Genomic DNA, 113041 nt, shown 5'->3' with positions numbered 1-113041 from the left:
TCTGCTCGATCCACTACGAACTCCCTCCCCTGATCGCCCTCACCCGGGCCGGCCGGATCAAGCCCGAGGTCGTGGTCTCCCACCGCTTCGCCCTCTCCGAAGGCCCGGCAGCGTACGAACTGTTCGCAGGCCGCTCCGACGGCGTCCGCAAGATCCTTCTCGACCCCACCCGCTGATTTTTTGCGCAGGGCCGCTTCGTCCGGGCGGTCCGCACCCTGCCGAGCTCGCCCGGTGTGCTCGCGGAGCGTGCCTACGGCTGCGCGGTGCCGTCGATCAGCTGCGAGACGCGGGTTGCGCCGGCGCGCACGGCATCCCCGAGCTGCCGATGCCGCTGCTCGAACAACTCCACAGGTATGGACGTGGCCAGGGCCCCCGCGACCTTCCCCCGTGAGCCGGGGCAGTCCCTGCTGCCGCAGGTGGTCACGACGCCGCTCGGCCGGCAACGACGACAACATGACCTTGCCGAAAGCCGTGGCGTGGGGAGCCTGGTGGAGCACACCGAGCACCCCGGGGTCACCTCGAGTTGCCGGCACAGGCGCCGGTGCAGGCCGGTGAGTTTGTACCCCAGCCCGTACCCGCGGGACTGGTGGAGCCTGACCAGACAGCCCTCGTGGACCAGGGTGTGCAGCAGGCGGTACGTCGTCAGGAGGGTGAGGCCCGCGCGCCGGGCGACGGCCTTGGCGGTGATGCCGTCACCGCCCGCCGCGACCGCCTCGAGCACCCGCAGAGCACGGCGGACCGATCCCCCCCGTACCGGGCACTTTCCAGGTGCGGGCGGCCTGCCGGTCACCGGCCGGCGCCGTAGGATCTGGTCGCCAAGGTCCTGGCCGGCGGGCACGAGTCGGCCACCGCCTGTTCGACGGCCGGCGTCGCTCGTGCCATTGCCGCCCCGCTCGACCGCACCGCCGGGCCTACCGGACCGGCCGCACGTGCCGACCGCCGTCACCTGCTGCAGGCCCGCAGCCGATCGACATACGTCCATGGAGAGAGTCTGATGATCTTCATCACCGCCAAGTTCCGAGTCCGTCCCGAGCATGCCGACCAGTGGCCGGAGATCACCGCCGACTTCACCGAAGCCACACGCCGGGAGCCCGGCTGCCTCTGGTTCGACTGGTCGCGAAGCGTGACGGACCCCACGGAGTACGTCCTGGTCGAGGCCTTCCGCGATGACGAAGCAGGCGCTGCTCACGTGCAGTCGGCGCACTTCAAGGCCGCACAGCAGACGCTGCCGCCGCATCTGGTCGAGACCCCTCGCATCGTGAACGCGAACGTTCCGCAGGACGACTGGTCGCTGCTGGGCGAGATGGCCGTTCCCGAGCAGGAGTAGCACGAGTGGGGCGCACTCCCCCGGAGTGACTGGGGTGCGGACTGCGGCGGCACCGTTACGCGCTACGACGCGTCTGCGGCTGTCTCTCCGCCGGCGCCGCCACAGCCGCTTCCCCGTGCCCTGCCGTGTGGGCGGCTCACGGCACTGCGTACCAACGCATGCCCCCGCGGAGCCGGTACGACGAAGCGCGCGGCGCCCGCACGGCCGATACTGAGGATGAGCCGCTGCAAGCCCAGGCACGCGGGGACGGGTGGGAGCGCCCGGCGCACCGCACTACGAGTCCCTCGAACGGTGCGAGGTTGATGGGGCGATGGACGACACATCCCTGACGACGCTCAGCGAGAGCCCGGAGGACCCCTTCTCGATCTACCAGTCGGCGTCCGCCGTCCTGGACGACCACGGGCGGGTCGTCGCCTGGAGCGAGCAGGCCACGAGCCTCCTCGGGCATCGGGCCGACGAGGTGCTGGGCCGGCCGCTGCGCGAGGTCCTGGTCGCCGATGGAGACGAGGCCCTGATCGCCGAGGCGGTCGCCGCGTGCCTGCGGGAGCGCGGCTGGTTCGGGCTGCTGCCGGTCCGGCATAGCGCAGGCCACCGCGTGTACGTGGGGTTCCGCGCCCGGAGGGTGCAGCGCCTGGACTCCACCGTCGAGTGGCTGCTCGTGGGCTCGCGCGCCGAGGACGTCGTCCAGTGGGAGGTCGACCGGGCCGTGCTGGACGGCTTCTTCCGCCGGTCCCCGGTCGGTGTCGCGGTTCTCGGCCCGGACCTGCGCCTGCTGCGGGTGAACCGGGCGATCGCCCGGTTCGGCGGGCTGCCGGCCGAGGCCTACCCCGGACTTCGCACCTCCGACTTCCTGCTCGGTCCGGACGCGCAGCTGGTCGAGGAACGGCTCCGGTCGGTCCTGGAGACGGGCCAGCCCGTGATCTTCGCCGAGCAGCCCTGCCGGCTGCAGCGGGACCCTCAGAAGGAACTGATCGTCTCCGTTTCCGCCTTCCGGATGCAGGACCCGTCCGGCCGGGTGCTCGGCGTCACCGAGATCATCGAGGATGTCACCGACCGCCACCGGGCCCGTCGGCGCCTCGCGCTGCTCAACGAGGCCGGCACCAGAATCGGGAGCACCCTGGATGTGGCCAGGACGGCGCGTGAGCTGGCCGAGGCGGCGGTTCCCGCGCTGGCCGACGCGCTCTCGGTGGATCTGCTGGAACCCGTGACCCATGGGGAGGAACCCGCCCCCGACGCCGTGGGCCCGCTGCGCAGGACGGCGGTCCGCAGCGTCCGGCCCGAGGCGCTGCAGGTGCTGTACCCGCTGGGCCATCTGTTCTCCTTCCCCGAACAGACCGCGCAGGGACGCTGCCTGGCCGAGCGGCGTTCGGTCCTTCAGCCCGCCGTGGAGGTCGACCGCGAATGGTTCCTGGTCGACCCTGAGCGGGCCGACAGGATGATCGCGCTGGGTGTCCACTCGCTGATGGTGGTGCCGCTGGCCGCGCGCGGTGTCGTCCTCGGCCTGGTCTGTTTCTGGCGGTGGCAGCGGCCCGAGCCGTTCGAGGAGGACGACCTCACCCTGGCGGAGGAGTTCGCCGCCCGGGCCGCGCTCTGCATCGACAACGCCCGCCGCTACACCCAGGAGCACCAGGCGGCCGTGGCCCTCCAGCGCAGCCTGCTGCCGAGCGAGGTACCCGAGCACCCGGCGGTCGACACCGCCCACCGCTACCTGCCCGCGCAGGCCTCCACCGGTGTCGGCGGCGACTGGTTCGATGTCATCCCGCTGTCGGGACTACGCGTCGCGCTGGTCGTCGGCGACGTCGTCGGCCACGGCATGCACGCGTCGGCGACCATGGGACGGCTGCGCGCCGCCGTGCACACCCTGGCCCATCTCGACCTGGCTCCGGACGAGGTCCTCGCCCGGCTCGACGACCTGGTGGATCATCTGGCCACCGAACAGCGGCAGGCCGACGCAGGCGCCCCCCAGATCGTCGGCGCCACCTGCCTGTACGCGATCTACGATCCGGTCTCCCGGCACTGCGCCATGGCCCGCGCGGGGCACCCGCCGCCGACCGTGCTGGGGCCGGACGGTCGGGTGCGCCTGATCGACCTGCCCGCCGGGCTGCCGCTGGGTGTGGGCGGGCTGCCGTTCGAGACCGCCGACCTCGAACTGGACGAGGGCAGTCTGCTCGCCCTGTGCAGCGATGGGCTGCTCCTGGCCGACCACCGGGACATCGACCAGGGCTTGGCACTGCTGCGCACCGTACTGGCCGGTCCGGCCCGCTCGTTGGAGCACACGTGCAAGGCGGTGGAGGACGCGATGCTGCCCGAGCGGCCCCCCGATGACGTCACGCTGCTGCTGGGCCGCACGCGGGTGCTGGCGGCGGAGAAGGTGGCCACGTGGGAGCTGTCGGCCGACCCCACTGCCGCCGGCCGGGCCCGGGCGCTGGTGACGGACCAGCTGACCGAGTGGGGGCTGGAGGAGCTCGCCTTCGTCACCGAACTGATCGTGAGCGAACTGGTCACCAACGCGTACCGGTACGCCGGCGGCCCGGTGCTGCTGCGACTGATCCGGCACACCCATCTCATCTGCGAGGTCTCGGACACCAGCAGCACCTCCCCCCACCTGCGCCAGGCCCGAAGCACCGACGAGGGCGGACGTGGCCTGTTCCTGGTGGCCCAGCTGTCCGAACGGTGGGGCACCCGCTACGGCCGCAACGGAAAGACCATCTGGGCCGAGCAACCACTGTCCACTGCCGCTCCGAACGCGCGTAACGGTGAAACCAGGCCTTCCTGACCTGCGCCGCCACGCTCCGCGAAGAGCACTGAGCGGCGTCGAGGATCCGCTGCCGGCTCGCTTGTCGCGCACGGCGCCGCCGAGAGCGGCCGGAGCCTCTGGCTGGTGGAGGCACTGTCCGAACGCTGCGGGGTCCACCGCATCCCGGACGGCGCGAAGGAACGGGGGCGGTCCGCAGGTGTCGGGCACCGACTCGGACCGCCCCCGTCGGCTCAGTTCGCCGGGGAACCGAATTCCTTGCGGGTGTCCACCGGCTTGCCGAACAGCTGCCACCGCTCGTCCTTGAACCGCATCAGCTGCATCGTCTCGATGGGGAAGGCGTCATCGGGCCCGGTGGAGAGGGTGACACCGGGCAGCAGCATGTCCACCTTGACGTCCTTGAGGTTGCGCACCGCGTCCCGCAGCCCCTCCCTGGTCGGGCACTCCATCGCGTCCAGGGCCTTGTGCAGGCTGGAGGCGGCGGCCCAGCCGTAGGCGTTGAACTGGTTGGCCGGGTCCGAGCCGGGCGCGTACTTGCTCAACGCGTCCTTGTACGTCTTCATCTCCGCGTCGTCGGCCCACTGCGGGTCGGCGGGGTCCTTGAAGTAGGTCGCCGAGACCACACCTTGGACGTTCTTGAATCCGACGGGCTTGAGCACCGTGGCGGACGAGGACACGTTGTTCACGATGTGCAGCGGGTTCCACTTGGTGTTCTTGGCATCGGCGGCGAGGGCCTGGCTGCCGAACTTGGGCGTGGTGATGTTGAGCAGCACATCGGCCTTGGAGCGGGCGAGGCTTGTCATCTGCGCCGACACGGAGGGGTCGGTGACCTCGTAGCTCTCCTCGGCAACCACCTTGATGCCCCCGCCGGCGACGGCCTCCTTGAACCCGCCGAGCAGATCCTTGCCGAAGTCGTCGTTCTGGTAGAGGACGGCGACCTTCGCCTTCGGCTTCTCCTCCTTGAGGTATTTGGCGTACACCCGTGCCTCGGACACGTAGTTGGGCTGCCAGCCCGTGGTCCACGGGTGCTTGTCGTCCGTACCCCAGACGGAGGCACCCGTGGCGACGAAGGGCTGCGGCACCTTCCGCTTGTTGAGGTAGTCCCACACGGCGGCTGTGGACGGGGTGCCCAGAGTCTGGAAGACGGCGAAGACCTTCTCCTGCTCTACCAGTCTGCGGGCCTCCTCGACCGCCTTGGGCGGCTGGTAGCCGTCGTCGCGCACGGTGAACTCCACCGTGCGGCCGTCGATGCCGCCCTTGTCGTTGACGTGCTTGAAGTAGGCGCTCACGCCCTTGCTGATCGTGCCGTACGCGGAGGCCGGTCCCGACAGCGGGTAGATTCCGCCGAGCTTGATGGTCTTGTCGGTGATGCCCGTGGTCTGTTGGCCCTGGCACGCGCCGTCGGCAGCGGCGTCCTTGTCGTCCTGCCCGCGCTGGGTGCTGCAGGCGGCGGCGAGGAGCAGGGCGGTGGATGCGGCCGCGGCCGTGGCCGCCCGCAGAGCGGTCGTCTTGCGCATGTGATTCATTCCTTTTCCGTGCGGGGCGGTGCGCCCACGGGTTCGGCATCGACAGGTGCGGGAGAGGCGGCGGGCAGCGGCGCCCCGGGCGCGGCCCGCCAGACCGGCCAGTCCCGTCGGAGCCACGAACATCACCGCGATGATCAGCAGGCCGAACACCACACCGGGCGCCGCGTCGCTGATGTCCTGGGCCACGCTCGGCACGTACATCACGAACGCCGCCCCGAGCAGCGGTCCGTACAGCGAGGCGAGGCCCCCGACCACCAGGCCGGCCAGCAGCGTGATGGACAGGACGAAGCTGAACGAGTCGGGTGAGACGAAGCCGATCACCCAGGTGTACAGACACCCGGCGACACCGGCGAAGCTCGCGCTCCACGCGAAGGCGAGGGTCTTGTGCAGGGACAGCCGTACGCCCATGACCTCCGCGGCGCTCTCGTTGTCCCGCAGGGCGAGCAGTGCCCGGCCGACGCGCGACCGCAGGAGGTTGCGGGCGAGCAGCAGGGCCACCACAGTGACGGCGAGGACGACGAGGTACATCCACTGGTCCTCGGCCAGCCCGCTCCACGCGGGCGGCTGCAGCTTGTCCACGGTCAGGCCCATGGAACCGCCCGTGACCGGTTCGAGCCGCTTGAGCAGCGGCGGCAGGAACACCGCGAACGAGAGGGTGACCAGGGCCAGGTACAGCCCGCGCAGGCGCAGGGCGGGCACTCCGAAACCGAGGCCCAGCAGGAAGCATCCGACGGCCGCGACGGGCAGGGTGGCCAGGTGGCCGGTGTCGTACCGGTCGAGCATGACCGCGGCCGTGTAGGCCCCGGCCGCGAAGAACGCCCCGTGCCCGAGCGAGATCTGCCCGCCGAACCCGACCAGCAGGTTGAGTCCGGCCAGCGCCACGGCGTACAGCAGGACCATGGTCAGCTGGAAGACCTGGAAGGGGGCGAAGTAGAACGGTGCGCCGACGGCTACTGCCACGGCGAGCAGCGCGGTGAGCGCGGCCCGCAGGCGCCGGGCACGGTCGGTGCCGAGGTTTGCGACGATCGTGCTCATGTGCGCTCCACCGCCGCTCGTCCGAACAGGCCCTGGGGCCGCATCAGCAGCACCGCCAGGATGATCACCAGGGGTACGCCCACCTTGAGATCGGCTCCGATCACGTCCACGTACGCCCCGGCCAGCGTCTCGGCGACGCCCACGAGCAGGCCGCCGACGACCGCGCCGACCGGGCTGTCGAAGCCTCCGAGGGTGGCCGCTGCGAAGGCGTAGATCAGTACCCCGCCCATCATGTTGGGCTCCAGGAACAGCACCGGGGCGACGAGCACGCCCGAGACCGCGCCGACCGTCGCGGCCAGCCCCCAGCCGAGCATCAGCACCCGGCCCACCCGGATGCCCGACAGCCGGGCGGAGACGGCGTTGCAGGCGGCCGCCCGCATCACCAGGCCGACGGAGGTGTGCTGGAACAGCAGGTACAGCAGGCCCATCACGAGGGCCACCACAGCGATGATCCCGAGCGTCGACCAGTCCACCCGCACCCCGGCCAGATCCATCCCGCCGTCGGGGAACGGCTGCGGGAAGTCCTTCACGGTGAACGACCAGATCAGACCGGCCAAGGCATTCACGAAGATGAACAGGCCGACCGTGACGATGACCGTCGTCAGCTCGGGCGCGTTCCGCACGGGACGGATGACGAGCCGTTCGACCAGCATGCCGCCGGCGAACGACACCACCAGGGTGACCGGCAGCGCAAGCCAGAACGACATCCCGGACGCCACGAGCTGCCACGCCACATAGGTGGAGATCATGGCGAGCTCGCCCTGGGCGAAGTTGACGATCCCGGTGAACCGGTGGATCAGCACCAGGGCCAGAGCCAGGCTGGCATAGACGGCGCCGGAGCCGACGCCTTCCACCACTTGCTGGAGTACCTCGGTCACGGCGCTCACCCGCCCTTCCCCGCGCGGACGGAGACACCGAGGTACACCTCGGCGACCTGTCCGTCCTCGCGGATCCGGTCGGCCGGTCCGGACAGCACCAGGCGGCCGGCCTCCAGTACGTGGGCCCGGTGCGCGACATCCAGTGCGAGCTGGGCGTTCTGCTCGACGACGACCACGGTGGTGCGTTCCTCCTCGTTGACGGCACGGACGATCTCGAACAACTCGCGGGTGACCAGCGGCGCGAGCCCCAGCGACGGCTCGTCCAGGAGCAGCAGCGAGGGCCGCAGCATCAGCGCCCTGCCGATGGCGAGCATCTGCTGCTCGCCGCCGCTGAGACTGCCGGCGGCCTGGCGGGACCGCTGACGCAGCTTGGGGAAGTAGCCGTAGATCCGTTCCAGGTCGGCCGCCACCGCCGCACGCTCGGCGCGGCCCCGCCGCCGTCGACCGGTGCGCACGTGGGCGCCGATGCGCAGGTTCTCCTCGACGGTCAGGTCGTTGAAGGTGCCCCGGCCCTCGGGCACGTGCGCCACGCCGAGCCGGGCGGCCTGCTCGGGCGAACGGCCCAGCAGCTCCGTACCGTTCAAGGTCACCGAGCCGCGTCCGCGGACCATGCCGCACAGGGCCCGCAGGGTTGTGGTCTTGCCCGCGCCGTTGGGTCCGAGGATCGCGCACACTTCGCCGCGTGCGACGGTGAAGTCCAGGCCTTGGAGCACGCGGGCCTGGCCGTATCCGGCGTGCAGGTCGGACACCTTCAGGAAGTCCGGCTCCGCACTCGCCCCGGCCTCGGTGGGACCGGTGGTCGCCTCGCTCATGCCGCCACCCCCAGGTACGCCTCGATGACCGCCGGGTCGCGCTGGATCTCCTCCGGCGGGCCTTCGGCGATCTTGCGCCCGAAGTCGAGACACACGACCTTGTCGCACAGGCCCATCACGAACCCCATGTGGTGTTCGACCACCACGAGCGTCAGGTCGAAGTCCTCGCGCACCGCCCGGACCAGATCCGCGAATTGGTCGACCTCGCCGTGGCTGAGACCGTTGACGGGTTCGTCGAGCAACAGCAGCCGGGGGCGTACCGCGAGCGCCCGGGCGAGTTCCACGCGTTTGAGGGTGCCGAACGGCAGCCCGGAGGCGGGGTGCTCGGCGACGTCCGCCAGGCCGAGCCGCCGTAGCAAGTCGTCCGCCTGGTCACGCAGTTCCCTCTCCTCCCGCCGGACGCGGGGCAGCCGGAGCGCCGCGGCGAAGTGACCGGTGCGCCCCCGGCTGTGGGCGCCGACCATGACGTTTTCCCGGACCGTGAGCCGCGGGAACAGTCCCAGGTTCTGGAAGGTGCGGGCGATACCGCGCCCGGCCACGGAGTGCGGCGGGAGGGCGAGCAGGTCCTCGTCCTCGAAGCGCACCGTTCCCGCATCAGGGCTGCAGCGCCTGGTGAGGCAGTTGAACAAAGTGGTCTTGCCGGCTCCGTTCGGTCCGATGAGCCCCACGGCGGTGCCCGGCTCGACGGTGAAGGCGACACCGTCCAGTGCCGTGATCCCGCCGAAGCGCACGCTGATACCGTCGACCGCGAGCATGAGTGACGCCCCTTCCGAGGTGCTGGGGGGTGAGCGAGCGTCACAGTAGGTGGGGGCCTTACGGCGGCACATTGGGTGCGAGCACCCAACTTCGCGGCCTCCGACTTGTGCGCCGCGCCCAGTTCCCCGGGGATCTCGCCCGCCGGGCCTGTTGACGGGACACGATGCGGACAGCGACGATCGGCGCCATGCCTCGCGGACCCGCCCTGGGCGCCCCCGCACTCTCCGAACCGCTCAGCCGGGAGCGGCACCGCATCCTGCACGCCGTCCAGGACCGGCTCGAGGAGGTCACGCAGACCGCCGTCGCGGTGATGCGCACGGAGATCCCGTCGTACGCCCTCCAGGACGAGCGGTTTTTCGACGACGTACGTGACCAGGTGCTCACGCACTACCGGATGCAGCTCGCGGCGCTGGCCGGCGACCGCGACATCGCCCCCGAGGACCTGGTCTTCAGCCGCGCGGCAGCCATGCGCAGGGCCCGCGCGGGGTTCGCTCTGGAGGACTGGATCAGCGCCTTCCGCGTCGGCCGGCAGGTGCTGTGGGACGCGCTGCTGGACTGCGCGGGCCCGTCCCCCGAGGCGCAGCAGGCCGCGCTGTCACTCGTCACCCCGCTGATGCGGTACGTCGACTACGCCAGCACCCATGCCGCGCAGGCCTACGTCGAGTACAAGCAGCACGTGGTCGCGGACGCGGACCGGGAGCGCCGGGACCTGCTGGACCAACTCCTGGCCGGCGCGGCACCGACGCGTGGCCCCCTGCTCGCCGCGGCCCAGGCGTACGGCATCGGGCCGCACTCGCCGATGATGGCGGTCGTGGCCGTGTGCGTCGACGACACCCGCACCGGCGACCTCACCTCCGCCGAGCACGGCTACGCGACCAGCGCGTCCCTCAGCGTCGCCGGGCCCTGGGCCGGCCGGACCCTGGTCGTCGTCCGCCATGGCCAGGTGGTGGCCGTGCCCGTGGTGCGCACCGGCATGGACCCGGAGGACATCTGTGCGCACTTCGGGGCCGTGCAGCGGCGGCTCGCGCGGGAGGGGACCATGCTCGCCATGGGCATCAGCACCGTCGCCCAGGGCGCCGGCGAACTGCCGCGCGCCTACGAGGAGGCCCGGGCCGCACTCGACCTCGTGCCGAGTGGGGGCGGGGTGGCGGCACTGCCGCGCCTGTCCCCCTTCGACTACCTTGCGCTGCGTGCCGACGACCTCGCCCGCCAGTTGGTCGATCCCCGTGTGCGTGCGCTGCTGGAGGAGGACCGAAGACGTGGCGATCCGCTGGCCGCCACCATACGGGCCTTCGCGGAGGCGGATCTCAACCTGCGGCTGGCCGCCGACCGGCTGCGGGTGCACCACAACACGGCGCACTACAGGCTGCGCCGGATCGAGGAACGTACCGGGCGCAATCCGCGCCGGATCGCCGACCTCCTGGAACTGCTGGTCGCCCTCGCCATCCGCGACGGGGACAGGGAAGACGGAGAACACCAGTGAGCGGAATCGTGGAGACGACCGGGACGCAGACGCCGCGTCAGCACCCGGACGGACAGGCGAAGTCGCGCCTGCCGGAAGCGGACGCCGAGCGGGACGGCTCCGTGCGGCACGCCCTGCTGAGCGCCGCCCTGGAGGTGTTCACCGAGCGCGGTTACACCGAGGCCGGTCTCAATGAGATCGCGACACGTTCCCACATCCCGCTGGGCAGCCTCTTCCAGCACTACGGCGGAAAGCGCGGCCTGTATCTCGCCCTCTGGGAGGAGTTCCGGGAGGAGCAGGAGCGCCGGACCGCGGCCACGCTGGCCGCCGAGCGTGACCGTGGCGTGGACGATCCCATCGCCCTCTTCGTCGCGGGAGCCAGGGCCTACCTGGAGGGTGCCTGGAACAGTCGGCGCCTCGCCATGCTCCTCGTGGAGGACGACGGCCCCGCCGGCTTCGACGCGCTGCGCCGCCAGTGGGACCGCGCCTGGGTACAGCGCAACGCCCGGCTCCTGGAGGTGGACGAGAAGCGACGTGTCGGCCGGGTTCGGGTGAGAGTGCTGACCACCGTCATCGGAGGGGCTGCGCGCGAGCTGGGCGACTGCGCGGACGAGAGGGAGGCCCGGGAGATCGTGGACGAGGTGTGCGGCATCCTCATCCACCTGTCGGCTCCGGCCGGCTGAACGCCCGGCGCCGGGCACGGCACCAAGGGTGCCGCACAGACGTGCGGGTGCGGCGGGGTGGCGGGTTGAGACAACGCTGCGCGGAGTGCGTATCGCTTCACGACGGATGTCGCCCGAGGAGGACTGCCGATGGGAATCCCCGACGCCGAACCGCGGCATGGCCGCACGTCCGGGGGCGGTCCCGCGCAGGAAATCCGGGACTCCTTCCAGGCCGTTCTGGACGCCTTGGACGCCGCACGGACCGACCTGCGCACGCTGGACCAGCAGCACCGTCGCCTCGGCGACACGGCCGAGGACAGCGCTGTTGCCGGTCACCTGCGCCGGATTCCGCAGGAAGTCGTGGCAGGGCCGCTGTGGTCACGCGGCACGCGACCAGCTGCGGACCGCAGAACCGGCCCACCTGCGGACACTCCCCGCTCCGCCATCCCGCAACCGTGGGATGCGCCTCCGGCCCCGCTCGTCGCCCCGCCCTCCGACGCGCCCGTGTCCCCGCAAGTCGTCCGCGCGCCCGAGCGGCAAGGAAGCGGAGGACTCCGACGACGCCGAGGATCTGGTCGCTTCATCGACCGGCGGCGCATCCGTGTCGCCGGAGCCCTCGGACTGGGCACCGTGAGCGGATTGATCGTCGGCGCGGCCCTGCTCGACAACGAGCACACCGCACCGGCGGAACCCCCCGCATCCATGGAGCAACCGGACCGGCCGCTTCCCGGCAGTTCCGCGCTCCCCCAGATCCCGGGCACCGGCGTGCTGCGCGAGGCGGACAGCGGCCACGGGGTGTACGAGTTGCAGGTGCGTCTGCTGCAGATCCCGGGCATCTACGACGGCGGCGCCGTCGACGGCCACTACGACGCGGAAGTCCGGCAGGCCGTAGCCCGATTCCAGGAGTGGTACGGCATCCGCGGGGACGAGAGCGGCGTCTACGGGGACAACACCCGCCACGCCCTCATGCTGCGCACGAAGTAGTGGCCGACAGCCATGCGGCGGACATCGGCTCATCCCCACGGCCTTCGTGCGGGACATCAAGCTAGCGGCCGAGGCCCTCGACCGCCACGGTGGCGGCCTTGGCGAGCAGGGCGTCGCGGCGCTCGGCGTCCTTCTTGTCACGGGTGGACAGGACCGCCATGACGATGGGGTTGCCGCCGTCGTCGGGCCACACCACGGCGATGTTGTTGCGTCCCCCGTATCCGGCGGTGCCGCTCTTGTCGGCCACGTCCCAGTCGTCGGGGACGCCCGCCCTGATGAGCGTCCGGCCGGTCATGTTCGTCGTCATCCACTGCCGCAGAAGCTCGCGTTCGTCCCGCTTCAGGGCGTCACCGAGCAGGAACGCCCGCAGGCTCCCCGCCATCGCTCGCGGGGTGCTCGTGTCGCGGATGTCACCCGGTGTGCCCTCGCTCATCTCCGTCTCGTACCGGTCCATCTCGGTGACGTCGTCGCCGAACTCCTCCAGCACCTTCTCCAGGCCGTCGGGCCCGCCGAGTTCGTCGAGGAGCAGGTTGACCGCCGTGTTGTCGCTGTACCAGAGGGTGGCGGCACACAGCCCCCGCAGGCTCATGCCGGTCTCTACGAAGTTCTCGGACACGGGCGAGTTCTCGACCAGGTCGTCGCGCGAGTACCTCACCACCTTGTCGATGCCGTCCGTCCCGTACTTGCGGAGGACGGCACCCGCCGCCAGCGCCTTGAACGTGGAGGCGTACGCGAACCGGTCGTCCGCCCGGTGGCCGACCGACCGGCCCGTGCCGGTGTCCAGGGCGTAGACACCGAGCCGCGCGTCGAACTCCCGCTCCAGTGCCCGGAACTCGGCAGTGGTGGGCTTCGTGCCCGCCGCCGGTGATGCGGACCGCGCCGCGCCGGCGGGTGAGCCGGCCCCGGACGCGGTGTGCTGACCGCACGCCGGAAGTGCGGCGAGCGCGAGCAGTCCGGCCGCCACCCAGGCGGCGCCCCGGCGGATGCGAAGCGGATGCGTCATGGAATGGACCTCCGAGCCGTCGAATGACATGGGGAACCTGCGAGCCCGGGGAAAGCCCTGGGCGTCGACCACTCTCCGGCCAGTGAGGTGCCGAGGTCCAAGACGCGGACGTTCGACTCCATGCTGTTTTGGCATAGTTGGGCTCATGGATCTTGTCGCGGCATGCCGGGCGTTCGTCAGTGTGAGCGAGCACGGCAGCTTCACGGTGGGCGCGGCGGCGGCCCGGACGGCCCAGTCCGTGGTGAGCCGCCGCGTCGCCGCGCTGGAACAACGCCTCGGCGAGCGGCTGCTCGACCGGTCCTCGCGGGCGGTGACGCTGACGCCCTTCGGCCGGGACATGCTGCCGACGGCGAAGCAACTCGTGCGGCTCGCCGACCGGTTCGAGCACGAGGCGGAGGCCGCGCGACGTCGGCCGCTACGGCTCGCCGTACCCGCCCTCTGCCCGACCGGTGCCCTCGCCCGCCTCATCGCCCAGGCGCACGAGCAGCACGTCCTCCTCGACCCGTTTCCCGCCGGGCCGGCCGAGCGGGCCGACCTCGTCACGTCCCGGCAGGTGCGCGCGGCGCTGCTCGCGGTGGCTCCCACCGAGGCGACCTGGATGGTGCCGCTGGGCCTGGCGGTCGCGCACGCCCCGGGCGGCGGGCCGATCTATCTGGACACCCTGCGCCCCGGCCGGGCCGACCGCGACCAGCGGCCCCGGCGTGTGTGGCTCCAGCCGGAGGACGACGTGCCGCACGTCCGGGACCGTCTCGCCCGGCTGCGCGACGCCGTCGGGCTGCTCCCGGCCCAGCTGGCCGTCGCACCGGCCGTGGCCGCCGCGGCGGACGTGCTCAGTCAGGGCGACGCACTGCTGTGCTCGGCCGCGCAGGCCCGCGAACTCCGCTTCCACTGGCGGCCCGTCGGCGAGCTGGGCCCCGGCTTCGCGCGGGGGTTCTCCCTGGCCGTGGCGGATGAGGCGGACGTCGACGCCGTCCGCGTACGCCGGGCGTGCGCGGACGGTATCAGCCGGTGCCTCGGCGCCACGGAGCGCTCGGAGGCAGCCGCATGACCACCAGTACCGAGAGACTGCTCGGGGATCTGCGCCGGGCCCTGCGCGACGGCGGGCTGTACGGCTCGTTCCTCGTCCGGGACCTGGAGACGGGTGACGAGATCGGTATCGACCCCGACATCGAGTTGCCCGTCGCGTCCCTGGTGAAGATCCCGCTCGCCCTGGTGACGCTGGAACGCATCCGGCGCGGGGAACTCGACGGCGCCACGGTGATCGAGGTGCCGCCGGGGCGCATCACCACTGCCGGTCCGACCGGCCTGAGCCGGTTCCGTCACGCCGCCCACATCGCAGTGGAGGACCTGCTCTACCTCACCCTCTGCATCAGCGACAACAGCGCCGCCGACGCTCTCTTCGAACTCACGCCGCCCGACCGGGTCGGGGCGGTGCTGCACGAGTTGAGGCTGCGCGGCATCGCAGTCCGGCACACCATGCGCGAGCTGATGGAAACCCCGGTGGAGCGTTTCGACCCGGCGGACGTGCACCTCGCGCACGCCCTCGCGATCGACGCCGGCACCCCGGGGCGCGGCCACCGGGTGCCGCAGCTCGACATCTCGCGCGCCAACACCGGGACGGCACGGGCCTTCGTCGACCTCCTTCAGGCCCTCTGGCGGTCGCGGCCCGGAACCGAGAGCGCCGAGCCCCCGACGATGCCCTCGGCGATCCACCCCGACGTCGCGGCACGGGTACGCGGCTTCATGGCCAACAACCTCGTGCGCAACCGCCTCGCCCCGGACTTCGACTCCGACGCCTCCACCTGGTCGTCCAAGACCGGCATGCTGCTCAACCTGCGCCACGAGGTGGGCGTCGTCGAACACGCCGACGGCCAGATCTACGCGATAGCCGTCCTGACCGAGTCGCGGGTGGCCGCCGGCCGACAGCCTGGCGCCGACGCCCTCATGGGCCAAGTCGCCCGGCGGCTGCGCGACGAGCTCCGTTCGAGGTGGGGCTAGGTGTTCTGTCCACGGAGGTCGGTGACGGTGACGCCGTTGCGGGTTCGGGCGGGCAGAACTCGGCCGAGACGACGTTCTTGCCGCCACCGACCCAGTCGCCGTTGAAGTTCAGAGCGATCATGTGCCGCCCGTCCTTGGTGCCGAAGGCCTGTGTCGAGGAGCCGTGGATACCGCCGGAGTGGCCCCAGACCTTGATCCCGCAGGTCGTCTCGTACTCGATGAGGCCCAGGCCGTAACGCTGGCGCGGCAGGTTGCCCTCGGTCGAGACCGTGGTCGTCATCTGCCGGAGCTGGGCGGGGCGCAGCAGCCTGCCGCCGAAGAGGGCGGTGTAGAAGCGGTTGAGGTCGGCGGAGTTGGTGACCATCTCGCCCGCCGCCCAGGCCCAGGACGGGTTGAGTTCGGTCACGTCGTAGGTCTTCCCCGGGTCCTCCGTGAAGGTGGAGTAGTGCCGGGTGGGCGCGGGGACATGCGGGTCGGTGCCGGGGAAGTACGTGGCGCGCATCGCGAGCGGCCTGGTGATGCGCCGCTCGATCTCCTCGGCGTAGGGCCTGCCGGTCAGCTTCTCGATGATCAGCCCCAGCAGGAGGTAGTTGGTGTTGGAGTACTTCCAGGAGGTGCCGGGTTCGAACTGGGGCGGGTTCTGCAGGGCGAGGGCGATGACCTGCTGTGGAGTCCAGTCGTCGTAGCGGGACTCGAGGAACTCGATGCCCAGCACCTTCTTCGAGAACGCGGCGTCCTCGGTGAAGTTGAAGATGCCGCTGGTGTGGTTCATCAGCTGACGGACGGTGATCTTCGTGCCGTCGTGACCGTTCCCCCGCACCAGGCCGGGGAGGTAGTGGTCGACCGTGGCATCGAGATCGGCCTTCCCTTCCGCCTGGAGCTGGAGCAGGACGGTCGCCACCAGCGTCTTGGTGACGCTTCCCGCGCGGAACCGGTCGCCGTTGCCGCGGGGCTGCTGTGTGGAGAGGTCGGCGACGCCCGAGGTGCCCTTCCATCCCCCGCGGGTGTCGCGTGCTTCGGCCACGACACCCGGTACGCCCGCGGCGACGGCAGCGTCCATGGCGGCCTGGGTGGCAGCGTGCCGGGACTCCCGCGTCTCAGCAGCGGTCACCGTGCCGCCGGCCGCGGCCGCAGGCGTCGTCAGCAGGGCCGATCCTGCCGCTGCGATCGCTGTCACGCCCAGCAGCGTCCTCCGTGTCCGGCGTGTCGACATGTGCACCAACCCTCTCTCGGCCTGCGGGACACGCATCGTGCCGACCACCCCTAACCGGCCACCAACACCCCGCCAACGGCGGTGATGTGACGTTGAACCCGGCCCGTTACTGAACGAAGATGATGTTCTTCGATCGATGCCGGACGCCGGACGTTCGGTGTTCGGCGTCCGACGCGGGGAGGGCCGGTGAGGTTCGCAGTACTGGGATCGCTGACGACCATCGACGACGACGGCGTGGCCGTCGCCCTCGGCGGATCGAAACCCCGCTCGTTGCTCGCCGTACTGCTGCTGGAACCGAACCGCACGGTGCCGCTGGACACGGTGATGGCGGTGTTGTGGGGCGAGGAGCCACCGCCGACGGCCACCGCCTCGCTGCACAACCACGTCGCCCGGCTGCGGCGAAGCCTCCACGACGCCGACGGCACACGGCTGCGCACCATGCCTCACGGGCTCGAAATGCACGTCGGCGAGGGTGAGTTGGACCGTGACGTGTTCGAACAGCGGGTACGCCGAGCGCAGGAGGCCCGCAACCGGGAGGACTGGGAGGTGGTGGAGCGGGACGCCGGTGCCGCCCTGGCGCTGTGGCGCGGCGCACCGTTCGCCGATGTGCCCGCCGTCGCCGGCCACCCCGTGGCGACGTTCCTCCAGGAGCAGCGGTTGCAGGCGCTCGAATGCCGCTTCGAGGCTCTCCTGCACCTCGACCGCCTCGACGGGCTCGCCGCCGAACTGGGCGTCCTGGTCAAGGAGCATCCGTTCCGGGAGACGCTGCACCGCCAGCTGATGCTCGTCCTCGGCCGCACGGACCGCCGGGCCGAAGCGCTGGCACTCTTCCGGTCGCTGCGCCGGAGCCTGGTCGAAGAACTCGGGGTGGAGCCCGGCCCCGCCGTCCAGGAAGCCCACCGGGAGGTGCTGCTCCGCAGCGCGGCCGTCCCGCACCGCGCATCACCCGCCGCTCCGGCGGCCGGCCCGCGGCCCCCGTCGGCGGGGACGCCCCCGCGGCTGGCGCAGCTTCCCGCGCCGCCCGGTGAGTTCGTCGGCCGTGCCGAGCACATGGCCGAGATCCGTACGGAGCTGGAATCCGGTCGCAGCCGCACTGCACTCGCCGTGATCAGCGGAATGCCGGGCGTGGGCAAGACGGGCCTCGCCCTGCACATCGCGGAACAGCTCCGGCATGCGTTCCCCGACGGCCAGCTGTATCTCAACCTCCACGGAGCCACACCCGGCGTGGCCCCCCTCGAACCCGCCGACGCCCTCGCCGTTCTCCTGCACGGCCTCGGGGTGGACACCCGGCGGATCCCGTGCGATGTGGAGGCCGCCTCCGCCCTGCTGCGCTCCGCGCTCGCCCCCACCCGCACGCTGCTCGTCCTCGACGACGCGGCCTCGGTGAGCCAGATACGTCCGCTGCTGCCGGCCGGCGCCGGCTGCGCCGTACTGCTGACCAGCAGACGGCCGCTGGCCACCCTGGGAGCCGCCACGCATGTCCGGCTCGAACCGCTCTCACCGCCGGACAGCGCCCTCCTGCTGGAGCAGGCCTCAGGCCGGTCCTGGGCCGCGTCCGACGCCGAACCGGTCGCCCGGCTCGTGGCTCTGTGCGGCCACCTGCCCCTGGCGCTGCAGGTCTCCGCAGCCCGTCTGAGGAGCCGGCGAACCCTTCCGGTGGAGAAATTGGTCGAACGCCTCGCCCGGCAGGAGGACCGCCTGGACCATCTCGAACTGGAGGACCTCAGCGTGCGCCGATCCCTGATGGCGGCCCATGAGGCGCTCCTGGGCTCGGACGATCCGCGCGACGGTGACGCCGCCGCGGCCCTGGTCCTCATCGGTGCGCTGGACCTGCCCGAGTACGGGGCACCGCTGATGGCCACCGCCATGGACTGCACGGAGCGCAGCGCCGAGAGGACCCTGGACCGTCTTGCGGAGGTGGCGCTGCTCCAGGAAGTGGGCTGGGGCCGCTACGCCCCGCACGACCTGATCCGCGACTTCGCCCGGGAACTCGCCGGCCGGCCGGGTGAGCAGGCCCGGAACGCCGATGCCGTCGAACGGTCCCTGCGCTGGTACCAGGAACGGCTCGCACACTGCGCCGCGGCCCTGCGGCCGGGGACCGGGCGAGCGCCCGAGCACGCCGGGGGCCGGACCGGCACGGTCTTCGCCGATACGGCGGCGGCACTCGCCTGGGGTGCCGCGGAAGCGCCGAACCTGCTGGTCCTGGCCGGCTCCGGTGCGCACGGACGCCTGGGCCCGACCCGCACCCTGGAGCTGATCAATGCCTTGTTCCCCTACCTGCACGACCGCGGCCGGGTGCAGGATCTCGAACGGCTGACGCGGCACGCCATCACCCTTGCCAGGTCCAGCGGCAACACCGCGGCCGAAGGCCGGGCGCTGGGCCACCTCGCCTCCGCGTACTACTCGGCCGGACACGTCCGACAGGCACTGCTGCTTCTGGACGAAGCCGTGGAGCTCAGCGAGCACCTCGCCGACGACGTGGCCCGGATGTGTCACCTCGGCAACCGGGCCGCGCTGCTGCGCGAACTCGACCAGGACGCTGATGCCCGAGCAACGCTGGCACGGTGTCTCGCCCTGCGCCCCGACCACCTCGCACCCGGCGAGGAAGCGATGCTCCTCGGGCACCAGGGGTACGTGGCCGAACTCACCGACCTGCGCTCGGCCCTCTCGTACCACCTGCGCAGCAGGGAACGTGCCCGGGAGGCCGGCAGCGCCGTGATCGAGCAGGTCGCCCTGTGCAACATGGGCCGCACCCACCTGGGTCTCGGCGAGCCCGCCCGGGCCCTGCAGAGCTTCGAAGAGGCGCTGCGCGTCATGGCGGCCGACGGGGCGCACTGGAACGCGGAGCGGGAGACGCGCCTGGGCCAGGCCCAGGCCCTGCGGGCGCTGGGCCGGCTCGGAGAAGCCGGGGAAGTGTGCACGGCGCTGCTCCAGGAAGCCGCCACGCGCGGCGACTCCTACGGTCGGGGCCTCGCCGAGTACGAGTTCGGGCACGTCCTGAGAGCACTCGGGGACGAACGGGCGGCCCTGAGCCGATGGGGCAGCGCACTGTCCGCCCTGGAAGGAACGGACGCGCAGGTACTCGCCGACCTGCGTGCCCTCACCTCTGCCCCGACGGTCGCTGCCGACGGCTGACCGCTCGTCGGCGCAGTTCCAGGCGGCTCCGTACGTACGAAGGGCGCAGTCAGCGGGTCGGGGTGATCCGTACGGTCTCGGCCCAGTCGGGGGGCTGAGGGGCGTCCTCACCGATCAGGGCGACGATCAGGCGGCAGGAGACAGGTTCCGGGGGCCACGGGGTGTACCCGTCGGTGAGCACGACGACGATGTTCGGCGGTTCGGGTGCGGCGAGCGCATTCCGGATGCCGACGGTCATGTCCGTCCCGCCGCCGCCGGCCAGTTCGACCTGGTCGACGGCGGTCACCCTGGCGACGGCGTGGACGTCGGCGTCGCAGGCGAGGACGGCGACCCGGTTGCCGCCGACGCCCACCTCGCGCAGCACGCCCGACACCTCGGCGAGCGCGGCCGCGAGATCGTCCTCGCCCATCGAGCCGGAGGTGTCGACGACGATCGCCACGCGTGGCAGCGGTCGGCGCAGGCTGGGCAGCACCACCCGGCCGCCGAGGGCCGGGGTGCGGCGCGAGGGGCGCCGGTAGGTGTAGTCGACCGCACCGCCCGCCCACGCGGCGGCCTCGCGGACGGCGCCGGTCAGCGCCTTGCGCCAGTCGACGGTGGGTTCCAGGACCTCCTCCGCCCAGCGCCGCCAGCCCGCCGGCACCGAACCCCGGGAGCGTCGGTGGGCACGGACGGCCTGGGCGGTCTGGCGGCGCAGGGCCTCGGCCTCCACGGGGCCGAGCCCGGCCACGCCTTCGCCGCCCTTCTCCCCCAGGTCCCAGGGCACTGGGACGCCGTGCGCGCCGGACCCGCAGTCCACCGGGTGGAGGGACGTGGCCGGAATGCCGGGCAGGTACTCCTCGAAGAGTCCGCCCTCGGGCAGACCGAACATGCGGGGTTCCATACGCCCTTCGGGCAGTCGCAGCCCGTCGGAGACCAGGTCGTCGTTGATCTCGCAGTCCTGGGCGATGTTGACCCGCAGGCGGTCGCGCTGGTCGGCCGCGGGCAGCCGGTCGGCCCGGCCGTGGTGGTCGCGCAGGAGGTGCGCCGCCTCGTGGATCCACACCCCGGCCAGTTCCTCGACGTCGGTCGTCTCGACGAAGTCGGGTGCGACGTAGCAGCGCCAGTACCGGTCGACGGCCATGGTGCGCACCTGCCGCGAGGCGACGGCTGTCAGGGCGTACAGGGCGGAGGCCAGGTACGGGCGTGCCTCGGCCGCTCTGTAACGCGCGGCCAGCAGCTTGGCGCGGTCCAGCCCGTCGGCCGGGCCCCCGGTGACAGCCATGGGGCCGGTCAGCGCGCGCCCGGCAGGGCGCCGGCGAGCTGGAGCAGTTCCAGGAAGGCGTCGATCCCGGGCGGGATCGGCCAGTCGGGCTCGCGCATCGCGGCGAGGTCGCGGGCGGCTCGCGCGGCCACGTCGGGCACTCCGGCGTCCACGGCCTTGGCGAGGACGTCCCAGCCCGCCTCCCAGCGGGGGCGAGTGGGTTCGCTCTGCACGGCGGCGACCACGGCGATGAGGAACGCCAGCTGGCGGTCGCCGCGTTCGGGGAGCGCGAAGGCCGACGGGTCGGCGAGCACCCGGTCGGGGTCGGGCAGGTCCAGGTTCTCCAGGTACGACAGCAGCTCGATGCCGGCCGCCTCGCCGACGGCGCCCATCACGGCGGCGGCCTGCGCCTCGCGTCCGGCGCCGGACGCGTACCCGGCGGCGAGCAGGCGCAGCGCCATCTCCCAGGTGCGCGGGGAGGGCCAGGCGCGGCCGCGGCCCTCGGCCTCTTTCGGCATGTGGTGGACCAGGCCGGGCCGGGCGGTCAGGAAGCCGCTGATCACGCCTCGGGCGCGGGCGACCGCGCCGGGCACGCGGCCGGGTTCCACCGCGGGGAGGACCGTCTCGGGCCAGGTGCCGGCCATGCCGCGGGCCACGGTGCGCGGGTCGTGCGTCCAGTCGAGGTGGACGAAGCGGTTGGCGAGCGGAGGGCTGAGGTGCCAGCCGTCGGCGGCGCTGGAGGGCGGGTTGGCGGCGGCGACGATCCGCACCGACTCCGGCAGGGTCAGGCTGCCGACCCGGCGTTCGAGGACCACTCGCAGCAGGGCTGCCTGCACGGCCGGCGGCGCCGAGGACAGTTCGTCGAAGAACAGCAGCCCGTGGCCGGTGCGCGCGAGCCGGACGGCCCAGTCCGGCGGGGCCATCGGCACGCCCGAGGCCGCCGGGTCCTCGCCGACGATCGGCAGCCCGGCGAAGTCGGACGGCTCGTGGACGCTGGCGATGACCGTCTCCAGGTGCACGCCGAGGGCGGCAGCGAGCTGTTCCATGCCGGCCGACTTGCCTATGCCGGGCTCGCCCCACAGCAGTACGGGCTGATTCGCCGTCACGGCCAGGGCGAGGGCCTCCAGTTGGGGGTTGCCGGCCGGTTCGGTGCGGGTGACGCGTATGCGGGCGTTGAGGGCGTCGGCCGCCGCGAGGGCGGCGGGAACGGGAAGGGAACCGGTCATGCGTGGATGTCCTCGTTCTGTGCGGCCAGCTCTTCGTCCTCGTCCCAGTCGGGCTCGGAGTCCTGCTCGCTCATGTATTCGTCCCACCACTCGGAGCCGATGCCGGGGTGCTCCTGCAGCACGCGGCGGCGCAGGAACATCAGGTCGGTCCGTTGGTAACGGCGGATCACCTGGGCGAGGGAGAGCTCCATCTCGTCGGTCACGTCGATCCTGGCGCCGGCGTCGAGAAGGTCCCTGACCAGGGCGGCGGACCCGCCGTAGTGGACGGCGCTCTGGAGCGGGGTGCGGTACGTCTTGTCCTGCGCCTCCAGGTCGAGCCCGGCGGCAAGCAGTCGCGGCAGCAGTTCCCGGTGGTCGAGCAGATGGAGGACGTGCAGCAGGCCGCGCCCTCTGCGGTCGCGGACGTGCGGGTCCGTTCCGGCGTCGAGCAGCGCCAGCACGGCGGGGGTGTCCCCGTGCTGGGCATGCTGGAACAGCTCGCGCCGCTGGTCCCGCAGGGCGCGCGGCAGCCGTCCCTCGCCGCTGGTCCAGGCGTGCTGGGTGGCGAAGCAGCCGGACACGGTGCCGCCGAAGGCGCGCAGGGCGAGTTCGCGCTGCCGCTCCTGCTCGGTGTGCGGGATGTCGAGCACGCCGTTCCTGGACACGACCTCGTGCCACACGCCGCCGCAGCGGACGCGGACCGGCGCGGGCGTCGTCGGGCCGGGCGGGCCGGCAGCGGGTCCGGCCTGCGGGAACAGCGCGGCGGCGACCAGCGGGTGCAGGTCCTCGGGCCGGATCCGGCCGGCGCGCAGCAGGCCGATGTCGGGCAGTCGCTGCCAGGCGTACGAGGGCAGGCGGGGGACGTCCTCCTCCTGGCCGCGGTCCCTGCCGACGACCTGGGCCGGGGCCCCGTCGGCGGCCGCGAGGGTGACCCGAAGGCAGCCGCGCCAGTCGACGGGGATGCGGAAACACGTGCCGCGTCCGGCGCGCTCCAGCAGACGGACCTCGGGGGCGATGCGGGTGAGGTCGGGTGCGAAGTACGTGATGAGCTGGGCGACGTCGAGCTGCCGGTAGGAGCGCGGGCCCTGCGGTGGAGGGGTGAGGTCGAGGTCGAGTCCGGCGGCGGCGTACGCCTCGATGTGCGCGCCACGGGCCTGTAGGACGGCGACCCACTCGGCGCGGGCGGCCGGGTCGGCGGGGCCCGGGTCCTCGGCGGGCAGCTCCCCGGCGGCGAGCGGGGTGCCGTCCGGGTGGAGGAACGGCAGACGGCCGGAGTCGGCGGGGCCCGCGCTGTGGCGCAGTTCGCCGGTGCGGCGGACGTCCCAGAAGCGGCGGGCGGCGGTCCAGTCCTCGGTGACGTACGTCAGGCCGTGGAGCCGGTCGCGCGCGGGCGCGATGGCGGGGCCCAAGTGCAGCCGGAGCCGCTGCGGTCCTTCCAGCATCGGGGAGTTCGTCAGCGACAGGACGGGGCCGGAGCCCCCGTATGCGGCGAGGACGACCCGCCGGCCGGGGGTGAGCGTGGTGTGGCCGCTGAGCGTGCGCGGCAGGTGCCAGCGCAGCAGGTCCGGTGCCAGGTGGCGCAGGTCGTCGGTCACCCGGGCTGCCACGTCGGGGCCGTACCGGTCGGCGATCCGCTCCGGGTCGAGGTCGTCCGGGACGTCCACCGCGGCCGCGGCACAGGCGGCCCGCCAGTCACCTGCCAGGCGTGCCTGCGTGGCGCGTTCGATCATCCAGCCGGGGACGGCGTAGCGGCGGATGCGGGCCCAGGCGGAGGCGTCCTCCGGCGAGAGGGCCGCGGGTGGCAGCGGACGCCGGCTCATCGGTACACGCTGCCGATCGCACGCAGGTCGGGGTGGGTCGGCCGGGCGGGGCGCAGCCGCTCGGCGAAGGACCGCTTGACGCGACGGGGCAGGCCGGGGCCGAGGCCCACGTACTCGAGGCGGTGCCGCTCGGGCAGCGCGGCGAGCAGGCTCTTCGCGCCGCGGCCGGTGATGCCGGTGTGGCGCAGTTCGAGGCGGCGCAGCGGGCTGCCGGGCAGGGCGGCGGCCAGGGCCCGGGCGCCGTCGTCGCCGGTGGCGTTGCCGGTGGAGCCGAGGCTGCGTTCGGACATGGCCCGGCCGAGATCGAGGGTTTCGATGCCGTCGAGGGCGTCGGCGAGGGCGCGGGCGCCCGCGGGGCCGATGCCGTTGCCGCCGAGGCCGAGCCGGACGGGCCTTGCGGGGTCGGTCGCAGCGGCCAGGACGGCGGTGCCCTCGTCGCCGAGGTGGTTCGCCGTCAGGTAGAGCTCACGGACGCCGGCGTCACGGACGAGGGCGGCGAGCAGCGGTGCGTCGGCGGCGGTCAGGCCGTTGCCGCCCAGGAAGAGCCGTTCGAGCGGAGCCTCCCGGTCCAGGAGGGCGTCGAGGAGCACCCCTACGCCCGCGGGGCCGATGCCGGAGTTGACGAGATCGAGGGTGCGCAGGGTGGTGTTGCGGCGCAGCAGCCTCGCGAGAGTGCGGGCACCGGTCTCCCGGACGGGATTCCGCTTGAGCCACAGGGCGCGGAGAGTGGTGTCGTCGGCGAGTGCCGCGGCGAGGGCGGTCACGCCGTCCGGGCCGATGCGGTTGCAACCGAGGTAGAGGGTGTGGATCCCGTGGGAGGCGCCGGCGTCCCGCGCGGCGGCCAGGGCGTCGGCGACCGACCGGACTCCGTTGTCGCCGAGGGAGTTGGTGCCGAGGAGCAGATGGGCGGCGTGCGGGGAGGCGGTGGCGACGGGCAGCAGCCGGGCGGCGCCGTCGGCGCCGAGCCCCTGCTTGCACAGGTCCACCCGACCGTCGGCGCGCAGGGTGCCGAGCGGAAAGGCCTCGTCGTCGGCAACGGGCCGCGCGTCGGCGAGGCGGGCCATCAGCGGCCCGAGCTCCTCGGGGTCGGCGAGCGGCAGATCGGGGTGCTCGATCGCGGGGCAGCGCACGGGCGTTGTCGGCTGGGTCATCACCACTCCACCGGTCTTCGCCGGGGCCCGGCGTCCGCGTCGACATCAAGTAGGCGCAAGACCGGTCGGATTCGAACCGACGTCCTCCAGCTCGATGCGTGGGCGCGACGACCTCTGCGCTACGGCCTTGCTGCGCACGATCATAGCCACACTCCGCACCTGATTTCGATCACCAGTGTGATGCGATTGCGCCAGGCGGCGCGGCCGAATATGGGCGTACGGTCGGCGGGGCACGGACGCCCCGACACCAACTCCATGGTGGAAACGCGCACTTCAACACCCAAAACTATGGTGTCCCACCGCACACGAGGAAGTGGCGCACATGGCCTCCGCAGCATCCGCTCCCCCAACGCCCGGCAACCTCAAGCGCATCGTCGCCGCCAGCCTCATCGGCACCACCATCGGGGCATCAGCGGTGACGCCCGCGCTCACCTACTCCCTGTTCTGGCGAGGGTTCACTCGCACCGGCCTGCTCGCCACCCTCTACGGCGGCGCGGCCTGCGCGCTTGTGCTGATGGTCTTCTCCAAGGCCGTTTCGGGCACGCCGTCCGCCGTCTTCCCGGACGCCGACTTCGCCCTGTTCCCCATGCAGTCCACCGGACTGGTCTCCGTCCCGTTCGGCTACCTGGCGGGCTGGCTGGGCAGCCGTCCGGACCACTGGCACCGCGCCGCCGCCAGCCTCGAGAACCGGCGGCTGTACGAGGAGAGCGAGGCACGGCTGCTCGCCGCCGCCCCGGAGGCAGCCCGTCAAGCCAGGTTCGACGGGACGATGCCGTAACGGCGCATCTTGCGGTACATCGTGGCGCGGGAGATACCAAGGTCCTGGGCAGTGCGCTGGACATTGGAGTTGTGGTCCATCAACCCACGCAGGATGGCATCGCGTTCCAGCGCCTCGATGGTGGTCAGGACCTTGTGCGAGGACACCCGGCATTCCGGCGGGAGGTCCTCCGCATGGATCATCGGGCCGGAAGGCCGCCGCGCCAGTCCGCGCATCACCGACTCCAGCTGCCGGACGTTCTCCGGCCAGGGGCATCGCTGCAGCATGGTCAGGGCATCCGGGGAGAACCTGCTCTCACCGTTCGGCCGGTACTTGCGCAGGAAGAACCGCGCCAGGTACTCGATGTCCCCGGGGCGATGGCGCAGGGGCGGCACCTCCACCAAGGCACCGCAGAGCTGGTCGAGCTGGTCATCGGTGCCGACCATCGACGGCTGGCTGGTCAGGACCAGTTGCCCGGTGGCGGTGCCGTCCAGGTGCGTCAGCAGGTTCCTCAGTCGCTGCCGCAGCTGGTCGCCCAACAGGTGAACGTCGCGCAGGACAAGCACGTTGGACGGCACGGCGAGCAGCTCTCCGATGTCATGCAGCCAGCCCTCGGTGGCGGCAGGCGCATCGGACAGCGGCGGCTGCGTCATCTCCAGCCGGCGTCCGCCGCCGTGGGCCCGGTGCAGGGCCTCGACCAGCGCCCTCTTGCCGACGCCGGCTTCGCCCAGGAGATGCAGCGACGTCCCGGCCACGAACGCCGCCTGGCTGTCGGCGACCGCGCGCAGCCAGTGCGGGGACGAGCCCACCAGTCCCAGGTCGGACCGGGCAGGCGCGGCGGAAACCGCGGGTCCCTGCTGCGGGCGTCCGATCAGCCGGACTCGGAAGACGGCGCCCGCGTCGCTGTCCTCGCGCCGACAGCGACTGACCCTGAGTTCGGCGACCCGTCCGGAGGGCAGGGCGATGCTGCGCGTCCCCTCCGTCCGGGGGCTGTCGGCGATCTCGCGGGCGTGGTCGAGCAGCGCGTAGTGATCCGGCCCGGTCACCGCCGTGCTGAGTTGCTCGTTCATCATGACGACATCGCGGTTCAGGGCCAGCACGGGGCCCGGACGTACCGAGGAGCACGCCTCCATGTAGTCATGGAACAGGGCCCGCTCGCGCCGCGAGGTGATCGCCGCGATTTCACCTTCGATCTGGGCTGCGACCGAGCGGGCGAAGGCCATCAGCATGCCGTCGGAGCCCTGACGGATGGTGGTGAGGTTGAAGGCCCCCAGCAGGGTGCGCCGGGTGGGATGCAGGATCGGCACGGCCGCGCAGTGGAAGTCCCGCAAAGCCTCGACGTAGTGCTCCATTCCGGCGATCATGACCGGACGGCCGCTGGCCAGCGCGGTCCCGATGCCGTTGGTGCCCACGTAGCGCTCGGCGAACACATGGCCCGGGGCCAGCTGCACGCGGTTGAGGTTCGTCGTCAGCCCCTCGTGGGACACCTTCCGGGAGAGCACCACGCCGTTCCGGTCCGTGATCATGATGGACACCGGGTCGTCGGCGAGCTGCTCGTGCAGCCTGTCCAGGATCGGCAGCGCCGCCCTGGCGAGGGGGCTGTCGAGGTTGGGGTTGTTCAGGTACGGAGCATCGAGGCTGCCCGACCGCACCTTGTGCTCCATCGAGCGCTGCCACGAGGCCACGACAAGCGGCCGGGCGCTTGGATCGTTGGTGACTTCCAGGTAGAGCTCTCTGGCTGCTCTCAGCGAGCTTCCGGGCTGGTGGCGGGGCATTAACACTCCCGTACTGCGCGCGTCGCATTCCCTCAATGCAGTGATTGGACCAGCTCGGCGGCGTGGCGCCTACGGCGTGTATCACATTGAGACATCCGCGGACGACTTCTGAGACATCGACCTGCGAGCGACGGCCTGTGTAATCGGCGCACCATCCACCCGCCGACCCACAGGGAGCCGCCATGAAGGCCGTGCAGGTCATCGAGTACGACGAGCCGCCCGTGCTCGTGGACGTGCCGGACCCGCAGATCACCGGTCCGCTGGATGTGATCGTGAAGATCGGGGGCGCCGGAGTCTGCCGGACCGATCTGCACATCCTCGAAGGACAGTGGAAGGACAAGAGCGGGGTCACCCTGCCGTACACGATCGGTCACGAGAACGCCGGCTGGGTCGCGGAGGTCGGGCAGTCCGTCACCCACGTCAAGGTCGGTGACCCGGTCATCCTGCACCCGCTGGTGACTTGCGGTCTGTGCCGCGCCTGCCGGGCCGGCGACGACGTGCACTGCATGAACTCGGCCTTCCCCGGCATCGACGCCGACGGGGGCTACGCCGAGTACCTGAAGACCAACGCCCGCTCGGTCGTGCCGCTCGCTCCGTCCCTCGAGCCGGCCTCGGTGGCGGCCCTGGCCGACGCCGGGCTCACGGCGTACCACGCCGTCGCCAAGGCGGCCCGGGTACTGCGGCCCGGTGACAGGGCCGTGGTCATCGGCGCGGGCGGGCTCGGGCACATCGGGATCCAGGTGCTGCGGGCCCTGTCGCCGGTCGAGATGATCGTCATCGACCGCAGTCCGGAGGCCCTGGCGCTGGCCGAGGAACTGGGCGCCGACCACACGCTCGTCGCGGACGGAAGCGAGGCCGACCGTGTGCGGGACCTCACCTCGGGGCACGGGGCGGAGGCCGTCCTGGACTTCGTCGGTGAGGGGGGTGCCGTCGAGACGGGCGTGGCCTGCCTGCGCCGCAACGGCAACTACTACGTCATCGGCTACGGCGGCCACCTCCACGTTCCGACGATCGACGTCATCTCCACGGAGATCAACTTCATCGGGAACCTCGTGGGGTCCTACAACGACCTCTCCGAGCTGATGGTCCTGGCCGCCCGCGGCAAGGTCACCCTGCACACCCAGCGCTACCCCCTCGCCTCCTTCCAGCAGGCCCTCGACGACCTGGACTCCGGGGCCGTGCGCGGCCGAGCGATCTTGATCCCCTGACACCGCAGGAGCAGCCCCATGCGCAGCAGACCGTACCCGGCCCTGGTCGCCGTCGCGGCCGTCGCGGCCCTGACCGCCACCGCGTGCACCGCCCAGAGCCAGGAACAGCAAAAGCCCAAGGAAAAGGCCGCGCTCTTCAAGCCCGGCTCGGAGATCAGCTACCAGAAGTACGGCAAGGACTACCCGGCCACGAAGGTCAAGGACGTCCCCGGACCCTGCAGCTACGAAGCGATCAGCCGCAAGGACTACTCCGGACAGACACTGAAGATCATCAGCCACGCCGTTCCCGTCATCGGTGAGCCGACTCAGCTGCACGCCAAGCAGTTCGAGGACATCACCGGCGGGAAGGTCGAGGTCGTCAACGTCCCCTTCGGTGAGCTGCACCAGAAGATCCTCACGCCCCTTCAGGCGGGCCAGCCGGCGTACGACGTCATGTTCTACCCGTCCCTGTGGATCGGCGACATGGCCCCCTATCTGGCACCGGTACCGAAGAAGTACCTGAACACCCCCGGCATGAAGGACGTCACCAAGGCCTACATGGACGTGGCGACCTGGGACGAGAAGGTCGTGCAGTACCCGGTGGACGGTGACCGGCACTACCTCAAGGTCCGCACCGATGTGCTGAAGGACCCCAAGCGGCAGGCGGAGTACAAGAAGGCCACGGGCAAGGACCTGAAGGTCCCCACGACGTGGGCCGAGTACCAGCAGATAGCCGAGTTCTTCAGCGGCAAGGACTTCGACGGCGACGGCAAGCGCAACTACGGCAGCGCCGAGGTGACCAAGCGCGACGACCTGACGTTCTCCGCGTTCATCAGCCGGGCGGCGCCCTATGTGAAGAACGCGGACGTCGAGGGCGGTGTCTTCTTCGACGTGGAGACCATGCAGCCGCTGATCAACACGCCCGGCTTCGTCCGCGCCCTGGAGGACATGGTGAAAGCCAAGTCCACGTGGGCACCCGGCGGCGCCAACTTCGGCCTGGGAGACGAGATCTTCTCCTTCGGCGGCGGGCAGACGCTGATGTCGTACTCGTGGGACGACGCCTTCATCCAGGCCCAGCAGCCGGACAGCAGGATCCGCAACAAGGTCGAGGCGGCGCCGCTGCCGGGCTCCACGGAGGTCTACAACCGCACCACGAAGTCGTGGGACAAGAATGCCAACCAGGCGCCCTACTTCACCTGGGGATGGACCTCGGCGGTGGCCAAGTCCTCCAGCCACCAGCAGATGGCCTTCGACTACCTGTGCTTCTTCAGCAACGAAGCCAACACCGCCCTCGACCTGACCATCGGCCGGTTCGGTGTCAACCCCTACCGCAACGCCCACTTCGACCCGGCGTTCTGGCAGAAGCAGGGCTGGGACAAGGACGCCGCAGAATCGTACGTCCGAACACTCTCCGGCATGGAGAAGAACCCCAACCGCATGTTCGACCTGCGTGTTCCCGGTGTGAACCAGTACATGTCCGCGCTGGCCAACGGCGTCGCCGCGGCTCTGGCGGGCCAGCAGTCCCCGCAGCGGGCACTGGACGACGTGGCCCAGGAATGGTTCGAGATCACCGACCAGATCGGCAAGGACAAGGTCCAAAGCGCCTATCGCAACGTGGTCGCGCTCGAGGACAACTCCTGATCCGACCGCAGGATGCCCCCGGGTGGCCGGACCGGACCGGCCACCCGGGGGCGCCCGCCCCCCTTCCGCGAGGAGAACCATGGACGGCCTGCGCCGACACAAGAGCATGTTCCTGTTGCCCGGACTGCTCACGCTCTTTCTGATCATCATCTTTCCGCTGCTGTTCACCATCCGCGTCAGCTTCTCCGGCTGGAACGTCAGCAACCCCTACCTGGACTTCATCGGAGGGGCCAACTACACCGCCGTGCTGCACGACAGCCGCTTCTGGGCGTCCATCACCCGGCTGATCCTGCTGGCCGGCGGCACGGTCCTGATCCAGTACGTCATCGGGTTCGGCATGGCCCTGCTGGTCTGGCGCGAGGTACGCGGCCGCAGATTCTGGCGCGTGCTGTTCCTCGTCCCGATGATGACCACGCCCGTGGTGATGGCCGCCATCTGGCAGACGATCTTCCATGAGTCACTGGGGCCGGCGAACGATCTGCTGGACATGCTGGGCCTGAACAGGATTCCCTGGCTCACCGAGTCCGGGCCGGCGCTCGTCGCGCTGATGACGGTCGAGGTCTGGCAGTGGACCCCCTTCATGTTCCTGCTGCTGCTGGCCGGCCTGCTGAGCCTGCCGAAGGAACCGTTCATGGCCGCCGCGATCGACGGCGCCGGCACCTGGCGCACCTTCTGGAAGGTGACCTTCCCGCTGATGGCTCCGGTGTCGGTCGCGGCGGTCGTCATCCGGCTGATCGAGGCGTCCAAGCTCTCCGACAGCGTCTACGTACTGACCTCCGGCGGGCCGGGCTCCTCCACGGAGACTCCGGGTTACTACCTCTACATCCAGGGGCTCAGGGACCAGCAGACCGGGTACAGCGGCGCGATGTCCCTGATCTACCTGGTGCTGATGAGCGTCACGCTCACGGTCGTCGCCGCCCTGCTCACCAGAGCGTTCAAGCTGAAGGGGGACTCATGAGGTCACGCCTTTATCCCACATTCAAATACACCGTGATCGCGCTGTGGGCCTGCTTCGTCGCGGGACCGTTCTTCTGGGCGATGACGACCAGTTTCAAGAATGCCAACGCGGTCCAGGGCGGCCCCACCTACCTTCCCTGGCTGCAGTACAAGCCGACCCTCACCGGCTGGCGCAACATCTTCGGCGGAGCCGGCGGTGTCGATGTGATCCAGCCCTTCGTCAACAGCGCGATCGTCACCATCGCCGCGTCGGCCATCAGCCTGGCCCTGGGGTCCCTGGCCGCCTACGCACTGTCCCGCTACCGGTTCAGGCTGGGCTTCATCAAGAACGGCGACATCGTCTTCTTCTTCGTCTCACAACGAATCATGCCGCCGGTCGTCCTGGTGATCCCCTTCTTCTACCTCCTGCAGTGGGGCGGCCTCCTGGACAGCATCCCCGGCCTGGTCATCGTGACGGTCGCACTGCTGCTGCCCATCGCGGTCTGGGTGATGGTGGACTTCTTCAACGGCATTCCGCGGGAAATCGACGAGATGGCGATGCTGGACGGCTGCGGCCCGTTCCAGACCTTCGTACGGGCGATCCTGCCGAACTCCCTGCCCGGCCTGACCGTGGCGGCGATGTTCTGCGCCGTGTTCGGCTGGAACGACTTCTTCTTCGCCTTCCGGCTGACCTTCACCGAGGTCCAGACCCTGCCCCAGGCGGTCGTCGCCCTCAACTCCTCCATTCCGCCGTGGTGGACGCTGTCCGCCGCCGCGCTCTTCGGCGTGACGCCGCTGATCCTGCTCGCCATCTGGGTGGAGCGCTATCTGTCCAAGGGGAACCTGTCGGGAGCGGTCCGATGAACCTGAACGCCACTGATCTCTGCCTGACCGTCGACGGCGTCGACCACCTCAGGAACGTGACCGCGACCTTCCAGCCGGGACGGCTCCACACCGTCATCGGCCGGACGATGGCCGGAAAGACGACGCTGCTGCGGGTCCTGGCCGGCCTGCAGAAAGTGGATTCCGGCTCCCTGACCCGGGCGGGAGCGGACTTCCTGAAGACGCCGGTGTGGCGGCGCGACACCGCCATGGTCTACCAGCAGTTCATCAACTACCCGCATCTCAATGTGTTCCACAATGTGGCCTTCCCGCTGAAGCGGGCCGGGCTGTCACAGGAGGAGATCCAGCGTCGGGTCCGGCAGAGCCTGACGAGTGTCGGGCTTTCGGATTTCGAGGCACGCAAGCCGTCCCAGCTCTCCGGCGGCCAGCAGCAGCGCGTCGCGATGGCCCGCGCCCTGGCACGCGCCACCGGCATCCTCCTGCTCGACGAGCCGCTGGCGAACCTGGACTACAAGTTGCGCGAACAACTGCGTGACGAATTCAAGACCCTCTTCTCGGACCGGGGGGACACGATCGTCATCTACACGACCACCGAACCCGCCGAGGCGATGATGCTCGGTGATGTGGTGCTGGTCATGCACGAGGGGCGGATCCTCCAGACCGGCACCCCGCAGGAGGTCTTCGAACGCCCGGCGACCACCACGGTGGCGTCCATCATCAACGACCCGCCCATGAACATCTTCGCGGGCCGGATCGAGGGCGGCCAGGTCACGGTGGCCGGCTTCCAGGCCACACATGTCTCCGCGCACCTGTCCGACCTTCCCGACGGCGCCTACCGGTTCGGCCTGCGCGCCACGGACGTCGGCCTGGCCTCCAGCGGGGTCGAGGGCGAGGTCACCTTCGTGGAGATCTCCGGTTCCGAGACCTTCGTCCATGTGGTCGTCGGCGAGAGCCCCTTCGTCGTACAGATCGAGGGCATCCACGACGTCGCCCTCGGCGACCTGGTCAAACTGCGGCTCCGTCCCGACCGGCTGTTCGCCTTCGACGAGCAGGGAACGCTCGTGCGGACACCTTCATACGATCTCGCTTCAGTGGAAGGGCGTTGACATGGCGCAGTTGGACATCGTCGACGTCGGGCACGCCTACGCGCCGGGTGTCGAAGAGGAGCGGTGGGCTCTCAAACCGCTGAACCTGACCTTCGAGTCCGGCACGACGTATGCACTGGTCGGCCCCTCGGGCTGCGGCAAGACGACGCTGCTGAACATCCTGTCCGGCCTGGTCAGACCGTCCCAGGGACGGGTGCTGTTCGACGGCGTCGACGTCACCGCCCTGCCCACGAAGGCCCGCAACATCGCCCAGGTCTTCCAGTTCCCCGTCATCTACAAGTCGATGACGGTCTACGAGAACCTCGCCTTCCCGCTGCAGTGCCGACGTTGGGACAGGGCGAGGATCGACGCCAAGGTCCGGCAGGTCGCCGAGGCCCTGGACCTGCACGGCCGGCTGAGGCAGCCCGCCCGCGGGCTCACCGCCGACGACAAGCAACTGATCTCACTCGGCCGCGGCCTGGTCCGGGACGACGTCGCGGCCGTACTGATGGACGAGCCGCTCACCGTCATCGACCCGCAGCTGAAGCACCTGCTGCGGCGCAAGATCCGTGCGATCACCGAGCAGTTCAGGCCCACCGTGATCTACGTGACGCACGACCAGTACGAGGCGATGAGCTTCGCGCAGGAAGTGCTGGTGATGAAGGACGGCCGTGCCGTGCAGCAGGGCACCCCGGAGCAGCTCTTCGAGGCGCCCTCGTCCACCTACGTCGGCTACTTCATCGGCTCACCGGCGATGAACTTCCTGACCGTGGACCGGGGCAACGGAAGCCTCGCGCTGGGTGGCCGGGCGCTGTCCGCCGCCTGGGACATCCCGCACAGCACGACCGAGGTCCAGGTGGGCGTCCGGCCCGAGTACGTCAAGATCGTCACGGACCCCGGTCCCAACACCTTCCCCGGCACTCTGCGGAGCGTCACGGACCACGGCGCGCAGCGCGTGCTCGAGGTCGAGGTGGCCGGGCAGCTCGTAAGGACCAAGACGCCGCGGGAGGAGGGAGTGCCGGCGGGCGAGGAGGTCCTGGTCCATCTGCCGCGCGCCAAGGTACTTCCGTACGCGGACGGTCAGTTGGTACTCCAGCCGTCATGACCCGCCGGGCACGCCCGCGCCACCCTCCCCTCCCCCGCGCCGCCGCACGCGGCGGAAACGACACCAAGACATCCAAGACATCCAAGACATCCAAGACATCAGCGAAGGAATCCCATGATCTTCATCACCGCCAAGTTCCGGGTCCGTCCCGAGCACGCCGACCGCTGGCCCGAGATCGCTGCTGACTTCACCCGGGCCACGCGCGCCGAGCCCGGTTGCCTGTGGTTCGAGTGGTCGCGCAGTGTGGAGAACCCGACGGAGTACGTTCTGGTGGAGGCTTTCCGCGACGACGAGGCCGGGGTCGCGCATGTGCGGTCCGCGCACTTCAAGGCTGCGCAGCAGACGCTGCCGCCCCATCTGGCCGAGACGCCGCGCATCGTCAACATGAGCGTTCCGCAGCACGACTGGTCGCTGCTCGGGGAGATGGCGGTCCCCGGCCAGGACTAGCGATCCCGCCGCCGGGTGCGGCCGCTGCCGTCCTCGGCGGATCCGGGGTCGCCCGGCGAGGCCCGAGACGGTCAGGTGAACATGCCGGCCAGTGGTTGTTCGGTCCACACGGTCTTGCCCTCGCGGGTGTAGCGGGTGCCCCAGCGTTCGGCCATCTGGGCCACCAGGAACAGTCCGCGCCCGCCCTCGTCGGTGGTACGGGCGCGGCGCAGGTGGGGTGAGGTGTGGCTGGTGTCACTGACCTCGCACACCAGACACCGTTCACGGATCAGCCGCAGGGTCGCGGGGCCACTGGCGTAGCGGTAGACGTTGGTGACCAGTTCACTGGCGATCAACTCGGTCGTGAACGCCAAGTGCCCCAGGCCCCATTCGCTCAGCTTGGCCGAGGTCAATGCCCGGGCCCGGGCGGCGCTGGCAGGCTCCAGCGGCAGACGCCAGGAGGCGACATCGTCCGCCGGCAGCATGCGGGTGCGGGCGATCAGCAACGCGACGTCGTCGCTGGGGCGCGCGGGCACGAGTGAGTCGACCACCGCTTGGCAGGTCCGTTCCAGCGGGTCCGCAGGACGGCTGAGCGCGGCGCACAACTTGGTCAGGCCGACGTCGGCATCGATGTGACGCTCGCCGATGATTCCGTTGGTGTACAGGCACAGCAGGCTTCCCTTGGCCAGTTCGACCTCCCGGGCCTCGAACGGCAGGCCGCCCAGGCCGAGCGGTGGGCCGGCGGGCAGGTCGAGCAGAGCCACCTGTCCGTCCGGAGCGGTCACCACCGGCGGCGGGTGGCCGGCACGGGCCGCGGAGCACCGCCCGGAGACCGGGTCGTACACGGCGTACAGGCAAGTAGCGCCGACGACCTGCTCGCCCACGGGCGGTTCGCCGGCTGCTTCCTGTTCGGCCGCCAGCAGAAGGACCAGATCGTCCAGGCGGGAGAGGACCTCGTCCGGTTCCAGGTCGAGACTGGCGAGCGTGTGTACGGCGGTGCGCAGCCGGCCCATCGTGGCGGCGGCGTGGATGCCGCGTCCCACCACGTCGCCGACGACGAGGGCGACCCTGGCCCCGGACAGGGGAATGACGTCGAACCAGTCGCCGCCCAGGCCCGGGGCCGCGCTGGCCGGCAGGTACCTCAGGGCCACCTCGACGGCCGACTGGTCCGGGACCGTCCGGGGCAGCAGGCTGCTCTGCAGGGCGAACGCGGTCTGCTGCTGCTGAGTGAAGCGCCGGGCGTTGTCGATGGCGACGGCGGCGCGCGAGGCGAGTTCCTGGGCGAGGGTGAGATCGTCCGCCTCGAAGGGATCGGGGCGGCGCGAACGCCACAAGGTCATCACGCCCAGCACCAGGCCCCGCGCGGCCACAGGGACCACGATCAACGAGTGAGCGCCCAGGTCCGGAGCGTGGGCCCCCTGGCGGCCTTCCGCCGAGAACCAGTCGGGCGGGAGAACCGGTTCCAGGACGGGCTGTCCTTCGGCCAGGCATCTGGCCTGGGGTGTGTCAGGCCCGAACTCCACCGGCTCGCCGTGGGGATGGGGCGGGCCGGCTTGCTGGGCGCCGACGCTGTTGGCGCCCACGCGGACCACCGGCCCCGCCAGGCCCCGCGCCAGTTCCTCACCGCGCGTCACGGGTTGAAGCAGGTCCACCGACGCGTGGTCGGCGAGGTGAGGCACCACCACCTCGGCAAGTTCCCGGGCGGTCTCTCCCACATCCAGGGTGGTTCCGATACGGCTGGCGGCCTGGTCCAGGAGCGCGAGCCGACGCTGGGCCCGATGGCGTTCGGTGATGTCCTCGATCATCTCGGCCACGCCCAGGACGCGGCCGGACGCATCCTCCATCGGGAAGGAGGAAACCATCGCGACCTGCTCCCGTGCCGGATCCCACTCCAGGCGAACGAACTGCTCGGAGTAGACCATCGGCCTTCCGGTCTCCATCACCTGGCGCACCCGGTCCACGGCCCTGCGTGCATCGTCGGGGACGAGGAAACAGCCGGTGGGCAGCCCCCGAAACTCCGCTGCCGGGACGCCGCTGAAGCGTTCGATGGCCCGGTTGACCCGCAGAAGCCTCAGGTCGGGACCGTGGACGACCAGGCCGATCGGACACCGGCGGTACAACCCGTCCAGGACCGCCCGGTCCCTTTGCCACTCCAGGACGTCAACCGCGAGTGCCCCCGCAAGAAACCACTCACGGACCCGGCCATCGCGTGACAGCTCATGGGCCCTGAGCCCCATCTCCACGAGCCGCCCGTCGCGGTGCCGCAATGTGAGCACGCCGAACCAGCCGCCGGCTCTCCTGCACCTCGCCGCGGCCTCAGTGACAGCCGGCAGATCAGGAGGATCGACAAGGACCTCGAACGCCGGACGACCGATCACGGCTGTGCCCGGATAGCCGAGCAGTTCCTGAGCCCGCCGGTTCCATCCGACCACGACTCCCCGGTCGTCGAGCACCGCCAAGGCGGCAAGGTGCAGGGCGAACGGATCGTCATGGATCTCGCTGAACTCCGTCATCCGCTTCTCCACCGCTGGACACCACCTTGTACTCCGGGTCGGTGGCCAGGCGTTCCTGAATGCCCCGCTGACCTGCTGTTGCCTGGCAAGCCTAGTGAACCCGGTGCGGCCGCGGCCTCGCCCACGGCGCGGCACGCCGTGGCGGGCACGAGGGATTACGGCAGGCAGTGACCCTCTTGCGCTGGCGGGACTCGCGCAGCAGCCACAGCCTCCGCGGCCGACACTCTGTCCCTTCGCGCCGCGAGCAGCGGAGAAGGCATCGATCAGCCTGGAAGTAGTCTCCTCCGTGGCTCTCAGCGAGTTCCCCCGCCAATGACACGACCAGCGTGCCATCGCACTTGCGGCCCGCTGTCCCGGTCCGATTGGCTTGCCTGAGTGAATGAGCGACTGCGTTCCGCGCTTGTGCAACGCGGCCTGACGGTGGAGGAGTTGACCGAAGCCTGCTCCATGGATCCCAAGACCGCCAGCCGGTGGGTTGGTGGCCGGGTCCCCCACCGCCGGCACCGTTGGACGGTCGCGAACCTGCTGCGCGTAGACGAGACATACCTGTGGCCGGAGAACGGCCAGGGAGCTCAACGGCCCGGTACGGCCCGCTCGGAACTCGTTGACACCTATCCCAACCGGGCGAGCGCCCCCGGCGATGTGTGGCTCTCCCTGCTTCTGGCGCCATGAAGCAGGTGGACGTGCTCGTTTTCTCCAGGACCTTCTTCGCACAGACGAACCCGCACATCGCGAGGATGCTCCAGGAAAGGACGCAGGCAGGAGTTCGCGTGCGGCTGTGCTTCGGCGATCCGGACGGGGAGGCAGTCCGCATCAGAGGCAGGGAGGAGGGCATCGGAGACACGCTCGCGGCCAAGATCAAGGCGTCCCTCACGTACTACCGCGACCTCGTCGGCTACCCGGGCAGTGAGGTGCGCCTTCACGACACGACCCTCTACAACTCGATCTTCCGATACGACGACCACCTCATGGTCAACCCGCACATCTGGGGCCAGCCGGCCAGCGCCAACCCGCTACTCCAGCTCCGCAGCACAGACGGCGGGGAGTGGTTCCAGCGGTACAGCGACAGCTTCGAGGCCGTGTGGGCATCCGCGCGCCCCTGGGCGCCCGACAGGCAGGAGTAGCACCACCGTCGGCAGGACCGAGTACTACTACGACCTCAAGGCTCCCAAGGCCAACACTCTCATCCCCGCCAGCAACCTGCTCGTGGTCAACGACGAAGGCGCCATCCTCCTCCAGCGACACCGCGACACCGGCCAGTGGGCGCTGCCCGGCGGGGCCCAGGTCGTTCGTACAGTGGCGCGCTCCACCTGGACGCCATGAACCACGCCTGCTCCACGGTGTGTGGGTCGACGGCGTACGGGATGCGAGCTGGGGAGAGTGTGGGTAGAGGCAGGGAGCGGGTGCGGCACGAAGCGGCCTAGGAGCGGCGCGTACAAGCGTCGCCGAGCCGGTTGCGGCACCACGGCGCCCGGAGCCAGTCTGTGGGAGCCGGGTCGAGGGAGGCTGGGGGCACGGCGAGGGTTTGCAGGATGTGTCATTCATACTGCTCCTCAAGCGAGCCGGGGATTGCAGTAGGCCCCCGAGATCACAGAAGCGAACACGTGAACGATCAGCCGTCCCGGCTCGAGATGCTGCGCTTCCTCGAACGAGTCCAGCAGCAAGACCTCGAGCGCACCCGACGGTGGATCGCGGCAGCCCAGCAGCGAGAGGCGCAGCGCCAGCGCGCCATCCAAGCCCGTCCCCCGGCGCCGGACCGGCTCATCGAGCAGAGCCTGAGCCGCGACGTGCCAGCCGCCTACGTCCACCGAGGCGACTGCCACATGGCAGGCAAACGTTCCAGAGGCGTCGCCCGCGACCAGGCGCTGCGGGCGCTCACCGACGGCATCGCCCCGTGCCCGCACCGCCTGCCGGACACCGAGCTGGGGATTCTCGACTAGGCGCTGCGAGACTTCCGCGCCCCAACCAGCCTCCGAGCGACACCCGCGCCCCGAAGCAGACATAACACCTCAAACAGGATGAATAGCGGCACATGCCGGGGGCACTCCGACCCTTAACCCCCACAGAACGGAGTCACCCCATGGTCATCCAAAAGATGCATGAAATGGGCATCCGCAGTGAACACGCCTACATGGCCGGCATGGCATCCATCGGCCTCGCCGTCGCCGCCTGGGTCACCAGCCTCAACGCCGAGCCCGGCGCCGGGGTCGCCCGCGCCGACAGGTGGGGAATCTTCGTCGGCGAATGGGCCCCCACCTTCTTCGGCCTCGGCCTCGCCCTGTCCCACTACGAACAGAACGACGGCACCCTCACCGCTAGCGTCCACGAAATTCGGGAGCAGCAGAAGGCCAGCTGACTACACCACACTGCGGCGTCCGCCTCTGGACCAAGGGGCGGGCGTCCATCCACCGCCCAACGTGCAGCACAGGCCCGACACCCACACCCTGGACCCATGGCCACCGCACGCGTCGTCATCTACCCGCCCGACGAGGACGGCGGCCGGCGCGTGCGCATCGACGGGGAGATCCGCGGGCGGGCGTACAGCGTCCGCGACATTGCCGCGCTCATGCAGAACGCCGACCTGCAAGGCTTCCACGAGATGGACGTCGTGCGGGCTACGGGCATCGAATGGCGCGGCGGCGGACCCGACAGCTGGACGCACCGAAGAAGGCCGCGCGTCACGAAAAGGCGACCCCTCCACGAGAAAAGCACAAGTCCTCCACCAAATCGCTACTCTCAGCCCTCCCAGAATCAATCAGGGGGGCGACATGACCAACCCGTACACCACCACGCCGCGGCCAGCGCCGAAGTGGGCGCGGAAGCGCTACGTGCTGCCCGCACTCGGCCTTACCTTCTTCCTCGGCATCGGGGCCGGCGCCAGCGACTCGCAGCCGACGGACGACGCGAAGCCGGCCACGGCCAAGGCACAGCCCACCGCGACCGTCACCGCCACCATGACCGCCGCCGCCAAGCCGAAGCCTGCGCCCACCGTGACGGAAACCGTGGAGGTTGAGGTCACGGAGACTGTCACCGCCGAGTCCGCCTCCGACACCGGCAGCGACAGCGGTGGGGGCAGCGTCTACTACGAGAACTGCGCCGCGGCCCGGGCCGCCGGAGCCGCACCCGTCCACCAGGGCGAGCCCGGCTACGGCAGCCACCTCGACCGCGACGGCGACGGCACGGGCTGCGACTGGGGCTGACACACAGGAGCCCGCTGGGACGGGGGAGCCTGGCGGGCCTGCGGCCTGTGTGGCACGGAGTGGCTGGGAGAGCCGGTCGAAGCTCAGGAACAGCCGGATGAGCTCCGGGAGAAGGGCATACGTGCCCTCCGCGTGCCCGAGGGAACAGCGACGCTCGGGAACAACGGGGAATCTCGGTGAGGACGCCGGAAACTACCAGGTCAGCGGCTTGCTAGGTCAGCACGCATCCACATACGAGATCTTCCAAACAGGTGCTCCGAGACCCTCGATGCGCCGGGCTTGGCTGGAACATTGACCCCCATCACCCGCGCGGGTCCCTGACTCACTCGCTCGGCTCTTGGGGCGCGAGCACGCTCAACCGATAGGTGATCGGGTGCTTCAGCCGCCCGCACAAGGTGTCGATGGTTGCGTCCTGGGAAGGATCAGTATCAGGTCGCTCCTCCTGGAGGCTACGCAGCCGCGCCCGGAGCTGGTCGGAGTCCTCCGTTTCACAGATGACTTCCCAGCACCATCCAACCGCCAGGGCCGCGGAAGCTCGCTGATGTTCCTCGCGTGCTTGCCGCTTCCTTTTCCTCTGTCCAGGCATGGGCATCACCATGACGGCTGCCAACTCCCCTGACAACAGCGACGGCGTCATCGCATCCGGCCTGAGTGTCTGACTGCGTGACAACGCCGACGTACAGCGACGCACATGGGGGCACACCTGCGGACCATGGCGGCAGGTGAGGGGGCACCCTGGCCCATGGTCGGGGGCTCAGAGGAGTTGCTTCGGGACGAAGAGGTCATCTGGTCAAGGGTTCGAGGTTGCAGAACGTCGGAGCCGCAGGCGGGATCGGTCGTGGTCTCCTACGGTGGAAAGGGACGCCAGAAAGGCCAGCGCAGGACAGCAGGTGAGTGGCTGTGAGCGACCCCACGGGCCCCGGTAGCGACACGATCATGAATGAGCTGGTGCAGGCCTTTCACGAGCTGGCTCCCGAGGATCTGCCGGAGCTGTTGCGGCGGCACTACTCGGCTCTGGGGATCACCGGGCTGACCGCCTACTGCGCCGATCTACGGCAGGAGTACCTGATCGCCCTTCCCGACAGCCGCGGCGATTCCTCGCAGCGTCTGCCCATCGACTCCAGCTTGGCGGGCTGGGCATACCGGACCGTCTCGGCTCGGATCGCCGAGAGCGACTCCGGCGCGTTGACCCTCTGGCTGCCCGTGATAGATGGCGTCGAACGGATCGGCGTCCTGGGGGTCCAAGTGCCGGACCTCAACGCCGTCATCCTGAACCGCTGCCGGGCGCTGGCCTCCCTCATCGCCTTCGTCCTGATCAGCAAGGGAACCCACAGTGACAGCTACGCCAACCTGCAGCGCAGGCAGTCCATGAAGTTGCCGGCGGAGATGGTCTGGGCGTTCCTGCCGCCCAAGTCCATAGGCACGCCGTACGTCACTTCCAGCGCCATCCTGGAACCGGCCTACGACCTGGGGGGCGATGCCTTCGACCATGCCCTCTTGGGCGACGTCCTGCATGCTGCGGTCATCGATGCCATGGGTCATGACCTGTACGCGGGACTGACCTCCTCCGTCGCCCTGGCCGCCTGCCGCAATGCCCGCCGCAGCGGCGGGGAGCTACCCCGCATCATCGACACCATCGACCACACAATCCACGAGGCGTTCCCCGACCGCTATGCGACCGGCGTGTTCCTGCACCTGCACCGCACCACTGGACAGCTCAGCTGGGCCAATTGCGGCCATCCCCCGCCCATCCTGCTGCGTCGCCGCGATGTCATCCCTGGCGCTTTCGACAGTCCTCCCGAGCTGCCTCTCGGGTTGGGACCCACACGCCCGGACATCCCTCGGCGCATCCACTCCGCGCAGCTGGAACCCGGAGATCGCGTTCTGTGCTATACCGACGGCGTCGTCGACGCCCGGTCCTCAGACGGCGAACTTTTCGGGGAGGAGCGCTTCGTCGACTTCATCCTCCGCGCCACCGCCGCCGGTGAACCCGCATTCGAAGTCTTGCGCCGTCTCGTGCACGCCATCCTTGACCACCAGCAGCACCACCTCACGGACGACGCCACCGTCCTGCTCTTCGAATGGCATCCCACAAAGGCCCTTACGTTCACCACCGGACGGTGAAGCGACATTCGTTTCGGTCCGCCTGGTCGGCAACGCCTACTACCCGGGGGATCGTTCCCGGGCCGTCCCTGGACCGTGCGAGGGCGCCCGAGGGCACTCAATGGCGACCGACAGTGACAGACGAGCTACCACCGCCAGCAGTGAAACCCCAGGTCAGAGGGGACCGGCCATACGGGTTTCCGCTCAGGGGTGGCGTTCAGGCAAGAGGGGGTGTTTCGTGCCGCTCCGGCACGCATTTCCCCGGCTTGGCCTCCGGACGACTGCTCTACGTAGGCATAGCCCCGCTGGTAGCTCCAGGACGACGGCCCCATGGGCTTCGAGCAGTCGGGTCACATGGGGGATCGGGCCGCTGGGCACACCCATGGCATCGCGTGCATCGCGGGCCACGGCCGCGATGTCCGCCCGGCTCGGTTCGACCGGCAGGGCCAGGCGCGGCAGTGCCGCTGGGGGAAGCTCCACGTAGTGCTCGACGGTCGTGACCAGCCGCCAGACGATCTTGCCGAACGCGACAGCTTGATCCCGTTGCAACTGCGTCGTTGCCCTGAGGCTTCGGAAGGGGGCAGCGCTGGGCACCGTTGGATGCGGGTGCCCCGTAGCGAAGAACGTGGCAGGCACCCCCAATGCCATGGCCAGCTGCGCAACTACCGTGGCCGAAGGCCGACTCTGGCCTAGCTCGTACTGACTGACCGCTGCCGGTGTGAGCCCCACCTTCCTGGCAAGTTCGTTCTTGCGGAGCCCTCGAAGCTGACGAGCCGTAGTCAGAGCTTCGGGTTCGAAGGAGCGGGAGGCGAGCTCAGCGCCTCTCGAACAGCTCGGCGGAGTCGGCCTCCAGGGCGCCTTCCGCGGCGGAGTGCTGGGCGAGCGCGACGAGTTCCTCGGGGCTGCGGGCGGAGGCCAGTTCCTCGGCGGGCTCCAGGCCGAAGCGGCGTACGAAACGGTTCGCGGTGTTGTTCAGGTGGTGGATGAACGGGCTGAAGGCGGCCGTGAAGCCGCGCTGCGGGGCTGCGACCACCTTCGCGACGGCCAGCGGATGGGAGATCGCCCAGTTCTTCGGCACCAGCTCGCCGACCACCATCAGCACGACAGTGGAGACCGCCACACCCACCACGGTCGCCACCGGCGAGGCGGCACCGCCCAGGCCCACGGCCTGAAGCGGACCCCGCAGCAGCGCGGCGAGCGACGGCTCGGCCAGCATGCCGATCACCAGCGAGGTCACCGTGATGCCCAGCTGAGCGCCGGAGAGCTGGAGGGTCAGTCGGCGTACGGCCTTCAAGGCGCTGTCGGCCCCCCGCTCGCCCGCCTCCGCGGCGCGTTCCAACTCAGCGCGCTCGACGGTGGTCAGCGAGAACTCGGCCGCGACGAACAACGCGCAGGCCAGCGTGAGGAAGAGGGCCAGCAGGAGCAGCAGGACCTCGGTCACCGTGCCACCCCCGCTCCCTCGGGCGGGCGGGAATCGGCACGGCTGGTACTGGGAGGCTCACCCATTGCGGGACCGTGACTCCTTGTCGGATCGGGGGGGTCGGGAAGAGCATCGACGCCTTCACCTATGGTAAAGGGCACGCAAAGCACACTGGTCAAGTAGTCGACCACCGCCGACTTCCGGCAGTTTTCGGACTTTCCCGCGTCGAGAGCCGCAACACCGTCTCCAGGGTGTGCAGCCACCCTATGCTTCTACTCGCTTGTAGAGAACGGCCCGGCATCCCCGGTTGTTCCCACGGACACGCACGTACGCACGTGAAGGAGTGAACGCCACGATGGTGTTCAAACGACTGCTCGGCTCGCTCGGTGTGGGCGGCCCCACGGTCGACACAGTCCTCGACCCCGGTCCCGCCCTGCCCGGCGGCACGCTCAGGGGGCAGGTTCACCTCAAGGGCGGCAACGCCGACTTCGACATCGAGTACATCACCCTGGAGCTGGTGGCCCGGGTCGAGGCCGAGCACGAGGAGGACGAGAGCGAGGGCTCCATCGCCTTCGAGCGGTACACGGTCGGCGGCGGCTTCCGGCTCGCCGAGGGTGAGGAGCGGTCCGTGCCGTTCAGCGTGACGCTGCCCTGGGAGACGCCGATCACCGAGCTGTACGGCCAGCCCTTGGGCATCGCGCTGGGTGTGCGCACCGAGTTGTCGGTGGCGGGCGCGAAGGACAAGGGCGACATCGACCCGCTGACCGTGGGCCCGCTGCCCGTACAGGAAGCGGTGCTGGAAGCCCTGGGCCAGCTCGACTTCGGCTTCAAGTCCGCCGACCTGGAATACGGCCGCATCGGCGGCACAGGGCAGCAGCTGCCCTTCTATCAGGAGATAGAGATCACCCCGTCGCCCCGGTATGCGCACCAGGTGAACGAGATCGAGGTGACCTTCCTCGCGAACCCGGCCGGCCTGGAGGTGGTCCTGGAGGCCGACAAGCGCGGCGGCTTCCTCTTCTCCGGCCACGACGCGCTCACCCGCTTCACCGTGGGCCACCACGACTCCCGCGACTGGAACGCCGAGGTCGACGGCTGGATCAGGCAGTTGGTGGAGCACCGGGCGCCGCACGGACACGAGAGCCACTACGGACACCACGGCCACGACGAGCACCACCACCACGGCCACCGCTCCGGCCCCGGCATCGGCACCGCGGTCGCCGCCGGAGCGGCGGGTCTGGCCGTGGGTGTCGTCGGCGGCATGGTCGCGGCCGAGGTCGTCGACGAGGTGGGGGACTTCTTCGAGGGCGAGGAGGAAGGGGAGGACGAGGGCTGAGCCGTACCCCAATGACAGCAATCGCACCCCGACGGGACCCATCCTGCTAACTTCTACGTAGCTGTAGAAGATGCGGCCGCCTCGACGCGGGCGGCCGCAACCCCCGTACCCGTTTGGAGTTCTCATGGCCCTGTGGGACCGCATCAAGGAGTCCGCATCGACGATGCAGACCCAGCTGGTGGCAAAGAAGAACGACCTCAAGAGCGGCGCCTTCCGCGACGCGAGCATGGCCATGTGCGCCCTGGTCGCCGCCGCCGACGGCACGATCGACCCCTCCGAACGGCAGCGCGTGGCACAGCTCATCGCCACCAACGAGGTGCTGCAGAACTTCGACGCCGAAGATCTGCGCCGTCGCTTCGAGGACAACCTCAGCAAACTGACCACCGACTTCGCCTTCGGCAAGGTCAGTGTGCTGCAGGAGATCGCCAAGGCGAAGAAGAAGCCGGCCGAGGCGCGCGCCGTCATCCAGATCGGCATCGTCATCGGCGGCGCCGACGGCGACTTCGACAAGACCGAGCAGGCGGTCGTTCGCGAGGCGTGCTTCACGCTCGACCTGCCGCCGCACGAGTTCGATCTCTGACCGAGGACTGCCCCACGGGGCGGACGTCGGGCCCTTGGCCCCTGCCGCCTGCGTGATCACCCAATCCCACGCAGGCGGCAGGCTTTCCCTGGTCCTGGATGTGAGCGTTTGTGACGCCGAGAAGCGGTAAGGCGCGCAAGGTGCCATGCCTCCACACCGCAGCCGTGCTCTCTGAAAGTCGCGCCTTTCTGCGCGTGGGTTCCGCTTGGACTGGGCGAGGAGAGCGGTGAGCAGTACGACGCAGGCTGCGTCGGCCCGTGCAGCGGCATCCGCGACTGCAGCCGCCGAGCAGACGGGGCCCCTGCGGCCGAAGCGGCGGGACGCCTTCTTCGACAACGCCAAGTACCTGGCGATGGTCCTGGTCGCGATGGGGCACGCCTGGGAGCCGCTGCGTTCCGACAGCCGTGCTGTCACCGCGCTCTACACGATCGTCTACGCCTTCCACATGCCGGCGTTCATCGTGATCTCGGGCTACTTCTCGCGCGGCTTCGACGCAAGCCCGGAGAAGATCAAGCGCCTGATCACCGGGCTCGTCGTGCCGTATGTCGTCTTCGAGGCGGCGTACACCTTCTTCACCCGGTGGAGCGACGGCGTCCCCGACCGCCCGGTCAGCCTGCTGGACCCCCTGTATCTGACGTGGTTCCTGGCGGCACTGTTCCTCTGGCGGTTGACCACACCCGTCTGGAAGAGCATCCGGTGGCCACTGCCCATCGCGCTCGGTATCGCGGCCCTGGCCACGCTCTCGCCACCCATCGGCAAGGACCTCGACCTGCAGCGCGTCCTGCAGTTCCTGCCGTACTTCGTGCTGGGCCTGTGCCTGAGGCCGGAGCACTTCCGGCTGGTGCGCCGGTGGCGGGTGCGGATCATGGCCGTGCCAGTCTTCGTGGGTGCGCTCGTGTTCGCGTACTGGGCGGTCCCGCAGATGGACTACGCCTGGTTCTTCCACAACGCCGCCGCCGAGGACTTCGGAGTGCCCGCCTGGTACGGGCCGGTCATGACCCTGGCCCTCTTCGGCTGTTCCATGGTCCTGGTTGCCTGCTTCCTCGCATGGGTGCCTGGACGCCGGGCATGGTTCACCGCCCTGGGCGCGGGCACCCTCTACGGCTACCTCCTGCACGGTTTCGTCATCCAGGCCGCCAACCACCGGCACTGGTCCCACCTCGACTGGTTCCACCAGCCGCTCGGCAAGATCACCGTCTCCCTCATCGCCGCCGCAGTCGTGACCGTGCTGTGCACGCCTCCCGTGCGGAGCATCTTCCGGTTCGTGCTGGAGCCGAGGATGGACTGGGCCTTCCGGAAGGGCTTGACCCTGACGGGTCGCGGCCAGAGGGCCGCACAGAAGTAACCAGGGGGTCGCACAGGAGTAGGGGCCGGGAGGCGCCGGGAACCGGGATGTGGCCAGAATCGTTTGCCTAATTCCACAGCTATCGGAGGAGTACCGACCTTGTCCGCCAGATCGACGGACCCCTCGGGGCACAGTCCCCGACCATCCCGCCAGGTCTTTGCTGAGCGCGGCACCCGGCGGGGTGCCCCATCCCGATCGATGCGCCGATGAGTGCCGTGGAAGCCTGGCTGGGCCTGCTGGCCGTCCTTGTCCTGACCGCGGGCACCGGCTATTTCGTCGCCCAGGAATTCGCCTACGTCTCGGCCGACCGGCTCGCGCTCTCCCGTGACGCCGAGGCCGGTGATCGGAAGGCCGCCCGTGCGCTGAAGGTGCTGGAGCGGCTGTCGTTCATGCTGTCCGGCGCGCAGCTGGGCATCACCGTGACCGGTCTGGTCGTCGGCTTCATCGCCGAGCCGTCGGTGTCCGCCCTGCTCAAGCCGGTCCTGTCCGGTATCGGCATCCCCGATGGGGCGGTCAGCGGTATCTCCGTGGTGCTCGCCTTCGTGGGCGCCACTGTCGTGCAGATGGTGCTGGGCGAGCTGGCGCCGAAGAACCTCGCGATCGCCGTGCCCGAGCGACTGGCGAAGTCGCTGGCCACCTCGACTATGGCGTACCTGAAGGTCGTCGGCCCCGTGGTGAGGATCTTCGACGGCGCGGCGAACCGGCTGCTGCGCAAGGTCGGCATCGAGCCCGTCGAGGAACTGCACCACGGCGCCACCCTGGAGGAGCTCGGCCACCTGATCGGCGAGTCGCACGAGCAGGGCGAGCTGCCGAGGGACACGGCCGCCCTGCTGGACCATGCCCTGGAGTTCTCGGAGCGCACCCTGGACGAGGTGATGGTGCCGCGCGCCGACGCCGTCTTCGTCCGCAAGGACGCCGGCGTCGCCGAAGCCATCGCCCTGATCGGCATGCACGGCCACTCCAACTATCCCGTCCTCGGCGATCACCCCGACGACATCACCGGCGTCCTGGGCGTGCGCGAGCTGATGCGGCTACCCGCGGAGCAGTTCGCCGGCACGACCGCCGGCGCTGTCGCGCGGCGTCCGCTGCTGCTGCCCGACACGCTGCCGCTGCCGGAGGCGGTCGAGCAGATGCGACAGCAGGACGACGAGTTCGCGGTCGTTCTGGACGAGCACGGTGGCGTGGCCGGCATCGTCACCTACGAGGACATCGCCGAGGAGCTGGTCGGCGACATCGCCGACGAGAGCGACACCGTCACCGAACTCGCCGTCGCGGACAGGGACGGCTGGCTGGTGGACGCCGGGCGCCGCCTGGACGAGATCGCCGAGGCGACCGGCATCGAGCTGCCCGAGGAGGAGGACTACGACACCGTGGCCGGCCTGATCGTGGACCGGCTCGGCCGCTTCCCGACGGTCGGCGACCGCCTCTCCGTCGAACTGTCCGACGGCGGTCGCGCGGTGATCGACGTACGGAGCCTGGACCGGCACGTGCCGGAACGGGTCCGCATCCAGCGGGTGGCAGAGAAGGTGGAGGAGCAGGCATGAATTTCCCGATGGCGCTCTTCGTCACCGTGCTGCTGCTGATCGGCAGCGGGTTCTTCGTGGCCGCCGAGTTCGCGCTGGTCGCCGCCAAACGGCACCGCATGGAGAAGGCCGCCGCCCAGGGACAGCGCGGCGCGAAGGCCGCGCTCGCCGGAATGCGCGAGCTGTCGCTCATGCTCGCCGGGGCGCAGCTCGGCATCACCGTGTGCACGCTGGGCCTGGGCTCGGTCTCCAAGCCCGCGATCTCCCACGAACTCGACCCGCTGCTGCACAGTCTCGGTCTGCCCAGCGCGCTCAGCTACGGCGTCGCCTTCGCCGTCGCCATGATCGTCGTGGTGTTCCTGCACATGGTGGTGGGCGAGATGGCCCCCAAGTCCTGGGCCATCGCACACCCGGAGCGCTCGGCGATGCTGCTCGCCCCGCCCTTCCGGGGCGTGGTGAAGCTGGTGCGGCCGTTGATCGGGCTGCTCAACTGGGTCAGCAACGCGCTCGTGCGACTGTGCCGGGTCACCCCGCGCGACGAGCTGGCCGCCGTCCACAACCGCGAGCAGCTCACCCACCTGGTGGAGGAGTCCGAGCGGCTCGGACTGATCAGCGAGACCGACTCGGAGCTGCTCACCCGGTCGCTGACCGAGCCCGAGACGCGGGTGAGCACCCTCCAGGTCCCGGCTGGTCAGATCACGTCCGTCGAGGGCAGCGCCGGCATCGAGGAGATCCTGCGCGTGGCTGCCGACAGTGACCGAACCCGTCTGCTGGTCCGTGACGGCGACGTCTTCCTCGGCTCGATCCATGCCCGGGACGCTTTGGTCGCCCGAGCCCAGGGCCGTGCCGCCGACGCTCGTGCCCTGGCCCGACCGGTGCCCGAGATGGCCGGGGACACCACCGTCACTGACGCGATCGACCTGCTCCGCGGGCGCCGCGCCTCTCTGGCGGTCGTGCGCGACGCGTCCGGCCGAGCAACCGGCATGGTGAGCCTGGACGACCTCCTGGCCCGCTTCCTGCAACCGCAGACAGCCTGAGCGGACAAGTGATCACACGACGGGGTCCGGCCGGCAGGCCGGACCCCGTCAGCGTCTTGCCGCCACGTCGACCGGTCAGGAGCGCGCGGGCGGCTCGTCCCGCTCAGCGGCAGTGCCCGGCACGACCCGGCCCGCGCCAGGCTGTGCGCCGTCGGCGTCCTGCTCCTTGAGCGCTTTGGCCTCGCTCTTGAAGATTCGCGCTGCCTTGCCCGCCGAACGCGTCAGTTCGGGCAGTTTCTTGATGCCGAGGACCACGACAACGACGAGGAGGATCAGGGCCAGTTCACTCAAGCCGAACATCAGGTCTGCTCTCTCCTGGGGCGAGCCGTCCGCCGATATGACGAACCGGCGACGCGAAGTGATCTACAGTGCTGTAGAAGTCTCTCCTGAAACGTGATCGCGCAACAAGCCCGCCTTCCAGCCTCGTTGGCCGGGAGAGGCTGCACCATGCGAGGGAGCAAGGCAACAAGATGCTGGACCACCACGACCCTACAGCCGCACCGGTAGCCGCATCAGTTCGACGGGATGCGGCCCGCCGCTGCCGAGCCATCACCGAGGCCCGCTGGTTCGCCATCACGGTCTTCGCGATGATCCTGGCCAACGCGGCCCTGCTGGGCGTCGAGACCTACCACGGGCTGGCGGCCGAATGGCACCGCTGGTTATGGCTCGCCGAGCATGTCTGCCTTGCCGCCTTCACCATCGAGATCCTTCTGCGCATGGCCGCCCATGCAGACCGCCCCGGGCAGTTCTGGAAGGACCCCTGGAACGTCTTCGACCTGGCCGTGGTGCTGTGCGCCTACCTCCCCGTCGTCCGCGAGAACACCACCGTCCTGCGACTGCTGCGCCTGGCCCGCGTCCTGCGCACCGCCCGCTTCCTGCCCCAGCTCCGCGTAGTCCTGACGGCGGTCGCCCGCAGCCTGCCCGGCACACTCAGCTTCCTGCTCGTCGGCACCCTGCTGCTGTACGTGTACGCCATGGTCGGCTGGGTCTTCTTCAGCCACCACGACCCCGAGCACTTCGGCTCCCTCGGTCGTGCCGTGCTCACCCTGTTCCTCCTGATGACGCTGGACGGCATCGGCGACGCGGTCCGCGCCGGCTTGGAGATCTCCCGCTGGAGCCTGCTCTACTACGGCTCCTACGTGCTGCTCGCCTCCTTCGTCCTCGTCAACGTCCTCATCGGCGTCGTCCTGACTTCCCTCGACGAGGCGCGGCAGACGGAACGGGACGAGCCCGAACAGGCCGAGGGCCCGGCAGACCCATGCGCGCTGCAGGAACGAATCACCGCCGCCCGCCGCGCCCTGGACGATCTTCAAGCCGAACTCGACCGCTCCACCCCGGCCATCACTCGAGAAGCAGAGCGGATTGAAATCAATTCGAACGGGCACTCGCATGCCGCCAACGATTGAGGGGTGGCATACCGCTCGTGGAGATCTCAGGCGTCATCAGCGCGATCGTCATCGGCATCGTGATCGGTTTCCTCGGCCGGCTCGTCGTCCCCGGCCGCCAGCGCATCGGCGTCCTCTGGACGATCGCGATCGGCATCATCGCCGCGCTCATCGGCACCGGCATCGCCTCCGGCCTCGACGTCGCCGACACCGAGGGCGTCGACTGGGTCGAGTGGCTCTTCCAGATTGGCCTCGCGGCCCTCGGCGTCGCCGCGGTCAGCAAGGTCAAACTGCGTCGCTGACTCGCCGACTCCACAGCATGCGGCGGAAACCCGAAACAGCCGCCGCCAGCACAGGAGCGGATCTCGGCGCACTACCCGTCGGGGGCTTCCGACCCGGCGGACATCGTCACCCACACCGACCGGACCGCCGAGGTCAGGGAGGCCGCGGCGACAGTGGGCGGCGTGGCCCGCGTCGAGGACGCCACCGACCACACACCGGACAGCGAACTCACCCACCTGACCGTGGTGTTGAAGGACGCGCCTGACAGCCAGGCCGCCAAGGACACGATCGACGACCTCCGCGAAGCCGTGAACCCGATGGGCGCCCTGGTCGGCGGCACCACCGCCGAGACTCTCGACACCCAGCGAGCCGCCGACCGCGACCTGACGACGGTCGTCCCCATCGTGCTCCTCGTCGTCCTTGCCGTACTGATCCTCCTGCTGCGGTCCCTCATCGCCCCGATCCTGCTCCTGGCCACGGTCGTGCTGTCGTACTTCGCGGCCCTCGGCGCCTCGAACCTGCTCTTCGAGCACGTCCTGGACTTCGCGGGCGTCGACTGGTCGATCCCGCTGATGGGCTTCGTGTTCCTTGTCGCCCTAGGCATCGACTACAACATCTTCCTCATGCACCGCGTGAAGGAGGAGACCGGGAGGCTGGGCCACGAACGCGGGATCCTGGAAGGGCTGACGAGTACCGGCGGCGTCATCACCTCGGCGGGCATAGTCCTGGCGGCCACCTTCGCGATCTTCGCGGGACTGCCGATGGTGACAATGGCCCAGATGGGCGTCCTCGCCGGCATCGGCGTCCTCCTGGACACCTTCCTCGTCCGCACCGTCCTGGTGCCCGCCCTCGCCCTGGACCTGGGTCGCTGGTTCTGGTGGCCGGGCCGCCTCTTCCGGGCCCTGCCGCACGTCGACGGGAACACCTCGGCTCACACCGCCTCCACCACGGCCCGGGACCGGGCCCACGAGGTGGCGTAGGCCCAGGAAGGTCCCCCTCCTCTCCAGGCCCTCGCCTACCCGGCGCATGCACATCGGCAAGATGCGCATGCGCCGAGCTTGCCCGGCCGATGCCGGATCCCACTGGTCAGCCGGTGGACAACGCCTGACCGCGCCGACGCCTGCTCACAGGGGCGTGGCGGCGTACAGGATGAAGAACATCGTCACCGCGGAGTTCGCGGACGACATCGCCGATACCGCCGTACCCGCGGCCGCACCCCACGCCGCAAGGCCCACGGTGGTGAACACCGAGGGCCAGCTCCGCACGACGGGAGCCGGGCCGAGCAGAGCGGTTACCCGGCGCGGCACCGGCCCCGGTGCGGCGAGCCCCGCCAACGTGGGTACCGGAGTGGCGCGGGACACGAGCGCCGCCTTGCCGATCGCGCGCGCCACCGTGCGGCGACTGCCCACCTTCTGAGCCGCCTCTTCGTCCGCCCACCGTTCGGCTGTGTAGGAGACGGCCGTGCGCAGCGGACGCAGGAACGGGTTGGCCTGGGCCGCGAGTTGGACAGCGAGCAGGAACCGGTGATGCCGCGCGGCCAAATGCGCCCGCTCATGGGCGAACAGCGCCCGGCGTTCGGCCGGCTCCAGGCAGTCCAGCAGGGCCGTGGTCACCACCACCCGGTCCCGGCCACCTCCCGGCAGCGCGTACGCGTAAGGGACGCCATCGGGCAGTACGACGACCTCGGTGCCGGGCATCCCGGCCAGCGCCCTATGAGCCCCGCGGCGCACCCGGCCGTGCCGCCACAGGGTCCGGCCGCAGGCCAGCAGCACGGCGAACAGTGCGGGAATGGCGGCCTTCCCGGCTACCTCGTCGTACGGCACCGCCGCCCGCACCTCCGGGTCCGACCAGCCGTCGGGCAGCGGGTTGCCGGGCAGTTGGGCGGTGCCCACCACCATCACCAGGCCCAGGCACACCGTGCTGCAGGACGCCATCATTGCGGCCACGCCGGTCAGCAGTCGGGTCGCGGCCCGCGGATGCAGGTGCTGCTCGGCCAGGCGCGCGATCGGCCAGGCCGTGAGCGGCAGTACCAGCGGCAGAAAGACGAAGACCCCCATGAGATGTCAGTCTTCCCCTTCGCTCCGGGTCCGACCCAGCAGGTCGCGCAGCAGCCGCTCGTCGTCCGGCCCCAGGCCCGTGACAAAGCTGGCCAGCACCGCCTCCCGGTCGCTCTCGGCGTCCAGCACCCTGCGCATCCGGTGCGCCGCGAGGCCCGCCTCGTCCGACGCCGGCGTCCACGCGAAGGACCGGCCGACCCGCTCCCGGGTCACCGCGCCCTTGGCCAGCAGCCGGGTCAGGATCGTGATCACCGTCGTATAGGCGAGATCCCCGCCCAGCCGCTCCTGCACCCAGCCGGCCGTCGCCGGCCCGTCCGCCTCCCCCAACGCCGACAGGACCAGCACCTCCAGCTCACCCTGCCCCCGACGCCGGGAACGCTGCCGGTGATCCGTCACGTCCTGTCTCCCTTCCGCTGCCGCCCGTTGTCCGACCGGACATCGTATAGACGCCCGACGTCCGCCCGCCGCACCGCGGACCATCATCACGTCATCTACAAAAGTGTAGAAGATAGGCTGCCCGGACATACAGTTCCGCGCCACACCGATGGCAACGACACAAGGAGAGCAGGAGACATGGGCGTCATCGCATGGCTGGTACTGGGCCTTCTCGCCGGAGCGATCGCCAAGGCCATCCTGCCCGGACGCGACCCGGGCGGACTCATCGGCACGACAGCCATCGGCATCGCGGGCGCCTTCATCGGAGGCTGGCTGTCGACGAAGTTCCTCGACCGACCGGTGGAGCGGGAGTTCTTCGACGCCGCCACGTGGGGCTCGGCCATCGCGGGCGCCCTGGTTCTGCTGATCGGCTACCGCATCCTCTTCGGAAACTCCCGCGACTGACCCGAGCCACCAGGCCATCACTTCTACAGTGTTGTAGATTTTCATCGAGCCCCTCCGGGCCCTGACCTGACGCATCGAGAAGGAGTACGCAGTGGGAGTTTCCCTGTCCAAAGGCGGCAACGTCTCGCTCAGCAAGGAGGCGCCCGGCCTGACCGCCGTCGTGGTCGGACTGGGCTGGGACGTACGCACCACCACCGGCACCGACTACGACCTCGACGCCACGGCCCTGCTGCTCGACGCCTCCGGCAAGGTCCTGTCCGACCAGCACTTCGTCTTCTACAACAACCTCACCAGCCCGGACGGCTCGGTCGAGCACACCGGCGACAACCTCACCGGCGAGGGCGAGGGGGACGACGAAGCCATCAAGGTGAACCTCGCGGCCGTACCCACCGACGTCGACCGGATCGTGTTCCCGGTCTCCATCCACGATGCCGAGAACCGCGGCCAGAGCTTCGGCCAGGTCCGCAACGCCTTCATCCGCATCGTCAACCAGGCAGGCGGCGCCGAGCTCGCCCGCTACGACCTGTCCGAGGACGCCTCGACCGAGACGGCCATGGTCTTCGGCGAGCTCTACCGGAACGGCGCCGAGTGGAAGTTCCGCGCGGTCGGCCAGGGCTACGCCTCCGGCCTGGCCGGCATCGCCGCCGACTTCGGCGTAGGCGTCTGAGCAGGCCGCCCACCCCGCCGGGTTCGCCCCTCGAAAGGCGGGCCCGGTCGGCCGGTCCCAGACCCGTCCCTGCCGAAGCGCCTCTACCCGTCAGGAGAACACGTGGTCGCCCCGTCCCCCCTCCGCCCCGAGGACCGGCCGGACTTCGAGGCCGTACTGCACCTGGCGCTGAACACCCCGGACATCCGTAACACCCTGCGCTCCGATCCGACCACAACCGGCCCAACCGCCGCACGCCTGCGCACAAGGGCACTCGCGAACGCCGACGAGAGCACGGCCGCAGCACAACGTGAATACCGCACGTATCTCACCCTGCACACGTCTGCGCAGCCGGGCACATCGCGCGGCCATGCCGACGGCAGCCTGTTGCCTGCGGTTGCCGTACTCACGCCTCCAGGGGCCGCATCGTCCGCCGCGATCCTCCTCATGCTCGGTTATGTGTTCCAGCTGGCCGACATCCAAGGCACATTGCCAGGATCGCTGGTCACCGCCGGCTGGGTTCTGGCGCTTGTCGCGGCCACGAGCACGCTCGCAGCTCTCACTGCGCTGCTCACCACGGCGATGCGTGGGCGCGGCGGCTCGGTGCAGCCCGCCCGCCTCGAACAGGCACGGCTGGACTGGCAGCGAGCCCTCCTGACCCACGGCATGCTGCCCTACCTGCGCCGCTGCATAGGCGAGGAGCCATCCGTCGGCCCTGCCGCACCGACGACACAGCCGCCTGCCGACCCCACCGCCGAATCCAACGGCAGTCCCGCGCAAGCCGACTAGCAAGCAGCTACGCACCAGCCCGAACCATGAAACCGGCTGATCGGGCAGCCCCACACCTTCCCTACGAAGCCGAGAGCGAGAACCCCCTCATGACGATCAACCTGAGCAAAGGCCAGCAGATCAGCCTGAGCAAGGCCGATGGCAACGCCCTCACCTCCGTCCGAATGGGCCTGGGCTGGCAGGCCGCACCACGCAAAGGCTTCCTCGCCAAGCTCACCGGCGGAGGAAACGACATCGACCTGGACGCCTCGGCCGTACTCATCGCCGAGGGCCGGCCGATGGATGTCGTCTTCTTCCAGCACCTGGTCAGTGACGACGGCTCGGTACGGCACACGGGCGACAACCTCACCGGTGGCGCCGGCGCCGGAGGAGACGACGAGGCCATCCTCGTCGACCTGACCCGCGTCCCCGCCCACGTCGACCAGATCGTTTTCAACGTCAACTCGTTCACCGGCCAGACCTTCGCCGAGGTGCAGAACGCCTTCTGCCGCCTGGTCGACGAGACCACGGGTACCGAACTGGCCCGCTACACCCTCACCGGTGGCGGCAACAACACCGCGCAGATCATGGCGAAGGTTCACCGGAGCGGCGGTGGCTGGCAGATGAAGGCCATCGGCGAACCTGCCACCGGCCGCACTTTCCAGGACCTGCTGCCCTCCATCACGCCGCATCTGTAGGGCGGGGTGCTGCCGCACGCCCAGGGATCGTTTCTCAGCCGTCGGCAGGCAACCGCAGACCGAGACGGCGATATCGCTGTCCCCGCCACACCAGTACGTTCGGCAGCACCCAGCCCGGGTCAAGGAGGAGACATGATCCCCATGTTCGGACTGAGAGAACTCGCGATCATCCTCATCGGCGTCATACTCCTCCTCGGGGCCAAGAGACTTCCCAACCTGGTCCGTTCCGTCACTCGTCCCATCGGCAAACCAGTGCGCCCTCGATGTGCTGCGCCCCCGCCAGGACGAAGCAACGCGGAGTGTCCGGCGCTGCCACTGCGGTACGCCGCTGCCCACGGGAGAATTCTGGGAGAAGATCTTCTCCCAGAGCCCTCGAAGCCCATCCCACACCAACGAAGACCACTCCCATGACCTGCGCAGATGCCGATCCTGGCAGCTGCAGCGTGGGTGCCCTTCGCTCAGGAGGAAGAGGTCGAGAGTTCAGAACTCGCAGCATCGATTGCAGCCGGGCTCGAAGGGCCTCACGCCGGACCGTCACGCACCCAGTAGTAGTCGGGACCCCCGGGATCCTTCCCGAAAACGCCGGAAGATTCACTGACGGCCGGTCAGACCATCACGTAAGAGCAGGTCAGAGGCATAGCAGACGCGCCCTCGCCAGGCGCCTTCTAAGCGCCCGCTCTATCGCGACAGCTCACCGCGTACGCCATACTGGGGCCCGAACGACATCCTGATCTACCGCAACGCCACCAGAATTTTCCGCCACGCCCCCTGCGCCCTACTTGGACGAAAATCCAAGTGCCCGAATTCCCGGGGATTACAAACGTGGATTGATCACCGAGCAGGACGAACTCACACTCATTCGTGCATCGTGGCAATCAAATCGCTGGCTGCGGTGAATGAATTCATACGGCAAGAGCAGGTCAAAACCGCCGACGGGGCTATGAGCATCAGCCGTCGAAGAGACCCGCCCGCCAGTGAACCTCACGCTCCTGCTGCCTAGTCTCCGTGGCCATGGTCAATTGGTGGGACCTGTTGACGGACCACGAGCGGGAGCAATGTGCAGGTAGTCACCGCCACGACACCCCGGCGGCACCTGTACAAGATCCCGTTGATGATCCTTCGATTGGCTCTCCCAACGCCCGTCTCGCAGACCGGCGTTCGCGAAGGCTCACAACACCGCGGCCACCATCCCGACCAGCCTCATCGCCTGCCGCAGGTAGTCCCGCCCGGCGTCGGGCTCCGGCGGTGGCGGGCGGTGCTCGCGGGCGACCGCGACCGCCTCGAAGACGGTTGCGCCTTCCTCCGGGTCCAACTCGGCTGCGAGGACGGCGTCCGCGCCCGTCTCCCGTCCGCCCGATGCCAGGTGCAGGTAGCGGCACGCCGTTACGGACAGATGCTGTGCCACATAGGCCGTACGCAGCGTGTCCGCGGGCGGGATGGGCGAGCCGGTGAGCCTGTCCCACAGCGTGTCGGCCGCCTGGCGGCACCACGCGCGGCCTTCGGCTGCCAGGGCGGCCTGGGTTGGCCAGGCGATCTCCGGCAGTCGGCCGAGCACTACCCGCGCCTCGGCCGACAGGCGGCACGCCGCCAGCCCCGAGGGCGCGTCGACGACGTGTACGCGGAGTGCGGTCAGGTCCCGCCGCAACGCCCGGACCACGTCCGCCCATTCGTCCGGCGCCGCGGGGCTGATGACCGTGACGTCCACCAAACTGAACCTGGTCCGCGCTGAGGGCGTGAGGACGCTTCCGGTCAGCGCGACCGCCTCCGGGCGCAGTTCTCGCCCGGTGAACCAGGCGGCCAGCCAGGCCGCCACGTCGTCGGCCAGCAGGTCGAGGCCGACCTCGGGCTGCGGGGGGTTAGTGGGCTGTCCGTCGGACGCAGGCCAGTGCGGGCCCTTGTGCTGAACGAACCGCACCTCGGTGTCCAGGCCGAGTGCGGCTCGCAACGGGCGCGCGGCCCGCTCCCGGTTCACCGGAGTCAGCGGTGCGTCGGCGCTGTAGTCCATGCGGACGCGGCCCGGTCCCTCGGCGCTGAGCGCGAGACGTGTCACCGGCAGTGCGCCCAGCGTCTCCAGGAAGCGGCTCAGCTCCACCGGCTGCCCTGACGTGGTGAGCAGATGCCGAGGGGAGCGGGTGCTCGTCAGCTCCAGCCGCGGCCCCGGGTGGAGGCAGCCGCAGTCGGCGGGCAGCCAGCGTGCCCGGTCTCCGGTGCGATACCGCAGCAGCGGCATGGCCCTGTTGGCCAACGGCGTCAGGACCAACTCGTCGTCGACGATCTCGCCGTGCACGCTCTCCGGCTCCAGGTGGTAGCCACCGTCCGGGCACTCCGATCCGGCGATGCCGACCTCCGCCAGCGTGTACAGGCTGCTCACCGGGCAATGCAGGCCGGCGCCGATGCCCGCGCGTGCCCGCGCGTCCAGCGTCTCGCCGGACACGATCACACCGGCCGGTGCGGCGTCCGCCCGGGCGGCCAGCAGGTCCAGGACGGTGGGCTTGCCGGTCAACACCTTCCCGTCCAGCCATCGCACCGCCCCCCGAAACTCCGGGTCGGGGCATTGCCAGACCCGGGCCAGATTCCACTTGGTGAGCGTCCGTCCGTCGCCCCACGGCGCCGCCATCGCCTGCGAGGGGCCGGGGGCGTGGAGTGTCAAGTGCACGATCCCCGCGCCCTGCGGCAGACCAAGGCGGTCCGCGTGCCGGGTGAGCAGCTTGAACTCCAGCTCCTGCGGTGGGTGGTTGAAGACGACCGTCAGCGGTTCGCCGGTGGTGCCGGAGGTATGGGTCGCGCGCCAACCCTGCGTCGAGCCGTTGCGAGCGTGCAGGCGGTGGCCTGCCCTGCGTACCGTCTCCCTGTCCAACGGTGCGAGAGTTGCGAGCACACGGTACGGGTCGTCGCCGATGGGGATACGACCGGCGTAGAACGGCACGTGCTCGCGGGCGTGCGCGAGCACCGCGGCCAGCCGCTCAGGTGTCGACGAGGGTGATGAGATCAATGTGGATCTGCCTGATGACTTCGTCGAACGCCGCTTGCTCAAGACCGTTGGCGGCCCAGAATCCGGCCAGGCTCTCCTCGGCCTCGTCCATTCCCCGCTTGCTGTACAGCGCCTGGGCGCGTACATCGAGCACTGCCAGGATCGACGCGAGATACCGCGGGTCGAGCTCGTCGTCCGGCCAGACGGCCCGCAGTCGAGCGGCCAGCCGATCGATCCGGGCTCGGGACTCCGTGCCCCATCGGAAGTGGAATGCCAGCGCCTTCTCGTATCGCTTCAGCAGCCGCAGGACCGTACTCGGCAGCCCGGGATCGTCCCGATAGTTGACCGGGTTGAAGCCGGGTGTCCAAGTCGGTCCCACCGCTCGCCTCCGCCTGCGCAACAGCATCCTGGGCCTCCCCCATCCGTCAGTTGCCAGCTCTGATGATCCCGCTCGAATCATCCGTCGGTCGCCCGCTCGAACCTCCTGATCATCGATGCCGCCAGTTCGGTGACTTTGTCGTCGTGGCCGGATCCCGCCAGTACCTCTCGGGCCAGCTCCAGCGCGCGGCCGCGGTCGCCGCCGGAGTAGACGATCTCGGCGTAGGCCAGGTTCGCCCGGGGCAGACCTGCGGTGTAGCGCTCAGCGGTCATACCCCGGACCGCCCGCTCTATGCGTTCTCTTGCCGCAGCCGTCCGGCCCGCCCGCAGATCCAGCATCGCCAGGTTCACCAGGGAGTCCCAGGAGTACTTGGACCTGGCAGGGGCACGGTCGATAGCCGTGTGGAACGCCTCGCTCGCAAGCTCGACCCGGCCCAACGCCTGGTAGGTATGACCGAGTTGTTTGTACACCGTGGCCAGCAGAGCGGGGTCGCCGAGCGCCTCGGCCTGGTCGCGGGCGCGTTCGAAGGCCACCTTCGCCGCCTGTGCGTCACCGCGGGTCAGCGCGAAGAGGCCATGCTGTGTGGCCAGCCGGATCCGGGCGACGCCCTCGCCCTCGCCCACCTGCGAGACCACCGTCTCCACCAGCGCCGCGGCCTCCTCCTGCTCTCCCAGCTGAGTGAGTTTGCGGCCCAGCCTCAGCCGCAGCTCAAGCGCCAGGTCCTCGTCCCGCCCGTCGGCCGCGCGGATGCCGACCCTCAGGAGCGTCAGATACGCAATCCAGTGCCCCTGCCGATTCAGCGTGTCAAGGACCGATCGGTCGCACAGCTTCAGAATCTGCGCCCATCCCTCCAACTCACTCAAGTTGTGAGCCACGGCGGCCAGAACTTGGCCCGCTGCGGCCAGGTCGGTGTCTGCTGCCACCTGTGCGCAAACCTGGGCGAGGAGTGTGTCAGTCACCCGCTCATACAGCCCGTCGGCCTCCGGTCCGCCGAGGCCGCTGAGCCCGGCGACCACCAGGGCGGGTAGCTCGACTGTGGGCTGCACCTGGTCGATCAGAGCCCGCCGCAGCAGCGCGTCCAGCTCGTCCCGCAGCCCGGGCGGCCCCTCGGAGGAGGCGAGCAGCTCGGTGAGGCCGCAGCCCCGGAACAGGGCGGCCAGCAACAGCGCTTGCCGTGTCGGAACGTCAAGGGCGGTCATCGCGTGCGCGACCACTTGTGCATCGGAGGCGGCGTCGGTCGGCAGCAGTTCAATCGGGCGATTCCTGAGGTAGCCGAGGGTGATGGCGAGGGAACGGGGGGAGCTGCGGATCTCGTCGGGCAGCCGGTCAAACAGGTCGTCCAGGTCGATTTCGAGGCCCAGTTCGACCGCGAGGGTCCGGGCGAATTCGCGGTATTCGTTCGGAGTCAGCTCTGGCACGTGCACTCCCTCCGCCGGCAGCCGCGCCGTCGGTGCCTCGTCGGAGGCGGCCAGCACGCGGACCCCTTCCACCCCGTCCAGCGCTTCCAGGAGGTCCCGCCGGGTGTCGGGCGCGGCCCGGTGCAGGCCGTCGATCAGCACAAGTACGCCGAGCCCGCGTAGCTCCACGGCAAGCCGACGCAGCAGCGTCGCCCTCGGCGACTGTTCGAGGACCGCCAAGTCCAATTCCCGACCGAACCCGGCCAGGAATCCGTTCAGTTGCAACGCCACAGACCCCGAGTCGTCCTCCGCCCGGTAGCCTTCGAGGGTTAGAGCGACGCCGTATTTGATCTCGCCGATCAGTTCACGAGCCGCCTGCGCGACGATCGTGGTCTTGCCCGCGCCTGGTAAGCCGTAGACGACGGTGGCCCGCGTGCCGGAGCGAACCCGCCACGCCACAGTGGCCACCAGCGTCTCCCGTCGCCACGATCCGGCCCCACGGTCGATCAGCAGCACGGCATCCGCGAGACCTCGTCCCCGCGTATCGGTCCGGCGTGCGCGGCTCGGATCGTCAAGATAGGTCAGCTGGACCCAAGCCAGCACGACTGCGAGGAACCCCGTGCCCGCCAGAACCGGCCACGGCCGGGCCGCGATCCAGGCCAGCGGCCCGGGAAGACGGGCGCTCGTGGCGATGTTCAGAACCGTCGGCAGCACGATCAAGGTCACGACCAGCCCGGCGCCGACGACCAGGGCCCGCACAGCCCGATGAGATGTCATGCCCCCCTCCTGTACGGCTGCACTCAGGTAAGCACCTGGACGCATGCCGGAACAAGATGGTTGCGGGGCTGCGTGCACCGGGACATCCGCAGTGCTCACCCCTCCGACGTCACCACCCGCACCCGCTCCGCCAGCTCCTCGCAGCGCCGTACCGCCTCGGCCATGTCCGCGCCCGTGGTGATCAGCTGGCCGATGCGGTCCCAGTTCTCGGTCATCGGGTTGACGCGGTCGCCGGCGCGGACCGGGGGTGGTTCACCGGGCCAGCTACCCGAATCTGAGGCATGATGGTGCTCCCCCCAGCACGGTAACGGTTCGGAGGCACGGACAGCACGTCCCAAAACCCCGAGGTGCTCCCGGCCAACGCGGGGGTGGTTCGCTCTTCGTCCTCAACCGGATCGGCGGATTCGTTCGGGCCAGACCGTCGATCCACGGTCACCGGCCCACACCGCACCCGCACGCCCTGCATAGAGCCGAAAGAGAGGCTCCTGCCAGTGAGAGTTCTCTGGGACTTTCCTGGCACTTCCGGCTACATCAGCCGGTAAGAGCGCGAAACGGCTGAAAGGGCATTCGTACAGATCAACGACCTGCGACGGCCGGACGCGGCAGGCCACGGCGTCGGCTGGTCTCTTCCGGGACATCTGATCAGCCGGAACCAGCGGCTCTGCGCTCACCGCCTGCCCTGGGCGCCCCATCGAAACTCGCCGCCTCGACAGGACCTGACCTGCCTAACAGGGCGCCTGACACGCCATCAGAACGGGCGTCAAATGAGCGTCACGGGCGTCATTTCAGCGTCAAGATATCGCCCGTAACGCCCACACCGCACATAATGCGCACGCACAAAACCGCAGCTCAGGAGCTCTTTGCAGCCGGTTCGAGGATCGCGACGCACTCCACGTGGTGCGTCATCGGAAACAGGTCGACGAGGCAGTCCAGCTCCCCAAGACCATGGGCGGCCTCGGATGACACTCGGTCGCCTTGCTACCCCGATGCACTATCCGACCGTCTCGCCGAACGCGCCGCAGCACCCTGGCCCTGTGGCCTCTGGGGCCAAGATCCGGACCAGCAATGGACCAAGTCACCACACAAGAAGTGATCGCGCCAGACTACGCAGGTCAGAAGGGTCTACGTCTGTGTACCACCAGCAGACCAAGAACCTGCTGGGCCGACCGCGCACCGCGCTCACTCCCGACGCCCCGTCCCCCGAAGAAGCCACGAGCAGGACAGACCGCTTGGCCTTTGGATCGAGTCGCTGTTGCAGCGCAACTCGGGACCGATCCGCCCGTCATGCCCGAGTTCTACAGAGCGTAGTCAGCACCAAGTCAGCACGGGAGAGACGAACGCGGGTGATGACGTGGGACTTTAGTCAGCACCGAACCAGCACGGGAGCCGGCACGCCACCGTCAAATCACCCCCAACTACACTTCCCCGACAGCGCTCATTTCGCTCCTCTCCAAGCCTCTCAGCTGCCGCTGCACGAGCGGACATGGCGGCCCGACGCATAGCCACGCCCCGAACTATGGTGTCCCACCACATGTGCCCCTGACCTGCACGTTTCTACGGTGTGCGAACACGTACCCGTCCCCACCGCACACGAGGAAGTGGCGCACATGGCCTCCGCAGCATCCGCTCCCCCAACGCCCGGCAACCTCAAGCGCATCGTCGCCGCCAGCCTCATCGGCACCACCATCGAGTGGTACGACTTCTTCCTGTACGGATCTGCCGCCGCGCTCGTTTTCAACCAGCTGTTCTTCCCCGACTCCGACCCGCTCGTCGGCACACTGCTCTCGTTCCTGACATACGCGGTCGGCTTCGCCGCCAGGCCGCTGGGTGCCCTGGTCTTCGGGCACTACGGCGACCGGCTCGGGCGCAAGAAGCTGCTGGTGCTGAGCCTGCTGCTGATGGGCGGGGCGACCTTCGCGATCGGGCTGCTGCCCACCCACGCGACGATCGGCACGGCGGCGCCGGTGCTGCTCACCGTGCTGCGTCTCGTGCAGGGCTTCGCGCTCGGCGGTGAGTGGGGCGGCGCCGTGCTGCTCGTGTCGGAGCACGGGGATGCGCGACGGCGCGGCTTCTGGGCCTCGTGGCCACAGACCGGCGCGCCGGCCGGACAGCTCCTGGCGACCGGTGTGCTGTCCCTGCTGACCGCTCTGCTCTCCGACAGCGCCTTCGTCAGCTGGGGCTGGCGGATTCCGTTCCTGCTCTCCGGTGTGCTGGTGATCGTCGGCCTGTGGATCCGGCTGTCCGTCGACGAGTCGCCCGTGTTCAAGCAGGCTCTGGCGCAGGCCGAGGCGCGCAAGGCGGACAGCACCGCTGCCGCCGAGAAGCTCCCGCTGGTCGCGGTGCTGCGCCACCACTGGCGTGACGTCCTGGTGGCGATGGGTGCACGGATGGCCGAGAACATCAGCTACTACGTCATCACCGCGTTCATCCTCGTCTACGCCACCACCTCCGCCGGGGTCTCCAAGCAGACGGCGCTCAACGCGGTGCTCATCGCGTCCGCCGTGCACTTCGCGGTCATCCCGCTGTGGGGCGCGCTGTCGGACCGGATCGGCCGCCGTCCTGTCTATCTGCTGGGTGCGGTCGGCGTCGGCCTGTGGATGTTCCCGTTCTTCTCGCTCATCGACACCGGCGGCTTCGGCAACCTGATCCTCGCCGTCACCGTGGGTCTGGTGATGCACGGTGCGATGTACGCGCCGCAGGCCGCGTTCTTCTCCGAGATGTTCGCGACCCGGATGCGCTACTCCGGTGCCTCCATCGGCGCCCAGTTCGCCTCGGTCGCGGCCGGTGCGCCCGCCCCGCTGATCGCCACCGCGCTGCTGTCCAGCTACGACAGCTCGACGCCCATCTCCCTGTACGTGATCGCCGCGGCGCTCCTGACCGTCGTCGCCGTGGCGGCGGCGAAGGAGACCCGCAACCGGGACCTGGCCGACGTCGAATCCGTTGGCGGGACGGAGTCCACGGCCGACCGGACACCGGACGCACACCGGGTCTGATCCAGTCGGCCACTGACCCCCGTACGCCCGTGCGTACGGGGGTCAGTGGCTTGTCGGGGCGACCGCCAGACAGTGCAGGCGCAGGGCGAGCTGGATCTCCAGGGCACGGGCGGGGCTCTGCCAGTCGTCCCCCAGCAGGTGGCCGACCCGCTCCAGGCGCTGGGCGACGGTGTTGACGTGGACGTGCAGTTCGTCCTTGGTGCGGGCGGGGCTCATCCCGCAGGCGAAGTACGCGTCGAGGGTGCGCACCAGCTCGGTGCCGCGGCGTTCGTCGTAGGCGACGACCTGGCCGATGGTGCGGGTCACGAAGCCCGCGATGTCCCGGTCACCGGCCAGCAGCAGTCCCAGGAAGCCGAAGTCCTCGGCGGCGGCACCGTCTCCGGCGCGGCCGAGGAGGTGCAGGGCTTCGAGGCAGCGGCGGCCCTCCTCATAGGCGGCGGGGACGGAGTCCCTGCGGGCGGCGAGGTCCTCGATCGGTGCGGACGCGCCGACCGTGACCGCCTCGTGGACGGCGGTGCCCAGGTGCCGGGCGGTGCGGCGGGCCAGGTCGGTGGCCGTGTCGCCGGGGTCGAGGGGCAGCAGCAGGACGGTGCCGCCGTCGCGTGCGGCGGCCAGTCCGTGCCGGGTGGCGGCGAGATGGGACGCGGCGGACCACAGGCGTCGACGGGCGTCCGCCTCCTGGTCGGCGTCGGCCGCCGGGCCGTCGATGCGTGCCGCGAGCACGACATGGGTGGCGTCGAGGTCGGCATGCAGCCGCGCGGCGCGTTCCCGCAGCAGGCGCGGGTCACGGTCGCGGGCGTCGAGCAGGTCGTCGAGGAGTTCGCCGCGGACACGCTGTTCGGCCTCGGCGGCGGACCGTCGGGCGAGCAGCAGCAGCGAGGTCACCATCGCGGCCCGCTCCAGGGTGCGCAGGTCGACGGGGTCGATCCCGGGCTGTCCGCGCAGCACGAGCGCGCCGAGCAGTTCACCGCCCGCGGCGACCGCGGCGATCCAGTCGTCCTCGTGCCGTACCGCATGTCCTTCCGTACGGAAGGCCTCCAGGGCCTGCGCCGGTGCGGCGGTGGCGTCGGTGAACTCGACCGTCCCGCCGAGTACCTCGGAGACGGCGGCGGCCACGTCGTGGACTCCGCCTCCGCGCAGCACCAGCTCGGCGAGGCGGTCGTGCACGTCGGAGGCGCGTTCGATGACGGCGCTGCGGTCCCGGATGATCTCGTTGGCGTGCTCCAGGCCGGCGAGGGCCGAGCGGGTCTCGGTGAGCAGGTTGGCGGTGTCGATGGCGGCCGCGGCCAGCGCCGCGAAGGAGCCGAGCAGCGCGATCTGCGCCCGCTCGAAGACCCGCGCGCGCCGGTCCGCCGCGAAGAGCACCCCGATCACATGGTGCCCGAGCATCAGGGGCACCCCGAGAATGGCCACCAGGCCCTCGTCCCGCACGCCCGCGTCGATGGTGGCGGTGTGCTGGAAGCGGTCGTCCTTGAAGTAGTCGTCGGTGACATACGGGCGGGCCGTCTGGGCGACGAGGCCGCCGAGCCCTTCGCCCATCCCGAGCCGCAGCTGCTGGAAGCGGGCCGCGACCGAGCCCTCGGTCACCCGCATGTAGGTGTCGCCCCGGGCGGGGTCGTTCAGGCTGAGGTAGGCGACGTCGGTGCCGAGCAGCGACCGGGCACGCTGCACGATCGCCTGGAGCACGGCGTCCAGATCGCGCAGTCCGGCCAGGTCGTGGGCGGTCTCGAAGAGCGCCGACAGCTCGGCCTCCCGGCGGCGGCGCCCCTCCAGCTCCGACCGGACGCGCAGCGCGAGCAACTTGGCGTGTTCGAGCGCCGCGAGCCGGTCGGCCGGCCGGCCCTCGGTGCGGGCGTGCAGCAGCGGCTCCTCGAAGGCGTCGGCGGACGCACCGCGGGCCAGCAGCTCCAGGAACGGCGCCTCGGCGCTGCTCTCGGGCACTGTGGTGGCGCCACTCGCCGAGGCCGCGGAACTGTTCGGTGGCGGGTCGGCGTCGGCACGCTCGGCGGAGTGCACGTGATCGCGGGACATGCTCACAGGATTCCTCATTGCCCGGGCGCCCCGTCAGCCCTGTGGAAAACTCCGGGCGCGCGGGGCGCCGGATCGCTCAGTGCGCGGTCCAGCCGCCGTCGAGTCAGTGCGCGGTCCAGCCGCCGTCGAGGACGAGCGAGGTCCCGGTCATGAAGGACGCCTGCGGGCTGCACAGGTAGGCGACCGCCTCGGCGACCTCCTCCGGTTCGATGAGCCGTTTGAGTGCGCTGTCCTGCAGCAGCACCTCGGACAGGACCCGGTCCTCGGGCAGGCCGTGCGCCCGGCCCTGGTCCGCGAGTTGTTTCTCGACCAGGGGGGTGCGCACATAGGCGGGGTTCACACAGTTGGAGGTGACGCCGTGAGGTGCGCCTTCCAGGGCGGCGGTCTTGGACAGCCCCTCCAGGCCGTGCTTGGCGGCCACGTAGGCCGCCTTGTAGGCCGAGGCACGCAGTCCGTGGACGGAGGAGATGTTCACGATGCGGCCCCAGCCCTGCCCGTACATATGGGGCAGGGCGCCGCGGATGAGCCGGAACGGCGCCTCGAGCATCACGGTGAGCACGGTGTGGAACACGTCGGGCGGGAACTCCTCGATGGGCCGGACCAGTTGCAGCCCGGCGTTGTTGACGAGGACGTCGGTGCCCGCGGCCGCCTGTTCGGCGGCGTCCAGGTCGGTGAGGTCGAGGACGTGCGGTTCGACGCTGCCCGGCAGGCCCGCCGCCTGCCCGGCGAGCGACTCCAGCCCCGTGTCGTCCCGGTCGACCGCTCTGACCTTGGCCCCGGCGGCCGCGAGCCGCAGCACACAGGCGCGGCCGATGCCACCGGCGGCTCCGGTGACCAGGGCCGTGCGGCCGCCGAGATCGAGCGAGGGGGCGTGGGGGCCGGGGAGGCTGTTGGGCAGGCTCATGGCTCGACCCTAGGCAGTTCGCGCACCCCGCCCCATGTGGTCAAAGCCCATACTTCATTCGAAACTCGTGGAGTCGAACCATGTGGGTTGGTCCGACAGGGCCTGCTTGATCCGCAACTGCCCGAACTCGTTGAGCTGCGGCAGGGCGTCGATGTCGAACCAGCCGACGTCCAGCGACTCGTCGTCGTTGACCCGCGCTTCGCCGCCGACGGCACGGCAGCGGAACGTGATGTCCATGTACTGGCACGTGTCGCCGTTGGTGTAGGTGACGGGCTTCAGCGCCTGCACCAGCACCACCCGCTCGGGCACGCAGTGCACGGCAGTCTCCTCGTGGACCTCCCGCACAGCGCAGGCCGCGGGCTGCTCCCCCGGGTCCGGGATGCCGCCGATCAGCGACCACATGCCGGTGTCGGAGCGGCGGCCCAGCAGCACTCTGCCGTCGTCGTCGAAGACGACGGCGGTGACACCGGGGAGCCACAACAGCTGATGCCCGGCGGAAGCCCGCAGACTGCGAATGAAGTCAGGAGTAGCCATGGGCCGACCCTAACGGGAAGATCCTCCGCTCCTGGGCCGCTTACCGGGGCGTACGGCGGGCGTACGGCTACCCGTCACCCGTCCGCCGCCCACGCACACCGGCGGCGACGGCCCAGCCCAGGCCGCCCGCCGCGACGAGCACCAGGGCGATCTCCGGCAGGATGCCGAGCCGGGTTGCGGACGTCTGGGAGGAGCGCAGCGGTACCTCCTGGACCAGCGAGTCCGCGACGAACATCCCGCTCTTCTGGGTGATCGTCCCGTCCGGCAGGATGATCGCGCTGACGCCGCTGGTGACCGGCACCGTGACGGTGCGGCTGTGCTCGACGGCGCGGATGCGCGACATGGCGAGCTGCTGGTAGGTCATCTCACTGCGGTCGAAGGTGGCGTTGTTGCTCGGCACGGAGATCAACTGCGCGCCGTCGGTGACGGTGTCGCGCACGGCCCAGTCGAAGGCCGCCTCGTAGCAGGTGGCGAGGCCGACCCTGACGCCGTCCAGCGTGAAGAGGCCCGGGTCGCTGCCGCGGCTGAAGTCCTGGCGGACCATGCTGGTCCAGTTCTTGTTGATCGCGTCCAGCAGCGAGCGCAGCGGGAGGTACTCCCCGAACGGCTGGATCTGCCGTTTGTCGTAGGTGTCGAGCGGCCCCTTGTCCGGGTCCCACAGGATCTGCTCGTTGAGGAGCTTGCCGTCGCGCTCGACGACACCGCCGACCGAGATGGGCGCGCCGATCGCCTTGGCGGCGCTGTCGATGACGGCGTACGCGTCGGGGTTGGCGAAGGGGTCGATGTCGGAGGAGTTCTCCGGCCAGAGCACGAAGTCGGGCCGTGCCACCTTGCCCGCCTCGACCTCGGCGGCCAGGCGTTCGGTCTCGCGGGCGTGATAGTCGAGCACCGCCCGCCGCTGGGAGTTGAAGTCGAGCCCCGCGCGGGGCACGTTGCCCTGGATCACGGCGACGGTCGCGGTGCCGTCCTCGGCCTGGTCGCTGACCAGCGGCCGGGCGGCGAGCGCGCCCACCACCGGCACGGCCACGCCGAGCAGCGCGACGGTCGCGGCTCCCCGTCGTACCGCGCCCGTGCGCCGGCCCTCCGCCACCAGGCGGACGACGTCGCACAGACCGAAACCGCACAGGACGACCGCAAAGCCGAGTACCGGTGTGCCGCCGACCGCGGCGAGCGGCAGGAAGACACCGTCCGCCTGCCCGAAGGCGATCTTGCCCCAGGGGAAGCCCTCGAACGGCGCACGCGCGCGTGCCGCCTCACCGGCGATCCACACCGCGGCCGCCCACACCGGCCAACCGGGCAGCCTCGACACCGCTGCGATGCCGACGCCGACCAGGGCGACGAAGACTGCCTCGATCGCGGCCAGGGCGAGCCAGGGGCCCGGGCCGACCTCCACGCCGGTCCATACCAGCAGCGGCAGCAGGAAGCCGAGTCCGAAGAGGTAGCCGAGGCCGAGCGCCGCCTTCCAGCTCCGGCCGCGCAGTACCCAGCCGAAGACGGCGAAGGCCGGCAGGGCCAGCCACCACAGGGTGCGCGGCGGGAAACTGACGTAGAGCAGCACTCCGGAGAGCGCCGCGGCGGCGGCCGGGACGAGGCGGCGCAGCAGGCGCGCGCCGCGTGCCTTGGGCGCGGTCCGCGGTTGTACGCCGTCCGACTCGTCCACGGAGGTTGCGGTGACGGTCACTCCGGGAGTGTACGGCGGCCGACTTCGAAGCCGAGAACGCGGTGGCCCGGCCTACGACGGCCTCCTCCTGCGCCATTGCCGCATCGTTCCTGCACAACTCGGTACCAGTCATCCACAAACCGCCCATCAGCCGTTACCGTGTGCCCGGGCCCCGGGTCGTGAGACGGGACGGCTGGGGTCCGTCAGGTCGGGGGCGGCCGGGTTCGGGGGGACGTGTGGGGTCCACGGGGATGGCGTCTGTGGCCGGTCCGGATGCGGACGGCGGTAGACGGAACGTATCTGACGCGGTGGGCGTGGTCGTGCTGGGGGCCTGCGCCGTCTGGTCGCTGATCACGGCAGCCGTGCACGACGGCCGCCCGGAAGGCGTGCTCCTCGCCGTACTGGCCGTCGCCGCCGGTTATGCCGCAGGACGCATCTGCGGGGCGCTCGCACCGGTCGCCGCTCCCTGCACCGGGGCACTGGCCGGACTCGGACTGACCCTCACCGTTCCGCACCTCGCTCCGGGGCCACAGCCCGGCGCGCCACTCGGCAACGCGGGCGCCACCGCCGCGCTGCTGGCCCTGTCCGCCGGCGCCGCCTGCTGTGCCGCCTGGTCCACCGCCGTACCGGCGATGCGGCTGGCCCTGCGGCTGCTGGCCGCCGGGATCGCGCTGACCGCGGCCGCGCTCGGTTCGGTCATCGGCGTCGTGGCGTGTTCGGCGGTGCTGCTGTGCTCCTTCGCGGCGGGCCGGATGAACCACCGCGGCCTCGGCATCGCCGGCCTGGCCCTGGCGACGGCGCTGGTGACCGCCGGGAGCTGGGCGGTCGCCGCAAACGTGTTCCCCGAAGGACTCGCCGCATCCGTGGAGGGCCCGCTGACCCGGCACCGGGTCGAGCTGTGGCAGGACGCGCTGGCCATGGCCCGTGGGGACGTCCTGGGGGTCGGCCCAGGACGCTTCGGAGAACTCAGCCCCACCGTCATCGGGTCGCCGCTGTCCGACGGCAAACCGCATTCCGCGCCCCTTCAGCAGGCCGCCGAACAGGGAGTCGTCGGGGTGGTTCTGCTGGCCGCGGCGTTCTGCTGGGTGCTGTACACCCTGTGGCGCACCGCGCGGCCCACGCCGGTCGCCCTCACCGCCGGCGCGGCGCTGACGGCACTCGCGGCCGTCGCCGCGGTCGGCAACGCGCTGAGCTTCACCGCGGTGTCGGCCGGGGCGGGACTGCTCGCGGGCCTGGCCACAGCACGCCCGCTGGCCGAGGAGTCGCCACGCCGGGAGAGCGTCGCGCGGGGGGACCGTCCGGCGCCGTGACTCAGTGGGCCGGGCCGGGTGTGCCGGCCCGCAGGCGCGACTTGATGACCCGTACGGCCGCCTCCGCGTTGTCCACGGTGATCGTGAATGTATGGCCGTCCCAGAGCCGCAGCACCACGCCCTCCCCGCACCGTACGACGACCGCCGTACCCTTCTCGGGGCGCCAGCGATAGCCCCAGCCGCCCCACTGGCGGGGGGTGACGTACGGGGCGAACTCGGCGCCGACGACCTGTGACAGGGGGATGCGGCGGCGTGGCACACCGATGTGGCCGCACCGCACTTCGAGGGACTCCTTGTCGACCTTCAGCGCGACGTGCACGAACGCGAGAGTGCCGAACAGCACCAGCAGTCCGGCCGCGATGCAGCCGACGACCGCCATGACGAGCGGGGCGATGCCGTCGGTCCACGTGGAGTCGACGGCGAGCTCGATACCCAGTGCCAGGCAGGCGGCGCCGCCCAGCGCCAGCAGCCACTGGACCCGGTTGGTGGCCCGGCAGGTCCAGACGTCGGGGTGCGAGCCGTGCTCGTGGTCCCTCATACCTACGAGGTTACTCAGGTTTCGCTGCGCGGGGAGGGTGTTGCGCAGAGTGACTGGCCGGCGGGCGGCCCGGCGGACCGAGGGATTCCGGTCAGTGACCGTGGGTCACCGGACGGGGCTGACCGCCGACAGGAGCCGGCCTTCCGCGTAGGCCAGGGCGGATGCGGGCAGCGGGCCCTCACGACCGCTCAGCAGCACCGTCACAGTGCCGCCGGACTCGGCCGCGGGCTCCGGGCGCGACCCGATCCGGCGCAGTGCCTGAGCGGCCACGGCCCCCGCGGAACCGTGCAGAACGAGGGCCGGGGCGCCGGGGCGCTGCACGGCGGCACGGATGCGCTCGGCGACCAGCTCGTAGTGGGTGCAGCCCAGGACGACGGTGGTGACCTCGGCCGGGGTCAGCTCGGCGGCCGCGGCGACGGCGGCGTCGATGGCGGCCTCGTCCGCGCGCTCGACCGCTTCCGCGAGTCCCCAGCACGGCACTTCGGCGACCTCCACCCCGTCGGCGAAGTCCCGGATGAGTCCGCGCTGGTAGGGGCTGCCGGTGGTGGCGGGCGTGGCCCAGATCGCGACCGGGCCTCCGCCGGCCGCGGCCGGCTTGATCGCCGGGACCGTCCCGATGACCGGCAGCGCCGGTTCGAGGCGGGCGCGCAGGGCGGTCAGGGCGTGCACGGTGGCGGTGTTGCAGCCGACGATGAGGGCGTCGGGCCGGTGCGCGGCGGCCGCCTCGGCGACGGCCAGGGCGCGCGCGGTGAGATCCTCCGGGGTGCGCGGTCCCCAGGGCATGCCCTCGGGGTCCAGGGAGAGCACGAGATCGGCGTCGGGGCGCAGGCGCCGTACCGCGACGGTGGCCGCCAGCAGGCCGATTCCGGAGTCCATGAGCGCGATCTTCACCCGGCCACGATAGACGATGGGCCCCTCCGGGCCGGTCGGGTGGGGCAGACTGCGCGGGTGAGCGCCATCGCGTGGACTGCTGCCGGATCACTCGTCGCCTGGCTGTGGCTGCTGCTCGGTCAGGGCTTCTTCTGGCGTACGGATGTCCGGCTGCCGCCCCGGACCGAACCCGCCGTGTGGCCGGACGTCTGTGTCGTCGTACCGGCGCGCGACGAGGCGGAGGTGCTGCCCGCCAGTCTGCCGTCGCTGCTCGCGCAGGACTATCCGGGGCGGGCGGAGGTCGTCCTGGTGGACGACGGCAGCACGGACGGCACCGGTGAGCTGGCCCGCGCACTGGCACAACGGCACGGCGGGCTGCCGCTGACCGTGGGCTCGCCGGGTGAGCCGCCCGCGGGCTGGACCGGCAAGCTGTGGGCGGTGCGGCACGGCATCGGCCTGGCACGCGCGCGTGGCCCCGAGTACCTGCTGCTGACGGACGCCGACATCGCCCACGCGCCGGACAGTCTGCGGGCACTGGTCGCGGCGGCCCGCACCGGAGGCTTCGACGTCGTCTCGCAGATGGCCCGGCTGCGGGTGGAGAGCCGGTGGGAACGGCTCGTGGTGCCGGCCTTCGTCTACTTCTTCGCGCAGCTGTACCCCTTCCGCCGGATCGGCAGGAAGGGTGCACGGACCTCCGCAGCGGCCGGCGGCTGCGTGTTGCTGCGCACCGAGGCCGCCGAGCGGGCGCGCATTCCGGACGCCATCCGGCACGCCGTCATCGACGACGTGGCGCTTGCGCGGGCCGTCCGGGGCATCGGCGGCCACCTGTGGCTGGGGCTCGCCGAACGGGTGGACAGCGTGCGCCCCTATCCGCGCCTGCACGATCTGTGGCGGATGGTCGCGCGCAGTGCCTACGCCCAGCTGAGGCACAGTCCGCTGCTGCTGGCCGGGACCGTGGCGGGACTGGCGGTGATGTATCTGGTGCCGCCCGCTGCGCTGGTCGTCGGTGCGGCCGGCGGGGGTGCGGCCGCGGCGGTGCTGGGCGGCTCGGCCTGGCTGGTGATGACGGGCACGTACGTCCCGATGCTCCGCTATTACCGCCAGCCGCTGTGGCTCGCTCCCCTGTTGCCGTTCACCGCGTTCGTGTACCTCCTCATGACGGTCGACTCCGCGGTGCAGCACTACAGGGGGCGCGGTGCGGCCTGGAAGGGCCGCACCTACGCCCGTCCCGGCGCCGTCCCCGACGAGGGATGAGCGCCGGTGTCCCGCGGGCTCACTTCCGGCCCGGGGTCCAGTTCATGCCCCATCCGTAGGCGTAGTCGACGGTCCGCTGCGGGCTGACGCCGCGCTCCGGCACCAGATAGCGGGCCTCGCGCTGGACGACCAGGTCCTGGCCGGTGTTGGTGATGAGCGCGAGGGCGCACACCGGGGACGGGACGGTGCACTCGTCCAGGGAGAAGTCGATCGGGGCGCCGTGCTGCGGCTGCAGGGTGACCGTGGCATGCAGGTCGGCGAAGGAGCGGGCGCCTTCGTAGATGGTGACGAAGACGAGGATGCGCCGGAACTTGTGCTTGTGGTCGAGGTTGACGGTGAGGTTCTCACCGCTCGCCACGGCTCCGGTGCGGTCGTCGCCGTCGAGGTGGATGTACGGCGGCTGGTGCAGCGCGCCGAAGGCGTTGCCGAGGGCCTGGACGACGCCCTTGCTGCCGTCGGTGAGTTCGTACAGGGCACACAGGTCGAGGTCCAGGTCGGAGTGCATCGCGACCGCCCGCCCGCGCTTGCTGCCCCACCCCGAGAACTGTTTGCGCACCTGCCAGTTGAGGTTCACGCGCAGGGCACCCGACGTTCCGCCCTGCTTGGTCAGCGACACGGACGGGGCTGCCTTGGTGAGCGTGACCTTGGTGAGCTGGACCGGCGGCGCGGCCGGCGCGGTGACGGGCGGCGCGGACGGCGCAGGCGTGGGTGCAGTGACCGGAGGCGCGGTGGGTGCCGTGTGCTGCGGCTCGTCCACCGTGATCCCGAAGTCCGTGGCCAGGCCCTCCAGGCCGCTGCTGTAGCCCTGTCCCACCGCACGGAACTTCCAGGCGCCCTGGCGGCGGTAGAACTCGCCGAGCACGAAGGCCGTCTCGACCGTGGCTCCCTCGCTGTCGAACCGCGCCACCACTGTGCCCCGAGCGGCGTCCTTGACCTCGATGTACAGGCTGGGCACCTGGCCGAACGCGCCGCCGTCCGCGGAGGCGGCGACCACCACGGTCTCGATCGCGGGCTCCATGCGCGCGAGGTCGACGAGGAGGGTGTCGGTCACCCCTCCGCCGGCCTCCCGCTTGCCCTCGTGCCGGAGCGCTCCGGAGGTGTGCTGCGGCTGGTTGTAGAACACGAAGTCCGCGTCGGAGCGCACCTTGCCACCGGCCAGCAGCAGGGCCGAGGCGTCGGTGTCGGGCACGCCCGGTCCGGAACGCCACCCGAGTTCCACCCGCAGTGCCGTCGTCGGCACCGGAACATTCGATCCCTTCGGCATTGACATGTCCGCCCCCATCACGTGTCACCGCGCCAAGGTTGCACCCCGGCAGCCATCGCTTTTCTCTGTGCGCCACAACCTATTGCCACCGCCGACGAACGCCCATGCGCGCGCACGGAAAGACAAGTGGTCAACCGCCGGTAACCCCCTGGGAACTGAGCCTTTACACGATCCGAGCGCTGCTCGGTGCCCCTTTTTCCCAAGTTCGCTCGCATTGGGGATCCCACGTCACCGCGGACACGGAAAACAACCCTCTTATCGGTCTCCCCAACCAGCACATCGTGGGCTTAACTTATGTGCCATGACCTCCCCCCGCTCCACCTATGGCGGCGGCTACTACTCCGCCTCCTTCCCGGACACTCCGATCTACGACTCGCTCGTGGCCGAGCGGGGCACCCCGCAGATCGCTCCGATCCGGGTCCCCGCCGCGTACGACACGCCGGGCAGCCACCTGCCCGCCCTGCCGTCGGCGCTGCCCGCCCTGCCGGCGGCCCCGTCCCAGCCCGCCTATGGCTACCCGCAGGCGCCGCAGCCCACGCCGCTGCAGCAGGCGCCCACGGCGTACATCCCGCAACAGGCCGCTGCGCCGCGCGGGTACCCCGGCCCGCAGCACCAGCAGCCGCGCCCCGCGGCGCCCGGCGGCACGGGTTACGAGGCGATGCGCCCCGCGGCCCCCCGGCCCGCCCCGGCTCAGTACCAGGACCCGTACAACAACCAGCAGTACCGCGGCTACTGAGCCCATCCCCGGGCTGTCGGTGTCGCCTGGCACGATGGCCCCATGGGGAACGTGGTGCTGCAGTCGATTCATGTCCATCCGGTCAAGGCGTTCCGGGGTCTTGCGCCCCGGCAGGCCGTCGTGGAGCCCTGGGGGCTGGCCGGAGACCGACGCTGGGTGCTGATCGACGACGGGGGAAAGGTCGTCACGCAACGCCAGCAACCGCGCCTCGCGCTGGCCGCCGCCGAGCTCGTGCCCGGCGGCATCCGGCTGTCCGCACCCGGACTGGACCCGCTGACCGTGGCCGTCCCCGAGCCGGTCGGCACGCTCACGCTGCAGGTCTTCCGCGACAAGGTGGAGGGCGTCCTCGCCGACGCCGCGGCGCACGCCTGGTGCAGTGAGTTCGTCGGTGCCGACGTCCGCCTCGTCCACATGGACGACCCCGCCGTACGCCGGCCCGTCGATCCGGACCACGCGCTGCCCGGCGAGACGGTCACGTTCGCCGACGGCTACCCGCTGCTCCTCACCTCTGCAGCCTCCCTCGACGCCCTCAACTCGCTGATCGCGCAGAACGGACTCGCCGACGAGGGCCCACTGCCGATGAACCGGTTCCGGCCGAACGTGGTCGTCGAGGGCGCCGCGCCCTGGGCGGAGGACGCCTGGCGGCACATCGCCATCGGCGAGGTGACCTTCCGCGTCGCCAAGATGTGCGGGCGGTGCGTCGTCACCACGACCGACCAGTCCACCGCCGAGCGCGGCCGGGAGCCCCTGCACACCCTCGGACGGCACCGCCGCATCGGCGGCAAGCTGGTCTTCGGACAGAACCTCGTACCCCAGTCCGTGGGCACGATCAGGGTCGGGGACCCGGTCCGCATCATCGAATGAGTGACATGCGCCGGGACCCGCTGCCGGGCGGGAACCCCGGGCCGGACCTACGCGTTGAGCCGTCGTGAGAAGTTCATGAGAGGCCCCGGGCCCAGGTAATGTCGCTCTCTCTTTGCCCGGGCCCGCGGTGAACGGCTCCATCGGGGGGTTATCACGGAGCGGGAAGGGGGTGCGGGACGTGCGAGCTATCGGCGGCCTCTGGCGCTGGCGGCACAATCCGCTGCGCCGCACGACCGATCTGGTCGAGGCCTGGGTGGCCCTGGGCGCCCTGCTGGCCATCCTCCTCGTCGCACCCGTGATCGGCTCCCTCGTCGGCTCCGTCGCGCAGGACTCCATGCAGCGGTCCGTCCGGGAGCAGCGCCAGTCCCGTCATCTCGTGACGGCCACCGTCGTCCGCGAGTTGGAGCGCTCCCCCCTGGACCTCGACGCCGAGACCGCCTCGCGGGAGACCCGCACCCGCGTGCTCGCGCACTGGACCGCACCGGACGGCACCGACCACCGGGCACCGGTCATGACGCACCTCGGCACCCCCGAGCCCGGTGAACACTTCACGATATGGACCGACGGGCACGGTCGTACCGCGACCCGCCCGCTGGACCCGGCCACGGCGACGACACACGCCGTCCTCGCCGGGTTCGGCGCGGCTGTGCTCACTGCGGGCCTCGTCGAGGGTGTCAGACGGATGATCGTCTGGCACATGGTCCGTCGCCGGTACGCCCGTTGGGACCAGGCCTGGGACCGGGCGGGCCCGGACTGGGGCAGGACCGGCACCGGCAGCTGACGGCCTTCCGGCTCCGGTCAACCCACCGTCCGTGCGCACGCTACGGTGGACCGGCCGAACTTCGGCATCAACCCGCGTGCGAGCGAGCCGTAGGGGCTGTGACGCCTCGCAGGCGAACGAGCCATCAGTACGACCGAGGTGGGGGCACAGCAACGCATGGCACAGGGCACGGTCCAGGTGACGCACACCGGCACATCGCGGTGGCGGCGCCGCACGGGTGAGTACGCATCGCTCGCCGCCGCCCTGGAGGCCGCGGCCGACGGTGACGTGCTCACCATCGCCCCCGGGACCTACCGGGAGAACCTCGTCGTGCAGCGGGCGGTGACCCTGCGCGGACCCGAGGGCTCGCCCGGCTCCGTGCGCATCGCGCCCGTCGACGGGGTGCCGCTGACCGTGCGCGCCGCGGCCGTGGTGCAGGACCTGCACGTGGAGGGGCAGGACGCGGCCGCGCCCGCGCTGCTCGTCGAGGAGGGCACGCCGCAGCTGACCGACGTGCGGGTCGTCACCCGGTCCGCCGCCGGGATCGAGGTGCGCGGCAGCGCACGCCCGACCGTGCGGCGGTGCACCGTCGACAATCCGGCAGGCATCGGCATCGCCGTCGTCGACGGCGGGGGCGGGGTGTTCGAGGACTGCGAGGTCGTCGCGGCCGGACAGGCCGGCGTCGCGGTGCGCGGCGGCGCCCGTCCGCGCCTGGAGCGCTGCCGGGTGCACCACGCCGCGGGTTCGGGTCTGACCGCGACCGGTGAGAACTCCGGGCTGGAGGCGGTGGGTTGCGAGGTGTACGAGGTCCGTGGCAGCGGCGTGCAGATCACCGGCCGGGCCACCGCGCACCTCACCGAATGCGATGTGCACCGCACCACCGCGGACGGCGTCACCCTCGACACCGACGCCGTGCTCACCCTCGCCGACTGCCGAATCCACGACATCCCCGAGAACGCGGTCGACCTGCGCTCCCGCTCCGTCCTCACGATGGCCCGCACCAGCGTGCGGCAGTTCGGCCGCAACGGCCTGTCGGTGTGGGACCCCGGCACACGCGTCGACGCCAACCAGTGCGAGATCTTCGACAGCACCGGCGACTACCCGGCCGTGTGGGTCAGCGACGGTGCGACGGTGGTGCTCGACTCCTGCCGGGTGCACGACGTGCCGGACGCGCTGTTCGTGCTCGACCGCGGCTCCCGTGCGGACGTCGTCGACAGCGACCTGTCCCAGGTGCGCAACACGGCGGTGTCCGTCAGCGACGGAGCGACGGCACAGCTCGACGACTGCCGCATCAAGGACGCCGCGACCGGCGCATGGTTCCGTGACCACGGCAGCGGCGGCACCCTCAGCAACTGCACGGTGGCCGGCACCCAGACCGGCGTGATCGTGACCAAGGGCGCCGACCCCACCATCGAGCGGTGCACGGTCGACTCCCCCGCGGAAGCTGGCTTCTATGTGTCGGCGGGCGGCCGCGGCAGCTTCCTGAACTGCCGGGTGCGGGGCAGCGGTGGCTACGGCTTCCATGTGATCGACGGGTGCCGTACGACGCTCAGGAAGTGCCGTACGGAGCGCTGCGCACGCGGGGGTTACGAGTTCGCGGATCCCGGTCCCGACGCGGGGTCCGGTGCGGGACCGGTCGTGGAGGACTGCACCAGCGACGAGAGCGCGAGCCTGCGCACGCCCGCCGCCCCAGGACCCCTCGTCCAGACGGCGAGTGAGCCGACGCCCCTCCTCGGCGCGATCCCCGGGCAGCGCACCACCGAGCAGGAGCCGCTCGTGGCGGCCACGCGGCCGGAGCAGTCGGCCCGGACCTCGAAGGCCGTGCTCGGTGAACTCGACGCGCTGGTGGGCCTGGAGAGCGTCAAGCGCGAGGTGCGGGCCCTCACCGACATGATCGAGGTGGGCCGGCGCCGGCAGCAGGCGGGCCTCAAGGCGGCGTCGGTCAAGCGGCACCTGGTCTTCACGGGTTCCCCCGGCACCGGCAAGACCACGGTCGCGCGGCTGTACGGCGAGATCCTCGCCTCGCTCGGCGTCCTGGACAAGGGCCACCTGGTCGAGGTGTCCCGCGTGGACCTGGTGGGCGAGCACATCGGCTCCACCGCCATCCGCACGCAGGAGGCGTTCGAACGGGCCCGTGGCGGCGTGCTGTTCATCGACGAGGCGTACGCGCTGTCGCCGGAGGACGCGGGCCGTGACTTCGGCAAGGAGGCCATCGACACGCTCGTGAAGCTGATGGAGGACCACCGGGACGCGGTGGTGGTGATCGTCGCGGGCTACACGGCCGAGATGGAACGGTTCCTGTCCGTCAACCCCGGTGTCGCGTCCCGCTTCTCACGCACCATCACCTTCAGCGACTACGCCCCCGACGAGCTGCTGCGGATCGTGGAGCAGCAGGCGGACGAGCATGAGTACCGGCTGGCGCCGGGTGCGGCGGAGGCCGTACTGAAGTACTTCACCGCGATCCCGAAGGGCCCCGCCTTCGGCAACGGCCGCACCGCCCGGCAGACCTTCGAGGCGATGGTGGAGCGCCATGCGAGCCGGGTCGCCCAGCTCGACGAACCGAGCACGGACGACCTGACCCTGCTGTACGCGGAGGATCTGCCGGAACTGCTTTGACTGCTCCCCCTCGTGAACAAGGGGGATTCCTGGCTCAGGCCGCCTCCTGGAGCAGCGCTCCAGGGGGTCTTACGCCCTCGACACCAGCCGGTTTCAGACCAGCCCGGACGAGCATCACGCGGGCGGAGTTCTTGTCCCTGGGGGACACGGCTCCGCACGCGGTGCAGGTGTAGGTGCGTTCCGACAGCGGAAGTGCGTGCTTGGTTCTCGCTCCGCACGATGCGCAGTCCATGGTGGTGTGCGCGGGGTGCACCAGGCGGACGTCCCGCCCGTGCTTGCGGCCCATCTCCATCAGGGCCCGCTTGGTGGCGCCGATCGCGGCGTCCGCCGCCTTGCGCGCCGTCGACGTCCTGGCCAGGAACTTCGGCCGGAAGTCCTCGACCGCGATGGCGTCGTGGTCGGTCACGACCTTCCTGGCCCACTTGCGGCCGGTGTCCTGCCGTTGCCGGGCGATCTTCTGGTACGTCTTCGCCCGCAGCTTCTTCGCCTCGCGGTAGCCCCTGGAGGCCGCCTGCCCCTTGGCGGGTTTGCGGCGGGCCATCATCCGGTCGTAGCGGGTCAGCTTCGCCCGGGCCTTCTTTCCGTACTCGGCGTGCGGGAGGTCGTGGGCGTCCGAGGTGGTGGTCGCGGTTTCCTTCATGCCCCAGTCGATCCCGATCACGCGGCCGGTCTCCGGCAGTGGCTGGACTTCGGCGGGCACGACGAACGAGCAGTGCCAGTGCCCCAGGACGTCCTGGTACACGCGCACACTCGACGGGTCGGCGGGCAGGGCCCGCGACCAGACCACGGTCAGCACGATGTTCCCGGCCAGGTGCAGGCGGCCGTTCTTGAGCCGGAAGCCGCGCCGGGTGTAGTTCAGCGTGGGCAGTGCCTCGCGCTTCTTCTTGTACTGGGGCATCCCGGCCCGGCGGTGCACGGGCAGGCGTTCCTTGATGTCCTTCAGCGCCTTCGCGCGGGACGTGCCGAAGTCCCGGATGATCTGCTGCTGCGGCACCGAGGAGCCCTTGGCCAGCCACGGCGTGATGGCGCGGGCCTCGTTCAGCATCTTGTCCAGGCTTGCGGGGCCGCACTTCTTGTTCTCGGCGTGGGCCTTCTTCGACCGGGCCACGCACTCGTTCCAGATCCAACGGCAGCGGTCCCACTCCGCCAGGAGGGCGGTGCGGGCGGTCGACGACACGCGAAGCCGGTACGTGTACCGGGCATGCCCGCCCTCCCCGGCCTCCTTCACCACCGACATGCCATCACCCCCTTCCCACGCCCCGCCCGCTCACCCCGGCTTCCGCGACGAGACCGTACGTGCGACATGCGCACACCCGTGCCCTCATCACGACAAAGTCACCACAACCGGCGAACGCGGGCACGCGCGTTCGCTTTCTTCGGCTCCGTCGGCGGCCTTGCGGGCGCTTCGCGACCCCGGAGGCCGGACACGGCGACGCTCCGCGTCGCCGTCACGGGATGCGATTCCTCCCTCACCCGAATCACCAGCGGAAACTTCCGGCTCACCAGCCGCCTGGTCGCCCAGATCGAGCGCGTGATGGACATCAACCAGCTGACGACCGTCACCGCCGAAGTCGTGGAGGCCGCCCGCGAATCCCTCGTCGTCGGAGTCCTGTAATGGCCGCCCGCCTCATCGGCTACGGACTCGCCACCCTGCGCGACCCCCGGCCCGACGAGGCCGCTGCCCTCCTGGGCGCTGGCTGCCATGCCGTCTTCCTCGACATCACGCACCGCATCATCGGCCCCAGGCCGGCCCGGGACGCGGCCTTCCAGTACGTCCGCCCCGGCGACTGCGTGGTCATCGTGCGGCTCTCCAGATTCGCCGCCGGCCTGCGCAACCTGCACGACCTGCTCCACCAGCTCGACCACGCACGCGTCGGGCTGCGCTCCCTGGAAGAGCCGATCGACACCACCGCGCCCGACGGCGATCTCGTTATCCGCGCCGTCGACGCCACCCTGCAACTCCAAGCCGCGTAGATTGCCGAAGTCACGACCGAGGGACAAACTGCTGCCCATGCTCGCGGACAACGTCTTGGGTCCCCTCCCAAGCTCACCCACGAACAGGCCGATCTCGCACGCCAGATGCACGCTGCGGCCCACCCCGCCCCCAGCATCGCCGCCATGCTCAAGGTCGCAACATCGACCATCTACCGCCTCGTACGGCAGCCCCCGGACGCCGTCGAGGACGACGAGGACTGACGGCTGGCACACCACCCCCTTCGAGCACAGGCTCAAGCGGTGACCGGGGACCGCAGGCCGAGCCACTGCTCGGCGTCCCATGCCTCGAACCGCTCCACCTCGGTGAACCCCAGCTTTGCCGCGAGGCGCATCGAGGCGACGTTGGCGGTCTGGGTGGCGAGCACCACCGGCTCGCCGGGAAGGACGCCGTCGAACCAGTCGAGTGCCGCCGCGCACGCCTCGGCGGCGTACCCGAATCCCCACGCCCGCGGCAGGAACAGGTAGCCGAGATCGACCTTCCCCGCGGCAGCCGGGCGACGGTGCTCCGGTGCTCTCCTGAGCAGGATCTGGCCGATCATCGCCCCGTCCAGATCGACGACGAAACTCCCGGGCCACCGCCCGGGCACCCCGGGCATCTCGCGCTCAAGCTCGTCACGCGGCCGAGGGCCGCCGAGGTAGGTGTGCACCTCTGGCGACGCCAGCAGCTCGATGAACGCCGCACGGTCCCGGGCCTCGGACTCGCGGAGCACGAGCCGTTCGGTCCTTATCGGGGCAGGTGGCCAGGCGACGGGGCCGAGTCCAGACATGGCGGGCAACCTATCGCACGCCCGCAAACGCGCTTTCACAACTCCCGAACAAAGCCACGGCTTCGGCGTCAGATACCGCTGAAGATTCGGGGCCATGAAGCTCTGCAGGTCACAGGTGACGGATCAATCTACCGCAGATATTGGGGTGTTATCTGTGGAAAGACTTAAGACGGATCCGTTCGCCGGCGCTTCGTCAGCCGCCCACCAGGGCCGACGTCGGCTTAGCGCACGATCTGACGCGGATGTTCCTCAACCCCCATATCCCAACGGAGTCGTGCACGCCGGGGCATCCTCGCAAGAATCAGGTGACCACCGGGCACACCACCTAGCGTGATCCTGTTCATGTCAGTTCGAGTTATTATTGACGAGTTTCTTCACGTTGGTCACAACGAGTCGGACCTTTGCGAGGACCTCGTCGGCGGTCGCGGTCCAGGTGAACGGTTTCGCGTTCTCGTTCCAGGAGTTGATGTAGTCGCGGATCTGTTTGACCAGGACGTTGACGCTGGAGAACGTGCCGCGGCGGATGGACTGCCGGGTCAGGACTCCGAACCAGATCTCGATCTGGTTCAGCCACGAGGAGCCGACGGGAGTGAAATGGAAGTGGACGTGCGGGTTCTTCGACAGCCACTCCTTGACCTCCGGGGTGGTGTGTGTCGAGAGGTTGTCCAGGAAAACATGGATGTCCTTCCCGGCGTGCGGTTTCACCGCCTTCTTCAAGAAGGCCAGGAAGTCCTTGCCGTTCCGGGTCGGCTTGCACTCGCCGAGCACCTCGCCGGTACTCACGTTCAGGGCGGCGAACAGGTTCGTGGTGCCGTGCCGGATGTAGTCGGCGGTGCGCTTCTCGCTCGCCGCGAAGGCGACCGGCAGCACCGGCTGGGTCCGGTCCAGCGCCTGGATTTGCGTCTTCTCATCGATCGAGAGGACCACCGCACCGCCCGGCGGGGCCAGATACAGGCCGATCACATCGGCCACCTTCTCCGCGAACGCAGGGTCCTTGGAAATCTTGAAGGTGCCGGACCGGTGCGGCTTCAAACGCTCCTCCCGCCAGATCCGGGCGATGTAGTGCCAGGACACGGTGATGTTCTCGGTCCGCTCCAGGTACTTTGCCAACTCCCGTGTGGACCAGTGCGAAAGCCCGGTGCCGACCGGCGGTGTCATACGCGTCAGCGCAATCACCCGGGCCCGCACGCGCACCGGCACCTGTTCCCGCGCGCCACCCGGACGCTCCCCTTCGAGCCCGGCCAGACCCCGCTCGGCATAGCGGCGCTTCCAGCGGTCCACGGTCGGCAACGACACCCCGAGCAGCTCGGCAATGTCCTTACGTCGACGCCCCTCGCCCGACCACAGGATCCGGCCCCGCGTGGCTATGTCCGCAGGCACATCCCTGCTGTTCGCCAACTCCCGCAACTCGGCGGCCTGTTCCTTGGAAAGTTCCGTGCCAAGCGACCCTGCCACACAAGATCAAGTAACGCTGACGGAATCATGAGACACTAGTAGATCGTCGCTGCTTAGTTTTGCTGTGTCTTTGGGTAGAGGTGACGCAGTCTCACGCGGGCGTCGTCGGTGGTGAAGTGCCAGTCGACCTGGCGTTGGCCGATGTTGGTCTGCTGCTGCCAGGCGGCGAGTTCAGCGTTGAGGACGGCAAGGTCTTCGATGCAGCGGTCCAGGCACTGGCGGTGAGCGCGGACAGCTCGATCTCGGCAATGTTGAGCCAGGACCCGTGTTTGGGGGTGTGGTGGATCTCCAGGCGCTGCGCCAGCGCGAAGGCTTTCGTCGGCTCGAATGCTTCATAGAGCGAGCCGATGGTGTGGGTGTTGAGGTTGTCCATCACCAGCACGACCGTGGCGGCGTCGGGATAGTCCACGGTCAGCAGGCGCTCGACCTGGCGTGCCCAGTCGACCTTGGTCCGGCGAGGCTGGGCATCCACGCGTCGCCATCCACGCAGCGGCTCGACCCAGCAGAAGATCGAGCACGTCCCCGCCCGGACGTACTCGCCATCCTCGCGGCGATCGCGGCCGGGCCGCGCGGGAATCGGATCGCGGGTGTGGCCGAGCAGCTGGTACGGCTTCTCGTCCATGCACACCACCGGATGTGCCGGATCGTAGGGGCGGCGGTAGACCGCCAGGACATCCTCCATCGCCGCGGCGAAGGCCGCGTTTGCCGCGGGCGGGATGACCCAGTACTCCTTCACATGAGGACGAAGTTCCGTTTTTTTAACACCCGGCCGATAGTGGAATGGTCCAGGCTCGGAATGTCCTCGATCAGCGCAACGTGCTTCTCCAGCAGGCGCAACGACCATCGAGCGTGGCCCTTCGGCGGCGTCGAGCAGGCCAGCGCGATCAGCCTCGCCTCGACCTCGCCGGTCACCGCAGAGGGTACTGGCGGGAACGCACGTTTCTTCCGGCCGACTGTGGCCCACACATCGCCACCGCTGTCCGCGAACCGCTTCGAGACCAGGCGCACCGTCTCGCACGAGACCCCGATCCGTGCCGCGATCACCGCCCGCGGATCGACCTGGCCCGCCGACACATCCAGCGCGAGCAGCACCCGTGCCCGCCTGATCATCGACGCGCTGTGAACTCCTGTGGTGGTCATCCGCACCAACGCCTGACGGTCCTCGGCACTCAACCCAACCGGGTACTTCTTCTGCGACGGCACACAACACTCCTGCCCGGTGGAAGGGACACAAGGAAAGGAAGTCTCCCCGACCATCCACACCACCGGCCAGAACAAGATTTAGCCACGACGATCTACTAGGAGTCGGCCTCCGGGCGCTGCGCCGGCACCTCCGGGCGCAGTCGGGCCAGCAGGCGAGCGCGTTCGGCGCCGAAGGCCGGGTCCGCCTGGTATTCGGAATGGCCGAGGACAGGGGCGGGCAGTGGGTGAAGGTCGGTGCGGCCGTGGGCCAGCGGGTCCTGCAACGGCTCGCGGTCGACCTCGGGTTCGCTGTCGTCGGGCAGCCGGACGGGGCCGCCGATCGGGTCGGTGAGCCGGTACAGGTTGGCCCAGCAGTCGACGTCGTGGTGCAGGGCGGTGAGCGCGGCCGGGCCGAAGTGGGCGGGGAACCAGCGGCCGTACAAGCGCTCCAGCGGAGAGCCGTACGTCAGCAGGGCGACCCTCTTGCGCACGGTCGGGGTCAGCTGCCAGGCCGCGGCGGCGGCGAGGACGCTGCCCTGGGAGTGGCCGGAGATCACCAGGCGTCCGCCGGTGGTGCGCGTCCAGGTGGTGATCCGCCAGGTCAGGTCGGGCACGGCTCGCTCGGCGTAGCAGGGCGGGGCGAAGGGGTGCGCGGCGCGCGGCCAGAAGGTGCCGACGTCCCAGAGGATGCCGATGGTGCGCCGGGCGGAGGCGTCCTTGTAGGCGCGCCGACCCCAGGTGACGAAGAGGATGAAGCCGAGCCCGATCAGCCAGGAGCCGAGGGCCTGGGCGGTCTCCGCGGCACCGTGGACGAAGGGGTGTGTGTGCTCGGCGGCCCGGCTCGGGGTCTGCTCCGTGGCCATGGCACCGACCAGAGCCCCGGTGCCCAGGAGCAGGCCGACAGTGGAGGTCGCGGCGACGAAGAGGGGCCCGCGGTCGGTGAGCGTGGCCATGGCGCGGGTGCGTGCGATCCGGCGGGTGCGTTCGGGGTCCTTGGGCTCGCCCGGATAGGTGCGTTCCACCACGGCGCGCTCCGCGCGGGCCAGCCCCAGCGTGCGCCACGCCTGCCAGCCGCACAGGCCGAGCAGGACCACCAGCAGCGGCGGGATCACGGACGCCTGCCAGGTCAGCAGGACCGGCGCACCGGGGATGGCGGCCCGGGTGCCGTCCAGCCAGTCGGCCACCCGCTGGGACACGCCGCCGGACATCACGGCGCCGAGGGCGCAGGCCAGCATCGCGACGGCGGGCCCGGCCAGACCGCGCATCGCGGCACGCCGGTCGGGAGCGCTGCGGTGGAGGAGGTGGGCGACCACGCCGAGGACGATCACCAGCAGGCCCTGTACGAGGGCGATGCCGCCGAAGGCCGCATCGCCCGGCAGCCGACCGTCGGATTCCCACTCAGGGCGCTCCCACCCCGCGTAGATCAGGCTGAGGGCGAACAGGGCGAGGGCGCCGAGCGGGAGGTGTCGTACGAGGGACGCATCGAGTCCCTGGTCGAGGTGCTGCTCGCTGCGGCCCCGTCGGCAGACCGCCCACACGACGAGGGCCGCGCCGATCACCAGTGCCGCCTCCAGCAGCCGTCCCAGCGTCTCCAGGACGGCCGGTCCGCCGGGTTCGCGGTCGTACCGGGCGGCGGCGCCGGCGACCGCGGCGGCCACCGTGAGCAGACCCGCGGCAGTGTGCGCGCCGCGCAGCCGGGCGACCAGGCGCCGGCCGTACCAGAAGCCGGGGCGGCCCAGTGAGGTGCGGCCGGTGTCCTCCTCGTCCTCGGGGGTGCGCGACAGCGGCTGCTCGGACTCGTACGCGGCCCAGGTCCGCAGGGAGAGGTACCACAGCAGGCCGACCAGGGCGGCGGGCACCAGGGACGCCAGGGCGAGCCTGCGGCCCGGCGGGCTCCACCAGCCGCCGTCGGAACCCGTGGGCGACAGGAAGCCCAGCCAGGAATGCCGCTCGGCGCAGGAGTGCGTGCCCGCGCACTGCCAGGCGGTCAGGTCCAGGGCGACCTCGCAGGCGGCCGCGACGAGCAGCACCGTCAGGGTCAGTCCCACGAGTCGGACCAGCAGCCCGTAGAGCCGCACCGTCCGGACGCGGCCCCGCGCGGTCGGGCGCATCCAGTGCGCGAGGTTGGCCACCATGAACGGCAGTAACAGCAGCCACAGGGCGCGGGCGCTGTTGCCGGAGGTGAGGTTGGACCAGACGTACGCCTCGGGCACCGGCCGTCCGGCGGCATGGCCGGCCCGTTCGTCCGGGGCCGCGGTGTCGGTGCGGGTCTCGACCTCGACGTCGTCGGCGCGCCGGAAGACGGCCGCGGTGTCGTCGCCGGAGATCCGCACCGTGCGCGGGTCGTCCAGCATGTGCTCGGGTGTGGCACCGCCCACCCCGTGGACCAGCAGTTCCAGGGCGGCCCCGGCATGATCGGGCCGCTCGGCGGGCCCGGCCGCCCCGTCGTTCCACGCACGTTCCTGCGCACGTTCCACTTCTTGCACTTCCCCCGTGACCTGCCGTTGGCATCTGTCGGTGCGGGCTCAAGGATCTCCGCTGGACGCCCCGCCCACACCTCTCCTCACCGAATCTCCCCGATCCGTGTGACAGACAGGCAAAGGATGGCAAAGGATGAAAGGACAAGGCCACGACTGGCATGTTCGCGTCGGGGCAGCCGGTGGCGTGTCCCGGGCCGCCCCGTGGGAATATGGGACGCCAACGCACCGGGGCGGGGAGAATGTCCTTGTCGGAGCGGGTGCGAGAGCATGTCGGACGGGCTTGAGGAAAGGACCGGAGCGTACGTGAGTGAGAATCAGAACCTCCTCGCGGAGCAGCGGCGCGCCCTGATCCTGGACGAGGTGCGGCGCCGCGGCGGCGTCCGCGTCAACGAGCTGACCCGCAAGCTCGGCGTGTCGGACATGACGGTCCGCCGCGATCTCGACGCGCTGGCCCGCCAGGGTGTTCTGGAGAAGGTCCACGGCGGCGCGGTCCCGGTGGCGGAGGCGAGCACACACGAGCCGGGCTTCGAGGCCAAGTCGGGTCTGGAGCTCACCGCCAAGGAGGACATCGCCAAGGCCGCGGCGCAGCTGGTCGCGCCGGGCTCGGCGATCGCACTGTCGGGCGGTACGACGACGTATGCGCTGGCGCACCACCTGATCGAGGTGGCCGATCTCACCGTCGTCACCAACTCGGTGCGGGTCGCCGACGTCTTCCACGCGGCGCAGCGCTCCTCGGGCCAGCGCCAGGGCGCAGCCACGGTGGTGCTGACGGGCGGCGTACGCACCCCGTCCGACTCGCTGGTGGGGCCGGTGGCCGACCAGGCGATCGCGACGCTCCACTTCGATGTGCTGTTCCTCGGAGTGCACGGGATATCGATGGAGGCCGGTCTGTCGACGCCGAACCTCGCGGAGGCGGAGACCAACCGGCGCCTGGTGCAGTCGGCGCGGCGGGTCGTGGTGGTCGCCGACCACACCAAGTGGGGCACGGTGGGCCTGAGTTCCTTCGCCACGCTGGAGCAGGTCGACACGCTGGTCACCGACTCGGGGCTGCCCGCCGATGCCCGGGCCGAGATCTCCGAGCATCTGCGGCACCTGGTGGTGGCGGGCGAGGAGGAGGACGCGGAAGACCTCTGACCGCGTCGGCGGCGCAGACATCTGACGGGCCGCCAGCTATGGTGGGCTGCCCTGTCCCTGCCTGCCGTACAGGGGGTTTCGCATGGCTCGCCGTCTGCGTCCGGTGGAGGTCGACTTCGTCCGGGCCGCGCCCGTACGGCTGGTCTTCGCCCGCGAGATCACCGCTCCCCCTCAGACGGTCTTCCGTGCGCTCGCCGAGGACGTGCCCGGCTGGACGCAGTGGTTCTCAGCAGTGACGCTGGCCCGGCCCACCGACGACGGCGCCGGACGGGAGATCCGGCTCAAAGGTGGTACGCAGTTCGCGGAGACGATCCTGGTGGCCAAGGAGCCCGAGGTGTACGCGTACCGCGTCGACGAGACCAACACGCCGGGGGCCCGTGCGCTCGTCGAGGAGTGGCGGCTCACGCCGGCCGGTGCCGGCACGCGCGTGCAGTGGACGTTCGCCGCCGACGGGACGCCGGTGTTCCGCCTCGTGCTCGGGCTGGCGCGGGCGGGCCTGGGGCGCGCGTTCAAGGACGCCGTGACGGCGCTGGACCGGCGGCTCGCACGGTGAGCGCTCAGTCCGGCCAGCGGCCTGTGGCGAGCAGTGTCCCGATCGCCGCCGTGTACGGCGTGATGTCCAGTCCCTGCTCGGCGAGCCAGGTGTCCGAGTAGTACTTGTCCAGGTAGCGGTCCCCGGGGTCGCACAGCAAGGTGACCACGCTGCCCGTACGCCCGTCCGCCACCATCTCGGCGACGATCTTCAGGGCGCTCCACAGACCGGTGCCGGTCGAGCCGCCCGCCTTGCGGCCGATGGCCTGTTCCAGGGCGCGCACGGCGGCGATACCGGCCGCGTCGGGCACCTTCATCATCCGGTCGATGGCGCCGGGCACGAAGCTCGGTTCCATACGTGGCCGACCGATGCCCTCGATGCGGGAGCCGGAGTCGCAGGTGACGTCCGGATCGCCGGTGGTCCAGCCCTCGAAGAAGCACGAGTTCTCCGGGTCGGCGACGCACACGCGCGTGTCGGACTGCATGTAGTGGACGTAGCGCGCGATGGTCGCCGAGGTGCCGCCGGTGCCGGCCGTGGCGACGATCCACGCGGGCTGCGGGAACCGCTCCAACTCCAGCTGGCGGAAGATGGATTCGGCGATGTTGTTGTTGCCGCGCCAGTCCGTGGCGCGTTCCGCGTAGGTGAACTGGTCCATGTAGTGGCCGCCCGTGTCGGCCGCGAGGCGGGCGGACTCCTCGTACATCGTGCGCGGGTCGTCCACGAAATGGCACTGCCCGCCGTGGAACTCGATCAGGCGGCACTTCTCGGCGCTCGTCGTGCGGGGCATGACGGCGATGAAGGGCACGCCGATCAGCTTCGCGAAGTACGCCTCGGAGACTGCCGTGGAGCCGCTGGAGGCCTCGATCACCGGGCGGCCCGGCCGGATCCAGCCATTGCACAGGCCGTAGAGGAAGAGCGAGCGGGCGAGCCGGTGCTTCAGGCTGCCGGTGGGATGGGTCGACTCGTCCTTGAGGTACAGGTCGATGCCCCAGTGGTCCGGCAGCGGGAACCGGAGGAGGTGGGTGTCGGCAGAACGGTTGGCGTCGGCCTGCACCTTGCGGACGGCCTCTTTCAGCCAGCCGCGGTAGACGGTGTCGCTGTGGTCGACGTCGAGGGTGGCGCCGGTCCTGGTCTGCTGGGGGGTGGTCACGGCGGGGGCTCCTTAGGGCCTGTCCGGCGGGTGGCGCGGCCGGTACACCGATCATAAACAGGCTTCCGCACGCTTCTCACCTGCATAAACGCATCTTTGAGCAGCTCAAAGGCGCCCCTGGAGGCGCGGTGGACCGTTGCGCACCACCCCCGGCAAAAGCCCTCGGGGGCGCATTCGCGCGAGTGCTCCGGGTGGCCTATGCCCGGGTGACGTGCGCACTGGTGCGCGACTTCGGTGACGGGCAGACTGCACCGCGCGGGACGAAAACGCCGGACAGGAAGCCACGCGCGAGGAGGGGGCAGGAGGGCATGGCGGAGCCGGAGTTCACGGCCATGGGGGTGCGGATCGGTAAGGGCCTGCGCTCCCTCACCCGGGCCGGGCAGGTCCGGATCAGCGACGGCAGGCTGGAGTTGCTCACCAGTTACGGGAGCGAGATCGACAGCGCACCGGTGCAGGCGGTGCGGGCGTCGAAGCCCTGGTTCGCCTCCGGGGCACGCGCGCTGGCCGACCTCAACGGCAAGCGCTACTCACTGACGTTGGGCGAGCACGACCCCGCACCGGGCGAGCCGGGACCGCCCGCGGCACGCCGCTTCATCGAGGCCGTACGCAGGGCGGCACGCCGTGACGGCTGAGCGCCGCCGGGGCGGGGCGGCCCGGCGGGGGTGACGGTGGGTGGCCGAGCCGCGGTGGCGCCGGGCGAGCGAGGCGAGGAGGCGCGGGGCGGCCGAGCCGCGGTGGCCCTCGGTGGCCGACCGGCGGCGGTGGGCCGTGGTGGCCCCACGGACGTGGGCCGTGACAGCCATGCCCGCCTGAGTCGTGCAGGCCACGTCGACGTGAGCCGCGCAGCCGCTCGGACGAGCCATGGCCGCCACACAGCCGCGAGTTGCGCGGCTGGACCCCCTGCGTCACTCTGGTCTCACGTCACTCTGGGTTTACCGGCGATAACGCTGCGAACCAGCCGCCGGCCACGACAGCAGGCGGCAGTTTCACGCAGGCGCGCTGCTGGATCCGAACTCCGTGTTCTTCCGGACCTCACGTCGGGGAGTCGCAGCCGTGATCAGTCACCCACGCAGGCACTGCACGGTGGAGCTCCAAGCCCTGCCGTCGCGGATCGGCCAGGTCCGCAGAATCGTATCTGCACAGTTGCGCTACTGGCATCTGGATGCCCTGATAGACCGAGCGGCGCTCGGTGTGACCGAACTGCTCTCGAACGTCCACCGGCATGCCCAACCCGACAAGACCTGCACCGTGGAGATCGAGCTGCTGCTCGACCGCCTCATGGTGTCGGTGCGCGACCGCGACCCCCGCCTCCCGGTGGTGGCGGACGCGGATCCGCTGGCCACCTGCGGGCGCGGTCTCGCGATGGTGGCGGCGATGAGCGAGAGCTGGGGGGTGCGGCCCGACGGCGACCAGGGCAAGGTCGTCTGGTTCACGCTGCCGACGGCCTCGCCCCCGGTGAAGGCGCCCCCACGCCCGGCCCGCCGCACGGCCTCGGAGCCCGCACCCGGGTTCGCGGAGGCCGAACCCGTCGGCCGTACGCCCGAACACGCTCCCGCCCGGTCGGCCGTTGTCGGCTGACCGGGCGGTGAGAGGGCCTCGGCGAAGTCACCGCAGGACCGAGGCCCGTCGCTCCGCCGCGATGGCGCGCAGCACGTTGACGAGCGTGTCGGAGTCCTGGATGCGGTGCGGCGCCCAGGCGGCGCGGGTGACGACGTAGTCCCCCGCGAGTTCGGACTGCCCGTACACCGCGCGGACGGTGAAGGTCTCGCTCCGGCCGTCGGTGAAGGTGAGCCGGGCCGTGTCGCCGAGGATGAGGGCCTGCTTGTCGGCTTCCCTCTCGGTGATCGCGATGCCGTCGGCGCCAAGGGCGTCCAGGGAGCCCCGCACGGTGCCGAGTTCGAAGGTGCGCTCCAAGGCGACGGGGTCGGTGACGGTCAGCGCCCGCCCCTGTCCGTACGGCCGAACTGCTCGTCCAGCACGGACAGCCTGCGCCAGTACTCGTCCTCGTCGATCTCGCCGGAAGCGAAGCGGCGGCCGAGGACGGCGATGGGCGAGTCGCCGGTCGGGCGGCTGTCGTCCACCCCGCGCCACGGTGCGCGACGGCCGCGCCCGACGGTGCGGCGCAGGACGGTGACGGCGCCGACGATCACTGCCGCCCAGATCAGCGGGAAGAGAAGGATCCACGGGCCGGGGCCGCCGTCCCAGTGTGCGAGGGTCTGCATCTCGAGTCATCTCCAGTCGCGTCATCGGATCTTTCGTCGATGCCTCGAGACTCGCGCCGCAGGGGCTTCCGGGTCGTCGTACGGCCAGCGGCAGTGCGGGTACCTCACGGGGAGTACGCAGGGCCGGTTCCGCTGCTCCAGAGGGCTCGATTTCTGTAACTACTAGTATGTACAGTGACGGCATGAGCACCTCGGACCGACTGATCGAGTCCACCCGGGAACTGCTGTGGGAGCGCGGCTATGTGGGCACCAGCCCCAAAGCCATCCTGGAGCGCGCGGGCGCCGGGCAGGGCAGCATGTACCACCACTTCAAGGGGAAGCCGGATCTCGCCCTGGCCGCAATCCGGCGGACCGCCGAGGAGATGCGGGCTACCGCCGCGGGAGTACTCGACGGTCGGGGAACGCCGTACGAGCGCATCGAGGCGTATCTGCGGCGCGAGCGCGATGTGCTGCGCGGCTGTCCGATAGGGCGGCTGACGATGGACCCGGACGTCATCGCGAACGACGACCTGCGGGCGCCCGTCGACGAGACGATCGACTGGCTGCGTGAACGGCTCGCCGGGATCGTCGAGGAGGGCAAGGAGCAGGGCCAGTTCGCGCCCGGGCTCGACGGTGAGTCGATCGCGGCGACGATCGTCGCAACCGTCCAGGGCGGCTACGTCCTCGCCCGCGCGTCCGGTTCGCCCGCCGCCTTCGATGCGGGCGTCCGGGGTCTGCTCTCCCTTCTCTCACCGCGCTAGGAAGGCGGCCCGATGCACGCGATGCAGTACGAACTCACTCTGCCCGCCGACTACGACATGAAGATCATCCGCCGGCGCGTCGCGCGCAAGGGGCACCTGCTCGACGAGTGGCAGGGCCTGGGCTTCAAGACGTATCTGATGCGCGAGCGAGGTGTGCACGGATCGCCGGTCAACCAGTACGCGCCGTTCTATCTCTGGAACACCGTGGCGGGCATGAACTCCTTCCTCTGGGGAGGCCCCTTCCAAGGGATCGCCGACGACTTCGGGCGGCCGTCGGTCCGGCAGTGGACCGGGCTGGCGTACGAGGAGGGCGGCGCCGCCCACTCCTCCGCTCGGACAGCGGTGCGGCGGCGCCGACGGGTTCCGACCGACGGACTGTTGAGCGAGGTCATGGCGGAGGCGGTGCGGGAGACCGGGCGGCTGGCCGGCAAGGACGGTGCGGTGCTGGCGGCGGCCGCCGTGGACACAGGTCACTGGGAGCTCGTCCACTTCTCTCTGTGGGAACACGACACGCCCAAGACCGAGGGCGATGTGTTCGAGGTACTGCGCATGTCCGCGCCGGGACGCGATCGGCTGGCCCGATCATGTTGATCTCTGACCCAAAGGCCACTTTCGGCCATGACGACCGTGCAGAGGATGGGAGGTGACAGGCCGCCATGGTCTGCGGAGGTGACGAAAGGCAAGGACATGGCACTGGAGATGCGCGATCGCTGTGAGCGCTGCGAGACGGCGGCGCTGCCGCTCGACGCGCCCGCCCGCATCTGCTCGTACGAGTGCACCTTCTGTGTGCCGTGCAGCGAAGCGATGCGGGACGTCTGTCCCAACTGCGGTGGCGAGCTGGTCCCCAGACCTCGCCGTTCCTGACAAGGAGGACCCCCACACATGCCCTTCGTCCGCATCGATGCCCTCGGATCCGACCCCGAGCGGCTGGAGGCCCTCGGCCGTGCCGTGCACGACGCCCTGGTGGAGGCCATCGGGATTCCGGCCGACGACCGGTTCCAGGTGCTGGTCGGTCATGACGGCAGCCGAAACACCCTGCGCTACGACGACGGCTATCTCGGCATCCGCCGGGACGACGGCCTCGTGTTCGTCACGATCACGATGCGCTCCGGGCGGACACCCGCGCAGAAGCAGGCGCTGTTCCGGCGGACAGCAGAACTCGCCCACGAGTACGCGGGGACCGAGCCGCGGAACGTGTTCGTCAACCTGCTCGAGAACGAGCCCGTCGACTGGTCGTTCGGCGAGGGGGTCGCGCAGTACGCCGACAGCCCCGCGCCCGTCGATTCCCCCACCCTCACCGGACCGTCGTCCTAGGCCACGGCAATGTCCACGGACGGTCGGAGCTTTGCCGCCGCGGCCAGAGCCTCATGCACGGGGTGGGTGTCGAAGGCGCTCAACAGGGCGATGTCCGCGGGGAGTTCGGCGGCCGGGTAGGCGATCTGCTCGTACGCCGCCTGGAAGCGCGGGCCCCAGCGGCGGGCGCCGAGGCGCGCCGTGCGGGAGCAGTTGCCGACCATGTAGGCCACGTCCCGGGCGTGCATGTAGGGCAACAGTGAGTCGACGGCCTCGATGACGGATTCGTTGACGATCTCCGACCAGGGGTGGCCCCGCTCGGCGAACTCGTCGACCTGGGCCGTCATGGTGGCGACGAACACCCCGGCGGTGAACGGGTCGACGGGCAGCTCCCGTTCGGCCCGCCGGGCGTGCGCCCGCTCGCTCACGGCCCACATCGGCGAGCCGCCGATCCGGCTCACCCTGCGCGTGCCGAGCCGCTGTTCGGCCAGGATAACGCTGCGCAGCTCGGTGCCGTCGGCGACCTCGTCGTAGATCTCGGCGACGATCTCGCGCGCGGGTCCGTAGGTCGCCGTGTACGCGCGGTCGAAGACGTCCCGGCCTACGGCGTCCAGGCCCTCGCGCACCGCCCTCAGGCCGGCCCGGGAGATCGTGCGGGCGATCGGGCCGGTGACGTTCTCGCACGAGCGCTCGTACGCCGTCACTTCGTCGTCCCCGGCGAGGCGGTAACGGGCGTACAGGCTCTCGACGATGCCGTGCACGGCGCCGAGCAGGATGGCGCGCTCGCCGACGATGTCCGACAGGTACTCGCTGTCGAGCGTGGTGCGGAAGGTGTACGGCGAGCCCAGCGCCACCGACCAGCCGAGCGCGAGGTCGACGGCCCGGCCGTCGGGGTCGGCGTGCACGGCGAAACTGCTGTTGATTCCGGCGCCGTTGATATCGGCGCCCTGCTCGTAGAGCCTGCGCACGGAGTCACCCATCCCCTTGGGGCACACGGCGATCACCCCGTGGCCCTGCGGGAACTGGGCGCCTGTCTCCCGCAGGTGGCCGAGCAGGAAGCCGTGCGAGAGGCCGATGACGGCGCCCGGCTTCAGGACGGCGAAGATCTCCGGGTGGTGGGCGGCGAGCGCGGCGTCGGCGATCAGCAGGATCACCAGGTCGCTCTCGGCGGTGACGGCGAGCCAGTCGCCGAGCGTGCCGTCCTCCTCGGTGAAGCCGTGGGCGCGGGCGTCGGCGGCCGAGCGGGAGCCGGGGCGCAGTCCGACGGCCACCCGGATGCCGGTGCCGGCGAGGGAGTCGCGCAGGTTGCGGGCCTGGGCGCGGCCCTGTGGGCCCCAGCCGATCACGCCGATGCGGCGGACGCCGGCGAAGGCCTGCGGCAGCAGCGGGAAGAGGTGCCGGCCGCCGCGCAGGATGGTCTCGGTGCCGCCGGGCACGTTCATCGTTTCGAGGGGGAAGACGCGGGAGGTGTAGGTGGTGGAGGTCATGGTCGAGTTGTAGGCTCCACGCTGGTGTTGCAGCAAGCGCAACTTATGCAGCGCACCGTTTCGTCACCTGAAACAGCGAGGTCGAAGGGCATGCGCGACGATCACCGGGAGCTGCGCCTCTTCCTCCATCTGGCGCAGACGCTGAACTTCGGGCGGACGAGCCTCGACTGTCATGTGAGTCCCGCGACGCTGACCCGGACCGTGCAGCGGCTGGAGGCGGACCTCGGGCACCGACTGTTCGACCGGGGTCCGCGCGGGGTGTCGCTGACGGCGGAGGGGCATCGCTTCCGTGCCTACGCCGTCCAGGCACTGGAGTTGTGGCGTTCCTACCGCGAGGAGCATCCCGACCCGGCCGAACTCACCGGCCGTCTCACGGTGTTCGCCACGGTGACCGCCTGTCAGGCACTCCTGGCCGACCTGTTGGGGCCGTTTCGCGCCACGCATCCGCAGGTACGGCTGGATCTGCGCACCGGAGACGCGGCGGCCGCGCTGGCCCGGCTGGACGAGGGGGAGGTGGACGTGGCGGTCGCGGGGATCCCGGCGCGGCTGCCGGAGCCGCTGGTGAGCCGGACGGTCGCGGTCACCGAGCTGGTCTTCGTGACCGCCCGGGACCGGCCGGACTCCGGTCTGGAAGGGCCCTTCGTGCTGCCGCACCGGGGCCTGGTCCGGGAGGCGGCCGACCGCTGGTTCCGGGGGCGCGGGCGGGTTCCCGAGCTGGCCTGCGAACCGGACGGCCACGAAGGGCTGTTGACGCTGGTCGCCCTCGGCTGCGGCACCGGCGTGGTCCCCCGCCTCGTACTGGAGCACAGCTCGATGCACGACCGGCTGTCGGCGGTCCCCGCCCCTGGTCCGCCGCCGGAGCCGTTGCCGATCGGGCTGTGCGTCCGGCGGACCGATCTGCGCCGCCCGGCGGTGGCGGCGCTGTGGAGTCTGACGGAGCGGACGCCGTAGGCGTCACGCCGTCGCCAGTGCACCCAGCGGATCGTCCAGCACCGGCTGCCACGCCAACTCCGCGGCGCCGACCAGGCTGTTGTGGTCGAGGGAGCAGGCCAGGATGGGGACGCCGCCGCTGCGGCCCCACAGGCTGCGGTCGGCGACGACCGCGCGCAGCCGGTCGGGGTCGGCGTCCAGGAGGGTGCGGTGCAGGCCGCCGAGGATGATCCGGTCGGGGTTGAGGATGTTCACCAGGCCGGCGAGTCCGAGGCCGAGGCGGTCGATGAGGGCCTCTGCGGCAGCGCGCACGCCAGGGGCGTCGTACTCGTGCCGGATCAGGTCGTTGGCCTGCTGGAGCAGGGACACCTCGGGGCCCGGCTCGCGGCCCGCCGTCGTGAGGAAGGCCAGCGGGTCGGCCTCGACGTCGAGGCAGCCGCGGCTGCCGCAGTGGCAGGGGCGGCCCTCGGGGTTGACGGTGAGGTGGCCGACTTCGAGGGCGAGGCCCGAACTGCCCGAGTGCAGCCGCCCGTCGAGCACCAGTGCACCGCCGACCCCGCGGTGCCCGGTGGCCACGCACAGCAGGTCGCGGGAGCCGCGCCCGGCGCCGTGCCGGTGCTCGGCGAGCGCGGCGAGATTGACGTCGTTGGCCGCGAAGGCCGGTCCGGTGACGCCGGCCGCGCGGACGCACTCGGCGAAAATCTCCCGCACGGGCGCGCCCGCCGGCCACGCCAGGTGCAGTGGGTTCAGCGCCAGGCCCTCCGGCTCCGCGACCGCCGACGGAACCGCGAGACCGGCGCCCACGCACCGCCGCCCGGTCTCCCGCAGCAGCTCCGCACCGGCGTCCACGACGGACCCGAGCACCTTCGCCGGATCGGCGTCGACGACCTCGCAGCCGGGCGCGGTCGCCACGATCCGCCCGCCGAGTCCGACCAGTGCCGCCCGGAACCCGTCGGCGTGCACCTGCGCGGCCAGCGCCACGGGCCCGTCCTCGGCGAGCTCCAGCCGGTGCGAGGGGCGGCCCTGGGAACCGGCGGCGGCACCCGGCCTGGCGTCGACCCGGATCAGCCCCAACGCCTCCAGCTCGGCGGCCACCGCGCCGGCCGTGGCCCGGGTGACGCCGAGTTCGGCGGTGAGCACGGCCCGGGTCGGGGCCCGCCCGGTGTGCACGAGCTCCAACGCGGGCCCGAGCGCGCCGCGCCCCCGGTCCAGTCGCGTCCTCGAGGTGGTCCCTTCCCCCGCCGGCCGGGGGTCCGCCTTGCCGCTCATGAGGGCGAGTCTCCCATGATCCGCACGTCAGCCGGTGTCCGCCGGGAAGCCGCTGACCCGCAGGGTGATGTTCAGCCGTCCGGCCAGGCCGAGCCAGGGCGGTGCGGTGCCGGCATGCACCCGCGGCACCCCGTGGTACGCCATCCGCGACGGCCCGCCGAACACGAACAGATCACCGCTGCGCAGCTCGACGTCCGTGTAGGGCCGGGCCCGGGTCTCGGTGTTGCCGAACCGGAAGACGCAGGTGTCACCGAGGCTCAGGGACACCACCGGCGCGGCGGACTTCTCGTCGCTGTCGCGGTGCATGCCCATGTGGGCGTCGCCGTCGTAGAAGTTGATCAGCGCGATGTCGTACGCGGCTCCCGTGGCCGCCTGTGCGCCGAGCGCGTCGGCCACCGCGCGCCGGCCCAGCTCACCGAGCCACGCCGGGAACGGCTTCACGGGGGCGCCGTCTCCGTCGACGACCGTGCGGGCGTAGGCGTACGGGTACCCGTGCCGGCCAGGGCACTCGGGGTTGTCCCGTACGGCTCGACCGCAGTTCGGGCACCTCCGTACAACGCCCCAGTGCCGGCCCAGGCAGACCTGGCGGGCGGTCATCGTGCCGCCGCCGGGCGTGCGGACCGTGCGCAGTCCCGCGGGCGGGCGCGCCCATTCCCGGCAGGCGCTCAGCAGCTCGCGCTGACGCTCCGCGTCGAGCCAGTCCGGCACGTGCACCGCACCCGGCGCGATCTCCGTACGGTTCCTGGGGAACAGCTCGGCCTCCATGCCGTCCATCCTCCCGCACCGGCCCTGAGCTGCGGCTCGGTTAGCCTTGACGGCACGATGAACGACCGTATGACGACGCCCTGGGGCGAGCTCGCACTGACTCGCTTTCCCGAGGACCCCCGTGACCGCCTGCGTGCCTGGGACGCCTCCGACGAGTACCTGCTGCGACACCTCGCGAGCGAGGGCGTGCCGCTGTCCGGCACGGTCGTGGTGCTCGGCGACCGCTGGGGCGCACTGGTGACCGCGCTGGCGGCGCACAGGCCGGTGCAGATCACGGACTCGTTCCTGACGCAGGAGGCGACCCGCGCGAACCTCGCCCGGGGTGGCGTCGAGCCCGGCACAGTTCGCCTGCTCACCACCCAGGATCCGCCGCCCGACCGGGTGGACGTGCTGCTGGTGCGGGTGCCGAAGAGCCTGGCGCTGCTGGAGGACCAGCTGCTGCGGCTGGCGCCCGCCGTGCACCCGGGCACGGTCGTCGTGGGCGCCGGCATGGTGAAGGAGATCCACACCTCGACGCTGAACCTGTTCGAGCGGATCCTCGGCCCGACCCGTACCTCGCTCGCCGAGAAGAAGGCCCGGCTGATCTTCTGCACGCCGGATCCGTCCCTCGTCCGGCCCGACAACCCGTGGCCGTACAGCTACGTGCTGCCCGGCGGCATCGGTCCGGTGTCCGGGCACACCGCCGTCAACCATGCGGGCGTCTTCTGCGCCGACCGGCTGGACATCGGCACCCGCTTCCTCCTGAACCACCTGCCGGACACGCGCGGCCCGCGGCGGGTCGTGGATCTGGGCTGCGGGAACGGTGTCGTCGGTACGGCGGTGGCGGTGGCGAACCCCGAGGCCGAGGTGCTGTTCGTCGACGAGTCGTTCCAGGCCGCGGCGTCGGCGGAGGCGACGTACAAGGCGAACGGCGTGCCCGGGCACGCCGAGTTCCGGGTCGGGGACGGGCTGGCCGGCGTGCCCTCCGGCAGTGTCGACCTGGTGCTGAACAATCCGCCGTTCCACTCGCACCAGGCGACGACCGATGCGACGGCGTGGCGGATGTTCACCGGCGCGCGGCGCGCCCTGCGGCCGGGCGGCGAGCTGTGGGTGATCGGCAACCGGCACCTCGGGTATCACGTCAAGCTGCGGCGGCTGTTCGGCAACAGCTCGCTGGTCGCCAGTGATCCGAAGTTCGTGGTCCTGAAGGCCGTCAAGCGGTAGTCGGCCGGCGGAGCGTGGTGATGATCCGTGCCACCGCGCGTGCCATCGCCTCCCGGCCCACGCTCAGATAGCTGCGCGAGTCGACCGCCTGGGGGTGGGCGGTGAGGAACTCCCTGATCGCGCCGGTCATGGCGATGTTGAGTGCGGTGCCGACGTTGACCTTGGTGATGCCGCCGGCGACCGCCGCCGTCAGTTCGTCGTCCGGGACACCCGAGGAGCCGTGCAGGACGAGGGGGACGTCCAAGGTGCCGGAGAGGCGTTTGAGGAGGGCGTGGTCGAGGGTGGCGGTGCGGGTGGTCATGGCGTGCGTGCTGCCGATGGCGACGGCCAGGGCGTCCACGCCGGAGTCGGTGACGAAGGCGCGGGCCTCGGCGGGGTCGGTGCGCGCGCCGGGCGCGTGGGCGTCCAGCGGCGGCCGTCCGTCCTTGCCGCCGACCTCGCCCAACTCGGCCTCGATCCAGAGCCCTTGGGCGTGCGCCCAGTCGGCGGCGGCCCGGGTCGCGGCCAGGTTCTCCTGGTACGGCAGCCGGGACGCGTCGTACATCACGGAACTGAACCCGGCGTCCGGTGCCTGCCGCAGCAGGGCGTCGCTCTGCACATGGTCGAGGTGCAACGCGACGGGTACGGCGGCCCGTTCGGCGGCGGCGACGGCCGCGCGGGCGAGCGGGAGCAGTCGTCCGTGGCGGAACCTGACCGCGTTCTCGCTGACCTGGAGGACGACGGGTGCGCCGACGGACTCGGCGCCCGCGACGACCGCCTCGAGGTGCTCCAGGGTGATGATGTTGAAGGCGGCGACGGCGGCTCGGGCCGCGGCCGCGCGGGTGACGAGTGCACCGGTGGTCACGAGGGGCACGGCTGCTCCTTGCGGGCGGCTCAGAGGATCACCGAGCGGGTGAGGTGGCGGGGCCGGTCCGGGTCCAGGCCTCGGGCTCGGGCCACGGCGACCGCGAGCCGCTGTACGCGGACCAGCTCGGCGAGCGGGTCGAGGCCGCCCGCCATCCATCGGCCACCGGTGGCCCGCACCTGCTCGGGGAGCCCTTCCGGCGCCGTACCGAGCATCCAGGTCGCGGTGGAGCGCGTGGTGATGCTGATGGGTCCGTGCCGGTACTCCATCGCCGGGTAGGACTCGGTCCACGCCTGGGCCGCCTCCCGCAGCTTCAGGGCGGCCTCGTGCGCCAGGCCCACGGTCCAGCCGCGGCCGAGGAAGGTGAACTGGCCGCAGTCCACGAGGCTTTCGGGCAGCTCGGCGGCCAGCGCGGTGCGGGCGTCGGCGACGACGGCCTCGGTGTGCAGTCCGAGGCGGGCGCGCAGCAGGGTCAGCGCGGTGGTCGCGAAGCGCGTCTGCACGACGGACCGTTCGTCCGCGAAGTCGAGCACGACGACGTCGTCGGCGGCGTCCGTCACGGGCGTGCTCGGGTCGGCGGTGATCGCGGTCGTCCGGGTGGGGCCGCTCACCTTTCCGAGCAGGTCCAGCACCTCGGTGGTGGTGCCGGAGCGGGTGAGGGCGACGACCCGGTCGTACGGGCGGCCGTACGGGAACTCCGAGGCCGCGAAGGCGTCCGTCTCGCCCTCACCCGCGCCCTCGCGCAGGGCCGCCGCGGCCTGCGCCATGAAGTACGACGTGCCGCAGCCGACGATCGCGACCCGCTCCCCCGGTGCGGGCAGCGCGCCCCCGTGCCGCGCCGCCAGGGACGCGGCGCGGGTCCAGCACTCCGGTTGGCTGCGCAGCTCGTCCTCGACATGCGTCATGCGACACCCCTCCCTGATGATTGTTCTTGCAAGTTACTCCCCACTTTCGAGCATCAGCAAGCATTTCGCGCACAGTCAGGTGCGCTAGGGTCGCCGCAGAACGAGGAACGGACGGAGGGTGCGGATGTCGCGCGACGCCCGCTGGAAGGCGCTGCTGGAGCTGCTCGTCGAGCGCGGCCGACTGGACGTCGAGGAGGCGGCTGCCGAGCTGGCGGTCTCGGCCGCGACGATCCGCCGTGACTTCGACCAGCTCGCCGAGCAGCAGATGCTGGTCCGCACCCGGGGCGGAGCGGTCGTGCACGGCGTGTCGTACGAGCTTCCCCTGCGCTACAAGACCGCCCGGCACGCCTCCGAGAAGCAGCGCATCGCCAAGGCCGTGGCCGATCTCGTCGCCCCCGGCGAGGCGGTGGGGCTGACCGGCGGCACGACCACCACCGAAGTGGCCCGGGCCCTGGCCGTGCGCAGCGACCTCGCCGCCGGCTCGCCCGCGCTCACCGTGGTCACCAACGCGCTCAACATCGCCAACGAGCTGGCCGTCCGCCCCCAGTTCAAGATCGTGGTGACGGGCGGGGTGGCGCGGGCGCAGTCGTACGAGCTCATCGGTCCGCTCGCCGACGGCGTGCTCAGCCAGATCACCCTCGACGTGGCGGTGCTCGGTGTCGTCGCCCTGGACGTGGTGCACGGCGCGGCGGCGCACGACGAGGCGGAGGCGTCGATCAACCGGCTGCTGTGCGAGCGTGCCGAGCGTGTGGTCGTCGCCGCGGACTCCAGCAAGCTGGGCCGCCGGGCGTTCGCCCGGATCTGCGCCGCGGAGACGGTGGACACCCTGGTCACGGACACGGCGGTGGACGAGCACACAGTGCGGCGGTTCGAGGAGGCGGGGGTCGCGGTCCTCGCGGTGTGATCGACCGGACTCCCGATTCGCGCCGTCTGCGTACCGGACCCTCGATTCACGACGCCCCTGTGTTCGATCGCGCCTAAGCTGGAACCGCGCCGGCCGCACCGGGCGAGGGAGGCTGTGATGGCCGAGACACCGAGGGACGAGGGGTTCGGGCGCTCACGGTATCTGCCGATCGCCGAACACGGGCTGATCGGCGATCTGCGGAGCGTGGCCCTGGTGGGCACCGACGGCACGATCGACTGGTACTGCTGCGGGGCCTTCGACGCGCCGAGCGTGTTCGCCTCGATCCTGGACGCGGAGCGGGGCGGCACCTTCGAGCTGGCGGCGAGCGTGCCCGGGCGGACCAAGCAGTTCTACTTCCCCGACACCAACGTCCTGATCACCCGGTTCTTCACCGAGGACGGCGTCGGCGAGGTGCAGGACTTCATGCCGATCAGCGGCGAGTCGACCGAGGCCGAGCGGCACCGGCTGATCCGGCGTGTGATGTGCGTGCGCGGTTCCCTGCCGTTCAAGGCGCGGGTGGCGCCCCGGTTCGACTACGGGGCCCGGCCGCACACCCTGCGGATGGTCGGCGACGTGGCCGTCTTCGACTCCGAGGACCTGTCCCTGGCGCTGACCGCCACCGTGCCGCTCGAGGCCGACGGTCCCGACGCGTGGGCGGACTTCAAGCTCGCCGAGGGCGAGTCGGCGGTGTTCGCGCTGGACCGGGTCGGGGGCGATGTGACGCCCCGCCGGTGCCCGCACATGGAGGCGGAGGAGCAGTTCGGCGAGACGGTGGCCTACTGGCGCCGCTGGCTGTCCGCCTCGAAGTACCGGGGCCGCTGGCGGGAGATGGTGCACCGCTCCGCGCTCACGCTGAAGCTGCTCACGTACGCGCCCACCGGCGCGATCGTGGCGGCGGCGACGACGAGCCTGCCCGAACAGCTCGGCGGCGAACGCAACTGGGACTACCGGTACGTCTGGGTGCGCGACGCCGCCTTCTGCGTGTACGCGCTGCTGCGGCTGGGCTTCACCAGCGAGGCCGAGGCGTTCATGAAGTTCGTGACCCGGCACATCAGTCCGGGCGCCGGCTGCCACGCCGGCCCGCTGCAGATCATGTACGGCATCGACGGGCGCACCGACCTGCCCGAGCGCGAGCTCGACCATCTGGAAGGGTACGAGGGCTCCGCGCCGGTGCGGGTCGGCAATGGCGCCGCCGAGCAGCTCCAGCTCGACATCTACGGCGCGCTCATCGACTCGATCTACCTGTACGACAAGTGGGCGCAACCCATCTCCAGCGACCAGTGGGACGACGTCTGCGCGCTGGTCGACTGGGTGTGCTGCCACTGGGACCAGCCGGACGAGGGCATCTGGGAGACCCGCGGCGGCCGCAAGAACTTCCTGTACTCGCGGCTGATGTGCTGGGTGGCGATCGAACGGGCGATCCGGATGGCCAACCGGCGCGGGCTGCCCGCCGATCTTCCCCGGTGGCGGCAGTGCCGCGACACGATCTACCGCCAGATCATGCGCCGCGGCTGGTCCGAGCAGCGCCAGGCCTTCGTCCAGCACGAGGACGGCGAGGTACTCGACGCGGCCGTGCTGATGATGCCGCTGTCGAAGTTCATCGCGCCCACGGATCCCAAGTGGCTGGCCACCCTGGACGCCCTCACCAACGAGCTGGTGTCCGACTCCCTGGTCTACCGCTACGACCCGCAGGCCAGCCCCGACGGTATGCGCGGCGACGAGGGGACGTTCTCCATCTGCTCGTTCTGGTACGTGGAGGCGATGGTCCGCGCCGGACGGGTGGACGAGGCGCGGCTGGCGTTCGAGAAGATGCTCACCTACGCCAACCATCTGGGCCTGTACGCCGAGGAGATCAGCCACACGGGCGAGCAACAGGGCAACTTCCCGCAGGCGTTCACTCATCTCGCCCTGATCAGCGCGGCCTTCAACCTGGACAAGGCCCTCGGCTGACCGGCCGGCCGGGCCCCGCGGCCGGCGCCGCGCTGTCACGTCCCGGCCGCCAGGCGTGCCGTCGTCTCCATGAGGGAGACGGTGAAGGGGTGTCGGGGCTCGGTGAGCACCCGCGGGGCCGGGCCCTGTTCGACCAGTTCGCCCGCATCCAGGACGGCGATGCGGTGGGCAAGTCGAGCGGTGTCCAGGTCGTGGGTGATGAGGACCAGGGAGAGGTCGTCGCGGTCGCGGAGCAGGCCCGCGAGGACGTCGAGGAGGCCGCGGCGGGTGACCGTGTCGAGGCCGGAGGTGATCTCGTCGCAGAGCAGCACCCGGGGCTGGGCGAGCAGGGCGCGGGCCAGGGCTGCGCGCTGGAGTTCGCCGCCGGAGAGCCGGGCGGGGCGGCGGCTCGCCAGTTCCTCCGGCAGGCCGAGGCGGGTGAGCGTGGCCAGGGCCTCCGCCTCGGCCGTCTCCGCGTCGGCACCGCGCAGGCGTACGGCGGTCCGGGCGACCTGGTCGAGGACGGGCCGGTAGTCGTCGAAGGCGGCGCGGGCGTCCTGGAAGACGTACTGCACGGCCGCCAACTGGTCACGGTCGCGCTGCCGCAGACTGTGCGGGAGCGGGCGGCCGTCGAGCAGAATCTCTCCGCTGTGGTCGCGGTGGAGTCCGGCCAGACAGCGGGCGAGGGTGGTCTTGCCGCTGCCGGAGCGGCCGACGACGGCCAGGCATTCACCGGCCTGCACGGTGAGCTCGGGTACGCGCACCGCCACCGTCGTACCGCGGTCGCCGTCTCGGTGACGTGCCGTCATGTCCCGTACGTGCAGGACCGCTTGTGCCGCAATCGGGGGCGGCTCGTGCTGCGGGCCCGGTGCCCGTGCGTCGAGCAGCCGGCGGGTCCACTCGTGCCGGGGCGCGAGCCACAGCCGCTCGGGCGGGCCCGACTCCACCACCTGCCCCGCCCGCATCACCAGGACGTCGTCGGCGAGTGCGCGGACGACGTCGAGGTCGTGGCTGAGCAGAACCACCGCGATGCCCTTCGCCGCGACCGCGGACAGCTGGTCGACGATACGGGACTTGGTCAGTGCGTCCTGGCCCGTGGTGGGTTCGTCCGCGACAATGACCCGGGCGCCGAGCAGGAGCGCCTGGGCGAGGACGACACGCTGCTGCTGACCGCCGGACAGCTGATGGGGGAAACGGCGCAACAGGGCTTCGGCGTCGGGGAGTTGGGCGTCGGCCAGGGCCCGGAGCAGGAGTTCGCGGGTGGCTGCCCTGCGCTCGCGGCGCGGCAGGTGACGCACCTGGGTGCGGGCGATGTCGTTCAGGAGGGCGCAGACCCGGCGGGCGGGGTTGAGGACGGCCGCCGGGTGCTGTGGCACGTACCCCACCAGGCCGCCCTCCGGCACCCGCACGTCCCCGGTGACCCGGGCGCCGGACGGGTACTCGCCGAGCAACGCCAGGCCCGTGGTGGTCTTTCCGCTGCCGGACGCGCCGACCAGCGCGGTCACCCTGCCGGGCAGGACCCGCAGGTTCACTCCGTCGACGATCGCCCGGCCGTCGATCTCGACCCGCAGGTTCGCGATCTGCGCGACGGGATCCACTCGGTTCAGCTCCTGGGTCACGGCCGTCGTTCCTTGTCTGTGCTGCGGTGGCTCGACGCGGCTGTTCCGCGCTGGTCCAGTGCGGCGTCGAAGAGCAGGTTGCTGCCCGTCGTCAGGGCGATGATCAGCAGGGCGGGCACCACCACGGCCCAGGGCTGCACGGCCAGGCCGATGCGGTTGCGGTCCACCATGACCGCCCAGTCGGCGGCGTCCGGTGCGACGCCGACGCCCAGGAAGGCGGCCGTCGCCACCAGGTAGAGCACGCCGGTGAGCCGGACACCCGCGTCCGCGGCGAGCGTGCGCAGCGTGGCACGGCCGACGTAACCGACCGCCATCCGCCACCAGGTCTCGCCCTGCATGCGCAGCGCCTCGACGGCAGGCCGTGCGGCGGCCTCCGCGGCGGCGGCCCGCACGATCCTGGCCGCGTCCGGGATGTTGACCGCCGCGACCAGCAGCGCCAGCCCGACCGCACCCGGCTCGAACACCGACGCCACCAGCAGGATCAACAGCAGCGACGGCACGGCGAGCAGCACGTCCAGGGGCCGCATCAGGAGCTCCTCCAGCCACCTCCGGTGTGTGAGCGCGCTGAGCAGACCGAGGGGCAGCGCCACGGCATACGCCAGCGCGGTCGCCGCGAGCGCGGTCACCACCACGGGCCGGCCTCCGTGCAGCACCTGTTGCCACACGTCCCTGCCCACGAAATCGGTGCCCAGCCAGTGGCCGTCCCCGAGCGTGAACGACGTGGCGCGCGGCCCCGGATCGCCGGCGAACAGCGGCCCCAGCAGGGCGAGGACGAGAGGTACGCCGATGACGGCGACGCCGAGCGCGAATCTCCCCGTGAACCTCACGCGGCCACCCCCGCCCGTGGCGCGAACCGGTGGGCGACGAGGTCGGCGCCCAGGTTGAGGACGACGGTCAGGACGCCGAACACCACGGCGAGGCCCTGCACCACGGGCACGTCGCGTTCGGCGACGGCGTTGAGCAGGACGGTGCCGAGTCCGGGGATCACGTAGAGGGCCTCCACGACGATGACGCCGCACAGCAGCCAGTCGATGGTGCGGGCGAGTTGCTGCGCGGCCGGAGCGAGGGCGCCCGGCAGGGCGTGCGCGTAGCGGACGCGGATGCCGGCGACGCCGTAGCGGCGGGCGTGCACCGTGTACGGCGCGGCCAGCGCGTCGACCATCCCGGCCCGCACCAGCCGGGCCAGTGAACAGACCGGCCGGGACAGCAGCACGAGCACCGGCAGGACGAGTACCGCGGGGTGGGCGAGCAGGTCGGTGCCGTAGCCTACGGCGGTCGGTGGCAGCCAGCCCAGCTGGAGCGCGAGCACGGTCACCAGCAGCACCCCGAGGGCGAATTCGGGGATCGCGTACACGGCGAGCGTCACCGAGCTGACGAGCCGGTCGATCAGCCGGCCCGCGTGCCGCGCGGCCAGCACGCCGAGGCCGAAGCCGATCGGCACGAGCAGCACGACGGTGAGCGCGGCCAGCAGCAGGGTCGGGCCGAGGCCGTCACTGATGTACCGGCCGACCGGCCGGCCGGAGGCGAGCGAGGTGCCGAAGTCGCCGTGCAGCAGGCCCGCCGCCCAGTCGGCCAGCCGCTCGTGCGCCGGCCGGTCCAGGTCCATGGCCTCCCGGATCGCCTCGATCCGCGCCGGGTCCGGCTGGTCGCCGGCGAGGGCGACCGCGGCGTCGCCCGGCAGCGCCTCGGTGAGCGCGAAGACCAGCAGCACCACGGCCACGGTCTGCAGGGCGCCGAGGAGCAGCCGCCGGGCGACGAAGGAGCGCAGTCCGCTCACGCCAGCCACACCTTGTCGAACCGCGCCCAGTCGAGCGTGTTGGCGGGGGCGTTGCGTTCCACCCCCTTGACGGTGCGGGCGGTACCGAGGATCCAGTCGGCGAAGCCCCACACCAGGAAGCCGCCCTCGGCATGCAGGCGGCGCTGCATGCGCTCGTACACGGCGGCCCGTTCGGTCTTGTCCCGGGTGGACTGGGCCTGCTGGTAGAGCGCGTCGAAGTCCTTGTGCTGCCACTTGGTGGCGTTGGTGGTGGAGTCGGTGAGCAGCCGCTGGGAGATGTGCGCCTCGATGGGCATGGCGCCGGAGCGGTAGCAGGCGAGGGTGCCGGAGTCGAGGATGTCGCTCCAGTACGAGTCCTTGCTGCCCATCCTGACCTCGACGGTGACGCCCGCCTTCTTCGCCTGGTCGCGGAAGATGCCGGCGGCCTCGGTGAACCCGGCGGCGACGGCCGAGGTGTCGAGGGTGACCTTGAGGTTCTCGGCGCCCGCCTGCTTCAGCAGGGCGCGGGCCCTGTCGAGGTCCTGCTCGCGCTGCGGCAGACCGTCGGCGTAGTACTCGTAGCCCTTGCCGAACAGGTCGTTGCCGACCTCGCCCGCCCCGGACAGGGCGCCGTCGACGAGTTCCTTTCGGTCGGCGATGAGGAAGAACGCCTGCCGCACCCGCTGGTCGTCGAAGGGCGCCCGGTCGGTCTTCATCGTGAAGGCCTGCATGGCGCTGTTGCGCAGGCGCACGATCTCGATCTGACCCTGGTTCTCGTGCGCGCGGGCGGTGGTGGGGTTGAGCTCGTGGGCGTACTCGACCTGGCCACCGAGGAGGGCGTTGACGCGCGCGGACTCCTCGTTGGCGACGAGGAACTCGAGCTCGTCGAGGTAGGGGGCGCCCTCCCAGTGGTCGTCGTAGCGGCGGACGACGGCGGAGCGGCCGGGGGTGAAGGACACGAACCGGAAGGGGCCGGAGCCGATGGGCTTTCTGTCGAAGTCGGTGGCGTTCTCGGGCACGATGTACGCGCCGAACGCGGCCAGGATGTTGGGGAATTCGGCGGTCGGCCGCTTGAGCACGAACTCGATGCTCCGCTCGCCGGTGGCGCGGCTGGCGTCGAGGTCGATGGGCTCCAGGGACGCCTTGGCGCGGAACGCCTGCTTGGGGTCGGCGATCCGGCGGTAGCTGTAGAGCACGTCCTGGGCGGTGACCGGTTTGCCGTCGTGGAAGGTGGCCTTGCGCAGGGTGACCTGCCAGCGGTCCAGCGTCTTGTTCGACTCCCACTTGGTGGCGAGGCGGGGTTCGGCGGACAGGTCGGCGCCGTAGTCGGCGAGCTTGTCGAACAGCGCCTTGGCGCGGGCCACGTCGACGAAGAGGTTCGCGAGATGCGGATCGAGGGTCTCGCTGGCGCCGCCTCCGGCGAAGGCGGCGCGCAGCCGTCCGCCGCGCCTGGGCTTGCCGTCGCCCTCGCTGGCGCCGGGGCTGTCGGAGGAGCCGCAGCCGGTGAGGGCGAGCGCGCCGAGGGATGCGGCGCCGGTGGCGGCGAGGAAGCCGCGGCGGCGCAGGCCTGGGAAGCGTTCGTCGTGCATGAGGAATTCCTTGGGGAGAGACGGGACAGGTCAGTGGGGGGTGTTCAGACGCGCGACGACGTGCAGCCGGTCCGCGTCGGTGCTCGCGCCGGGCAACTCGCCCTCGCGCCAGGGGGGTTCGGTACGCGGTCCCGGGCCGTCGTACAGGCCGAGGACCTCGAAGCCGTGGGCGGTCAGGAAGTGGCGCAGCTCCTGCGGGAACAGCAGCCGCCACGCCGAGCGCTGTTCGACGGGCGCGGAGCCGTCGTCGGCCGTCCAGATGCGCGTACGGCGCAGGAGTTGGGCGGTGCGGTCGACCGTGAGCGTGGTGCTGGAGCGGTACTCCGTGCCCCGCCAGGTGAACTGGTTGACCCTGGGCCGGTCGAGCAGGTCCGTACGGCCCAGGAAATAGGCGCCGTTGCGCATCTCCGCGACCAGCAGGCCGCCCGGTCCGAGGGCCCGTCGGCAGGAGGCGAGGAAGCCGTCGAGCTGGTCGTTGGTGTGGCAGTACAGCAGCGCGCTGTCCAGGCACACCACCGCATCGAACGTGCCCAGGTCGAAGCCGTGCAGGTCGGCGCGGACGTATGCGGGCCCGGGGTGATGGACACGGGCGTACCCGAGCATCGCCTCGGAGAGGTCGGCCCCGGTGACGGTGCGCCCGGTGCTGTGCAGGAACGCCGCATCGCGGCCCGTGCCGCAGCCCATGTCCAGCACGCGCGGGCCGGCGCCGTGCCGGCGCAGGCAGTCCTCGGTCCAGCGGCCGGCCAGGCGGTCCGGGTCGGGGAAACGGGCCTCGTACAGCTCGGGGTTGTCGGTGAGGAGGTTGCGCGCAGTTGTCGTAGGGGACATGTCTCTCCTCAGGCCGCGGCGGGTACGGCGGGCTTCGGCGGGGCCGGCAGTGCGTTCAGCCGGTGCAGCCAGGCGACGCCGAGCGCGGAGGCGAGCCCGAACAGGGCGCAGCACACCCAGGGCAGCCATTCGGCGCCGTGCTCCCCGGTGTCCATGGCCCAGCCGACGACGGTGTTGCCGAGGGCGGCGGCGATGCCGGAGACGACGTAGAAGATGCCGTAGTAGGTGCCGGTGAGCTCGGGGCGGCCGAAGCCGGGGATCAGTTCCATGACGAACGGCGAAGCGATCATGACGCCGACGTAGAGCAGCAGGGTGCCGAGCAGGACCGGTAGCGCGTCGAGGAGCCCGTCGGAGCTGCTGCCGGCGACGAGTGCCGGCGGGAGGAACGCCAGCCCCATCAGCAGGAGTCCGGCACTGATCCAACGGGCTCTGCTGCCCCGCTCCTTGAGGGCACGGGTGAGCCGCAGTTGCAGGGTGAGGTTGACGAGTGTGCCGACGAGGAAGACGAGGCCGGCCGCGCCGTCCCAGCCGGTGGCCTGCCGGGCGCCGGACGGCAGCAGCAGGTAGAGCTGGTTCTCCAGGGTGAACATGCCGACCATGGCGAGCGCGAACGCCAGGAACGCCCGGTTGCCGACCACCTCGCGCCAGTCGGCGACGATCCCGCTCCTGCTCGGTTCGACCTCCCGCGCGGGCAGCACCAGCGCCTGGGCGACGGTGAGCGCGGCGAAGACAGCGGCGGCGGTGAGCGCGGACGTGCGGAAGTCGACGAGGAGGAGCAGGCTGCCGAGGAGCGGGCCGATCAGCGCGCCGGTCGTGGCGAACACGTTGAACAGCGCGAACGCCTCGGCCTTGCGCTCCCCCGCCTCCTGCGCGAGGTAGGCCCGCACGGCCGGGTTGAACAGGGCGCCGGCCAGCCCGCTGAGCACGGACGCCGCGAGCAGTACGGCCAGTCCGTCGCCGAGGGCGAACAGCCCGAACCCGACGGTGCGCAGGGCGCAGCCGGCGATGATCACGCCGCGTGCGCCGAGCCGGTCGGAGGCGGAGCCGCCGATGATGAACAGGCCCTGCTGGCTGAGGTTGCGGACACCGAGGACGATGCCGACGACGGCCGCGGACATGCCGAGGTTCTCGGTGAGGTGGGTGGCGAGATAGGGGATGAGGAGGTAGAAGCCGGTGTTGACGCCGAGCTGGTTGACCAGCAGGAGGCGGACGGCGAGCGGGAACTGCCGCATCTCATGCCACGTTTTCATGCGCCACCTCCTCGATGCCGAGCCCCGGCAGGTCACCGGCCCGTACGAACCCGTCCGCGCCGCCGATTCCGGTCCACGGGTCGTGGGCGAGCAGCAGATGCCCGTCGAGGTCGGCCCAGCGGGCGCGGTCGGCGAGGTGGACGGCGGGGGCGAGGCCGAGGGTGCTGGCGGTCAGGCAGCCGAGCATCAGCGCGGTGCCGCTGCCCTCGATGGCCTCGGCGATGCGCAGGGCGGCGTGGACGCCGCCGCACTTGGCGAGCTTGACGTTGACGCCGTGCACACGTCCGGCCAGTCGGCGGGCGTCCGCGAGGTCCACGGCGTCCTCGTCGGCGATGACGGGCAGCGGGGAGCGCTCGGCGAGGGCGCCCAGCGCCTCGGGGTCGCCGGGGGCGACGGGCTGTTCGACGGCCTCGACACCGAGGTCGGCGAACCGTGGCAACAGGGCTGCGGCCTGCGCGGCCCGGCGCCCCGTGGAGATACCGCACCCGCGCGCTGCCGAGGCCACCGG

102 protein-coding genes and 5 pseudogenes (1 of these 107 cut by a window edge) are annotated in these 113041 nt (G+C 70.8%); 57 read left to right on the top strand and 50 right to left on the bottom strand.

Annotated features, from left to right (window positions below):
• On the top strand, positions 1 to 176 hold the 3' end of the coding sequence (locus StrepF001_RS08115; protein WP_129797624.1) for an alcohol dehydrogenase catalytic domain-containing protein. The gene continues 877 nt to the left of window position 1, outside the view; only the last 176 of its 1053 coding nucleotides appear in the window; the start codon falls outside the window, past its left edge; it ends in the stop codon at positions 174 to 176.
• Between the two features lie 74 nt (positions 177 to 250).
• On the opposite strand, the gene StrepF001_RS49430 is transcribed toward StrepF001_RS08115, so the two are convergent.
• Positions 251 to 982, bottom strand: a complete 732-nt coding sequence (locus StrepF001_RS49430) for a helix-turn-helix domain-containing protein (protein ID WP_206306794.1) — start codon at positions 980 to 982, stop codon at positions 251 to 253.
• Between the two features lie 12 nt (positions 983 to 994).
• Here StrepF001_RS49430 and StrepF001_RS08105 point away from each other — a divergent pair, with 12 nt between their 5' ends.
• Positions 995 to 1327: a putative quinol monooxygenase gene (locus StrepF001_RS08105; RefSeq protein WP_129796392.1), complete on the top strand. Its 333-nt coding sequence runs from the start codon at positions 995 to 997 to the stop codon at positions 1325 to 1327.
• Between the two features lie 310 nt (positions 1328 to 1637).
• Positions 1638 to 4103 carry a SpoIIE family protein phosphatase gene (locus StrepF001_RS08100; protein WP_129797623.1) on the top strand — a complete coding sequence of 822 codons (2466 nt, stop codon included), beginning with the start codon at positions 1638 to 1640 and terminating at the stop codon, positions 4101 to 4103.
• Positions 4104 to 4315: 212 nt separating this feature from the next.
• Here StrepF001_RS08100 and StrepF001_RS46295 read toward each other — a convergent pair whose 3' ends face one another.
• The 4 genes from StrepF001_RS46295 to StrepF001_RS08075 are packed head-to-tail and all read right to left on the bottom strand — an operon-like array spanning position 4316 to position 9088.
• A complete protein-coding gene (locus StrepF001_RS46295; protein ID WP_206306793.1) occupies positions 4316 to 6643 on the bottom strand; it encodes an ABC transporter substrate-binding protein in 2328 nt (775 codons plus the stop codon).
• On the bottom strand, positions 6640 to 7521 hold the full coding sequence (locus tag StrepF001_RS08085; RefSeq protein WP_129798380.1) for a branched-chain amino acid ABC transporter permease: 882 nt from the start codon (positions 7519 to 7521) through the stop codon (positions 6640 to 6642). Before StrepF001_RS08085 ends, StrepF001_RS46295 begins: the two co-directional genes overlap by 4 nt.
• Positions 7522 to 7526: 5 nt before the next feature.
• On the bottom strand, positions 7527 to 8333 hold the full coding sequence (locus tag StrepF001_RS08080; protein WP_129797622.1) for an ABC transporter ATP-binding protein: 807 nt from the start codon (positions 8331 to 8333) through the stop codon (positions 7527 to 7529).
• Positions 8330 to 9088 (bottom strand): ABC transporter ATP-binding protein, encoded by a 759-nt coding sequence (locus tag StrepF001_RS08075; protein ID WP_165396195.1) that lies wholly within the window; start codon positions 9086 to 9088, stop codon positions 8330 to 8332. Before StrepF001_RS08075 ends, StrepF001_RS08080 begins: the two co-directional genes overlap by 4 nt.
• A gap of 188 nt (positions 9089 to 9276) precedes the next feature.
• Here StrepF001_RS08075 and StrepF001_RS08070 point away from each other — a divergent pair, with 188 nt between their 5' ends.
• The 3 genes from StrepF001_RS08070 to StrepF001_RS47340 all read left to right on the top strand — a co-directional run bounded on the left by StrepF001_RS08070 (position 9277) and on the right by StrepF001_RS47340 (position 12197).
• Positions 9277 to 10572, top strand: a complete 1296-nt coding sequence (locus tag StrepF001_RS08070; RefSeq protein WP_129797620.1) for a helix-turn-helix domain-containing protein — start codon at positions 9277 to 9279, stop codon at positions 10570 to 10572.
• The gene (locus tag StrepF001_RS08065; RefSeq protein ID WP_206306792.1) at positions 10569 to 11234 is read left to right on the top strand and encodes a TetR/AcrR family transcriptional regulator; all 666 of its coding nucleotides are present in this window, start codon (positions 10569 to 10571) and stop codon (positions 11232 to 11234) included. Before StrepF001_RS08070 ends, StrepF001_RS08065 begins: the two co-directional genes overlap by 4 nt.
• A 129-nt stretch (positions 11235 to 11363) precedes the next feature.
• Positions 11364 to 12197, top strand: coding sequence for a peptidoglycan-binding domain-containing protein (locus StrepF001_RS47340; protein ID WP_240797330.1), 834 nt, complete (start codon positions 11364 to 11366; stop codon positions 12195 to 12197).
• Between the two features lie 61 nt (positions 12198 to 12258).
• On the opposite strand, the gene bla is transcribed toward StrepF001_RS47340, so the two are convergent.
• The gene (gene bla, locus StrepF001_RS08055) at positions 12259 to 13200 is read right to left on the bottom strand and encodes a class A beta-lactamase (protein ID WP_129797619.1); all 942 of its coding nucleotides are present in this window, start codon (positions 13198 to 13200) and stop codon (positions 12259 to 12261) included.
• Between the two features lie 145 nt (positions 13201 to 13345).
• On the opposite strand from bla, the gene StrepF001_RS08050 reads away from it, so the two are divergent.
• On the top strand, positions 13346 to 14248 hold the full coding sequence (locus StrepF001_RS08050; RefSeq protein ID WP_129797618.1) for a LysR family transcriptional regulator: 903 nt from the start codon (positions 13346 to 13348) through the stop codon (positions 14246 to 14248).
• Positions 14245 to 15198 (top strand): serine hydrolase, encoded by a 954-nt coding sequence (locus tag StrepF001_RS08045; protein ID WP_129796398.1) that lies wholly within the window; start codon positions 14245 to 14247, stop codon positions 15196 to 15198. The genes StrepF001_RS08050 and StrepF001_RS08045 overlap by 4 nt, the downstream gene beginning before the upstream one ends.
• Here the strand turns inward: StrepF001_RS08045 and StrepF001_RS08040 are convergent.
• Entirely contained in the window at positions 15143 to 16381 is a 1239-nt protein-coding gene (locus StrepF001_RS08040; protein ID WP_240797456.1) for a beta-lactamase family protein, read from the bottom strand. The genes StrepF001_RS08045 and StrepF001_RS08040 overlap by 56 nt on opposite strands.
• A 216-nt stretch (positions 16382 to 16597) precedes the next feature.
• On the opposite strand from StrepF001_RS08040, the gene StrepF001_RS08035 reads away from it, so the two are divergent.
• Positions 16598 to 19546: a BTAD domain-containing putative transcriptional regulator gene (locus tag StrepF001_RS08035; RefSeq protein WP_129797617.1), complete on the top strand. Its 2949-nt coding sequence runs from the start codon at positions 16598 to 16600 to the stop codon at positions 19544 to 19546.
• Between the two features lie 49 nt (positions 19547 to 19595).
• On the opposite strand, the gene StrepF001_RS08030 is transcribed toward StrepF001_RS08035, so the two are convergent.
• The 5 genes and pseudogenes from StrepF001_RS08030 to StrepF001_RS45460 form a co-directional block, all read right to left on the bottom strand.
• Positions 19596 to 20807: a VWA-like domain-containing protein gene (locus StrepF001_RS08030; RefSeq protein ID WP_129797616.1), complete on the bottom strand. Its 1212-nt coding sequence runs from the start codon at positions 20805 to 20807 to the stop codon at positions 19596 to 19598.
• A gap of 8 nt (positions 20808 to 20815) precedes the next feature.
• Positions 20816 to 22012, bottom strand: coding sequence for an AAA family ATPase (locus tag StrepF001_RS08025; protein WP_129797615.1), 1197 nt, complete (start codon positions 22010 to 22012; stop codon positions 20816 to 20818).
• Positions 22009 to 23811 carry an ankyrin repeat domain-containing protein gene (locus tag StrepF001_RS08020; RefSeq protein ID WP_129797614.1) on the bottom strand — a complete coding sequence of 601 codons (1803 nt, stop codon included), beginning with the start codon at positions 23809 to 23811 and terminating at the stop codon, positions 22009 to 22011. The genes StrepF001_RS08025 and StrepF001_RS08020 overlap by 4 nt, the downstream gene beginning before the upstream one ends.
• Positions 23808 to 24962, bottom strand: a complete 1155-nt coding sequence (locus tag StrepF001_RS08015; RefSeq protein WP_129797613.1) for a gala protein — start codon at positions 24960 to 24962, stop codon at positions 23808 to 23810. Before StrepF001_RS08015 ends, StrepF001_RS08020 begins: the two co-directional genes overlap by 4 nt.
• Positions 24963 to 25018: 56 nt before the next feature.
• Positions 25019 to 25091: pseudogene (locus StrepF001_RS45460) on the bottom strand.
• A gap of 193 nt (positions 25092 to 25284) precedes the next feature.
• On the opposite strand from StrepF001_RS45460, the gene StrepF001_RS08010 reads away from it, so the two are divergent.
• The gene (locus StrepF001_RS08010) at positions 25285 to 25740 is read left to right on the top strand and encodes a hypothetical protein (RefSeq protein WP_240797329.1); all 456 of its coding nucleotides are present in this window, start codon (positions 25285 to 25287) and stop codon (positions 25738 to 25740) included.
• On the opposite strand, the gene StrepF001_RS08005 is transcribed toward StrepF001_RS08010, so the two are convergent.
• Positions 25710 to 27530 (bottom strand): GAF domain-containing protein, encoded by a 1821-nt coding sequence (locus StrepF001_RS08005; protein ID WP_240797328.1) that lies wholly within the window; start codon positions 27528 to 27530, stop codon positions 25710 to 25712. The two genes, StrepF001_RS08010 and StrepF001_RS08005, sit on opposite strands and share 31 nt — an antisense overlap.
• Positions 27531 to 27676: 146 nt before the next feature.
• Here StrepF001_RS08005 and StrepF001_RS08000 point away from each other — a divergent pair, with 146 nt between their 5' ends.
• The 7 genes from StrepF001_RS08000 to StrepF001_RS07970 all read left to right on the top strand — a co-directional run bounded on the left by StrepF001_RS08000 (position 27677) and on the right by StrepF001_RS07970 (position 34738).
• Entirely contained in the window at positions 27677 to 28702 is a 1026-nt protein-coding gene (locus StrepF001_RS08000; RefSeq protein ID WP_129797612.1) for an NAD(P)-dependent alcohol dehydrogenase, read from the top strand.
• 18 nt (positions 28703 to 28720) lie between these two features.
• Positions 28721 to 30322 carry an extracellular solute-binding protein gene (locus StrepF001_RS07995; protein ID WP_129797611.1) on the top strand — a complete coding sequence of 534 codons (1602 nt, stop codon included), beginning with the start codon at positions 28721 to 28723 and terminating at the stop codon, positions 30320 to 30322.
• A 79-nt stretch (positions 30323 to 30401) separates the two neighbouring features.
• On the top strand, positions 30402 to 31280 hold the full coding sequence (locus StrepF001_RS07990; protein WP_129797610.1) for a sugar ABC transporter permease: 879 nt from the start codon (positions 30402 to 30404) through the stop codon (positions 31278 to 31280).
• Positions 31277 to 32122, top strand: coding sequence for a carbohydrate ABC transporter permease (locus StrepF001_RS07985; RefSeq protein ID WP_129797609.1), 846 nt, complete (start codon positions 31277 to 31279; stop codon positions 32120 to 32122). The genes StrepF001_RS07990 and StrepF001_RS07985 overlap by 4 nt, the downstream gene beginning before the upstream one ends.
• Positions 32119 to 33207, top strand: a complete 1089-nt coding sequence (locus StrepF001_RS07980) for an ABC transporter ATP-binding protein (RefSeq protein WP_129797608.1) — start codon at positions 32119 to 32121, stop codon at positions 33205 to 33207. The genes StrepF001_RS07985 and StrepF001_RS07980 overlap by 4 nt, the downstream gene beginning before the upstream one ends.
• A gap of 1 nt (position 33208) precedes the next feature.
• A complete protein-coding gene (locus tag StrepF001_RS07975; RefSeq protein WP_129797607.1) occupies positions 33209 to 34291 on the top strand; it encodes an ABC transporter ATP-binding protein in 1083 nt (360 codons plus the stop codon).
• A 114-nt stretch (positions 34292 to 34405) separates the two neighbouring features.
• Positions 34406 to 34738, top strand: coding sequence for a putative quinol monooxygenase (locus StrepF001_RS07970; protein WP_129796402.1), 333 nt, complete (start codon positions 34406 to 34408; stop codon positions 34736 to 34738).
• 71 nt (positions 34739 to 34809) lie between these two features.
• Here StrepF001_RS07970 and StrepF001_RS07965 read toward each other — a convergent pair whose 3' ends face one another.
• Positions 34810 to 37230, bottom strand: a complete 2421-nt coding sequence (locus StrepF001_RS07965) for a SpoIIE family protein phosphatase (RefSeq protein ID WP_206306791.1) — start codon at positions 37228 to 37230, stop codon at positions 34810 to 34812.
• Positions 37231 to 37898: 668 nt separating this feature from the next.
• Between StrepF001_RS07965 and StrepF001_RS49995 the strand changes: the two genes are divergently transcribed.
• The 6 genes and pseudogenes from StrepF001_RS49995 to StrepF001_RS07925 all read left to right on the top strand — a co-directional run bounded on the left by StrepF001_RS49995 (position 37899) and on the right by StrepF001_RS07925 (position 42554).
• Positions 37899 to 38354: a hypothetical protein gene (locus StrepF001_RS49995; RefSeq protein ID WP_346656910.1), complete on the top strand. Its 456-nt coding sequence runs from the start codon at positions 37899 to 37901 to the stop codon at positions 38352 to 38354.
• A 7-nt stretch (positions 38355 to 38361) separates the two neighbouring features.
• A pseudogene (locus StrepF001_RS47335) lies at positions 38362 to 38514 on the top strand (NUDIX hydrolase); the annotation flags it as partial.
• Positions 38515 to 38834: 320 nt separating this feature from the next.
• Positions 38835 to 39170: a DUF6233 domain-containing protein gene (locus tag StrepF001_RS07950; RefSeq protein WP_129797605.1), complete on the top strand. Its 336-nt coding sequence runs from the start codon at positions 38835 to 38837 to the stop codon at positions 39168 to 39170.
• 140 nt (positions 39171 to 39310) lie between these two features.
• Positions 39311 to 39586, top strand: a complete 276-nt coding sequence (locus StrepF001_RS07945) for a hypothetical protein (RefSeq protein ID WP_129797604.1) — start codon at positions 39311 to 39313, stop codon at positions 39584 to 39586.
• 412 nt (positions 39587 to 39998) lie between these two features.
• Positions 39999 to 40430 (top strand): excalibur calcium-binding domain-containing protein, encoded by a 432-nt coding sequence (locus StrepF001_RS07935; RefSeq protein ID WP_129797603.1) that lies wholly within the window; start codon positions 39999 to 40001, stop codon positions 40428 to 40430.
• 936 nt (positions 40431 to 41366) lie between these two features.
• Positions 41367 to 42554, top strand: a complete 1188-nt coding sequence (locus StrepF001_RS07925; protein ID WP_129797602.1) for a PP2C family protein-serine/threonine phosphatase — start codon at positions 41367 to 41369, stop codon at positions 42552 to 42554.
• Positions 42555 to 43359: 805 nt separating this feature from the next.
• Here the strand turns inward: StrepF001_RS07925 and StrepF001_RS07915 are convergent.
• Positions 43360 to 43974: pseudogene (locus StrepF001_RS07915) on the bottom strand (CNNM domain-containing protein); the annotation flags it as partial.
• Positions 43975 to 44308: 334 nt separating this feature from the next.
• Here StrepF001_RS07915 and StrepF001_RS07910 point away from each other — a divergent pair.
• From StrepF001_RS07910 to StrepF001_RS07890, 5 genes are all read left to right on the top strand, one after another.
• Positions 44309 to 45286 (top strand): sporulation protein, encoded by a 978-nt coding sequence (locus StrepF001_RS07910; RefSeq protein ID WP_165396194.1) that lies wholly within the window; start codon positions 44309 to 44311, stop codon positions 45284 to 45286.
• A gap of 124 nt (positions 45287 to 45410) precedes the next feature.
• Positions 45411 to 45866 (top strand): TerB family tellurite resistance protein, encoded by a 456-nt coding sequence (locus tag StrepF001_RS07905; protein WP_129797600.1) that lies wholly within the window; start codon positions 45411 to 45413, stop codon positions 45864 to 45866.
• A 226-nt stretch (positions 45867 to 46092) separates the two neighbouring features.
• On the top strand, positions 46093 to 47211 hold the full coding sequence (locus StrepF001_RS07900) for an acyltransferase family protein (RefSeq protein WP_240797327.1): 1119 nt from the start codon (positions 46093 to 46095) through the stop codon (positions 47209 to 47211).
• 206 nt (positions 47212 to 47417) lie between these two features.
• A complete protein-coding gene (locus StrepF001_RS07895) occupies positions 47418 to 48755 on the top strand; it encodes a hemolysin family protein (protein ID WP_129797598.1) in 1338 nt (445 codons plus the stop codon).
• Entirely contained in the window at positions 48752 to 49771 is a 1020-nt protein-coding gene (locus StrepF001_RS07890; RefSeq protein ID WP_129797597.1) for a hemolysin family protein, read from the top strand. Before StrepF001_RS07895 ends, StrepF001_RS07890 begins: the two co-directional genes overlap by 4 nt.
• A gap of 75 nt (positions 49772 to 49846) precedes the next feature.
• Here the strand turns inward: StrepF001_RS07890 and StrepF001_RS07885 are convergent, their stop codons facing one another.
• A complete protein-coding gene (locus tag StrepF001_RS07885; RefSeq protein WP_129796403.1) occupies positions 49847 to 50071 on the bottom strand; it encodes a twin-arginine translocase TatA/TatE family subunit in 225 nt (74 codons plus the stop codon).
• A 170-nt stretch (positions 50072 to 50241) separates the two neighbouring features.
• Between StrepF001_RS07885 and StrepF001_RS07880 the strand changes: the two genes are divergently transcribed.
• From StrepF001_RS07880 to StrepF001_RS07870, 3 genes and pseudogenes are all read left to right on the top strand, one after another.
• Positions 50242 to 51177: an ion transporter gene (locus StrepF001_RS07880; RefSeq protein ID WP_129797596.1), complete on the top strand. Its 936-nt coding sequence runs from the start codon at positions 50242 to 50244 to the stop codon at positions 51175 to 51177.
• A 17-nt stretch (positions 51178 to 51194) separates the two neighbouring features.
• Positions 51195 to 51458: a GlsB/YeaQ/YmgE family stress response membrane protein gene (locus StrepF001_RS07875; protein WP_129796404.1), complete on the top strand. Its 264-nt coding sequence runs from the start codon at positions 51195 to 51197 to the stop codon at positions 51456 to 51458.
• A gap of 48 nt (positions 51459 to 51506) precedes the next feature.
• Positions 51507 to 52418 (top strand): annotated as a pseudogene (locus StrepF001_RS07870) (MMPL family transporter); the annotation flags it as partial.
• A gap of 144 nt (positions 52419 to 52562) precedes the next feature.
• On the opposite strand, the gene StrepF001_RS07865 reads toward StrepF001_RS07870, so the two are convergent.
• Both StrepF001_RS07865 and StrepF001_RS07860 read right to left on the bottom strand, forming a co-directional pair.
• Entirely contained in the window at positions 52563 to 53495 is a 933-nt protein-coding gene (locus StrepF001_RS07865) for a M56 family metallopeptidase (RefSeq protein ID WP_129797595.1), read from the bottom strand.
• A gap of 6 nt (positions 53496 to 53501) precedes the next feature.
• Entirely contained in the window at positions 53502 to 53891 is a 390-nt protein-coding gene (locus StrepF001_RS07860; RefSeq protein WP_129797594.1) for a BlaI/MecI/CopY family transcriptional regulator, read from the bottom strand.
• Between the two features lie 177 nt (positions 53892 to 54068).
• Here StrepF001_RS07860 and StrepF001_RS07855 point away from each other — a divergent pair, with 177 nt between their 5' ends.
• The 4 genes from StrepF001_RS07855 to StrepF001_RS07840 all read left to right on the top strand — a co-directional run bounded on the left by StrepF001_RS07855 (position 54069) and on the right by StrepF001_RS07840 (position 56447).
• Positions 54069 to 54335 (top strand): GlsB/YeaQ/YmgE family stress response membrane protein, encoded by a 267-nt coding sequence (locus StrepF001_RS07855; RefSeq protein ID WP_129797593.1) that lies wholly within the window; start codon positions 54069 to 54071, stop codon positions 54333 to 54335.
• 91 nt (positions 54336 to 54426) lie between these two features.
• On the top strand, positions 54427 to 55002 hold the full coding sequence (locus tag StrepF001_RS07850) for a TerD family protein (RefSeq protein ID WP_129797592.1): 576 nt from the start codon (positions 54427 to 54429) through the stop codon (positions 55000 to 55002).
• A 102-nt stretch (positions 55003 to 55104) separates the two neighbouring features.
• Positions 55105 to 55770, top strand: a complete 666-nt coding sequence (locus StrepF001_RS07845) for a hypothetical protein (protein ID WP_129797591.1) — start codon at positions 55105 to 55107, stop codon at positions 55768 to 55770.
• Positions 55771 to 55859: 89 nt separating this feature from the next.
• Positions 55860 to 56447, top strand: coding sequence for a TerD family protein (locus tag StrepF001_RS07840; protein WP_129797590.1), 588 nt, complete (start codon positions 55860 to 55862; stop codon positions 56445 to 56447).
• Positions 56448 to 57615: 1168 nt separating this feature from the next.
• Here the strand turns inward: StrepF001_RS07840 and StrepF001_RS07830 are convergent.
• The 4 genes from StrepF001_RS07830 to StrepF001_RS49425 all read right to left on the bottom strand — a co-directional run bounded on the left by StrepF001_RS07830 (position 57616) and on the right by StrepF001_RS49425 (position 62309).
• Positions 57616 to 59439 (bottom strand): hypothetical protein, encoded by a 1824-nt coding sequence (locus StrepF001_RS07830; protein ID WP_129797588.1) that lies wholly within the window; start codon positions 59437 to 59439, stop codon positions 57616 to 57618.
• Positions 59411 to 59797, bottom strand: a complete 387-nt coding sequence (locus tag StrepF001_RS07825) for a hypothetical protein (protein ID WP_129797587.1) — start codon at positions 59795 to 59797, stop codon at positions 59411 to 59413. The genes StrepF001_RS07830 and StrepF001_RS07825 overlap by 29 nt, the downstream gene beginning before the upstream one ends.
• A gap of 77 nt (positions 59798 to 59874) precedes the next feature.
• Positions 59875 to 61971: a hypothetical protein gene (locus StrepF001_RS07820; RefSeq protein ID WP_129797586.1), complete on the bottom strand. Its 2097-nt coding sequence runs from the start codon at positions 61969 to 61971 to the stop codon at positions 59875 to 59877.
• Positions 61972 to 62066: 95 nt separating this feature from the next.
• Complete coding sequence (locus tag StrepF001_RS49425; protein ID WP_276322803.1) at positions 62067 to 62309, bottom strand: hypothetical protein; 243 nt, start codon at positions 62307 to 62309, stop codon at positions 62067 to 62069.
• A 1269-nt stretch (positions 62310 to 63578) separates the two neighbouring features.
• Between StrepF001_RS49425 and StrepF001_RS07815 the strand changes: the two genes are divergently transcribed.
• A complete protein-coding gene (locus tag StrepF001_RS07815; protein ID WP_129797585.1) occupies positions 63579 to 64964 on the top strand; it encodes an MFS transporter in 1386 nt (461 codons plus the stop codon).
• Between the two features lie 42 nt (positions 64965 to 65006).
• Here the strand turns inward: StrepF001_RS07815 and StrepF001_RS07810 are convergent, their stop codons facing one another.
• The 4 genes from StrepF001_RS07810 to lnt all read right to left on the bottom strand — a co-directional run bounded on the left by StrepF001_RS07810 (position 65007) and on the right by lnt (position 70114).
• Positions 65007 to 66995 (bottom strand): GAF domain-containing protein, encoded by a 1989-nt coding sequence (locus tag StrepF001_RS07810; protein WP_206306790.1) that lies wholly within the window; start codon positions 66993 to 66995, stop codon positions 65007 to 65009.
• Positions 66996 to 67098: 103 nt separating this feature from the next.
• On the bottom strand, positions 67099 to 67899 hold the full coding sequence (locus StrepF001_RS07805; protein WP_129797584.1) for a 3-hydroxybutyrate dehydrogenase: 801 nt from the start codon (positions 67897 to 67899) through the stop codon (positions 67099 to 67101).
• Between the two features lie 54 nt (positions 67900 to 67953).
• Positions 67954 to 68433: an NUDIX domain-containing protein gene (locus tag StrepF001_RS07800; protein WP_129797583.1), complete on the bottom strand. Its 480-nt coding sequence runs from the start codon at positions 68431 to 68433 to the stop codon at positions 67954 to 67956.
• A gap of 67 nt (positions 68434 to 68500) precedes the next feature.
• A complete protein-coding gene (lnt, locus tag StrepF001_RS07795; RefSeq protein WP_129797582.1) occupies positions 68501 to 70114 on the bottom strand; it encodes an apolipoprotein N-acyltransferase in 1614 nt (537 codons plus the stop codon).
• A gap of 230 nt (positions 70115 to 70344) precedes the next feature.
• Here lnt and StrepF001_RS07790 point away from each other — a divergent pair, with 230 nt between their 5' ends.
• Positions 70345 to 71403 carry an O-antigen ligase family protein gene (locus tag StrepF001_RS07790; protein ID WP_129797581.1) on the top strand — a complete coding sequence of 353 codons (1059 nt, stop codon included), beginning with the start codon at positions 70345 to 70347 and terminating at the stop codon, positions 71401 to 71403.
• Between the two features lies 1 nt (position 71404).
• Here the strand turns inward: StrepF001_RS07790 and StrepF001_RS07785 are convergent, their stop codons facing one another.
• Together StrepF001_RS07785 and StrepF001_RS07780 are read right to left on the bottom strand one after the other, a co-directional pair.
• Positions 71405 to 71941 carry a hypothetical protein gene (locus StrepF001_RS07785; protein WP_129797580.1) on the bottom strand — a complete coding sequence of 179 codons (537 nt, stop codon included), beginning with the start codon at positions 71939 to 71941 and terminating at the stop codon, positions 71405 to 71407.
• A 105-nt stretch (positions 71942 to 72046) separates the two neighbouring features.
• Positions 72047 to 72832, bottom strand: a complete 786-nt coding sequence (locus StrepF001_RS07780; protein WP_129797579.1) for an aspartate/glutamate racemase family protein — start codon at positions 72830 to 72832, stop codon at positions 72047 to 72049.
• 57 nt (positions 72833 to 72889) lie between these two features.
• Here StrepF001_RS07780 and StrepF001_RS07775 point away from each other — a divergent pair, with 57 nt between their 5' ends.
• Entirely contained in the window at positions 72890 to 74065 is a 1176-nt protein-coding gene (locus StrepF001_RS07775) for a glycosyltransferase (RefSeq protein ID WP_240797326.1), read from the top strand.
• Between the two features lie 19 nt (positions 74066 to 74084).
• Here the strand turns inward: StrepF001_RS07775 and StrepF001_RS07770 are convergent, their stop codons facing one another.
• Complete coding sequence (locus StrepF001_RS07770; RefSeq protein WP_129797577.1) at positions 74085 to 75329, bottom strand: TerD family protein; 1245 nt, start codon at positions 75327 to 75329, stop codon at positions 74085 to 74087.
• A 301-nt stretch (positions 75330 to 75630) separates the two neighbouring features.
• Here StrepF001_RS07770 and StrepF001_RS07765 point away from each other — a divergent pair, with 301 nt between their 5' ends.
• The 4 genes from StrepF001_RS07765 to StrepF001_RS07750 all read left to right on the top strand — a co-directional run bounded on the left by StrepF001_RS07765 (position 75631) and on the right by StrepF001_RS07750 (position 80305).
• Complete coding sequence (locus StrepF001_RS07765) at positions 75631 to 76065, top strand: DUF6643 family protein (protein ID WP_129797576.1); 435 nt, start codon at positions 75631 to 75633, stop codon at positions 76063 to 76065.
• Between the two features lie 42 nt (positions 76066 to 76107).
• Positions 76108 to 76929, top strand: a complete 822-nt coding sequence (locus StrepF001_RS07760; RefSeq protein WP_129797575.1) for an MOSC N-terminal beta barrel domain-containing protein — start codon at positions 76108 to 76110, stop codon at positions 76927 to 76929.
• A gap of 178 nt (positions 76930 to 77107) precedes the next feature.
• Positions 77108 to 77710 carry a hypothetical protein gene (locus tag StrepF001_RS07755; RefSeq protein WP_129797574.1) on the top strand — a complete coding sequence of 201 codons (603 nt, stop codon included), beginning with the start codon at positions 77108 to 77110 and terminating at the stop codon, positions 77708 to 77710.
• Between the two features lie 156 nt (positions 77711 to 77866).
• The gene (locus tag StrepF001_RS07750) at positions 77867 to 80305 is read left to right on the top strand and encodes a right-handed parallel beta-helix repeat-containing protein (RefSeq protein WP_129797573.1); all 2439 of its coding nucleotides are present in this window, start codon (positions 77867 to 77869) and stop codon (positions 80303 to 80305) included.
• A gap of 34 nt (positions 80306 to 80339) precedes the next feature.
• On the opposite strand, the gene StrepF001_RS07745 is transcribed toward StrepF001_RS07750, so the two are convergent.
• Entirely contained in the window at positions 80340 to 81542 is a 1203-nt protein-coding gene (locus tag StrepF001_RS07745; protein WP_129797572.1) for an RNA-guided endonuclease TnpB family protein, read from the bottom strand.
• Between the two features lie 66 nt (positions 81543 to 81608).
• Between StrepF001_RS07745 and StrepF001_RS46290 the strand changes: the two genes are divergently transcribed.
• Genes StrepF001_RS46290 through StrepF001_RS49420 form a run of 3 tightly spaced genes read left to right on the top strand, consistent with a single transcriptional unit; the run spans position 81609 to position 82501 of the window.
• Positions 81609 to 81920: a hypothetical protein gene (locus StrepF001_RS46290; RefSeq protein WP_206306789.1), complete on the top strand. Its 312-nt coding sequence runs from the start codon at positions 81609 to 81611 to the stop codon at positions 81918 to 81920.
• A complete protein-coding gene (locus StrepF001_RS07735) occupies positions 81920 to 82279 on the top strand; it encodes a recombinase family protein (protein WP_129797571.1) in 360 nt (119 codons plus the stop codon). The genes StrepF001_RS46290 and StrepF001_RS07735 overlap by 1 nt, the downstream gene beginning before the upstream one ends.
• Positions 82280 to 82501: a helix-turn-helix domain-containing protein gene (locus tag StrepF001_RS49420; RefSeq protein ID WP_129797570.1), complete on the top strand. Its 222-nt coding sequence runs from the start codon at positions 82280 to 82282 to the stop codon at positions 82499 to 82501.
• 32 nt (positions 82502 to 82533) lie between these two features.
• Here StrepF001_RS49420 and StrepF001_RS07725 read toward each other — a convergent pair whose 3' ends face one another.
• The 5 genes from StrepF001_RS07725 to StrepF001_RS07710 all read right to left on the bottom strand — a co-directional run bounded on the left by StrepF001_RS07725 (position 82534) and on the right by StrepF001_RS07710 (position 88181).
• Positions 82534 to 83067: a GNAT family N-acetyltransferase gene (locus StrepF001_RS07725; RefSeq protein ID WP_129797569.1), complete on the bottom strand. Its 534-nt coding sequence runs from the start codon at positions 83065 to 83067 to the stop codon at positions 82534 to 82536.
• Between the two features lie 345 nt (positions 83068 to 83412).
• Positions 83413 to 84522 carry an IS630 family transposase gene (locus StrepF001_RS07720; protein WP_129797568.1) on the bottom strand — a complete coding sequence of 370 codons (1110 nt, stop codon included), beginning with the start codon at positions 84520 to 84522 and terminating at the stop codon, positions 83413 to 83415.
• Between the two features lie 91 nt (positions 84523 to 84613).
• Positions 84614 to 85258 carry an IS630 family transposase gene (locus tag StrepF001_RS46285; protein WP_206306788.1) on the bottom strand — a complete coding sequence of 215 codons (645 nt, stop codon included), beginning with the start codon at positions 85256 to 85258 and terminating at the stop codon, positions 84614 to 84616.
• A complete protein-coding gene (locus tag StrepF001_RS46280; protein WP_206306787.1) occupies positions 85255 to 85725 on the bottom strand; it encodes a helix-turn-helix domain-containing protein in 471 nt (156 codons plus the stop codon). Before StrepF001_RS46280 ends, StrepF001_RS46285 begins: the two co-directional genes overlap by 4 nt.
• 95 nt (positions 85726 to 85820) lie before the next feature.
• Positions 85821 to 88181 carry a hypothetical protein gene (locus StrepF001_RS07710; protein WP_129797567.1) on the bottom strand — a complete coding sequence of 787 codons (2361 nt, stop codon included), beginning with the start codon at positions 88179 to 88181 and terminating at the stop codon, positions 85821 to 85823.
• A 306-nt stretch (positions 88182 to 88487) separates the two neighbouring features.
• Between StrepF001_RS07710 and StrepF001_RS07705 the strand changes: the two genes are divergently transcribed.
• Positions 88488 to 89318 carry a DeoR/GlpR family DNA-binding transcription regulator gene (locus StrepF001_RS07705; RefSeq protein WP_129797566.1) on the top strand — a complete coding sequence of 277 codons (831 nt, stop codon included), beginning with the start codon at positions 88488 to 88490 and terminating at the stop codon, positions 89316 to 89318.
• Between the two features lie 82 nt (positions 89319 to 89400).
• The gene (locus StrepF001_RS07700) at positions 89401 to 89871 is read left to right on the top strand and encodes an SRPBCC family protein (RefSeq protein WP_129797565.1); all 471 of its coding nucleotides are present in this window, start codon (positions 89401 to 89403) and stop codon (positions 89869 to 89871) included.
• A 4-nt stretch (positions 89872 to 89875) separates the two neighbouring features.
• Here the strand turns inward: StrepF001_RS07700 and StrepF001_RS07695 are convergent, their stop codons facing one another.
• Complete coding sequence (locus StrepF001_RS07695; protein ID WP_129797564.1) at positions 89876 to 91000, bottom strand: PLP-dependent cysteine synthase family protein; 1125 nt, start codon at positions 90998 to 91000, stop codon at positions 89876 to 89878.
• Positions 91001 to 91308: 308 nt separating this feature from the next.
• On the opposite strand from StrepF001_RS07695, the gene StrepF001_RS07690 reads away from it, so the two are divergent.
• Together StrepF001_RS07690 and StrepF001_RS07685 are read left to right on the top strand one after the other, a co-directional pair.
• Entirely contained in the window at positions 91309 to 91632 is a 324-nt protein-coding gene (locus StrepF001_RS07690; protein ID WP_129796417.1) for a hypothetical protein, read from the top strand.
• Positions 91633 to 92053: 421 nt separating this feature from the next.
• Positions 92054 to 92578, top strand: a complete 525-nt coding sequence (locus StrepF001_RS07685; RefSeq protein WP_206306786.1) for an ATP-binding protein — start codon at positions 92054 to 92056, stop codon at positions 92576 to 92578.
• Between the two features lie 72 nt (positions 92579 to 92650).
• On the opposite strand, the pseudogene StrepF001_RS07680 reads toward StrepF001_RS07685, so the two are convergent.
• Positions 92651 to 92953 (bottom strand): annotated as a pseudogene (locus tag StrepF001_RS07680) (ABC transporter substrate-binding protein); the annotation flags it as partial.
• Positions 92935 to 93222 (bottom strand): SHOCT domain-containing protein, encoded by a 288-nt coding sequence (locus StrepF001_RS07675; RefSeq protein ID WP_129797563.1) that lies wholly within the window; start codon positions 93220 to 93222, stop codon positions 92935 to 92937. The gene StrepF001_RS07675 and the pseudogene StrepF001_RS07680, both read right to left, overlap by 19 nt.
• Positions 93223 to 93389: 167 nt before the next feature.
• On the opposite strand from StrepF001_RS07675, the gene StrepF001_RS07670 reads away from it, so the two are divergent.
• From StrepF001_RS07670 to StrepF001_RS07655, 4 genes are all read left to right on the top strand, one after another.
• Complete coding sequence (locus StrepF001_RS07670; RefSeq protein ID WP_165396192.1) at positions 93390 to 93962, top strand: TetR/AcrR family transcriptional regulator; 573 nt, start codon at positions 93390 to 93392, stop codon at positions 93960 to 93962.
• Between the two features lie 12 nt (positions 93963 to 93974).
• Positions 93975 to 94553, top strand: a complete 579-nt coding sequence (locus tag StrepF001_RS07665) for a DUF4865 family protein (RefSeq protein WP_129797562.1) — start codon at positions 93975 to 93977, stop codon at positions 94551 to 94553.
• 96 nt (positions 94554 to 94649) lie between these two features.
• Positions 94650 to 94826: a DUF1272 domain-containing protein gene (locus tag StrepF001_RS07660; protein ID WP_129798371.1), complete on the top strand. Its 177-nt coding sequence runs from the start codon at positions 94650 to 94652 to the stop codon at positions 94824 to 94826.
• Positions 94827 to 94844: 18 nt separating this feature from the next.
• Positions 94845 to 95276: a tautomerase family protein gene (locus StrepF001_RS07655; RefSeq protein WP_129797561.1), complete on the top strand. Its 432-nt coding sequence runs from the start codon at positions 94845 to 94847 to the stop codon at positions 95274 to 95276.
• Here StrepF001_RS07655 and StrepF001_RS07650 read toward each other — a convergent pair.
• A complete protein-coding gene (locus StrepF001_RS07650; protein ID WP_129797560.1) occupies positions 95273 to 96742 on the bottom strand; it encodes a ketol-acid reductoisomerase in 1470 nt (489 codons plus the stop codon). The two genes, StrepF001_RS07655 and StrepF001_RS07650, sit on opposite strands and share 4 nt — an antisense overlap.
• Positions 96743 to 96832: 90 nt before the next feature.
• On the opposite strand from StrepF001_RS07650, the gene ilvY reads away from it, so the two are divergent.
• Positions 96833 to 97693: an HTH-type transcriptional activator IlvY gene (gene ilvY / locus StrepF001_RS07645; RefSeq protein ID WP_129797559.1), complete on the top strand. Its 861-nt coding sequence runs from the start codon at positions 96833 to 96835 to the stop codon at positions 97691 to 97693.
• Positions 97694 to 97696: 3 nt separating this feature from the next.
• Here the strand turns inward: ilvY and StrepF001_RS07640 are convergent, their stop codons facing one another.
• Positions 97697 to 98941: an ROK family protein gene (locus tag StrepF001_RS07640; protein WP_129797558.1), complete on the bottom strand. Its 1245-nt coding sequence runs from the start codon at positions 98939 to 98941 to the stop codon at positions 97697 to 97699.
• Between the two features lie 27 nt (positions 98942 to 98968).
• The gene (locus tag StrepF001_RS07635) at positions 98969 to 99706 is read right to left on the bottom strand and encodes an alpha-ketoglutarate-dependent dioxygenase AlkB (protein ID WP_129797557.1); all 738 of its coding nucleotides are present in this window, start codon (positions 99704 to 99706) and stop codon (positions 98969 to 98971) included.
• A 69-nt stretch (positions 99707 to 99775) separates the two neighbouring features.
• Between StrepF001_RS07635 and StrepF001_RS07630 the strand changes: the two genes are divergently transcribed.
• A complete protein-coding gene (locus StrepF001_RS07630; RefSeq protein ID WP_129798370.1) occupies positions 99776 to 100909 on the top strand; it encodes a methyltransferase in 1134 nt (377 codons plus the stop codon).
• On the opposite strand, the gene StrepF001_RS07625 is transcribed toward StrepF001_RS07630, so the two are convergent.
• Positions 100899 to 101762, bottom strand: a complete 864-nt coding sequence (locus StrepF001_RS07625; protein WP_129797556.1) for a ketose-bisphosphate aldolase — start codon at positions 101760 to 101762, stop codon at positions 100899 to 100901. The two genes, StrepF001_RS07630 and StrepF001_RS07625, sit on opposite strands and share 11 nt — an antisense overlap.
• Positions 101763 to 101782: 20 nt before the next feature.
• The gene (locus StrepF001_RS07620) at positions 101783 to 102658 is read right to left on the bottom strand and encodes a sugar isomerase (protein WP_129797555.1); all 876 of its coding nucleotides are present in this window, start codon (positions 102656 to 102658) and stop codon (positions 101783 to 101785) included.
• 124 nt (positions 102659 to 102782) lie between these two features.
• On the opposite strand from StrepF001_RS07620, the gene StrepF001_RS07615 reads away from it, so the two are divergent.
• Together StrepF001_RS07615 and StrepF001_RS07610 are read left to right on the top strand one after the other, a co-directional pair.
• Positions 102783 to 103562, top strand: a complete 780-nt coding sequence (locus StrepF001_RS07615; protein ID WP_129797554.1) for a DeoR/GlpR family DNA-binding transcription regulator — start codon at positions 102783 to 102785, stop codon at positions 103560 to 103562.
• Positions 103563 to 103679: 117 nt separating this feature from the next.
• Complete coding sequence (locus StrepF001_RS07610) at positions 103680 to 105512, top strand: glycoside hydrolase family 15 protein (protein WP_129797553.1); 1833 nt, start codon at positions 103680 to 103682, stop codon at positions 105510 to 105512.
• Positions 105513 to 105547: 35 nt separating this feature from the next.
• On the opposite strand, the gene StrepF001_RS07605 is transcribed toward StrepF001_RS07610, so the two are convergent.
• The 7 genes from StrepF001_RS07605 to StrepF001_RS07575 form a co-directional block, all read right to left on the bottom strand.
• On the bottom strand, positions 105548 to 107110 hold the full coding sequence (locus StrepF001_RS07605) for an ATP-binding cassette domain-containing protein (protein WP_129797552.1): 1563 nt from the start codon (positions 107108 to 107110) through the stop codon (positions 105548 to 105550).
• Complete coding sequence (locus tag StrepF001_RS07600; RefSeq protein ID WP_129797551.1) at positions 107107 to 107937, bottom strand: ABC transporter permease subunit; 831 nt, start codon at positions 107935 to 107937, stop codon at positions 107107 to 107109. The genes StrepF001_RS07605 and StrepF001_RS07600 overlap by 4 nt, the downstream gene beginning before the upstream one ends.
• Positions 107934 to 108887 carry an ABC transporter permease gene (locus StrepF001_RS07595; protein ID WP_129797550.1) on the bottom strand — a complete coding sequence of 318 codons (954 nt, stop codon included), beginning with the start codon at positions 108885 to 108887 and terminating at the stop codon, positions 107934 to 107936. Before StrepF001_RS07595 ends, StrepF001_RS07600 begins: the two co-directional genes overlap by 4 nt.
• Positions 108884 to 110455 carry an ABC transporter substrate-binding protein gene (locus tag StrepF001_RS07590; RefSeq protein WP_129797549.1) on the bottom strand — a complete coding sequence of 524 codons (1572 nt, stop codon included), beginning with the start codon at positions 110453 to 110455 and terminating at the stop codon, positions 108884 to 108886. Before StrepF001_RS07590 ends, StrepF001_RS07595 begins: the two co-directional genes overlap by 4 nt.
• A 30-nt stretch (positions 110456 to 110485) precedes the next feature.
• Positions 110486 to 111283, bottom strand: a complete 798-nt coding sequence (locus StrepF001_RS07585) for a class I SAM-dependent methyltransferase (protein ID WP_129797548.1) — start codon at positions 111281 to 111283, stop codon at positions 110486 to 110488.
• Between the two features lie 8 nt (positions 111284 to 111291).
• Positions 111292 to 112533, bottom strand: a complete 1242-nt coding sequence (locus StrepF001_RS07580) for an MFS transporter (protein WP_129797547.1) — start codon at positions 112531 to 112533, stop codon at positions 111292 to 111294.
• A partial coding sequence (locus tag StrepF001_RS07575) for an enolase C-terminal domain-like protein (RefSeq protein ID WP_276322802.1) occupies positions 112517 to 113041 on the bottom strand: 525 nt, incomplete at its 5' end. The genes StrepF001_RS07580 and StrepF001_RS07575, both read right to left, overlap by 17 nt.

Source organism: Streptomyces sp. F001 (assembly GCF_004187715.1).
GTDB classification, from domain to species: domain Bacteria; phylum Actinomycetota; class Actinomycetes; order Streptomycetales; family Streptomycetaceae; genus Streptomyces; species Streptomyces flavusporus.
The sequence above is the reverse complement of the archived record's forward strand: the minus strand, read 5'-3'. Positions and strand labels throughout refer to the sequence as shown.

Excerpts from the sequence above, each read along its gene's own strand:
- StrepF001_RS08105 (WP_129796392.1), top strand. The coding sequence starts at position 995 with ATGATCTTCATCACCGCCAAGTTCCGAGTCCGTCCCGAGCATGCCGAC.
- StrepF001_RS08025 (WP_129797615.1), bottom strand. The coding sequence starts at position 22,012 with ATGACCGGTTCCCTTCCCGTTCCCGCCGCCCTCGCGGCGGCCGACGCC.
- StrepF001_RS08070 (WP_129797620.1), top strand. The coding sequence starts at position 9,277 with ATGCCTCGCGGACCCGCCCTGGGCGCCCCCGCACTCTCCGAACCGCTC.
- StrepF001_RS07910 (WP_165396194.1), top strand. The coding sequence starts at position 44,309 with ATGGTGTTCAAACGACTGCTCGGCTCGCTCGGTGTGGGCGGCCCCACG.
- StrepF001_RS07615 (WP_129797554.1), top strand. The coding sequence starts at position 102,783 with ATGTCGCGCGACGCCCGCTGGAAGGCGCTGCTGGAGCTGCTCGTCGAG.
- StrepF001_RS49430 (WP_206306794.1), bottom strand. The coding sequence starts at position 982 with ATGGACGTATGTCGATCGGCTGCGGGCCTGCAGCAGGTGACGGCGGTC.
- StrepF001_RS07660 (WP_129798371.1), top strand. The coding sequence starts at position 94,650 with ATGGCACTGGAGATGCGCGATCGCTGTGAGCGCTGCGAGACGGCGGCG.
- StrepF001_RS07975 (WP_129797607.1), top strand. The coding sequence starts at position 33,209 with ATGGCGCAGTTGGACATCGTCGACGTCGGGCACGCCTACGCGCCGGGT.
- StrepF001_RS07790 (WP_129797581.1), top strand. The coding sequence starts at position 70,345 with ATGGCGTCTGTGGCCGGTCCGGATGCGGACGGCGGTAGACGGAACGTA.
- StrepF001_RS07580 (WP_129797547.1), bottom strand. The coding sequence starts at position 112,533 with ATGAAAACGTGGCATGAGATGCGGCAGTTCCCGCTCGCCGTCCGCCTC.
- StrepF001_RS07725 (WP_129797569.1), bottom strand. The coding sequence starts at position 83,067 with ATGTCTGGACTCGGCCCCGTCGCCTGGCCACCTGCCCCGATAAGGACC.
- StrepF001_RS47340 (WP_240797330.1), top strand. The coding sequence starts at position 11,364 with ATGGGAATCCCCGACGCCGAACCGCGGCATGGCCGCACGTCCGGGGGC.
- StrepF001_RS08080 (WP_129797622.1), bottom strand. The coding sequence starts at position 8,333 with ATGAGCGAGGCGACCACCGGTCCCACCGAGGCCGGGGCGAGTGCGGAG.
- StrepF001_RS07970 (WP_129796402.1), top strand. The coding sequence starts at position 34,406 with ATGATCTTCATCACCGCCAAGTTCCGGGTCCGTCCCGAGCACGCCGAC.
- StrepF001_RS07765 (WP_129797576.1), top strand. The coding sequence starts at position 75,631 with ATGACCTCCCCCCGCTCCACCTATGGCGGCGGCTACTACTCCGCCTCC.
- StrepF001_RS07865 (WP_129797595.1), bottom strand. The coding sequence starts at position 53,495 with ATGGGGGTCTTCGTCTTTCTGCCGCTGGTACTGCCGCTCACGGCCTGG.
- StrepF001_RS08020 (WP_129797614.1), bottom strand. The coding sequence starts at position 23,811 with ATGAGCCGGCGTCCGCTGCCACCCGCGGCCCTCTCGCCGGAGGACGCC.
- StrepF001_RS08000 (WP_129797612.1), top strand. The coding sequence starts at position 27,677 with ATGAAGGCCGTGCAGGTCATCGAGTACGACGAGCCGCCCGTGCTCGTG.
- StrepF001_RS07635 (WP_129797557.1), bottom strand. The coding sequence starts at position 99,706 with ATGGAGGCCGAGCTGTTCCCCAGGAACCGTACGGAGATCGCGCCGGGT.
- StrepF001_RS07665 (WP_129797562.1), top strand. The coding sequence starts at position 93,975 with ATGCACGCGATGCAGTACGAACTCACTCTGCCCGCCGACTACGACATG.
- StrepF001_RS07985 (WP_129797609.1), top strand. The coding sequence starts at position 31,277 with ATGAGGTCACGCCTTTATCCCACATTCAAATACACCGTGATCGCGCTG.
- StrepF001_RS07855 (WP_129797593.1), top strand. The coding sequence starts at position 54,069 with ATGGGCGTCATCGCATGGCTGGTACTGGGCCTTCTCGCCGGAGCGATC.
- StrepF001_RS07590 (WP_129797549.1), bottom strand. The coding sequence starts at position 110,455 with ATGCACGACGAACGCTTCCCAGGCCTGCGCCGCCGCGGCTTCCTCGCC.
- StrepF001_RS07810 (WP_206306790.1), bottom strand. The coding sequence starts at position 66,995 with ATGTCCCGCGATCACGTGCACTCCGCCGAGCGTGCCGACGCCGACCCG.
- StrepF001_RS07760 (WP_129797575.1), top strand. The coding sequence starts at position 76,108 with ATGGGGAACGTGGTGCTGCAGTCGATTCATGTCCATCCGGTCAAGGCG.
- StrepF001_RS08015 (WP_129797613.1), bottom strand. The coding sequence starts at position 24,962 with ATGACCCAGCCGACAACGCCCGTGCGCTGCCCCGCGATCGAGCACCCC.
- StrepF001_RS07585 (WP_129797548.1), bottom strand. The coding sequence starts at position 111,283 with ATGTCCCCTACGACAACTGCGCGCAACCTCCTCACCGACAACCCCGAG.
- StrepF001_RS07770 (WP_129797577.1), bottom strand. The coding sequence starts at position 75,329 with ATGCCGAAGGGATCGAATGTTCCGGTGCCGACGACGGCACTGCGGGTG.
- bla (WP_129797619.1), bottom strand. The coding sequence starts at position 13,200 with ATGACGCATCCGCTTCGCATCCGCCGGGGCGCCGCCTGGGTGGCGGCC.
- StrepF001_RS07905 (WP_129797600.1), top strand. The coding sequence starts at position 45,411 with ATGGCCCTGTGGGACCGCATCAAGGAGTCCGCATCGACGATGCAGACC.
- ilvY (WP_129797559.1), top strand. The coding sequence starts at position 96,833 with ATGCGCGACGATCACCGGGAGCTGCGCCTCTTCCTCCATCTGGCGCAG.
- StrepF001_RS07650 (WP_129797560.1), bottom strand. The coding sequence starts at position 96,742 with ATGACCTCCACCACCTACACCTCCCGCGTCTTCCCCCTCGAAACGATG.
- StrepF001_RS07700 (WP_129797565.1), top strand. The coding sequence starts at position 89,401 with ATGGCTCGCCGTCTGCGTCCGGTGGAGGTCGACTTCGTCCGGGCCGCG.
- StrepF001_RS07990 (WP_129797610.1), top strand. The coding sequence starts at position 30,402 with ATGGACGGCCTGCGCCGACACAAGAGCATGTTCCTGTTGCCCGGACTG.
- StrepF001_RS07925 (WP_129797602.1), top strand. The coding sequence starts at position 41,367 with ATGAATGAGCTGGTGCAGGCCTTTCACGAGCTGGCTCCCGAGGATCTG.
- StrepF001_RS07945 (WP_129797604.1), top strand. The coding sequence starts at position 39,311 with ATGGTCATCCAAAAGATGCATGAAATGGGCATCCGCAGTGAACACGCC.
- StrepF001_RS49995 (WP_346656910.1), top strand. The coding sequence starts at position 37,899 with ATGAAGCAGGTGGACGTGCTCGTTTTCTCCAGGACCTTCTTCGCACAG.
- StrepF001_RS07885 (WP_129796403.1), bottom strand. The coding sequence starts at position 50,071 with ATGTTCGGCTTGAGTGAACTGGCCCTGATCCTCCTCGTCGTTGTCGTG.
- StrepF001_RS46295 (WP_206306793.1), bottom strand. The coding sequence starts at position 6,643 with ATGAGCACGATCGTCGCAAACCTCGGCACCGACCGTGCCCGGCGCCTG.
- StrepF001_RS07815 (WP_129797585.1), top strand. The coding sequence starts at position 63,579 with ATGGCCTCCGCAGCATCCGCTCCCCCAACGCCCGGCAACCTCAAGCGC.
- StrepF001_RS07750 (WP_129797573.1), top strand. The coding sequence starts at position 77,867 with ATGGCACAGGGCACGGTCCAGGTGACGCACACCGGCACATCGCGGTGG.
- StrepF001_RS08010 (WP_240797329.1), top strand. The coding sequence starts at position 25,285 with ATGGCCTCCGCAGCATCCGCTCCCCCAACGCCCGGCAACCTCAAGCGC.
- StrepF001_RS08075 (WP_165396195.1), bottom strand. The coding sequence starts at position 9,088 with ATGCTCGCGGTCGACGGTATCAGCGTGCGCTTCGGCGGGATCACGGCA.
- StrepF001_RS07965 (WP_206306791.1), bottom strand. The coding sequence starts at position 37,230 with ATGACGGAGTTCAGCGAGATCCATGACGATCCGTTCGCCCTGCACCTT.
- StrepF001_RS07670 (WP_165396192.1), top strand. The coding sequence starts at position 93,390 with ATGTACAGTGACGGCATGAGCACCTCGGACCGACTGATCGAGTCCACC.
- StrepF001_RS07980 (WP_129797608.1), top strand. The coding sequence starts at position 32,119 with ATGAACCTGAACGCCACTGATCTCTGCCTGACCGTCGACGGCGTCGAC.
- StrepF001_RS08050 (WP_129797618.1), top strand. The coding sequence starts at position 13,346 with ATGGATCTTGTCGCGGCATGCCGGGCGTTCGTCAGTGTGAGCGAGCAC.
- StrepF001_RS07630 (WP_129798370.1), top strand. The coding sequence starts at position 99,776 with ATGACGACGCCCTGGGGCGAGCTCGCACTGACTCGCTTTCCCGAGGAC.
- StrepF001_RS07800 (WP_129797583.1), bottom strand. The coding sequence starts at position 68,433 with ATGGCTACTCCTGACTTCATTCGCAGTCTGCGGGCTTCCGCCGGGCAT.
- StrepF001_RS07820 (WP_129797586.1), bottom strand. The coding sequence starts at position 61,971 with ATGACATCTCATCGGGCTGTGCGGGCCCTGGTCGTCGGCGCCGGGCTG.
- StrepF001_RS08030 (WP_129797616.1), bottom strand. The coding sequence starts at position 20,807 with ATGGCTGTCACCGGGGGCCCGGCCGACGGGCTGGACCGCGCCAAGCTG.
- StrepF001_RS07935 (WP_129797603.1), top strand. The coding sequence starts at position 39,999 with ATGACCAACCCGTACACCACCACGCCGCGGCCAGCGCCGAAGTGGGCG.
- StrepF001_RS07675 (WP_129797563.1), bottom strand. The coding sequence starts at position 93,222 with ATGCAGACCCTCGCACACTGGGACGGCGGCCCCGGCCCGTGGATCCTT.
- StrepF001_RS07610 (WP_129797553.1), top strand. The coding sequence starts at position 103,680 with ATGGCCGAGACACCGAGGGACGAGGGGTTCGGGCGCTCACGGTATCTG.
- StrepF001_RS07745 (WP_129797572.1), bottom strand. The coding sequence starts at position 81,542 with ATGTCGGTGGTGAAGGAGGCCGGGGAGGGCGGGCATGCCCGGTACACG.
- StrepF001_RS07880 (WP_129797596.1), top strand. The coding sequence starts at position 50,242 with ATGCTGGACCACCACGACCCTACAGCCGCACCGGTAGCCGCATCAGTT.
- StrepF001_RS07995 (WP_129797611.1), top strand. The coding sequence starts at position 28,721 with ATGCGCAGCAGACCGTACCCGGCCCTGGTCGCCGTCGCGGCCGTCGCG.
- StrepF001_RS07890 (WP_129797597.1), top strand. The coding sequence starts at position 48,752 with ATGAATTTCCCGATGGCGCTCTTCGTCACCGTGCTGCTGCTGATCGGC.
- StrepF001_RS07640 (WP_129797558.1), bottom strand. The coding sequence starts at position 98,941 with ATGAGCGGCAAGGCGGACCCCCGGCCGGCGGGGGAAGGGACCACCTCG.
- StrepF001_RS07620 (WP_129797555.1), bottom strand. The coding sequence starts at position 102,658 with ATGACGCATGTCGAGGACGAGCTGCGCAGCCAACCGGAGTGCTGGACC.
- StrepF001_RS08045 (WP_129796398.1), top strand. The coding sequence starts at position 14,245 with ATGACCACCAGTACCGAGAGACTGCTCGGGGATCTGCGCCGGGCCCTG.
- StrepF001_RS07805 (WP_129797584.1), bottom strand. The coding sequence starts at position 67,899 with ATGAGCCTGCCCAACAGCCTCCCCGGCCCCCACGCCCCCTCGCTCGAT.
- StrepF001_RS07655 (WP_129797561.1), top strand. The coding sequence starts at position 94,845 with ATGCCCTTCGTCCGCATCGATGCCCTCGGATCCGACCCCGAGCGGCTG.
- StrepF001_RS07690 (WP_129796417.1), top strand. The coding sequence starts at position 91,309 with ATGGCGGAGCCGGAGTTCACGGCCATGGGGGTGCGGATCGGTAAGGGC.
- StrepF001_RS07785 (WP_129797580.1), bottom strand. The coding sequence starts at position 71,941 with ATGAGGGACCACGAGCACGGCTCGCACCCCGACGTCTGGACCTGCCGG.
- StrepF001_RS07840 (WP_129797590.1), top strand. The coding sequence starts at position 55,860 with ATGACGATCAACCTGAGCAAAGGCCAGCAGATCAGCCTGAGCAAGGCC.
- StrepF001_RS08100 (WP_129797623.1), top strand. The coding sequence starts at position 1,638 with ATGGACGACACATCCCTGACGACGCTCAGCGAGAGCCCGGAGGACCCC.
- StrepF001_RS46290 (WP_206306789.1), top strand. The coding sequence starts at position 81,609 with ATGCGCACACCCGTGCCCTCATCACGACAAAGTCACCACAACCGGCGA.
- StrepF001_RS07895 (WP_129797598.1), top strand. The coding sequence starts at position 47,418 with ATGAGTGCCGTGGAAGCCTGGCTGGGCCTGCTGGCCGTCCTTGTCCTG.
- StrepF001_RS07735 (WP_129797571.1), top strand. The coding sequence starts at position 81,920 with ATGGCCGCCCGCCTCATCGGCTACGGACTCGCCACCCTGCGCGACCCC.